This window comes from Cellulomonas sp. NPDC058312 (genome assembly GCF_042880135.1).
Lineage (GTDB): Bacteria > Actinomycetota > Actinomycetes > Actinomycetales > Cellulomonadaceae > Cellulomonas.
This window is the reverse complement of sequence record NZ_JBHVZE010000002.1, coordinates 412804-524232: the sequence shown is the minus strand read 5'-3', so window position 1 is coordinate 524232 and position 111429 is coordinate 412804. Positions and strand designations below refer to the sequence as shown.

122 protein-coding genes, 1 pseudogene and 1 riboswitch (2 of these 124 cut by a window edge) are annotated in these 111429 nt (G+C 75.5%); of the genes and pseudogenes, 85 read left to right on the top strand and 38 right to left on the bottom strand.

Annotation, left to right across the window (positions count from 1 at the left end):
• From ACFVXN_RS06910 to ACFVXN_RS06750, 33 genes are all read left to right on the top strand, one after another.
• Positions 1-392: the end of a hypothetical protein gene (locus ACFVXN_RS06910; RefSeq protein WP_389229348.1), read on the top strand. 409 nt of this gene lie to the left of the window's left edge; only the last 392 of its 801 coding nucleotides appear in the window; its start codon lies off the left edge, out of view; the stop codon is at positions 390-392.
• A gap of 90 nt (positions 393-482) precedes the next feature.
• Complete coding sequence (aroC, locus tag ACFVXN_RS06905; RefSeq protein ID WP_389229345.1) at positions 483-1673, top strand: chorismate synthase; 1191 nt, start codon at positions 483-485, stop codon at positions 1671-1673.
• Positions 1670-2224 carry a shikimate kinase gene (locus ACFVXN_RS06900; RefSeq protein WP_389229342.1) on the top strand — a complete coding sequence of 185 codons (555 nt, stop codon included), beginning with the start codon at positions 1670-1672 and terminating at the stop codon, positions 2222-2224. Before aroC ends, ACFVXN_RS06900 begins: the two co-directional genes overlap by 4 nt.
• Complete coding sequence (gene aroB / locus ACFVXN_RS06895) at positions 2221-3342, top strand: 3-dehydroquinate synthase (protein ID WP_389229339.1); 1122 nt, start codon at positions 2221-2223, stop codon at positions 3340-3342. Before ACFVXN_RS06900 ends, aroB begins: the two co-directional genes overlap by 4 nt.
• An 81-nt stretch (positions 3343-3423) precedes the next feature.
• A complete protein-coding gene (locus tag ACFVXN_RS06890) occupies positions 3424-4089 on the top strand; it encodes a hypothetical protein (protein ID WP_389229336.1) in 666 nt (221 codons plus the stop codon).
• Positions 4086-4550, top strand: a complete 465-nt coding sequence (locus ACFVXN_RS06885) for a hypothetical protein (RefSeq protein WP_389229333.1) — start codon at positions 4086-4088, stop codon at positions 4548-4550. Before ACFVXN_RS06890 ends, ACFVXN_RS06885 begins: the two co-directional genes overlap by 4 nt.
• Before the next feature lie 78 nt (positions 4551-4628).
• Positions 4629-5192 (top strand): elongation factor P, encoded by a 564-nt coding sequence (gene efp / locus ACFVXN_RS06880; RefSeq protein WP_389229330.1) that lies wholly within the window; start codon positions 4629-4631, stop codon positions 5190-5192.
• 1 nt (position 5193) lies between these two features.
• Positions 5194-5610 (top strand): transcription antitermination factor NusB, encoded by a 417-nt coding sequence (nusB, locus tag ACFVXN_RS06875; protein WP_389229327.1) that lies wholly within the window; start codon positions 5194-5196, stop codon positions 5608-5610.
• 180 nt (positions 5611-5790) lie between these two features.
• Positions 5791-6381 (top strand): bifunctional pyr operon transcriptional regulator/uracil phosphoribosyltransferase PyrR, encoded by a 591-nt coding sequence (gene pyrR / locus ACFVXN_RS06870; RefSeq protein WP_389229324.1) that lies wholly within the window; start codon positions 5791-5793, stop codon positions 6379-6381.
• Positions 6378-7409, top strand: a complete 1032-nt coding sequence (locus tag ACFVXN_RS06865; RefSeq protein ID WP_389229321.1) for an aspartate carbamoyltransferase catalytic subunit — start codon at positions 6378-6380, stop codon at positions 7407-7409. Before pyrR ends, ACFVXN_RS06865 begins: the two co-directional genes overlap by 4 nt.
• Positions 7406-8758 carry a dihydroorotase gene (locus ACFVXN_RS06860; protein ID WP_389229318.1) on the top strand — a complete coding sequence of 451 codons (1353 nt, stop codon included), beginning with the start codon at positions 7406-7408 and terminating at the stop codon, positions 8756-8758. Before ACFVXN_RS06865 ends, ACFVXN_RS06860 begins: the two co-directional genes overlap by 4 nt.
• The gene (locus ACFVXN_RS06855) at positions 8758-9300 is read left to right on the top strand and encodes a hypothetical protein (RefSeq protein ID WP_389229315.1); all 543 of its coding nucleotides are present in this window, start codon (positions 8758-8760) and stop codon (positions 9298-9300) included. The genes ACFVXN_RS06860 and ACFVXN_RS06855 overlap by 1 nt, the downstream gene beginning before the upstream one ends.
• Positions 9297-10532, top strand: coding sequence for a glutamine-hydrolyzing carbamoyl-phosphate synthase small subunit (gene carA, locus ACFVXN_RS06850; protein ID WP_389229312.1), 1236 nt, complete (start codon positions 9297-9299; stop codon positions 10530-10532). Before ACFVXN_RS06855 ends, carA begins: the two co-directional genes overlap by 4 nt.
• Positions 10532-13891: a carbamoyl-phosphate synthase large subunit gene (carB, locus tag ACFVXN_RS06845; RefSeq protein ID WP_389229309.1), complete on the top strand. Its 3360-nt coding sequence runs from the start codon at positions 10532-10534 to the stop codon at positions 13889-13891. The genes carA and carB overlap by 1 nt, the downstream gene beginning before the upstream one ends.
• A 41-nt stretch (positions 13892-13932) precedes the next feature.
• Positions 13933-14757, top strand: coding sequence for an orotidine-5'-phosphate decarboxylase (pyrF, locus tag ACFVXN_RS06840; protein WP_389230506.1), 825 nt, complete (start codon positions 13933-13935; stop codon positions 14755-14757).
• Between the two features lie 265 nt (positions 14758-15022).
• The gene (gene mihF / locus ACFVXN_RS06835; protein ID WP_389229306.1) at positions 15023-15334 is read left to right on the top strand and encodes an integration host factor, actinobacterial type; all 312 of its coding nucleotides are present in this window, start codon (positions 15023-15025) and stop codon (positions 15332-15334) included.
• Between the two features lie 63 nt (positions 15335-15397).
• On the top strand, positions 15398-15973 hold the full coding sequence (gene gmk / locus ACFVXN_RS06830) for a guanylate kinase (RefSeq protein ID WP_389229303.1): 576 nt from the start codon (positions 15398-15400) through the stop codon (positions 15971-15973).
• Between the two features lie 44 nt (positions 15974-16017).
• Positions 16018-16281 (top strand): DNA-directed RNA polymerase subunit omega, encoded by a 264-nt coding sequence (gene rpoZ / locus ACFVXN_RS06825; RefSeq protein WP_389229300.1) that lies wholly within the window; start codon positions 16018-16020, stop codon positions 16279-16281.
• A gap of 13 nt (positions 16282-16294) precedes the next feature.
• Entirely contained in the window at positions 16295-17539 is a 1245-nt protein-coding gene (coaBC, locus tag ACFVXN_RS06820) for a bifunctional phosphopantothenoylcysteine decarboxylase/phosphopantothenate--cysteine ligase CoaBC (RefSeq protein WP_389229297.1), read from the top strand.
• Positions 17536-18744: a methionine adenosyltransferase gene (gene metK / locus ACFVXN_RS06815; protein WP_389229294.1), complete on the top strand. Its 1209-nt coding sequence runs from the start codon at positions 17536-17538 to the stop codon at positions 18742-18744. The genes coaBC and metK overlap by 4 nt, the downstream gene beginning before the upstream one ends.
• A gap of 17 nt (positions 18745-18761) precedes the next feature.
• A complete protein-coding gene (locus tag ACFVXN_RS06810) occupies positions 18762-20957 on the top strand; it encodes a primosomal protein N' (RefSeq protein WP_389229291.1) in 2196 nt (731 codons plus the stop codon).
• Positions 20954-21583 carry an HAD family hydrolase gene (locus ACFVXN_RS06805; RefSeq protein ID WP_389229288.1) on the top strand — a complete coding sequence of 210 codons (630 nt, stop codon included), beginning with the start codon at positions 20954-20956 and terminating at the stop codon, positions 21581-21583. Before ACFVXN_RS06810 ends, ACFVXN_RS06805 begins: the two co-directional genes overlap by 4 nt.
• A gap of 56 nt (positions 21584-21639) precedes the next feature.
• On the top strand, positions 21640-22587 hold the full coding sequence (fmt, locus tag ACFVXN_RS06800) for a methionyl-tRNA formyltransferase (RefSeq protein ID WP_389229285.1): 948 nt from the start codon (positions 21640-21642) through the stop codon (positions 22585-22587).
• Entirely contained in the window at positions 22584-24083 is a 1500-nt protein-coding gene (locus ACFVXN_RS06795; RefSeq protein WP_389229282.1) for an RsmB/NOP family class I SAM-dependent RNA methyltransferase, read from the top strand. The genes fmt and ACFVXN_RS06795 overlap by 4 nt, the downstream gene beginning before the upstream one ends.
• Positions 24084-24138: 55 nt before the next feature.
• On the top strand, positions 24139-24807 hold the full coding sequence (gene rpe / locus ACFVXN_RS06790) for a ribulose-phosphate 3-epimerase (RefSeq protein WP_389229279.1): 669 nt from the start codon (positions 24139-24141) through the stop codon (positions 24805-24807).
• Between the two features lie 81 nt (positions 24808-24888).
• Positions 24889-25021: riboswitch (FMN riboswitch) on the top strand.
• A gap of 146 nt (positions 25022-25167) precedes the next feature.
• Positions 25168-26172, top strand: coding sequence for a bifunctional diaminohydroxyphosphoribosylaminopyrimidine deaminase/5-amino-6-(5-phosphoribosylamino)uracil reductase RibD (gene ribD / locus ACFVXN_RS06785; protein WP_389230503.1), 1005 nt, complete (start codon positions 25168-25170; stop codon positions 26170-26172).
• A complete protein-coding gene (locus ACFVXN_RS06780; protein ID WP_389229277.1) occupies positions 26172-26807 on the top strand; it encodes a riboflavin synthase in 636 nt (211 codons plus the stop codon). Before ribD ends, ACFVXN_RS06780 begins: the two co-directional genes overlap by 1 nt.
• Positions 26804-28165, top strand: coding sequence for a 3,4-dihydroxy-2-butanone-4-phosphate synthase (gene ribB / locus ACFVXN_RS06775; RefSeq protein ID WP_389229275.1), 1362 nt, complete (start codon positions 26804-26806; stop codon positions 28163-28165). Before ACFVXN_RS06780 ends, ribB begins: the two co-directional genes overlap by 4 nt.
• The gene (gene ribH / locus ACFVXN_RS06770; protein ID WP_389229273.1) at positions 28162-28632 is read left to right on the top strand and encodes a 6,7-dimethyl-8-ribityllumazine synthase; all 471 of its coding nucleotides are present in this window, start codon (positions 28162-28164) and stop codon (positions 28630-28632) included. The genes ribB and ribH overlap by 4 nt, the downstream gene beginning before the upstream one ends.
• Positions 28629-29327, top strand: a complete 699-nt coding sequence (gene pnuC / locus ACFVXN_RS06765; RefSeq protein WP_389229270.1) for a nicotinamide riboside transporter PnuC — start codon at positions 28629-28631, stop codon at positions 29325-29327. Before ribH ends, pnuC begins: the two co-directional genes overlap by 4 nt.
• Positions 29328-29370: 43 nt before the next feature.
• On the top strand, positions 29371-29634 hold the full coding sequence (locus tag ACFVXN_RS06760; protein ID WP_389229267.1) for a phosphoribosyl-ATP diphosphatase: 264 nt from the start codon (positions 29371-29373) through the stop codon (positions 29632-29634).
• 44 nt (positions 29635-29678) lie between these two features.
• A complete protein-coding gene (gene hisG / locus ACFVXN_RS06755; RefSeq protein ID WP_389229264.1) occupies positions 29679-30527 on the top strand; it encodes an ATP phosphoribosyltransferase in 849 nt (282 codons plus the stop codon).
• A gap of 10 nt (positions 30528-30537) precedes the next feature.
• On the top strand, positions 30538-31029 hold the full coding sequence (locus tag ACFVXN_RS06750) for a PH domain-containing protein (RefSeq protein WP_389229261.1): 492 nt from the start codon (positions 30538-30540) through the stop codon (positions 31027-31029).
• A 63-nt stretch (positions 31030-31092) separates the two neighbouring features.
• Here ACFVXN_RS06750 and ACFVXN_RS06745 read toward each other — a convergent pair whose 3' ends face one another.
• Positions 31093-32256 (bottom strand): DUF3866 family protein, encoded by a 1164-nt coding sequence (locus ACFVXN_RS06745; protein WP_389229258.1) that lies wholly within the window; start codon positions 32254-32256, stop codon positions 31093-31095.
• 33 nt (positions 32257-32289) lie between these two features.
• On the opposite strand from ACFVXN_RS06745, the gene ACFVXN_RS06740 reads away from it, so the two are divergent.
• The 10 genes from ACFVXN_RS06740 (at position 32290) to ACFVXN_RS06695 (ending at position 44204) form a co-directional block, all read left to right on the top strand.
• Entirely contained in the window at positions 32290-33321 is a 1032-nt protein-coding gene (locus ACFVXN_RS06740; protein WP_389229255.1) for a helix-turn-helix transcriptional regulator, read from the top strand.
• Positions 33314-34315: a helix-turn-helix transcriptional regulator gene (locus tag ACFVXN_RS06735; protein ID WP_389229252.1), complete on the top strand. Its 1002-nt coding sequence runs from the start codon at positions 33314-33316 to the stop codon at positions 34313-34315. Before ACFVXN_RS06740 ends, ACFVXN_RS06735 begins: the two co-directional genes overlap by 8 nt.
• Positions 34316-34324: 9 nt before the next feature.
• Positions 34325-34666, top strand: a complete 342-nt coding sequence (locus tag ACFVXN_RS06730) for a hypothetical protein (protein ID WP_389229249.1) — start codon at positions 34325-34327, stop codon at positions 34664-34666.
• Positions 34667-34788: 122 nt separating this feature from the next.
• A complete protein-coding gene (tatA, locus tag ACFVXN_RS06725) occupies positions 34789-35079 on the top strand; it encodes a twin-arginine translocase TatA/TatE family subunit (protein ID WP_389229246.1) in 291 nt (96 codons plus the stop codon).
• Positions 35080-35125: 46 nt separating this feature from the next.
• On the top strand, positions 35126-35887 hold the full coding sequence (tatC, locus tag ACFVXN_RS06720) for a twin-arginine translocase subunit TatC (RefSeq protein WP_389229243.1): 762 nt from the start codon (positions 35126-35128) through the stop codon (positions 35885-35887).
• On the top strand, positions 35884-36810 hold the full coding sequence (locus ACFVXN_RS06715) for a diacylglycerol/lipid kinase family protein (protein WP_389229240.1): 927 nt from the start codon (positions 35884-35886) through the stop codon (positions 36808-36810). Before tatC ends, ACFVXN_RS06715 begins: the two co-directional genes overlap by 4 nt.
• Before the next feature lie 10 nt (positions 36811-36820).
• Positions 36821-39718 (top strand): DEAD/DEAH box helicase, encoded by a 2898-nt coding sequence (locus tag ACFVXN_RS06710; protein ID WP_389229237.1) that lies wholly within the window; start codon positions 36821-36823, stop codon positions 39716-39718.
• A 61-nt stretch (positions 39719-39779) separates the two neighbouring features.
• Positions 39780-41426 (top strand): amidohydrolase, encoded by a 1647-nt coding sequence (locus ACFVXN_RS06705; protein WP_389229234.1) that lies wholly within the window; start codon positions 39780-39782, stop codon positions 41424-41426.
• Between the two features lie 442 nt (positions 41427-41868).
• Complete coding sequence (lnt, locus tag ACFVXN_RS06700; RefSeq protein WP_389229231.1) at positions 41869-43437, top strand: apolipoprotein N-acyltransferase; 1569 nt, start codon at positions 41869-41871, stop codon at positions 43435-43437.
• Positions 43434-44204 carry a polyprenol monophosphomannose synthase gene (locus tag ACFVXN_RS06695; RefSeq protein ID WP_389229228.1) on the top strand — a complete coding sequence of 257 codons (771 nt, stop codon included), beginning with the start codon at positions 43434-43436 and terminating at the stop codon, positions 44202-44204. Before lnt ends, ACFVXN_RS06695 begins: the two co-directional genes overlap by 4 nt.
• A gap of 126 nt (positions 44205-44330) precedes the next feature.
• On the opposite strand, the gene ACFVXN_RS06690 is transcribed toward ACFVXN_RS06695, so the two are convergent.
• Positions 44331-44675: an RNA polymerase-binding protein RbpA gene (locus ACFVXN_RS06690; RefSeq protein WP_147793582.1), complete on the bottom strand. Its 345-nt coding sequence runs from the start codon at positions 44673-44675 to the stop codon at positions 44331-44333.
• Between the two features lie 204 nt (positions 44676-44879).
• Entirely contained in the window at positions 44880-45974 is a 1095-nt protein-coding gene (locus tag ACFVXN_RS06685; protein WP_389229225.1) for a glutamate--cysteine ligase, read from the bottom strand.
• Positions 45975-46155: 181 nt separating this feature from the next.
• Between ACFVXN_RS06685 and ACFVXN_RS06680 the strand changes: the two are divergent.
• Positions 46156-46713, top strand: a pseudogene (locus tag ACFVXN_RS06680) (DUF6226 family protein); the annotation flags it as partial.
• Positions 46714-46722: 9 nt separating this feature from the next.
• Here ACFVXN_RS06680 and ACFVXN_RS06675 read toward each other — a convergent pair.
• Complete coding sequence (locus tag ACFVXN_RS06675; protein ID WP_389229222.1) at positions 46723-47016, bottom strand: DUF4287 domain-containing protein; 294 nt, start codon at positions 47014-47016, stop codon at positions 46723-46725.
• A gap of 66 nt (positions 47017-47082) precedes the next feature.
• Here ACFVXN_RS06675 and ACFVXN_RS06670 point away from each other — a divergent pair, with 66 nt between their 5' ends.
• Entirely contained in the window at positions 47083-47628 is a 546-nt protein-coding gene (locus ACFVXN_RS06670; protein ID WP_389229219.1) for an NUDIX domain-containing protein, read from the top strand.
• A gap of 15 nt (positions 47629-47643) precedes the next feature.
• Here ACFVXN_RS06670 and ACFVXN_RS06665 read toward each other — a convergent pair whose 3' ends face one another.
• The 5 genes from ACFVXN_RS06665 to ACFVXN_RS06645 are packed head-to-tail and all read right to left on the bottom strand — an operon-like array spanning position 47644 to position 50113.
• Entirely contained in the window at positions 47644-48369 is a 726-nt protein-coding gene (locus ACFVXN_RS06665; protein WP_389229216.1) for a hypothetical protein, read from the bottom strand.
• Positions 48370-48428: 59 nt separating this feature from the next.
• A complete protein-coding gene (locus ACFVXN_RS06660; protein WP_389229213.1) occupies positions 48429-48644 on the bottom strand; it encodes a hypothetical protein in 216 nt (71 codons plus the stop codon).
• Positions 48641-48946: an ArsR/SmtB family transcription factor gene (locus ACFVXN_RS06655; protein WP_389229209.1), complete on the bottom strand. Its 306-nt coding sequence runs from the start codon at positions 48944-48946 to the stop codon at positions 48641-48643. The genes ACFVXN_RS06660 and ACFVXN_RS06655 overlap by 4 nt, the downstream gene beginning before the upstream one ends.
• A gap of 36 nt (positions 48947-48982) precedes the next feature.
• Complete coding sequence (locus tag ACFVXN_RS06650; protein WP_389229206.1) at positions 48983-49183, bottom strand: hypothetical protein; 201 nt, start codon at positions 49181-49183, stop codon at positions 48983-48985.
• Positions 49184-49237: 54 nt separating this feature from the next.
• Positions 49238-50113 carry an SDR family NAD(P)-dependent oxidoreductase gene (locus ACFVXN_RS06645; protein ID WP_389229203.1) on the bottom strand — a complete coding sequence of 292 codons (876 nt, stop codon included), beginning with the start codon at positions 50111-50113 and terminating at the stop codon, positions 49238-49240.
• A 56-nt stretch (positions 50114-50169) separates the two neighbouring features.
• Between ACFVXN_RS06645 and ACFVXN_RS06640 the strand changes: the two genes are divergently transcribed.
• The 11 genes from ACFVXN_RS06640 to ACFVXN_RS06590 all read left to right on the top strand — a co-directional run bounded on the left by ACFVXN_RS06640 (position 50170) and on the right by ACFVXN_RS06590 (position 60404).
• On the top strand, positions 50170-51348 hold the full coding sequence (locus tag ACFVXN_RS06640; protein WP_389229200.1) for an epoxide hydrolase family protein: 1179 nt from the start codon (positions 50170-50172) through the stop codon (positions 51346-51348).
• Between the two features lie 21 nt (positions 51349-51369).
• Positions 51370-51951 carry a sugar O-acetyltransferase gene (locus ACFVXN_RS06635; RefSeq protein WP_389229197.1) on the top strand — a complete coding sequence of 194 codons (582 nt, stop codon included), beginning with the start codon at positions 51370-51372 and terminating at the stop codon, positions 51949-51951.
• A gap of 11 nt (positions 51952-51962) precedes the next feature.
• Positions 51963-52511, top strand: a complete 549-nt coding sequence (locus tag ACFVXN_RS06630; RefSeq protein WP_389229194.1) for a TetR/AcrR family transcriptional regulator — start codon at positions 51963-51965, stop codon at positions 52509-52511.
• A gap of 64 nt (positions 52512-52575) precedes the next feature.
• Positions 52576-53040, top strand: coding sequence for a helix-turn-helix transcriptional regulator (locus ACFVXN_RS06625; protein WP_389229191.1), 465 nt, complete (start codon positions 52576-52578; stop codon positions 53038-53040).
• On the top strand, positions 53037-53447 hold the full coding sequence (locus ACFVXN_RS06620; RefSeq protein ID WP_389229188.1) for a VOC family protein: 411 nt from the start codon (positions 53037-53039) through the stop codon (positions 53445-53447). Before ACFVXN_RS06625 ends, ACFVXN_RS06620 begins: the two co-directional genes overlap by 4 nt.
• Before the next feature lie 29 nt (positions 53448-53476).
• On the top strand, positions 53477-55840 hold the full coding sequence (locus ACFVXN_RS06615; protein WP_389229185.1) for an ATP-binding cassette domain-containing protein: 2364 nt from the start codon (positions 53477-53479) through the stop codon (positions 55838-55840).
• Positions 55841-55874: 34 nt separating this feature from the next.
• The gene (locus ACFVXN_RS06610; protein WP_389229182.1) at positions 55875-56990 is read left to right on the top strand and encodes a helix-turn-helix domain-containing protein; all 1116 of its coding nucleotides are present in this window, start codon (positions 55875-55877) and stop codon (positions 56988-56990) included.
• A complete protein-coding gene (locus ACFVXN_RS06605) occupies positions 56987-57550 on the top strand; it encodes a nucleotide-binding protein (RefSeq protein ID WP_389229179.1) in 564 nt (187 codons plus the stop codon). Before ACFVXN_RS06610 ends, ACFVXN_RS06605 begins: the two co-directional genes overlap by 4 nt.
• A 90-nt stretch (positions 57551-57640) precedes the next feature.
• Complete coding sequence (locus tag ACFVXN_RS06600) at positions 57641-58357, top strand: hypothetical protein (RefSeq protein WP_389229176.1); 717 nt, start codon at positions 57641-57643, stop codon at positions 58355-58357.
• Between the two features lie 116 nt (positions 58358-58473).
• Positions 58474-59121, top strand: a complete 648-nt coding sequence (locus ACFVXN_RS06595; RefSeq protein WP_389229173.1) for a YciI family protein — start codon at positions 58474-58476, stop codon at positions 59119-59121.
• Positions 59118-60404 carry an RNA polymerase sigma factor gene (locus ACFVXN_RS06590; protein ID WP_389229170.1) on the top strand — a complete coding sequence of 429 codons (1287 nt, stop codon included), beginning with the start codon at positions 59118-59120 and terminating at the stop codon, positions 60402-60404. The genes ACFVXN_RS06595 and ACFVXN_RS06590 overlap by 4 nt, the downstream gene beginning before the upstream one ends.
• A gap of 122 nt (positions 60405-60526) precedes the next feature.
• Here the strand turns inward: ACFVXN_RS06590 and ACFVXN_RS06585 are convergent, their stop codons facing one another.
• Positions 60527-61513: an aldo/keto reductase gene (locus ACFVXN_RS06585; protein WP_389229167.1), complete on the bottom strand. Its 987-nt coding sequence runs from the start codon at positions 61511-61513 to the stop codon at positions 60527-60529.
• A gap of 162 nt (positions 61514-61675) precedes the next feature.
• Between ACFVXN_RS06585 and ACFVXN_RS06580 the strand changes: the two genes are divergently transcribed.
• On the top strand, positions 61676-62554 hold the full coding sequence (locus ACFVXN_RS06580; protein ID WP_389229159.1) for a helix-turn-helix transcriptional regulator: 879 nt from the start codon (positions 61676-61678) through the stop codon (positions 62552-62554).
• Between the two features lie 28 nt (positions 62555-62582).
• Here ACFVXN_RS06580 and ACFVXN_RS06575 read toward each other — a convergent pair whose 3' ends face one another.
• A complete protein-coding gene (locus ACFVXN_RS06575) occupies positions 62583-63623 on the bottom strand; it encodes a serine hydrolase domain-containing protein (protein ID WP_389229156.1) in 1041 nt (346 codons plus the stop codon).
• A 57-nt stretch (positions 63624-63680) separates the two neighbouring features.
• Positions 63681-64790 carry a fatty acid desaturase family protein gene (locus ACFVXN_RS06570; protein WP_389229153.1) on the bottom strand — a complete coding sequence of 370 codons (1110 nt, stop codon included), beginning with the start codon at positions 64788-64790 and terminating at the stop codon, positions 63681-63683.
• A gap of 320 nt (positions 64791-65110) precedes the next feature.
• Here ACFVXN_RS06570 and ACFVXN_RS06565 point away from each other — a divergent pair, with 320 nt between their 5' ends.
• Together ACFVXN_RS06565 and ACFVXN_RS06560 are read left to right on the top strand one after the other, a co-directional pair.
• Positions 65111-66070 (top strand): manganese catalase family protein, encoded by a 960-nt coding sequence (locus ACFVXN_RS06565; RefSeq protein WP_389229150.1) that lies wholly within the window; start codon positions 65111-65113, stop codon positions 66068-66070.
• Between the two features lie 45 nt (positions 66071-66115).
• Positions 66116-66556: a hypothetical protein gene (locus tag ACFVXN_RS06560; RefSeq protein WP_389229147.1), complete on the top strand. Its 441-nt coding sequence runs from the start codon at positions 66116-66118 to the stop codon at positions 66554-66556.
• Between the two features lie 3 nt (positions 66557-66559).
• Here the strand turns inward: ACFVXN_RS06560 and ACFVXN_RS06555 are convergent, their stop codons facing one another.
• Positions 66560-67570 carry a LacI family DNA-binding transcriptional regulator gene (locus ACFVXN_RS06555; RefSeq protein WP_389229144.1) on the bottom strand — a complete coding sequence of 337 codons (1011 nt, stop codon included), beginning with the start codon at positions 67568-67570 and terminating at the stop codon, positions 66560-66562.
• A 30-nt stretch (positions 67571-67600) separates the two neighbouring features.
• Between ACFVXN_RS06555 and ACFVXN_RS06550 the strand changes: the two genes are divergently transcribed.
• Together ACFVXN_RS06550 and ACFVXN_RS06545 are read left to right on the top strand one after the other, a co-directional pair.
• On the top strand, positions 67601-68863 hold the full coding sequence (locus ACFVXN_RS06550) for an MFS transporter (protein WP_389229141.1): 1263 nt from the start codon (positions 67601-67603) through the stop codon (positions 68861-68863).
• Between the two features lie 450 nt (positions 68864-69313).
• On the top strand, positions 69314-70336 hold the full coding sequence (locus tag ACFVXN_RS06545) for an RNA polymerase sigma factor (protein ID WP_389229138.1): 1023 nt from the start codon (positions 69314-69316) through the stop codon (positions 70334-70336).
• 66 nt (positions 70337-70402) lie between these two features.
• On the opposite strand, the gene ACFVXN_RS06540 is transcribed toward ACFVXN_RS06545, so the two are convergent.
• On the bottom strand, positions 70403-71416 hold the full coding sequence (locus ACFVXN_RS06540; RefSeq protein ID WP_389229135.1) for an NADP-dependent oxidoreductase: 1014 nt from the start codon (positions 71414-71416) through the stop codon (positions 70403-70405).
• Positions 71417-71468: 52 nt separating this feature from the next.
• Positions 71469-71855 carry a DUF1304 domain-containing protein gene (locus ACFVXN_RS06535; protein WP_389229132.1) on the bottom strand — a complete coding sequence of 129 codons (387 nt, stop codon included), beginning with the start codon at positions 71853-71855 and terminating at the stop codon, positions 71469-71471.
• Between the two features lie 94 nt (positions 71856-71949).
• Between ACFVXN_RS06535 and ACFVXN_RS06530 the strand changes: the two genes are divergently transcribed.
• Positions 71950-72522, top strand: coding sequence for a TetR/AcrR family transcriptional regulator (locus ACFVXN_RS06530; protein WP_389229129.1), 573 nt, complete (start codon positions 71950-71952; stop codon positions 72520-72522).
• Between the two features lie 16 nt (positions 72523-72538).
• Here the strand turns inward: ACFVXN_RS06530 and ACFVXN_RS06525 are convergent, their stop codons facing one another.
• The gene (locus ACFVXN_RS06525; protein WP_389229126.1) at positions 72539-73507 is read right to left on the bottom strand and encodes a helix-turn-helix transcriptional regulator; all 969 of its coding nucleotides are present in this window, start codon (positions 73505-73507) and stop codon (positions 72539-72541) included.
• Positions 73508-73612: 105 nt separating this feature from the next.
• Here ACFVXN_RS06525 and ACFVXN_RS06520 point away from each other — a divergent pair, with 105 nt between their 5' ends.
• Positions 73613-74044, top strand: coding sequence for a VOC family protein (locus ACFVXN_RS06520; protein WP_389229123.1), 432 nt, complete (start codon positions 73613-73615; stop codon positions 74042-74044).
• Positions 74045-74086: 42 nt separating this feature from the next.
• Here the strand turns inward: ACFVXN_RS06520 and ACFVXN_RS06515 are convergent, their stop codons facing one another.
• The 4 genes from ACFVXN_RS06515 to ACFVXN_RS06500 form a co-directional block, all read right to left on the bottom strand.
• The gene (locus tag ACFVXN_RS06515) at positions 74087-74464 is read right to left on the bottom strand and encodes a GntR family transcriptional regulator (RefSeq protein WP_389229120.1); all 378 of its coding nucleotides are present in this window, start codon (positions 74462-74464) and stop codon (positions 74087-74089) included.
• The gene (locus tag ACFVXN_RS06510) at positions 74461-75381 is read right to left on the bottom strand and encodes a hypothetical protein (protein ID WP_389229117.1); all 921 of its coding nucleotides are present in this window, start codon (positions 75379-75381) and stop codon (positions 74461-74463) included. The genes ACFVXN_RS06515 and ACFVXN_RS06510 overlap by 4 nt, the downstream gene beginning before the upstream one ends.
• 78 nt (positions 75382-75459) lie before the next feature.
• Positions 75460-75921: a hypothetical protein gene (locus ACFVXN_RS06505; RefSeq protein ID WP_389229115.1), complete on the bottom strand. Its 462-nt coding sequence runs from the start codon at positions 75919-75921 to the stop codon at positions 75460-75462.
• On the bottom strand, positions 75912-76454 hold the full coding sequence (locus ACFVXN_RS06500; protein ID WP_389229112.1) for an RNA polymerase sigma factor: 543 nt from the start codon (positions 76452-76454) through the stop codon (positions 75912-75914). The genes ACFVXN_RS06505 and ACFVXN_RS06500 overlap by 10 nt, the downstream gene beginning before the upstream one ends.
• Positions 76455-76606: 152 nt before the next feature.
• Here ACFVXN_RS06500 and ACFVXN_RS06495 point away from each other — a divergent pair, with 152 nt between their 5' ends.
• The 6 genes from ACFVXN_RS06495 to ACFVXN_RS06470 are packed head-to-tail and all read left to right on the top strand — an operon-like array spanning position 76607 to position 79114.
• Entirely contained in the window at positions 76607-77080 is a 474-nt protein-coding gene (locus ACFVXN_RS06495) for an Asp23/Gls24 family envelope stress response protein (protein ID WP_389229109.1), read from the top strand.
• The gene (locus ACFVXN_RS06490; protein ID WP_389229106.1) at positions 77077-77415 is read left to right on the top strand and encodes a hypothetical protein; all 339 of its coding nucleotides are present in this window, start codon (positions 77077-77079) and stop codon (positions 77413-77415) included. The genes ACFVXN_RS06495 and ACFVXN_RS06490 overlap by 4 nt, the downstream gene beginning before the upstream one ends.
• Positions 77415-77594 (top strand): DUF2273 domain-containing protein, encoded by a 180-nt coding sequence (locus ACFVXN_RS06485; protein WP_389229103.1) that lies wholly within the window; start codon positions 77415-77417, stop codon positions 77592-77594. The genes ACFVXN_RS06490 and ACFVXN_RS06485 overlap by 1 nt, the downstream gene beginning before the upstream one ends.
• Entirely contained in the window at positions 77587-77973 is a 387-nt protein-coding gene (locus ACFVXN_RS06480) for an Asp23/Gls24 family envelope stress response protein (RefSeq protein WP_389229100.1), read from the top strand. Before ACFVXN_RS06485 ends, ACFVXN_RS06480 begins: the two co-directional genes overlap by 8 nt.
• Positions 77970-78533 (top strand): DUF6286 domain-containing protein, encoded by a 564-nt coding sequence (locus ACFVXN_RS06475; protein ID WP_389229097.1) that lies wholly within the window; start codon positions 77970-77972, stop codon positions 78531-78533. Before ACFVXN_RS06480 ends, ACFVXN_RS06475 begins: the two co-directional genes overlap by 4 nt.
• Entirely contained in the window at positions 78533-79114 is a 582-nt protein-coding gene (locus ACFVXN_RS06470; protein WP_389229094.1) for a hypothetical protein, read from the top strand. Before ACFVXN_RS06475 ends, ACFVXN_RS06470 begins: the two co-directional genes overlap by 1 nt.
• A gap of 42 nt (positions 79115-79156) precedes the next feature.
• Here the strand turns inward: ACFVXN_RS06470 and nhaA are convergent, their stop codons facing one another.
• Together nhaA and ACFVXN_RS06460 are read right to left on the bottom strand one after the other, a co-directional pair.
• A complete protein-coding gene (gene nhaA, locus ACFVXN_RS06465) occupies positions 79157-80413 on the bottom strand; it encodes a Na+/H+ antiporter NhaA (RefSeq protein ID WP_389229091.1) in 1257 nt (418 codons plus the stop codon).
• Positions 80414-80556: 143 nt separating this feature from the next.
• Entirely contained in the window at positions 80557-81102 is a 546-nt protein-coding gene (locus tag ACFVXN_RS06460) for a carboxymuconolactone decarboxylase family protein (protein WP_389229088.1), read from the bottom strand.
• A gap of 135 nt (positions 81103-81237) precedes the next feature.
• Between ACFVXN_RS06460 and ACFVXN_RS06455 the strand changes: the two genes are divergently transcribed.
• Positions 81238-82104, top strand: a complete 867-nt coding sequence (locus ACFVXN_RS06455; RefSeq protein WP_389229085.1) for an AraC family transcriptional regulator — start codon at positions 81238-81240, stop codon at positions 82102-82104.
• A 10-nt stretch (positions 82105-82114) separates the two neighbouring features.
• Here ACFVXN_RS06455 and ACFVXN_RS06450 read toward each other — a convergent pair whose 3' ends face one another.
• Positions 82115-83002, bottom strand: coding sequence for an aldo/keto reductase (locus ACFVXN_RS06450; protein WP_389229082.1), 888 nt, complete (start codon positions 83000-83002; stop codon positions 82115-82117).
• Between the two features lie 139 nt (positions 83003-83141).
• On the opposite strand from ACFVXN_RS06450, the gene ACFVXN_RS06445 reads away from it, so the two are divergent.
• Positions 83142-84041 (top strand): helix-turn-helix transcriptional regulator, encoded by a 900-nt coding sequence (locus ACFVXN_RS06445; protein WP_389229079.1) that lies wholly within the window; start codon positions 83142-83144, stop codon positions 84039-84041.
• A 28-nt stretch (positions 84042-84069) separates the two neighbouring features.
• Here the strand turns inward: ACFVXN_RS06445 and ACFVXN_RS06440 are convergent, their stop codons facing one another.
• Positions 84070-84474: a hypothetical protein gene (locus ACFVXN_RS06440; RefSeq protein ID WP_389229076.1), complete on the bottom strand. Its 405-nt coding sequence runs from the start codon at positions 84472-84474 to the stop codon at positions 84070-84072.
• 241 nt (positions 84475-84715) lie between these two features.
• Between ACFVXN_RS06440 and ACFVXN_RS06435 the strand changes: the two genes are divergently transcribed.
• The 3 genes from ACFVXN_RS06435 (at position 84716) to ACFVXN_RS06425 (ending at position 85833) form a co-directional block, all read left to right on the top strand.
• The gene (locus tag ACFVXN_RS06435; RefSeq protein ID WP_389229073.1) at positions 84716-84964 is read left to right on the top strand and encodes a DUF1272 domain-containing protein; all 249 of its coding nucleotides are present in this window, start codon (positions 84716-84718) and stop codon (positions 84962-84964) included.
• Between the two features lie 131 nt (positions 84965-85095).
• A complete protein-coding gene (locus ACFVXN_RS06430) occupies positions 85096-85350 on the top strand; it encodes a LuxR C-terminal-related transcriptional regulator (protein ID WP_389229070.1) in 255 nt (84 codons plus the stop codon).
• A gap of 60 nt (positions 85351-85410) precedes the next feature.
• Positions 85411-85833 (top strand): hypothetical protein, encoded by a 423-nt coding sequence (locus ACFVXN_RS06425; RefSeq protein WP_389229067.1) that lies wholly within the window; start codon positions 85411-85413, stop codon positions 85831-85833.
• Here the strand turns inward: ACFVXN_RS06425 and ACFVXN_RS06420 are convergent.
• The 7 genes from ACFVXN_RS06420 to ACFVXN_RS06390 form a co-directional block, all read right to left on the bottom strand.
• A complete protein-coding gene (locus tag ACFVXN_RS06420; protein ID WP_389229064.1) occupies positions 85830-86396 on the bottom strand; it encodes a YdeI family protein in 567 nt (188 codons plus the stop codon). The genes ACFVXN_RS06425 and ACFVXN_RS06420 overlap by 4 nt on opposite strands.
• Before the next feature lie 33 nt (positions 86397-86429).
• Complete coding sequence (arr, locus tag ACFVXN_RS06415) at positions 86430-86858, bottom strand: NAD(+)--rifampin ADP-ribosyltransferase (RefSeq protein ID WP_389230501.1); 429 nt, start codon at positions 86856-86858, stop codon at positions 86430-86432.
• Between the two features lie 17 nt (positions 86859-86875).
• The gene (locus tag ACFVXN_RS06410) at positions 86876-87709 is read right to left on the bottom strand and encodes an ABC transporter permease (RefSeq protein WP_389229061.1); all 834 of its coding nucleotides are present in this window, start codon (positions 87707-87709) and stop codon (positions 86876-86878) included.
• Complete coding sequence (locus ACFVXN_RS06405; protein ID WP_389229058.1) at positions 87709-88476, bottom strand: ABC transporter ATP-binding protein; 768 nt, start codon at positions 88474-88476, stop codon at positions 87709-87711. The genes ACFVXN_RS06410 and ACFVXN_RS06405 overlap by 1 nt, the downstream gene beginning before the upstream one ends.
• Before the next feature lie 42 nt (positions 88477-88518).
• Complete coding sequence (locus ACFVXN_RS06400; RefSeq protein WP_389229054.1) at positions 88519-89355, bottom strand: DUF4097 domain-containing protein; 837 nt, start codon at positions 89353-89355, stop codon at positions 88519-88521.
• 62 nt (positions 89356-89417) lie between these two features.
• A complete protein-coding gene (locus tag ACFVXN_RS06395; protein WP_389229051.1) occupies positions 89418-89939 on the bottom strand; it encodes a histidine kinase in 522 nt (173 codons plus the stop codon).
• Between the two features lie 71 nt (positions 89940-90010).
• Positions 90011-90424: a DUF952 domain-containing protein gene (locus tag ACFVXN_RS06390; RefSeq protein WP_389229048.1), complete on the bottom strand. Its 414-nt coding sequence runs from the start codon at positions 90422-90424 to the stop codon at positions 90011-90013.
• A gap of 47 nt (positions 90425-90471) precedes the next feature.
• Between ACFVXN_RS06390 and ACFVXN_RS06385 the strand changes: the two genes are divergently transcribed.
• The 3 genes from ACFVXN_RS06385 (at position 90472) to ACFVXN_RS06375 (ending at position 92840) form a co-directional block, all read left to right on the top strand.
• Positions 90472-91068, top strand: coding sequence for a TetR family transcriptional regulator (locus tag ACFVXN_RS06385; protein WP_389229045.1), 597 nt, complete (start codon positions 90472-90474; stop codon positions 91066-91068).
• A gap of 93 nt (positions 91069-91161) precedes the next feature.
• Positions 91162-92070, top strand: coding sequence for a polyphosphate kinase 2 (gene ppk2, locus ACFVXN_RS06380; protein WP_389229042.1), 909 nt, complete (start codon positions 91162-91164; stop codon positions 92068-92070).
• Positions 92067-92840 carry an alpha/beta fold hydrolase gene (locus ACFVXN_RS06375; RefSeq protein WP_389229039.1) on the top strand — a complete coding sequence of 258 codons (774 nt, stop codon included), beginning with the start codon at positions 92067-92069 and terminating at the stop codon, positions 92838-92840. The genes ppk2 and ACFVXN_RS06375 overlap by 4 nt, the downstream gene beginning before the upstream one ends.
• 13 nt (positions 92841-92853) lie before the next feature.
• Here the strand turns inward: ACFVXN_RS06375 and ACFVXN_RS06370 are convergent, their stop codons facing one another.
• Positions 92854-93363, bottom strand: a complete 510-nt coding sequence (locus tag ACFVXN_RS06370) for a hypothetical protein (protein WP_389229036.1) — start codon at positions 93361-93363, stop codon at positions 92854-92856.
• A 102-nt stretch (positions 93364-93465) separates the two neighbouring features.
• Here ACFVXN_RS06370 and ACFVXN_RS06365 point away from each other — a divergent pair, with 102 nt between their 5' ends.
• Positions 93466-93885: a hypothetical protein gene (locus tag ACFVXN_RS06365; protein ID WP_389229033.1), complete on the top strand. Its 420-nt coding sequence runs from the start codon at positions 93466-93468 to the stop codon at positions 93883-93885.
• A 126-nt stretch (positions 93886-94011) separates the two neighbouring features.
• Complete coding sequence (locus ACFVXN_RS06360; RefSeq protein ID WP_389229030.1) at positions 94012-96000, top strand: serine hydrolase domain-containing protein; 1989 nt, start codon at positions 94012-94014, stop codon at positions 95998-96000.
• A 7-nt stretch (positions 96001-96007) separates the two neighbouring features.
• Here ACFVXN_RS06360 and ACFVXN_RS06355 read toward each other — a convergent pair whose 3' ends face one another.
• Positions 96008-97027, bottom strand: coding sequence for a malate dehydrogenase (locus ACFVXN_RS06355; protein ID WP_389229027.1), 1020 nt, complete (start codon positions 97025-97027; stop codon positions 96008-96010).
• A 92-nt stretch (positions 97028-97119) separates the two neighbouring features.
• Here ACFVXN_RS06355 and ACFVXN_RS06350 point away from each other — a divergent pair, with 92 nt between their 5' ends.
• The 6 genes from ACFVXN_RS06350 (at position 97120) to ACFVXN_RS06325 (ending at position 106932) form a co-directional block, all read left to right on the top strand.
• Entirely contained in the window at positions 97120-97470 is a 351-nt protein-coding gene (locus ACFVXN_RS06350; protein WP_389229024.1) for a VOC family protein, read from the top strand.
• 233 nt (positions 97471-97703) lie between these two features.
• Positions 97704-98477 (top strand): hypothetical protein, encoded by a 774-nt coding sequence (locus ACFVXN_RS06345; protein ID WP_389229021.1) that lies wholly within the window; start codon positions 97704-97706, stop codon positions 98475-98477.
• Between the two features lie 47 nt (positions 98478-98524).
• A complete protein-coding gene (locus tag ACFVXN_RS06340; protein WP_389229018.1) occupies positions 98525-105340 on the top strand; it encodes an RHS repeat-associated core domain-containing protein in 6816 nt (2271 codons plus the stop codon).
• 41 nt (positions 105341-105381) lie between these two features.
• Complete coding sequence (locus ACFVXN_RS06335) at positions 105382-105723, top strand: hypothetical protein (RefSeq protein ID WP_389229015.1); 342 nt, start codon at positions 105382-105384, stop codon at positions 105721-105723.
• Positions 105724-105994: 271 nt separating this feature from the next.
• Positions 105995-106246: a hypothetical protein gene (locus ACFVXN_RS06330; RefSeq protein ID WP_389229012.1), complete on the top strand. Its 252-nt coding sequence runs from the start codon at positions 105995-105997 to the stop codon at positions 106244-106246.
• A 410-nt stretch (positions 106247-106656) separates the two neighbouring features.
• On the top strand, positions 106657-106932 hold the full coding sequence (locus ACFVXN_RS06325; RefSeq protein ID WP_389229009.1) for a hypothetical protein: 276 nt from the start codon (positions 106657-106659) through the stop codon (positions 106930-106932).
• A 488-nt stretch (positions 106933-107420) separates the two neighbouring features.
• On the opposite strand, the gene ACFVXN_RS06320 is transcribed toward ACFVXN_RS06325, so the two are convergent.
• The 5 genes from ACFVXN_RS06320 to ACFVXN_RS06300 form a co-directional block, all read right to left on the bottom strand.
• Positions 107421-108215 carry an ABC transporter ATP-binding protein gene (locus ACFVXN_RS06320; RefSeq protein WP_389229006.1) on the bottom strand — a complete coding sequence of 265 codons (795 nt, stop codon included), beginning with the start codon at positions 108213-108215 and terminating at the stop codon, positions 107421-107423.
• Entirely contained in the window at positions 108212-109285 is a 1074-nt protein-coding gene (locus ACFVXN_RS06315; protein ID WP_389229003.1) for a FecCD family ABC transporter permease, read from the bottom strand. The genes ACFVXN_RS06320 and ACFVXN_RS06315 overlap by 4 nt, the downstream gene beginning before the upstream one ends.
• Positions 109282-110331: an iron chelate uptake ABC transporter family permease subunit gene (locus tag ACFVXN_RS06310; RefSeq protein ID WP_389229000.1), complete on the bottom strand. Its 1050-nt coding sequence runs from the start codon at positions 110329-110331 to the stop codon at positions 109282-109284. Before ACFVXN_RS06310 ends, ACFVXN_RS06315 begins: the two co-directional genes overlap by 4 nt.
• Positions 110328-111269, bottom strand: coding sequence for an ABC transporter substrate-binding protein (locus tag ACFVXN_RS06305; RefSeq protein ID WP_389228997.1), 942 nt, complete (start codon positions 111267-111269; stop codon positions 110328-110330). Before ACFVXN_RS06305 ends, ACFVXN_RS06310 begins: the two co-directional genes overlap by 4 nt.
• 117 nt (positions 111270-111386) lie before the next feature.
• On the bottom strand, positions 111387-111429 hold the 3' portion of the coding sequence (locus ACFVXN_RS06300; RefSeq protein ID WP_389228994.1) for a siderophore-interacting protein. The gene runs 806 nt beyond the window's last position; 43 of the gene's 849 nt are visible here — the last part of the coding sequence; the start codon falls outside the window, past its right edge; its stop codon occupies positions 111387-111389.

Below are 111429 nucleotides of genomic sequence, written 5' to 3'. Positions count from 1 at the left end.
ACGACGCCGGCGCTGCCGCCGACGCCACCACCACGGTCGACCCGGCCGTGGCGGCAGCCGCCGCAGCGGCCGCTGCAGTGCCCGCCGGCCTCATCGACGTGCCGATCTCGATGACGGTCGTCGGCAGCTACGCGAACGTCCTCGCCTGGGTCGACGCGGTGCAGCAGCAGACCGACCGGCTGCTGCTGGTGACGACCGTGACCGGCACCGGCCAGGACGAGGCCGCGGCCGGCGGCGGCAAGCCGGCGACGGCGCCCGGCGACGTCGAGCTCGTGGTCTCCGGCTACCTGTACGTGCTGCCGGACGACAGCTCGATCCCCGTGGTCACCCCGGAGGAGCTCGCGGCGACGCTCCCCGGCGCGGACCCGAACCGCAACCCGCTGCTCGGCTGACACCCGCAGCACCTCGCACCACCCCGCGCCCCGGCCCACCTCGTGGACCGGGGCGCGGTCGTGTCCCCCCGACGTGAAAGACTCCGCCCCATGCTCCGTTGGTTGACGTCCGGTGAGTCGCACGGTCCTGCCCTGGTGGGCGTGCTGGAGGGCCTCCCCGCGGGGGTCGAGGTCGAGTCCGCGCACATCCGTGCCGCGCTCGCGCGCCGCCGCCTGGGCTACGGCCGGGGCGCGCGGATGTCGTTCGAGCAGGACGAGGTGCGGATCCTCGGCGGCGTGCGCCTGGGGGAGTCGCAGGGTGGCCCCGTCGCGATCGAGATCGGCAACACGGAGTGGCCGAAGTGGGTCGACGTCATGTCGTCCGACCCGGTCGACGACCCGGAGAAGCTCAACCGCGCCCGCAACGCGCCGCTGACCCGGCCGCGTCCGGGTCACGCGGACCTCGTCGGCATGCGCAAGTACGCGTTCGACGACGCGCGTCCCGTGCTGGAGCGCGCGTCCGCGCGGGAGACCGCCGCCCGCGTGGCCCTCGGCACGGTCGCGGCGCGGTTCCTCGAGCAGGCCGCGGGCGTGCGGCTCGTGTCGCACGTCGTGGGCATCGGCCCGGTGACGGTCCCGGACGGGACGGTGCTGCCGACGCCCGACGACGTCGAGGCGCTGGACGCCGACCCGGTGCGCTGCCTCGACGCGGCGACGTCGGCGGCGATGGTCGCGGAGATCGACGACTGCCACAAGGCCGGCGACACCCTCGGCGGCGTCGTCGAGGTGCTGGTCTACGGGCTGCCGTCCGGGCTGGGCTCGTACGTGCACGCGGACCGGCGGCTCGACGCGCGCCTGGCCGGTGCGCTCATGGGCATCCAGGCGATCAAGGGCGTCGAGGTCGGCGACGGCTTCCGCACCGCGACCCGCCGCGGCTCGCAGGCGCACGACGAGATGGCGCGGGACGCCGACGGCGTGATCCGGCGGGCCACCAACCGGGCCGGCGGCCTGGAGGGCGGCATGACGAACGGCGAGGTCCTGCGGGTCCGCGCGGCGATGAAGCCGATCTCGACGGTGCCGCGCGCCCTGGCGACGGTCGACACGGCCAGCGGTGAGCCGGCCACGGCGCAGCACCAGCGCTCCGACGTGTGCGCGGTGCCCCCGGCCGCCGTCGTCGCCGAGGCGATGGTCGCGCTGGTGGTCGCGGACGCGCTGCTGGAGAAGACCGGCGGCGACTCCGTCGGCGAGGTGCGCCGCAACCTCGAGGCGTACGTCGCGGCGATCCCCGACCTGCTGCGATGACCGACCGGCCGCGGGTGGTCCTGGTGGGACCGCCCGGCTCGGGCAAGTCCACGGTGGCGCAGGCGCTCGCCGGGCGGTGGCACCTCGCCGCGCGGGACACGGACGCGGACGTCGCCGGTGCCGCGGGCAAGCCGGTGGCGGAGATCTTCGTCGAGGACGGCGAGCCGCGGTTCCGCGAGCTGGAGCACGAGGCGGTGCGGGTCGCGCTGGCCGAGCACGACGGCGTGCTGGCGCTCGGCGGCGGCTCGGTGCTGCACCCGGGCACGCAGGAGGAGCTGGCGGCGTACCGGGCCGGGGGCGGCGTGGTGGTGTTCCTCGACGTGAGCCTGCGGCACGCGGCCCCGCGGGTGGGGTTCAACCAGTCGCGGCCGCTGCTGCTCGGCAACCCGCGGGCGCGGTGGCAGGCGCTGATGGCGGAGCGGCGGCCGGTGTACGAGCGGGTCGCGACGGTGACGGTGTCGACCGACGACCTGACGCCGGCGCAGGTCGCGGAGCGGATCGAGCAGGCGCTGGCGGACCAGCGCGAGGACGGGAACGAGGCGGGACGATGACGACGCGCACGGTGCAGGTCTCCGGGGAGCAGCCCTACGAGGTCGTGATCGGCCGCAACCTGCTGGGCGAGCTGCCGCGGCTGCTGGGCGAGGGCGTCCGCAAGGTGCTGGTGATCCACCCGGCCGCGCTGGCGACCACCGCGGACGCCGTGCGCGAGGACCTGGTGGCGCACGGGTACGAGGCCCTGCTCGCCGAGGTCCCGGACGCCGAGCCGGCCAAGTCGGCGCAGGTCGCGTCGTTCTGCTGGCAGGTGCTGGGCCAGGCGGACTTCACGCGCAGCGACGCGATCATCGGCCTGGGCGGCGGCGCGACGACCGACCTCGCGGGGTTCGTGGCGTCGACCTGGCTGCGCGGCGTGCGGGTGGTGCACGTGCCGACGACGCTGCTGGCGATGGTCGACGCGGCCGTGGGCGGCAAGACGGGCATCAACACGGTCGAGGGCAAGAACCTGGTCGGCACGTTCCACGCGCCCGCCGGGGTGCTGTGCGACCTCGCCGCGCTGGAGAGCATGCCGCGGCACGACTACGTGGCGGGCCTGGCCGAGGTGGTCAAGTGCGGGTTCATCGCGGACCCGCGGATCCTCGACCTGGTCGAGGCGCACGGCCCCGAGGTCACCGACCCGGTGCGGGCCGCGTCGTCGGAGGTGGTGGCCGAGCTGGTCGAGCGCGCGGTCGCCGTGAAGGCGCGGGTCGTGGGGGAGGACCTCCGCGAGGCGGGTCTGCGGGAGATCCTCAACTACGGGCACACCCTCGGCCACGCGATCGAGCACGTGGAGCGGTACTCCTGGCGGCACGGCGCGGCCGTCGCGGTCGGCATGGTCTACGCCGCGGAGCTCGCGCGGCTCGCCGGTCGGCTGGACGAGGTCGTGGTGGCCCGGCACCGGTCGATCCTCACCGGCCTCGGCCTGCCGACGACGTACCGCGGCGACCGCTGGGACCAGCTGCACGCGGCGATGCGCCGGGACAAGAAGACCCGCGGGGACCTGCTGCGGTTCGTGGTCCTGGACGACGTCGCGCGGCCCGCGCGGCTCGAGGGACCCGACCCGACGCTGCTGGTCGCGGCATACGCGGAGATCGCCGAGGGCGTGGCACCGGTGCGGGGGATCGCACTGGGCTGACCTACAAGCCCACAGGCTTGTACCGAGTCTTACAAACTCCAAACGTTGTAAGTGCGCTTACCAGGGTCTAGCGTGGCACCCATGTGGACGCTGACGATCGACCAGGAGGGCAGCCGGCGCGTCGGCGACCGCGTCGAGCAGCTCCTGGCCGACCTCGCCGCGGCCTCGCCGCTGACCAGCGCGTCGCCGGGTGCCGTCGTGCTGCCGTTCGAGCGCACGGTCGGCGACGAGGTCCAGGGCGTGCTCGCCGACCCCGACCTCGTCGTCGACCTGGCCCTGCACCTGGTCCGCGCCGGCGGGTGGAGCATCGGCATCGGCGCGGGGACCGTCGACACCCCGCTGCCGGCGTCGTCCCGCGCGGCGTCCGGCACGGCGTTCATCCACGCGCGCGACGCCGTCGAGGCCGCGAAGTCGCGCCTGCGGAGCGTGCCCCTCGCGGTGCGGGGCCCGCGCGCGGACCTCGCGGCCGAGGCCGAGGGCGTCCTGGTGCTGCTCGGGTCGGTCGTGTCCCGGCGCACCGCCGCGGGCTGGTCGGTCGTGGACCGCCTGGTGGCCGCCGGCGCGTCCGCGCGGCAGGAGGACGTCGCCGCCGCGCTCGGCATCAGCCAGCAGGCGGTCAGCGCCCGGTTGCGCGCCGCGCTGTGGTTCGAGGAGGTCGCGGCCCGGCCCGCCGCGGCGCGCCTGCTCCGGCTCACCGGGGACGACGGCCACGATGGGCGTCCGGACGAGGGGGAGGGCGCCGCGTGACACCGTTGTGGGGAGCCGTGGTCGTGCTGGCCGCGCTCGTGGTCAGCGCCGGGCTCGGCTGGGTCGCCGCCGCTGGCGTGCTGCGCCTCGCGGACCGGCCGGCGCCGGACGACGGCCCCGACGCCGCCCCGCCGGAGGTCGAGCCGGACGCCGGCACCCGCCGGGGCCGACGTCGACGTGCCCGCGCCGGCGACGGCCCCGACGGCGACCGTGCCCGGGCCAAGCTGCGCGGAGGCACCTGGATCGGCGTCCTCGAACGGCTCGCGGTCACCGGCACGCTGCTCGCCGGGGAGCCGGGCGGCGTCGCCGTCGTCGTGGCGGTCAAGGGTCTCGGCCGGTACCCGGAGCTGCGCGGCGGCGACGACCCCGCGGTGTCGGAGCGGTTCGTGATCGGCACGCTCGCCTCGCTGGTGTGGGCGGCGGCCGCGGGTGTCGCGGGTCGGTGGCTGCTCACGCGCTAAGATGGTCGGCGGCCCAGCCCCGTCCCGGCGCGGACGCGCGTGGCGAGGCTCCCGAGACCCCTGACAGGAAGCAGTGACGTGGCGACGACGAACGACCTCAAGAACGGCACCGTGCTGAAGATCGACGGCCAGCTCTGGACGGTCATCGAGTTCCAGCACGTCAAGCCCGGCAAGGGCGGCGCGTTCGTGCGCACCAAGCTGAAGAACGTCCTGTCCGGCAAGGTCGTCGACAAGACGTTCAACGCGGGCCTGAAGATCGAGACCGCGAACGTCGACAAGCGCGACATGCAGTACCTGTACAAGGACGGCGAGGACTTCGTGTTCATGGACACGGACAACTACGACCAGATCACCGTCCCGGCCGCCACCGTCGGCGACGCCGCGAACTTCATGCTCGAGAGCACCACGGCGATGGTCGCGACCAACGAGGGCGTGCCGCTCTACGTCGAGCTGCCCCCGTCGGTGACCCTCATGGTCACGTACACGGAGCCCGGCCTGCAGGGCGACCGCTCGTCGGCCGGCACCAAGCCCGCCACGCTGGAGACCGGCTACCAGATCCAGGTCCCGCTGTTCCTCGAGTCGGACACCAAGGTCAAGGTCGACACCCGCGACGGCAGCTACCTGGGTCGCGTGAACGACTGACGTGGGTGCCCGCACCAAGGCCCGCAAGCGGGCCCTCGACGTCCTCTTCGAGGCGGAGCAGCGCCGCCTCGACCCGCTGACGCTGCTCGCCGACCGGATCGCCCAGCCCGGCACCGAGGCGGCGCTCCCGCAGTACTCGGTCGACCTCGTCGAGGGCGTGGTCGCGCACCGCGACCGCATCGACGAGATCATCGCGACCCACTCGCACGGCTGGACGATCGAGCGGATGCCCGCGGTCGACCGCGAGCTGCTGCGGATCGGCGCCTGGGAGATACTGTTCAACGACGACGTGCCCGACGCGGTCGCCGTGGACGAGGCCGTCGAGCTCGCGCGCGACCTGTCGACGGACGAGTCGCCCGGGTTCGTCAACGGCCTGCTCGGCCGGGTCGTGGACCTGAAGCCGACGCTGCTGGCCTGACGTCCCGCGCACGCCCCGGACGGCCCCCGCTCCCTCGTGGAGCGGGGGCCGTCGGCGTCCCGGCGGCGTGGCGGTGCTCACGTGGACACGACCGGCCGCGCCCGGACGGGCCCTGTAGGGTGCCCGGGACAGGCAATTCCTTTAACACCGTCCCGTGAGGCGGGGAAGGAGACGGCCCGGATGACTTCCGGTACCCCCGTGCCCGACGACGCAGCGGCTGCCCCCGGCAGGACCGTCGTCCTGGGCGAGCAGGACGTGGCCCGCGCGCTGACGCGCATCGCCCACGAGATCCTCGAGCGCAACAAGGGCGGCGACGACCTCGTCGTCCTCGGCATCCCGACGCGCGGCGTCCCGCTGGCGCGCCGCCTGGCGGAGCGGCTGGCCGCGGTGGAGCCCGGCCTCGTGGCCGAGCACCTGGTCGGCAGCCTCGACGTCACGATGTACCGCGACGACCTGGCGCAGCACCCGACCCGCACGATCGGCGCGACGAGCGTCCCGGCGGGCGGCATCGACGGCAAGGTCGTCGTGCTGGTGGACGACGTGCTGTTCTCCGGCCGGACCATCCGTGCCGCGCTGGACGCCCTGAACGACCTGGGCCGCCCGCGGGCGGTGCAGCTGGCCGCCCTGGTGGACCGGGGGCACCGCGAGCTGCCGATCCGCGCGGACTTCGTGGGCAAGAACCTGCCGACGTCGACCGCCGAGCGGGTGCGCGTGCTGCTGGCGGAGACCGACGGCCGGACCGCGGTGCTGATCGAGGGGGCCGCGCGATGAGGCACCTGCTCTCCACGGCCGACCTGGACCGCGCGGCGGCGATCCGTGTCCTGGACACCGCGAGCCAGATGGCCGCGACCCAGGGCCGGCAGATCAAGAAGCTGCCGACGTTGCGCGGCCGCACGGTCGTCAACCTGTTCTTCGAGGACTCGACCCGCACGCGCATCTCGTTCGAGACCGCGGCGAAGCGGCTGAGCGCGGACGTCATCAACTTCTCCGCCAAGGGCTCGAGCGTGTCCAAGGGCGAGTCGCTCAAGGACACCGCGCTGACGTTGCAGGCGATGGGCGCGGACGCGATCGTCATCCGGCACCAGGCCTCGGGCGCGCCGCACACGCTGGCGCACGCGGGCTGGACCGACGCGGGTGTGGTGAACGCGGGCGACGGGATGCACCAGCACCCCACGCAGGCCCTGCTGGACGCGTTCACGATCCGTCGGCACCTCGTGGGCGACGCGACGAACCCGGACGGCGTCGGCCGCGACCTCGCGGGCCTGCACGTGGCGATCGTCGGGGACGTGCTGCACAGCCGGGTCGCGCGGTCGAACGTCGACCTGCTGCACACGCTCGGCGCGCGGGTCACGCTGGTGGCGCCGCCGACGCTGCTGCCCGTGGGCGTCGGCCCGTGGCCGGCGGCGGTGTCCTACCGGCTGGACGACGTCCTCGCCCAGGGCCCGGACGCGGTGATGATGCTCCGTGTGCAGCGCGAGCGGATGTCGACGGCGGGCGGCGGGTTCTTCCCGAGCCCGCTGGAGTACACCCGGCTGTACGGCCTGGACGCGCGGCGGCTCGCGACGCTGCCGGCGCACGCGATCGTGCTGCACCCCGGCCCGATGAACCGCGGCCTGGAGATCTCCGCGGACGCCGCCGACTCGCCGCGCGCGGTGATCGTCGAGCAGGTCGCGAACGGCGTCGCGGTCCGGATGGCGGTGCTGTACCTGCTGATGGCCGGCGACGGCGACACCGGGGCGCCACCGGCGACCGGCGCCGTCCCGACCATCGTCCCGACCCCCGAGGTGAGCACCCGATGACCACGCAGTACCTGCTGAAGGACGTCGCCCCGCTGGGCGGCGCGCGCACGGACGTCCTGGTCGCGGGCGGCCTCGTCGCGGCGATCGGCGCCGACGCCGGCGACGCCGCGGAGAACGCCCCGGACGACCTGCACGTGATCGACGCGACCGGGATGGTGCTGCTGCCCGGCCTGGTCGACCTGCACACCCACCTGCGCGAGCCGGGCCGGGAGGACGCCGAGACCGTCGCGTCGGGCACCCGCGCCGCCGCGGCGGGCGGGTTCACCGCCGTGCACGCGATGGCGAACACCACGCCGACGCAGGACACCGCGGGCGTCGTCGAGCAGGTCTGGCGGCTCGGGCAGGCCGCGGGCTGGGTCGACGTGCACCCGGTCGGCGCGGTCAGCGTCGGCCTGGCGGGGGAGCACCTCGCCGAGCTGGGCGCGATGGCCGACTCCGCCGCCCGCGTGCGGGTGTTCAGCGACGACGGGAAGTGCGTGCACGACCCGGTGCTGATGCGCCGCGCCCTGGAGTACACGAAGGCGTTCGACGGTGTCGTCGCGCAGCACGCGCAGGAGCCCCGCCTGACCGAGAACGCCCAGATGCACGAGGGCGTCGTGTCCGCGGAGATCGGCCTGGCCGGGTGGCCCGCCGTGGCCGAGGAGGCGATCATCGCCCGCGACGTGCTGCTCGCCGAGCACGTCGGGTCCCGGCTGCACGTCTGCCACCTGTCGACGGCCGGCTCGGTCGAGATCATCCGGTGGGCGAAGTCCCGCGGCATCGACGTCACGGCCGAGGTCACCCCGCACCACCTGGTGCTCACCGACGACGAGGCCCGCGGCTACGACCCGGTGTTCAAGGTCAACCCGCCGCTGCGCACCCAGGCCGACGTCGACGCGGTCCGCGCGGGCCTGGCGGACGGGACGATCGACATCGTCGCGACCGACCACGCCCCGCACACCCGCGAGGACAAGGACTGCGAGTGGGCCGCCGCGGCGTTCGGCATGACCGGGCTGGAGACCGCCCTGTCGGTGGTGCAGCTGACGATGGTCGACACCGGCCGGATGACCTGGGCGGACGTCGCCCGGGTGCTGTCCGAGACGCCCGCGCGGATCGGCCGGGTCGCGGACCAGGGCCGCCCGCTCGCGGTGGGGGAGCCGGCCAACCTCGTGCTGGTCGACCCCGACGCGCGCCGGGTGGTCGTCCCCGAGCAGCAGGCGACCGCGTCGGCGAACTCGCCGCTGCGGGGCCGCGAGCTGCCCGGCCGGGTCGTCGCGACGTTCCTGCGCGGCCGCGCCACGGTGCTCGACGGCGTCCCGCAGGACGACCCCGAGCGCGCGGGCTTCGCCGCCGGGCGGGTGACGCCCTGATGCCGCCCTGGCTCTCGGTCACCCTCATGTCGGTGCTCGCCGTCGTCGCGCTGTCCGCGATGGCCGTGGGCTGGCGGCACCGCGTCCGCGCCACCGCGGACGTCCCGGCGCCCCCGGCGGTCCCCGCGGAGGACGCCCTCGGCGCGGCGCGCACCGCGGAGCTGGCGGCGACCTACGTGTCCACCACCCGGGCCGGCGACTGGCTGGACCGGGTCGGGGCCCACGGCCTCGGCGTCCGGTCGGCCGCCACGGTGCAGGTCCGCGACGCGGGCGTGGTCGTGCGACGACGAGGGGCGCCGGACGTGTTCGTCCCGCGCGGCTCGCTGCGCGCGGTCGGCACCTCCGGCGGCATGGCCGGCAAGGTCGTCGGCGGCGAGGGGCTGGTGGTGCTCACCTGGGCGCCGGACCCCGCCACCGACGCGCGCGGCCTCGACACCGGCCTGCGGCTGCGGCACGCCCACGAGGCGGACGCGCTGCGCACGGCCACCACTGACCTGATCGGCACGACGCCCGCCTCGGCGGGTGCGGAGGAGAACTCATGACGGACGCACTGCTCGTGCTCGAGGACGGGCGGACCTTCGCCGGCGAGGCCTACGGGGCCACCGGCCGGACGTGGGGCGAGATCGTCTTCAACACCGGGATGACCGGCTACCAGGAGACGCTCACCGACCCGAGCTACCACCAGCAGATCGTGGTGATGACGGCGCCGCACATCGGCAACACCGGCGTCAACGACGAGGACCCGGAGTCGGGGCGGATCTGGGTGTCCGGCTACGTGGTGCGCGACCCCGCGCGCCGGGCGTCGAACTGGCGCAGCGAGCGCAGCCTGGACGAGGAGCTGGTGGCGCAGGGGGTCGTCGGCATCTCCGGCATCGACACCCGCGCGCTCACGCGGCACCTGCGGGAGCGCGGCGTGATGCGTGCCGCGATCGTGTCCGGCGACGCGCTGCTGGACGCCGCGGGCCGCCCCCGCGCGGTCGAGGACCTGGTCACCGAGGTGCGTGAGCGCCCGCAGATGGCCGGCGCCGACCTGGCCGGCGAGGTCTCCACCGACACCGCCTACGTCGTGCCCGCGCTGGGCCCCGACGGCGAGCCGCTGGCCGAGCCGGTCGCGCGGGTCGCCGCGGTCGACCTGGGCATCAAGGCGATGACCCCGCACCGGATGGCGGAGCGCGGCATCGAGGTGCACGTCCTGCCCGCGCAGTCGTCCATCGAGGACGTCCTCGCGACGGCGCCCGACGGCGTGTTCTTCTCCAACGGCCCCGGCGACCCCGGCGCCGCGACGCACGAGGTCGAGCTGCTCCGCGAGGTGCTGGACCGCCGGATCCCGTTCTTCGGCATCTGCTACGGCAACCAGATCCTCGGCCGCGCGCTCGGCTACGGGACCTACAAGCTCGGCTACGGGCACCGCGGCGTGAACCAGCCGGTCCTCGACCGTGCCACCGGCCGCGTCGAGATCACCGCGCACAACCACGGGTTCGCCGTGGACGCCCCGCTGGACGCGGTCTCGACCGCGCCGCACGACGGCGGTCGCTACGGCCGCGTCACGGTGTCGCACGTCGACCTGAACGACGACGTGGTGGAGGGCCTCGCGGCGCTCGACCTGCCCGCGTTCTCCGTGCAGTACCACCCGGAGGCCGCGGCCGGCCCGCACGACGCCGCCTACCTGTTCGACCGGTTCCTGGACCTGATGCGCGGCGCGGACCCGGGGTTCGCCACAGGCACTGCCGCGGGCCAGGCCACCGACGTCACCTCGACCACGAAGGGCGCCTGATGCCTCGCCGCACCGACATCCACTCCGTCCTCGTCATCGGGTCCGGCCCGATCGTCATCGGCCAGGCCGCGGAGTTCGACTACTCCGGCACCCAGGCGTGCCGCGTGCTGAAGGAGGAGGGCCTGCGGGTCGTCCTCGTGAACTCCAACCCGGCCACGATCATGACCGACCCGGAGTTCGCCGACGCGACCTACGTCGAGCCGATCACGACCGAGGTGCTGACCTCGATCATCGCCAAGGAGCGCCCCGACGCGATCCTGCCGACCCTCGGCGGCCAGACCGCCCTGAACGCGGCCATCGCGCTGGACGAGGCCGGCGTCCTCGAGGAGTACGGCGTCGAGCTGATCGGCGCGAACATCCCCGCCATCCAGAAGGGCGAGGACCGCGAGCAGTTCAAGCAGGTCGTCGAGGTCTGCGGAGGCGAGTCCGCGCGGTCCGCGATCGTGCACACCCTCGACGACGCCCTCGCGGCGGTCGAGGACCTGGGCTACCCGGTCGTCGTGCGCCCGTCGTTCACGATGGGCGGGCTCGGCTCCGGCATCGCCTACGACGAGAAGGACCTGCACCGCATCGTCGGCCAGGGCCTGCACTACTCGCCGACCACGGAGGTGCTCCTGGAGGAGTCGATCCTCGGCTGGAAGGAGTACGAGCTCGAGCTGATGCGCGACAAGCACGACAACGTCGTGGTGGTCTGCTCCATCGAGAACGTCGACCCCGTGGGCGTGCACACCGGCGACTCGGTGACCGTCGCCCCGGCGCTGACCCTGACCGACCGCGAGTACCAGCGGATGCGGGACATCGGCATCGCGGTCATCCGCGAGGTCGGCGTCGACACCGGCGGCTGCAACATCCAGTTCGCGGTGCACCCCGACACCGGCCGGATCATCGTCATCGAGATGAACCCCCGCGTGTCGCGGTCCTCGGCTCTGGCGTCGAAGGCCACGGGCTTCCCGATCGCGAAGATCGCGGCCCGTCTGGCCGTCGGCTACACCCTGGACGAGATCCCCAACGACATCACCGGGTCCACCCCGGCGTCGTTCGAGCCCACCCTCGACTACGTCGTGGTGAAGGTGCCCCGGTTCGCGTTCGAGAAGTTCCCGGCCGCCGACCCGACCCTCACGACCACGATGAAGTCCGTCGGCGAGGCGATGGCGATGGGCCGCAACTTCACCGAGGCGCTCGGCAAGGCCATGCGGTCCATCGACCGCAAGGGCACCACGTTCCACTGGGACGGCGACGCGGCCGCCGGCGAGGAGCTCGACGCGCTGGTCGCCTCGATCTCGGTGCCGACCGAGCACCGCCTGGTCGACGTGCAGCAGGTGCTCCGCGCCGGCGTGTCCGTCGACGAGGTGTACGCGCGCACCGGGATCGACCCCTGGTTCCTCGACCAGCTCGCGCTGATCAACGAGGTCGCCGCCGAGACCGCCGCCGCCCCCGAGCTGACCCGCGCCGTGCTGCTGCGCGCCAAGCGCCACGGCCTGTCCGACGTGCAGGTCGCGCAGCTGCGCGGCATCGCCGAGGACGTCGCGCGCCAGGTGCGGCAGGCCCTCGGGGTGCGTCCGGTCTACAAGACCGTCGACACCTGCGCCGCCGAGTTCGCCGCCCGGACGCCCTACCACTACTCGTCCTACGACGAGGAGACCGAGGTCGCCCCGCGCGAGCGGCCCGCGGTGCTGATCCTGGGCTCCGGCCCGAACCGCATCGGCCAGGGCATCGAGTTCGACTACTCCTGCGTGCACGCGACGCTGGCGCTCAAGGGCGAGTTCGAGACGGTCATGGTCAACTGCAACCCGGAGACCGTCTCGACGGACTACGACACCGCGGACCGGCTGTACTTCGAGCCGCTGACCTTCGAGGACGTCCTCGAGGTCTACGAGGCCGAGAAGGCCGCCGGGCCCGTCGCCGGCATCATCGTGCAGCTCGGCGGGCAGACCCCGCTGTCGCTCGCGCAGCGGCTCGAGGACGCCGGCCTGCCGATCCTCGGCACCCCGCCGGCCGCCATCGACGCCGCCGAGGACCGCGGCGCGTTCGGTGCGGTGCTCGCCGCCGCCGGGCTGCCCGCGCCGGCGTTCGGCACCGCCACCACGCTGCCCGTCGCGCGGGAGACCGCCGCCCGGATCGGCTACCCCGTCCTGGTCCGCCCGTCCTACGTGCTGGGCGGGCGCGGCATGGAGATCGTCTACTCGGACGACCAGCTCACCGAGTACGTCGAGCGCGCGCTGGCCGACGCGTCCGCGCGCGGCGGCTCCCTCCCGCCGCTGCTGATCGACCGGTTCCTGGACGACGCCATCGAGATCGACGTCGACGCGCTGTACGACGGCACCGAGCTGTTCCTCGGCGGCGTGATGGAGCACATCGAGGAGGCCGGCATCCACTCCGGCGACTCGGCCTGCGTGCTGCCGCCGGTCAGCCTGTCGGAGTCCGAGCTGCAGCGGATCCGGGTCTCCACCGAGGCGATCGCCGCCGGGGTCGGGGTCCGCGGGCTGCTGAACATCCAGTTCGCGCTGGTGTCCGACGTGCTCTACGTCCTCGAGGCCAACCCGCGGGCGTCGCGCACCGTGCCGTTCGTGTCCAAGGCCACCGGCGTCCCGCTGGCCAAGGCGGCGGCGCTCATCATGACCGGCCGCTCGATCGCGGACCTGCGCGCCTCGGGCGTGCTGCCCGAGGACGACGCGAGCGTCATCGACCTCGACGCGCCGATCGCCGTCAAGGAGGCCGTGCTGCCGTTCAAGCGGTTCCGCACCGCCGACGGCACCGTGGTCGACACCGTGCTCGGCCCGGAGATGCGCTCCACCGGCGAGGTCATGGGCTTCGACACCGACTTCCCGACGGCGTTCGCGAAGTCCCAGTCCGCGGCGTTCGGCGGGCTGCCGACGTCCGGCCGGGTGTTCATCTCCGTCGCGGACCGGGACAAGCGGTCCATCGTGTTCCCGGTCAAGCGGCTCGCGGAGCTGGGCTTCGAGATCCTCGCGACCGAGGGCACCGCGACCGTGCTCAAGCGCAACGGCATCACCTCGACGGTCGTGCGGAAGTTCAGCCGCGGCCGCGGGCCGGCGGGGGAGCCGACGATCGTCGACCTCATCTCGGCCGGCGAGGTCGACATGGTGGTCAATACCCCGTCCGGCCAGGGCGCCCGCGCCGACGGCTACGAGATCCGCGCGGCGACGACGGCGGCCGACAAGGCCATCGTGACGACCGTGCAGCAGCTCGGGGCCGCGGTGCAGGGCATCGAGGCGGCGCTGGCCGGTCCGTTCGGGGTCGCGAGCCTGCAGGAGCACGACGCGGCCACCGCGGCGCGCCGGGCGGCGACCACGCAGCGCCGCGCGGCGACGGCGGCGGGCACGGCGGTGGGCGCGTGACGGGCACCCCGGTCCCGTTCGGCGCGCGCCTCGGCGCGGCGATGGCCGAGCAGGGCCCGCTGTGCGTCGGCATCGACCCCCACGTGTCCCTGCTGGACGCGTGGGGGCTGCCCGACGACGCCGAGGGGCTGCGCCGGTTCGCGCTGACGGTCATGGAGGCCGTCGGGGGGCAGGTCGCGGCCGTCAAGCCGCAGGCCGCGTTCTTCGAGCGGCACGGCTCCGCGGGCCTCGCGGTGCTGGAGGAGGTCGTCGCCGCGGGCCGGGACACCGGCACGCTGGTGGTCGTGGACGCCAAGCGCGGCGACATCGGCTCCACGATGGGCGCCTACGCCGACGCGTACCTGCGCGACGGGTCGCCGCTCGCCGGGGACGCGCTGACGGTGTCGCCGTACCTCGGGTTCGGGTCGCTGGCCCCGGCGGTCGACGCCGCGCTGGCGACCGGGCGCGGGCTGTTCGTGCTCGCGCTCACCTCGAACCCCGAGGGCGCGGCCGTCCAGCACGCGCGGGACGCCGAGGGCGTCGCCGTCGCCGACCGCGTCGCGCGTGAGGCCGCGGCGGCGAACACGGCCGAGCTGGCCCGGACCGGGGGAGAGCTCGGCTCGGTCGGCCTGGTCGTGGGCGCCACCGTCGGCGACGCGGCGGCGCGCCTGGGCGTGGACCTGGCGGCCGTGCGCGGCCCGCTGCTGGCCCCCGGCGTCGGCGCCCAGGGCGCCGGCCCGGCGGAGCTCGCCGCGGTGTTCGGCGACGCCCGGGGGGCGGTCCTGGCGTCCTCCTCCCGCGGCGTCCTCGCCGCCGGCCCCGCCCCGGCCGCGCTCCGCGCGGCGGCCCGCGCCGCCGCCGACACCGCGGCCCGCGCCCTGCGCTGACCGCCGGGCGCCCGCTGGGCGCCAGCCGCGAGTGCGCCCCGGGGCGGTGGGTGCGCCCTCGCGCGGGGGCGCACTCGCCGCGCGGGCGCGCGCTCGCCGGCGCGCGGGACGGGACGACACGCTGGTGGAACGTGCCGGACGGGCCATCCCGTGCCATCCTCGGGAGATGGGGTCCTCCCCGGCCGGCGCAACGTCGCGCCGGACCCGCGGACACCTGGGAAGTTCAAATGTCCTGCCTCCTGACAGTGATGAGAAGGTGACTCACGTGGCACTTCCGACTCTCACCCCCGAGCAGCGAGCAGCAGCCCTCGAGAAGGCTGCCGCCGCCCGCCAGGCCCGTGCTGAGGTCAAGAACCGCCTGAAGTACTCGCAGGGCACGCTGTCCGAGGTGATCGCCCAGGGCCAGAAGGACGAGACCATCGGCAAGCTCAAGGTGCTCGCCCTGCTCGAGTCCCTCCCGGGAGTGGGTAAGGTCAAGGCGCGCCAGATCATCTCCGAGATCGGCATCTCGGAGACCCGCCGGGTGCGTGGCCTCGGCCCGCACCAGGTGAAGGCGCTCATCGACCGGTTCGGGTGAGCCGGCCGCACGCACCGTCCCCCGCACGCTGAGGGGCGCACGACTCCAGGAGCACCAGACCGCATGACGACGCCGCGCGCCCGGTTGACCGTCCTCGCCGGACCGACCGCCGTCGGCAAGGGCACCGTGTCCGCCGACCTCCGAGCCCGGTACCCGCAGGTCTGGCTGTCCGTGTCGGCGACGACACGACCGCCGCGCCCCGGCGAGGTCGACGGGGTGCACTACCACTTCGTCACCCCGGAGCAGTTCGACGCGATGGCCGCCTCGGGCGAGCTCCTGGAGTGGGCCGTGGTGCACGGCAGGAACCGCTACGGGACCCCCCGGCGGCCGGTCGAGGAGCGACTCGCCGCCGGGGAGCCCGCGCTGCTCGAGATCGACCTCCAGGGAGCCCGGCAGGTCCGGACGACCATGCCCGAGGCGCAGTTCGTCTTCCTCGCGCCGCCGTCGATGGACGAGCTGGTCCGCCGGCTGGTCGGCCGCGGCACGGAGGACGAGGAGGAGCGCGCGCGCCGGCTCCGGACCGCCGAGGTCGAGCTCGCGGCCGAGTCCGAGTTCGACCACACCGTGGTCAACGACGACGTCCGGCGCGCCACGGACGAGCTGGTCGCCCTGATGGGCCTGCCCGTCGCGGTAGACTGAGCGGCAGACCTGCGTCCACCCCCCTCCGACCACCGGGAGCCACTGTGTCCGGAACCATCGCCGAGCCCATCGGCATCACCGACCCGCCGATCGACCGCCTGCTCGAGCGCGCCGACTCCAAGTACGCGCTCGTGATCTACTCCGCCAAGCGCGCCCGGCAGATCAACGCCTACTACTCGCAGCTCAACGAGGGCCTGCTCGAGTACGTCGGCCCGCTGGTGGAGACCCGCCCGCAGGAGAAGCCGCTGTCCATCGCGATGCGCGAGATCGACGCGGGCCTGCTGACGGTCACCGCGAACGAGGCCTGAGACCGGTCGACCCGTGCGTGTCGTCCTCGGCGTGGCCGGCGGCATCGCCGCGTACAAGGCCGCGCACGTCCTGCGCCTGCTGACCGAGGCGGGGCACGACGTCCGCGTCGTGCCCACCCGGGCCGCGCTGGAGTTCGTCGGGCGCGCGACCTGGGAGGCCCTGTCGGGCCACCCGGTCACGCCCGAGGTGTTCGAGGACGTCCCCGAGGTCGCGCACGTGCGGCTCGGCCGGCAGGCGGACCTCGTGGTCGTCGCCCCGGCCACCGCCGACCTGCTGGCCCGGGCGGCGTCCGGGCGCGCGGACGACCTGCTCGCGGCCACGCTGCTCACGGCGACGTGCCCGGTGCTCATGGCACCCGCGATGCACACGGAGATGTGGCAGCACCCCGCGACGCGGGCCAACGTCGCGACGCTGCGCGAGCGCGGCGTGCACGTGCTGGACCCGGACTCGGGCCGGCTCACGGGCGCCGACACCGGCCCCGGGCGGCTGCCCGAGCCCGACGCGATCGCCGCCGCCGCGCTCGCCCTCGTGGACCGGGAGGGCAAGCCGCGCACCCAGGACCTGGCGGGCCGGACGGTCGTCGTCTCGGCCGGGGGCACGCGCGAGCCGCTGGACCCGGTGCGGTTCCTCGGCAACCGGTCCTCGGGCCGGCAGGGCGTGGCGCTGGCCCGGACCGCCCTCGCCCGGGGCGCGCGGGTGACGCTGGTCGCCGCCAACCTCACGGTGCCGCCGCCCGCCGGGGTGCGCGTGCTGCCGGTGGAGACGACCGCGGAGCTGCGCGACGCCGTCCGCGGTGCCGCCTCCGACGCCGACGTCGTGGTGATGGCGGCCGCGGTCGCCGACTTCCGGCCCGCGGTCGACGCGGAGCACAAGATCAAGAAGGACCCGGGCGGTGCCGTGCCGCCGCTCGCGCTGGTGCAGAACCCCGACGTGCTGGCCGAGCTGGTCCGCGACCCCGTGCGGCCCGGGCAGGTCGTGGTCGGGTTCGCCGCGGAGACCGGGGACGCCGACGGCGACGTGCTCGCCCACGGCCGTGCGAAGGCCGTCCGCAAGGGCGCCGACCTGCTGGCCGTCAACGCGGTCGGGGGCGGGCGCGGGTTCGGCGCCACGGAGAACGCCGTCACCGTGCTGGATGCGCAGGGGGAGACGGTCGTCACGGTCGCGGGGTCGAAGGACGAGGTCGCGGACGGGCTGTGGGACGCCGTCGTGTCGCGGCTGACGGACCAGCAGGTCGACCCCGGTAGCCTGGGCGCATGACCCATGCCGAGCTGCGCCTCTTCACGTCCGAGTCGGTGACCGAGGGGCACCCCGACAAGGTCTGCGACCAGATCTCCGACGCGATCCTGGACGCGATCCTCGAGCAGGACCCCTCCGCCCGTGTGGCGGTCGAGACGATGGTGACCACGGGCCTGGTGCACGTCGCCGGCGAGGTCACGACCAGCGCGTACGTCGAGATCCCGCAGATCGTCCGGCAGGTCGTCAAGGCCATCGGGTACACGTCGTCCGACATCGGCTTCGACGGCGACTCCTGCGGCGTCTCGGTGTCGATCGGCCAGCAGTCCCCCGACATCGCGCAGGGCGTCGACAAGGCCTGGGAGTCCCGTCAGGACTCCGAGGACCACGACCCGCTGGACGCCCAGGGCGCCGGCGACCAGGGCCTGATGTTCGGCTACGCGTCGGACGACACCGAGAGCCTGCTGCCGCTGCCGATCTGGCTGTCGCACCGCCTCGCGGAGCGGCTCGCGCTGGTGCGCAAGGAGGGGATCATCCCCGACCTGCGCCCCGACGGGAAGACGCAGGTCACCGTGGCGTACGACGGCGAGCGCGCGGTGAAGCTCGACACCGTGGTGCTGTCCACGCAGCACGGACCGGGCGTGCAGCTCGAGACCGAGCTCGCCCCGGCGATCGCGGAGCACGTCGTCGCGCCGGTACTGGCGGAGGCCGGGCTCGACCTCGACACCAGCGACTACCGGCTCCTGGTCAACCCGACCGGGCAGTTCGTCGTCGGCGGTCCCCAGGGCGACGCCGGCCTGACCGGCCGCAAGATCATCGTCGACACCTACGGCGGCATGGCGCGCCACGGCGGCGGTGCGTTCTCCGGCAAGGACCCGTCGAAGGTCGACCGCTCCGCCGCGTACGCGATGCGCTGGGTCGCCAAGAACGTCGTCGCCGCGGGTCTGGCCCGCCGCTGCGAGGTCCAGGTCGCGTACGCGATCGGCAAGGCGCACCCCGTGGGCCTGTACGTCGAGACGTTCGGCACCGAGACCGTGCCGGTCGACCGCCTGACCGCCGCGATCCGCGAGGTGTTCGACCTGCGACCCGCCGCGATCATCCGCGACCTCGACCTGCTGCGTCCGATCTACCGGGCGACGGCCGCCTACGGCCACTTCGGTCGCGACCTGCCCGACTTCACCTGGGAGCGCACCGACCGCGTCGACGCCCTGCGCGCCGCGCTGTCCTGACCGGCCCGACGGACGCGGTGGCCGAGGGCGGCGCGGGCACGCCGGAGCAGCCGACGCTGCTCGGGCTCGACGTGCCCGCCCGGCCCCGGCGCCGCGTCCGCGCGCGGGACGTGGACGTCGAGCCCGCCGCCGACCTGCCGGTCGCGCGGGTCGCGCTCGAGCTGTCGCCCCCGCACCTGGACCGCCCGTTCGAGTACCTGGTCCCGGCGACGATGGCCGGGACCGCGGTGCCCGGCACCCGGGTCAAGGTGCGGTTCGGCGCGCAGGACGTCGACGGGTACGTCCTGGAGCGGGTCGCGGAGGCGGACCACGACGGCGCGCTCGTGCCGCTGCGGCGGGTGGTGTCGCCCGAGCCCGTGCTGACCCCCGCCGTCGGCCGGCTGGCCCGGGCGGTGGCGGACCGGTACGCGGGCACGCTCGCCGACGTGCTCCGGCTCGCCGTGCCGCCGCGGCACGCCCGCACGGAGGGGGAGGTGCCGCCGCCGGCGCCCGCCCCCGGGACGCCGCACGGCACGACGCCGACCGGCCCCGCCGCGCCCGGCGCCTCCGCCGCGCCCGACGCCCCTGCTGCTCCTGCTGCGTCCGCTGCTCCCGCGTGGACGCCCTACCGCGGCGGCCCGGCGTTCCTCGCGCACCTGACGGCCGGAGGGGCCCCGCGCGCCGCCTGGTCGGCACTGCCCGGCCCGCCGGGGGAGCGCTGGCCCGATGCGGTGGCCCAGGCCGCGGTCGCCACGCTGGCCGGCGGTCGCGGGGTCCTGGTCGTGGTGCCGGACGCCCGCGACGTCGACCGGATGTGCGCCGCCCTGACCGACGCCGGGGTGCCCGCCTGGTCGCCCGACCGCGCGGACGCCGCGCACGTGCGGCTGATGGCCGACGACGGCCCCGCGCTGCGGTACCGCGCGTACCTGGCGGCGCTGCGGGGGCACGCCCGGGTGGTCGTCGGGACCCGGGCCGCGGCGTTCGCCCCCGTGCGGGACCTGGGGCTGGCCGTCTGCTGGGACGACGGCGACGACCTGCACGCCGAGCCGCGCGCCCCGTACCCGCACGTCCGCGAGGTGCTGGGTCTGCGGTCGGAGCTCGAGGGCAGCGGCCTGCTGCTGGCGGCGCACAGCCGGTCGGTGGAGGTGCAGGCCCTCGTCGAGCAGGGCTGGGCGCGCGCCGTGCTGGCGGACCGTGACGTGGTGCGGGCCCGGGCGCCGCGGGTGCGCGCGCTGACCAGCGTCGAGCTGGCCCGCGAGGGTGCCGCCGCCGCGGCGCGGCTGCCCGGGGAGGCCTGGCGGGCCATCCGGGAACGGCTCGCCGACGGACCGGTGCTGGTGCAGGTGCCGCGCGCCGGCTACCTGCCCGCGGTGGCGTGCGCGCGGTGCCGCGAGGTCGCGCGCTGCACCACCTGCCACGGGCCGCTGGAGCTCCGCTCGGGCGACGCGACCGCCCAGTGCCGCTGGTGCGGGCGGCTCGCGATCCAGTGGCGGTGCGACGCGTGCGGCAACGGGACGTTCCGCTCGGTGGTCGTCGGCTCGGACCGCACCGCGGAGGAGCTGGGGCGCGCCTTCACCGGTGTCACGGTCCGGACCTCGGGCGCGCGGTCGTCGGGCGGCGTGCTCGCGGAGGTCCCCGACAAGCCCGCGCTGGTGGTCTCCACGATCGGCGCGGAGCCCGTGGCGCCCGGCGGGTACGCGGCCGCGGTGCTGCTCGACGCCGCCGTGAGCACGGCGTCGACGGCGCTGCGCGCCACCGAGGACGCGCTGCGGCGGTGGATGGCGGCCGCCGCGCTGGTGCGGTCGGCGCGGGACGGCGGCGTGGTGCTGCTGGTCGGCGACGCCGCCGAGCGGCCGACCCAGGCGCTGGTCCGCTGGGACCCGGTCGGGCTGGCGCAGCGCGAGCTCGAGGAGCGCGCCGAGGTGAGCCTGCCCCCGGTGGTCCGCGTCGCGGAGCTGACGGGCACGCGCGAGGTGGTCGCCGCCGTGCTGGCGCGCCTGACGCTGCCCGACGGCGGCGACGTGCTCGGCCCGGTCCCGCAGCCGGAGCCGTTCGGCGCCGGGGGGGCGGCGGTGCAGGAGTCGCTGGACCCGCCGGTGCGCGCGCTGGTGCGGGTGCCCGCCGCCCACGGCCGCGCGCTCGCCAAGGACCTGGCCGCCGCGATGGCGGTCCGCAGCGCCCGGCGCGAGGGCGGCAGCCTGCGGGTGCGGCTCGACCCGGAGGAGATGCTGTGACCGCCGTGCGCGGCGGGTCCGAGGTGGACGCCGTCGTGCTCGACCTCGGGAACGTCCTGGTGACGTGGGACCCGGCGCGGGCGTTCGCCGGCCGGCGAACGGACGCCGAGGTCCGGCGGTTCTTCGCGGACGTCGACTTCCCCGCGCTGAACCTGCGCCAGGACGCCGGGCGGCCGTGGTCCGAGGCCCGGGCCGAGGTCGCCGCGCGGCACCCGGAGCACGTCGCGATGCTCGACCTGTACGTCGAGCGGTTCGCCGACGCGCTGCCGGGCCCGGTGCCGGGCACCGCCGCCGTGGTCGACGACCTGCGGACCGCCGGGGTGCGGGTGCTCGGGCTGACGAACTGGTCCGCGGAGACGTTCCACCACGCCGTGCCCGCCGCGCCGGCGATCGGGCGGCTGGAGGACGTGGTCGTCTCCGGGCGCGAGGGCGTCGCGAAGCCGGACGCGCGGATCTTCCGGATCGTGGCCGAGCGGTTCGGCCTGGCGCCCGCCCGGACCGTGTTCGTCGACGACAGCCCCGCCAACGTCGACGCGGCGGCCGTCCTCGGGTTCCAGGCCGTGCTGTTCACCGACGCCGCGGCGCTGCGGGCGGACCTCGTGGCGCGCGGGGTGCTCGCGGGCTGAGCCCGGTCGTCCGCGCGGCACCGCGGGTCGCCGTGCAGCGCCTAGGATCGTGACCCATGCGCCTGCTCTTCGCCGGGACGCCCGCGGTGGCGCTGCCCGCCCTGGACGCCCTGCTCGCCTCCCGCCACGAGGTCGTCGCCGTCCTCACCCGACCCGACGCCCGCGCCGGGCGCGGTCGCACGCTCACGCCGAGCCCCGTCAAGGAGCGCGCCCTCGAGGCCGGCCTCGAGGTGCTGACGCCCGCGACGCTCAGGGACCCGGAGGTCCAGGCGCGGATCGCGGCGCTCGACGTGGACGCGGCGCCGGTCGTCGCCTACGGGAACCTGGTGCCGCCCGCGGTGCTCGACGTGCCGCGGCACGGCTGGGTCAACCTGCACTTCTCGCTGCTGCCCGCCTGGCGCGGTGCCGCGCCGGTGCAGCACGCGATCATCGCCGGCGACGAGGTCACGGGCGCGACGACGTTCCGGCTGGAGGCCGGCCTCGACACCGGCCCGGTGCTCGGGACGCTGACCGAGACGGTCCGCCCGCTCGACACCTCGGGCGACCTGCTCGGACGCCTGGCCGACGCCGGGGCGGGGCTGCTGGTCAGCACGCTCGACGCGCTGGAGGACGGGATCCTCGCGGCGGTGCCGCAGCCGGCCGAGGGCGTCAGCCTCGCCCCGCGCCTGCTGACGGAGGACGCCCGCGTGCGGTGGGAGCACCCCGCGATGGCCGTGGACCGGCGGGTGCGCGGCTGCACCCCCGCGCCCGGCGCCTGGACCACGCTGCCCGACGGCGCGCGCTTGGGGCTCGGCCCCGTGCGCCTCGCCGAGGAGGTGACCGACCTGGCCCCCGGTGAGCTCCGGGCCGGACGCGCCGAGGTGCTGGTCGGCACCGGCACGCACGCGGTGCGGCTGGTCGAGGTGCGGCCCGCGGGCAAGCGGGCGATGGCGGCGACGGACTGGGCGCGCGGCGCCCGGCTCGCCGAGGGGACCGTGCTCGGCGCGCCGGAGGTGACGGCGTGACCGGGCACCGGCAGGACGGGTCGCGGCACGGCGGCGCGCGTGGCGGCCCGCGGCAGCGCACCGCGACCGCGCCGTCCCAGCGGCGCCGCGGGGCCGACGCGGCGCGCACGGCGGCGTTCGACGCCCTGCGGGCGGTGGCGGAGTCCGACGCGTACGCCAACCTCGTGCTCCCGCCGATGCTGCGCGACCGCGGCATCCGCGGCCGGGACGCCGGGTTCGCGACCGAGCTCGCCTACGGCACCCTGCGCCTGCGGGGCCGCTACGACGCGGTGATCGCCCGGTGCGCCGGTCGGCCGCTCGACCAGATCGACCCGCCCGTGCTCGACGCGCTGCGGCTCGGGGCCCACCAGCTGCTCGGCATGCGGGTGCCGCCGCACGCCGCCGTCTCCGAGACCGTCGGCCTGGTCCGCGAGCAGGTCGGCGGGGGCGCGGCGCAGTTCGTGAACGCGGTGCTGCGCGCCGTGTCCCGCGAGTCGCTGGACACCTGGCTGGAGCGGGTCGGCGACGCCGCGGACCCCGCCGGCACCGACGCGGTGGCCCGGCTGTCCGTGGTCGAGAGTCACCCGGCGTGGGTCACGCGCGCCCTGCGCGAGGCGCTGGTCGGCAACGGCCGGGGCGCCGACGAGCTCGGCGACCTGCTCGCGGCCGACAACGCGGCGCCGCGGGTCTCGCTCGTGGCACGCCCCGGCCTGGTCGAGGCGGACGAGCTGCGGGAGGCGGCCGGCCCCGAGGCCACCCCCGGACGGTGGGCGCCGACCGCGGTGACGCTGTCCGGCGGCGGGGACCCGGCCGGTCTCGCCGCGGTCCGCGCGGGCCGCGCCGGAGTGCAGGACGAGGGCAGCCAGCTCGTCGCGCTCGCGCTGGCGGCCGCCCCGCTGGACGGCCCCGACGCGCGCTGGCTCGACCTGTGCGCGGGGCCCGGCGGGAAGGCCGCGCTGCTCGGTGCGCTCGCCGCGGAGCAGGGCGCGACCCTGCTCGCGAACGAGGTGCAGCCGCACCGCGCGCGCCTCGTGCGGCAGGCGGTGGCGGCGCTGCCCGACGGCGCGGTCGAGGACGTCCGGGTCGGCGACGGCCGGGAGCTCGGCGACGCCGAGCCCGGCGCGTTCGACCGGGTGCTGCTGGACGCCCCGTGCACCGGCCTCGGCGCCCTGCGTCGGCGGCCCGAGTCGCGGTGGCGGCGCACGCCGGCGGACCTGGCGTCGCTCGGCGCGCTGCAGCGGGACCTGCTCGCCTCGGCGCTGCGGGCGGTCCGCGTGGGCGGCGTCGTCGCCTACGTGACCTGCTCGCCCGTGCTGGCCGAGACGCAGCTCGCCGTCGTGGACGCCCGGCGCGCCGCGACGAAGGCGGGGATCGGGGCCGAGGTGCTGGACGCGCGGGCGGTCGTGCTCGGGATCGCCCCGGACCTCGACCTGCCGGAGCGGCCCGACGTGCAGCTCTGGCCGCACGTGCACGGCACCGACGCGATGCACCTGACGCTGCTGCGCCGCACCTCCTGACGTCGCGGCGTCGTCCGTCCCTGCCGGGTGCGGGCGACGCCGATACGCTGGCGGGGTGCACGCACTGATCAGCCCCAGCATCCTGTCCGCCGACTTCGCGAACCTCGAGCGCGACCTGCACCGGATCGGGCGGGCCGACTACGCGCACGTCGACGTGATGGACAACCACTTCGTACCGAACCTGACCCTCGGCCTGCCCGTGGTGAAGCGGATCATCGAGGTCGCCCCGGTGCCGGTGGACGTGCACCTGATGATCGAGGACGCCGACCGGTGGGCCGTCGAGTACGCCCACGCGGGCGCCGCGTCGGTGACGTTCCACGCCGAGGCCGCCCAGGCCGCCGTGCGGCTCGCGCGCGAGATCCGGTCGGCCGGCGCGCGCGCCAGCATCGCGCTGCGCCCCGCGAGCCCCGTCGAGCCGCTGCTCGACCTGCTGCCGGAGTTCGACATGGTGCTGGTCATGACCGTCGAGCCCGGGTTCGGCGGCCAGGCGTTCATCGACGGCACGCTGCCCAAGATCCGCCGGCTGCGCGCCGCCGTCGACGAGCAGGGCGCGGACACGTGGATCCAGGTCGACGGCGGGGTGTCGCGGTCGACGGTCGCGACGGTCGCCGAGGCGGGGGCGAACGTGTTCGTCGCCGGGTCCGCGGTGTACGGGGCGCCGGACCCGGACGCGGAGATCGACGCGCTGCGCGCCCTCGCGGACGAGGCCATCGCCCGGCGCTGACCCTCCCGGACCCGCGGTCACCGGCCGCGCGGACGCCGGGGCGGGAATGCCCCGTGTGGCATCATCGTTGGCAGAACACACACACGTGCTCCGGGGTCGGTGCAATTCCGAGCCGGCGGTGACAGTCCGCGACCCGCAGACGCCTCTGGCGCGAGCGGTTGACCTGGTGGAACTCCAGGACCGACGGTGAAAGTCCGGATGGGAGGAGACGTGGCGGTGCGCCCGGCGTGAGCCAGGTGCACCGTGGTCGTCGTGCACCCGCACGCCGCCCGCCACCCCGGAGCCGTCGAGGCCGAGGGTGAGGAGCAGGGCGTGGACGAGCGGGACGGCGCCGGGCGCGAGCGGGCGGAGCGCACCGCGATGCTGCGTGCCCTCGACCTCGCGGCCCTGGGCCCGGCCCACGGCCCGAACCCGCGCGTCGGCTGCGTGCTGCTGGACCCGGCCGGACGCGTGCTCGGCGAGGGCCACCACCGCGGCGCCGGCACCCCGCACGCCGAGGTCGCCGCGCTGGCGGACGCCCGCGGGCGCGGTGCCGACGTCCGGGGCGCCACCGCCGTCGTGACCCTGGAGCCGTGCGACCACACCGGCCGGACCGGCCCCTGCTCGGTGGCCCTGCTGGACGCGGGCGTCGCCCGGGTCGTCGTCGCGGTCACGGACCCGAACCCCGACGCGACCGGCGGCGCGGCCCGGCTGCGCGCGGCGGGGGTCGACGTGGTCGTCGGCGTCGAGGAGGCCGCGGGCCGGGCGCTGCTGCGACCGTGGCTGCGGGCGGTGGGCCGCGGGCGGCCGTTCGTCACGCTGAAGCTCGCGAGCACGCTCGACGGCCGGGTCGCCGCGGCGGACGGCTCGAGCCGCTGGATCACGTCGCCGGAGTCGCGGGCGCACGCGCACGCGCTGCGCGCCGAGGTGGACGCGCTCGTCGTCGGCACGGGGACGGCGTTGGCCGACGACCCCGCGCTCACGGCGCGGACCGCGGACGGCGACCTCGCCGCGCACCAGCCGCTGCGCGTGGTCGTCGGCGACCGGGACCTGCCCGTCGGCGGTCGGCTGCACGGGGCGGGCGGGGAGCTGCTGCACCTGCGGACCCACGACCCCCGGGAGGTGCTCGCCGCGCTCCAGCAGCGCGAGGCCCGCCGGGTGCTGGTCGAGGGCGGTCCGACGCTCGCCGCCGCGTTCCTGCGCGCGGGCGTCGTGGACGAGGTGCACGCGTACGTGGCGCCCGTGCTGCTCGGCGCCGGCCGCCCGGCCGTGGCCGACCTGGGCATCGGGGCGATCGGGGACGCGCTGCGGCTGCGCACCCGCGCCGTGCGACCGCTGGGGCCCGACGTGCTCGTCGAGGCCGACGTCGAGGGAGAGGACCGCTGATGTTCACCGGGATCGTCGAGGAGGTCGGGACGGTCGTCGCGATCGAGGTCGCGGGCGCGGGCGCCGACGGGACGGACGCGCGGCTGACGCTGCGCGGCCCGCTCGTGGTGTCCGACGCTGGGCACGGCGACTCGATCGCCGTCGCGGGCGTCTGCCTGACCGTGGCGGAGCTGGCTGGTGACGGGACGTTCGTCGCCGACGTGATGCCCGAGACGCTGCGCCGGACCGCGCTGGGCGACCTCGTGCCGGGCGCGCGGGTCAACCTCGAGCGGGCGGTGCGCGCGGACGCCCGGCTCGGCGGCCACGTCGTGCAGGGGCACGTCGACGGCGTCGGCACGGTGCGGCGGCGGACGCCGGGACCGCGGTGGGACGAGGTGGAGGTCGCCCTCGACCCGTCGCTCGCGCGGTACGTCGCCGAGAAGGGCTCGGTCGCGGTGGCCGGGGTCTCGCTGACGGTCGCGGCCGTCGGCGACGACTGGTTCGGCGTCTCGCTGATCCCCACGACGCTGGCGGGCACGACGCTCGGCGACGCGGCCGTGGGCACCCGGGTCAACCTGGAGGTGGACGTGCTGGCGAAGTACGTGGAGCGGCTGCTGGCGACGGGCGACGTCGCCGGGCGGGGGAGCGCGCGATGACGCGGTCGGGCGAGCGCGGCGCCGTCGAGCCCGGCACCGTCGAGCCGGACCCGGTCGAGCTGGGCACCGTCGAGCAGGCCCTCGCGGAGCTGCGCGCCGGCCGGCCCGTGCTGGTCGCCGACTCCCCGGACCGGGAGAACGAGGCGGACGTCATCCTCGCCGCGGAGCTCGCGACCCCCGAGTGGGTGGCGTGGACGATCCGGCACTCGTCGGGCTACCTGTGCGCGCCGATGACGGGGGCCCGCGCCGACGCCCTCGACCTGCCGCTGATGGTCCCGCTGAGCCAGGACCCGCGGCGCACCGCGTACACGGTGACCGTGGACGCGGCGACGGGCGTGACCACGGGCATCTCGGCCGCGGACCGCACCCGCACCCTGCGGGTCCTCGCCGACCCGGCGTCCGGCACCGAGGACCTGATCCGTCCCGGCCACGTGCTGCCGCTGCGGGCGGTGCCCGGCGGCGTCCTGCACCGGGCGGGCCACACCGAGGCGGCGGTCGACCTCTGCCGTCTCGCGGGCGTCGCGCCGGTCGCGGCCATCGCCGAGCTCGTGCACGACGACGGCACGATGATGCGGCTGCCGGCCACGGTCGCGCTCGCCCGCGAGCACGGGCTGGTGGTCATCACGATCGAGGACCTGATCGCGTTCCGCACCGCGCGCGGGGACCTGCCGACCGAGCCCGCCCCCGGCGCCGAGGCCGCGGCGACCGCCCCCGAGCGGCGGGTGCACCGCGCGCACAGCGCCGTGCTGCCGACCGCGCACGGCGACTTCCGGGTGCACGCGTACCGGGACCTGCGCACCGGCGCGGACCACGTGGCGCTGGTCGCCGCGCGGGGCCTCGCCGATCAGCCCGTGGTGCGGGTGCACTCCGAGTGCCTGACCGGCGACGCGTTCGGGTCCGCGCGGTGCGACTGCGGCCCGCAGCTGGACGCCGCGCTGGAGCTCGCGGCCCGGGACGGCGGCGCGGTCGTCTACCTGCGCGGGCACGAGGGTCGGGGGATCGGCCTGCTCGCGAAGGTCGCCGCGTACGCGCTGCAGGACGAGGGCCGCGACACGGTCGAGGCCAACCTCGACCTCGGCTGGCCCGCCGACCGGCGCGAGTACGGCGCGGCGGCCGCGATCCTCGAGGACCTCGGGGCCCGGCGGATCACCCTGCTGACCAACAACCCCGCGAAGGTCGCCGGGCTGGTGGCCCACGGCATCGAGGTCGCCGACGTGCGCGGCCTCGAGGTCGGGCGCACCCGCCACAACGAGGCCTACCTGCGGACCAAGGCCCGGGCGATGGGGCACCTGCTGCCCGGCCTGGACCACGACGACACCACCACCCCCACCCCGCACGACCCGGAGGACGCACGATGAGCGGCAGCGGCGCACCCAGCATCACCACGGACGGCAGCGGCCTGCGGGTCGTCGTCGTGGCGGCCAGCTGGCACACCACCGTGATGGACGGCCTGCTGGCGGGTGCCCGCCGGGCGCTGGCCGCGGCGGGCGTGACCGACGTGCGGGAGGTCCGCGTGCCCGGGACGTTCGAGCTGCCGGTCGCGGCGGCGCGCGCGGCCCGCAGCGGGTCGGTCGACGCGGTGGTCGCGCTCGGCGTGGTGATCCGTGGTGGCACCCCGCACTTCGACTACGTGTGCCAGGCGGCGACGTCCGGGCTCACCGACGTCGCGGTGTCCACGGGCGTCCCGGTCGGGTTCGGCGTGCTCACCTGCGACGACGAGGCCCAGGCGCTCGACCGCGCCGGGCTCGAGGGCTCGCACGAGGACAAGGGCGCGGAGGCCGCGGAGGCCGCGGTCGCGACGGTCGTCGCCCTGCGCGCGCTGTGAACCTGCTCACCTGGCTGTTCGACGCCCAGCTGGTCGTCGCCGGCCACCCGGTGCTGTGGCGCGAGGTGATCGGCAACCTGTTCGGCCTCGCGTCCGCGCTCGGCGGGCTGCGCCGGAGGATCTGGGCGTGGCCGGTCGGCATCGTCGGCAACGTGCTGCTGTTCACCGTGTTCCTCGGCGGCGTGTTCCACACCCCGCAGGCCACCGACCTGTACGGGCAGGCAGGCCGGCAGGTGTTCTTCGTCGCCGTGGCCGTGTACGGCTGGCTGCGGTGGTCGCAGACCCGGCGGGTCGCCCGCGAGCACGGCGAGCCGGACGCCCCGGCGGTCGTACCGCGCTGGGCGGGACCGTCCGGCTGGATCCAGCTGGGCGTGGTCGCCGTCGTCGGCACCGTCGTGTGCGCGCTGGTGTTCCGCGCGATCGGGTCGTACGGCCCGTGGGCGGACGCGTGGATCTTCGTCGGCTCGCTGCTCGCCACCTACGGCATGGCCCGCGGCTGGATCGAGTTCTGGCTCATCTGGATCGCGGTCGACGCCGTGGGCGTGCCCCTGCTGCTGAGCGCCGGCTACTACCCGTCGGCGTTCCTCTACCTGGTCTACGCGGGCGTCGTGGTGTCGGGGTTCGTGGTGTGGTGGCGCGCCCGGCGGGAGTCCGAGCCGCAGCAGGTGACCGCCGCCGCGGGTGTCGAGGGCTGAGCCGGTGCGTGGGCCTGCGGCGCGAGCGTCTACCCTGGCGGGCGTGAAGACGTTCGACGCGCTGTTCGCTGAGCTGACCGAGAAGGCCACCACCCGCCCCGCCGGGTCCGGGACCGTCAAGGAGCTGGACGCCGGGGTCCATGCGATCGGCAAGAAGATCGTCGAGGAGGCGGCCGAGGTCTGGATGGCCGCCGAGCACGAGGGGGACGAGCGCACCGCCGAGGAGATCTCGCAGCTGCTCTACCACCTGCAGGTGCTCATGGTCGCGAAGGGCCTGACCCTCGAGGACGTGTACACCCACCTCTGACCCGCTCCGTCTCCGTCACACCTGAACCCCCTGAGGACCACCCCGTGCTGAGGATCGCCGTCCCGAACAAGGGCTCGCTCTCCGAGCCCGCCGCCGAGATGCTGCGCGAGGCGGGCTACCGCCAGCGCCGCGACTCCCGTGAGCTCGTCCTGCCCGACGCCGACAACGGCGTCGAGTTCTTCTTCCTGCGCCCCCGCGACATCGCGGTGTACGTGGGCACCGGCACCGTCGACGTCGGCATCACCGGCCGCGACCTGCTGCTGGACTCCGCGTCGCCCGCGACCGAGCACCTGCAGCTCGGGTTCGCGCGCTCGACCTTCCGGTTCGCCACGCAGGCCGGTCAGATGACCGACGTGCAGCAGGTGGCCGGGCGCCGCGTCGCGACGTCCTACCCGGTGCTCGTCGCCGACTACCTGCGCGGGCAGGGCGTCGAGCCCTCCGAGGTCGTCCGCCTGGACGGCGCCGTGGAGACCGCGATCCGGCTCGGCGTCGCCGACGTGATCGCGGACGTCGTGGAGACCGGCACGACGCTGCGCGCCGCGGGCCTCGACGTGTTCGGCGAGCCGATCCTCAAGTCCGAGGCGGTGCTCATCAAGCGCGCCGACGTGGCCGAGCCCGGCGGGCTGGACGTGCTCACCCGGCGCATCCAGGGCGTGCTCACGGCCCGCGAGTACGTGCTGATGGACTACGACGTGCCGCTGGCGCTGGTCGACCAGGCCGTCGCGATCACGCCGGGACTGGAGTCGCCGACGGTGTCCCCGCTGCACAACAGCGAGTGGGCGGCCGTGCGCGCGATGGTGCGCCGGGCCGAGACGAACCGCGTGATGGACGCCCTGTACGACGTCGGTGCGCGCGCGATCCTCGTGACGTCGATCCACGCCTGCCGGCTCTGAGACGGCCGCGGTGACCGAGGGCGACGGCGCACCGACGGGCGGGACGCCGCGGCGGCCGCGGCTGGACGACGTGTTCCGGCCCCGGTTCGCCCGCTGGGTGACCGGCACGCTGGGGTGCGTCGTCGCGCTCGCGACGGTGCTGCTGCTCGTGCTGCTCCCCGGCACGGGGCTGGTCGGGTTCGCGCTCGGGGACCGGATCGGCATCGGTCTGGTCGGGTTCGCGATCGTCTGGTTCTGCTGGCGGCAGGCGACGGTGCGCGCGGTCCCGGGGCCGGACGGCCTGCGGGTGCGCAACCTCGCGACCACCCGCACGGTGCCGTGGGCGCAGATCGTCTGGGTGCGGTTCGGCGAGGGCCGGCCGTGGGTGCAGCTCGAGCTCGACGACGGCGACTCGCTCGCGGTGATGGGCGTGCAGCGCAGCGACGGCGAGCGCGCCCGGCAGGAGGCGCGCCGCCTGGCGACGCTGGTGCAGGTGCGCCAGCGCACCGGCCCCGCGGCCTGACGGCGACCCCGCGGCCTGACGGCGGCCCCGCGGCCTGACGGCGACCCCGCGGCCTGACGCGGGTCAGGCGCCCGCGACGCCCCGGGCCACCCGCGCCGCGTGCACGCCGGCCGCCGCGGCGGCGAGGAACGCCGCCGGGTCCTGCGCGAGCCCGCGGCCCATCGTGGACAGCCGGACCGGCGTCGAGCCCAGCGCGGCGAGCAGGTCGTCGCCCGCGGCCACCTCGACCCGCCGGTGCCGGCCCGCGGGCTCCGTGAGTGCGCGGGCCTGGTCGGCGACCCGCCGGCCGAGGTCGGCGAGCTCCGCGCCGAGCACCGGCACGACCACGTCCGCGGGGGTCAGCGCGACCCGGCCGTAGGCGGTCGTCGAGTGGTGCGAGATGCCGAGGTGCCGCTCGCGCGCGTCGGCGCCCGAGACGCGCAGGGACGCGACCGGTCGCCCGCCGAGCACGCCGGCCGCGTTGACCGCCTCGCCCGCCGCGACCCCCGAGAATCCCCACCGCGTGCCCGTGCCGAGGTTGCCGGGGCCCTGGGCGACCACCACGACGTCCGCGCCGACGACGTGCCGGGCGGCGAGCAGGGCGGTGTGCACGGTGACGGCCTCGTGGTCGCCGCCGAACGCCTGGCCCGCGGTGAGGCACGCGGCGATCCACCCGGCGTCCCGCAGCCCCGCGACCGCCATCGAGAACCACGCGGGCAGCGCGCCGCCGTCGGTCATGACGTACGCCACCCGCAGCGGCGCGTGCGCGGCGCCCGGCCCGGCGAGGAGGGCGTCCGCGTGCCGGATCCCGGCGACCACGGCGGGCAGCGCGGAGTGCAGGTCGGCGACGACGACCGGCACCCCGCCCAGGTCGTCGGCGTCGCGGAGCAGCTCGTGGTGCGGCGACTCCTGGTCGTCCACGCCCAGCACCATCGCCTGCAGCGGGGTGTAGCGGGCCTTGACCAGGTGGCCGGGGCCGGGCTCCGGGTCCGCGGGCAGCCGGCCGGGGGAGCCGGGCGCGACCACGAGGGCGTACCCGCCGGTGCCGAGACCGCGGGCCAGGGCGGAGACGTTGAGCAGCACCGGGTCGCCGACCTCGGGGGTGCCGACGAGCGCGGGGTAGGCCAGCGCGCGCACGCTCACCGGCTCCGGGCCCGTCACCCCGGCGGCCACCGCGACCGTCAGCTCGACCGCCCCCGGCCACGTCCGGCCGACCTGCTCCACCACTCCCGCGCGCCACGTGATCACCGGACCACGCTACCGGCCACTACGGTGGTGCCGATGTCCGAGCAGATCCACCCCGCCGAGCGGCTGCTGAACCTCGTCATCGCCCTGGTGCACACGCCGGGCCGGATGACGAAGGAGCAGATCCGCCGCACCGTCGCGGGCTACGGCGACGCGCCGTCCGACGAGTCCTTCGAGCGGATGTTCGAGCGCGACAAGGACACCCTGCGCGACCTCGGCATCCCGGTCGCCACCGTCACCGCGGCGGGCCACGGGGACGACATCGGCTACCGGATCGACCAGGACGCCTACGCGCTGCCGCCGCTCGAGCTCACCCCGGCCGAGCTGGGCGCGCTGTCGCTGGCCGCGGAGTTCTGGCAGGACCGCTCGGTGCAGGCGGACACCTCGCGGGCGCTGACCAAGCTGCGGGCGGTCGGCGCGGGCGCGGGGTCGACCGACCTCGCCGCGGGGCTGACGCCGCGGGTCCGGGCCGGCGGCGACGCGTTCCGTCCGCTGCTCGACGCGGTCCAGGCGCGGCAGCGCGTCCGGTTCACGTACCGGGCGGCCAGCACGGGCGAGGTGCGCGAGCGGCTCGTCGAGCCCTGGCGGCTCGTCGCGCGCCGGGGTGGCTGGTTCCTGGTCGGCCGCGACGTCGACCGCGCGGCGTCGCGGTCGTTCCGGCTGAGCCGGATCGAGGGCCGGGTGCGCTCCGTCGGCCCCGAGCACGCGTTCGACCTGCCGTCGGCGGCGGAGCTGGAGGCGGCCCTGCAGTCGTTCGACGCCCGCCAGGACCGCACCGCCGTGCTCGCGCTGCGCCCCGAGCGCGCGGAGGCGCTGCGTGCCCGCGGCGAGGTCACGACCCTGCCCGACGACGTGCCCGCGGACCTGCGCGCCGCGGTCGCCGACCGGGACCTGGTGCGCGTGCCGTACCGGGCCACGTGGGAGCTCGCCGAGGAGGTCGCGGGCTACGGCGACGCGGTGCTCGTGGCCGAGCCCGCCGGGCTGCGCGACGCGGTGCTGCGTCTGCTGCGGGTCGCCGCCGCGCTCGACGCGGCCGACGCCGCGCCCGCGGGGGTGCGTCGTGGCTGAGCGCGCGAGCGAGCGGCTGCTCCGGCTGCTCGGGATGATCGGCTACCTCGACCGGAACGACGGCGTGTCCGTCGAGCAGCTGGCCGCGCACTTCGGCGTGACGGCCTCGCAGGTGATGGCCGACGTCGACACGCTGTGGATGAGCGGCACCCCGGGCTACTACCCGCACGACCTGATCGACTTCGACGCCGACTCCTACGACCGCGGCGAGATCCGCCTGACCGAGGCCCGGGGCATGACCCGGCCGCTGCGGCTCGGCACGCGCGAGGCCGTCACCCTGCTCGCGGCGCTGAGCGCGATGGTCGCCGACCTCGGTCCGTCGCTCGACCCGGAGCACGAGGCGGTGCTGCGCTCGACGCTCGGCAAGCTCACCGCGGCGACCGGCGACGCGGCGAGCGCCGTGGACGTGCGGCTCGCGGTCGACGGCCGGCCCGACGTGGTGGCCGCGATCCGCACCGCCCTGGCCCGCGGTCGCCGCCTGCGCATCCGGTACGTGAACGCGTCGGACGTCACCAGCGACCGCGAGGTCGACCCGCTGCGCCTGATGACCAGCGACGAGCGGTCCTACCTGCAGGCGTGGTGCCTGCGGGCCGGGGACGAGCGGCTGTTCCGCCTGGACCGGGTGGTGGCCGCCGAGGTGCTCGACGTGCCCGCGGACGAGCACCCGGGCGCCGGGCGCGGCGCCACCGCGGAGTTCCGGCCCGACGCGTCGGGCGACGTCGTGACGCTGCACCTGCGCAGCACCGGGCGCTGGGTCGCGGAGACGGTGCCCGTCGAGGGCGTGCGCAACCTCGCGGACGGGACGTTCGAGGTGGACGTGCGCGTCGTCCGGCCGGCGTTCCTGCGCAGCCTGCTGCTCCAGGCGGCGGACGAGGTGCTGGGGGTGCGGCCGCCCGAGGTGGCGCGCGACGTGGCCGACCGCGCCCGGGCGGCCCTGGCGGCGTACGGCCCGCTGGCCGGCCCCGACGTCCGCACCGACCGCGTGACGGGATAGGTTGGCCCGATGGTCTGGGTGGTCGTGTGGACGGTGCTCGTCGTGGGCACGCTCGTCGGCGCGTTCGTCCTGGGCCGCGACCTGTGGCGCCGGTTCCGGGCCCTGGTCGCCGAGCTGGAGCACGCGTCCGAGGTGCTGGGCGAGCTGGCGGCGCACGCGTCGACGCTCGCCGAGCAGGCCCAGGAGGCCGAGCGGGCCGCGCGTGCGGCGCGCGAGGCGGTGCTGCTGCCGGACCCCGACGGCGCGCGCCGCCGCTGGTCGCAGCTGCGCGAGGAGGCCGCGGTGCGCCGGGAGCGGCGTCGCGAGCGGGACCGGGCGACCCGCGAGGGGTGGCGCGCCTACTCGCGCTGACCCCGCGCCGACCCGCGCCCGGGCGTGACCTGCGTCACCCGCGCAGGTCCGGGGGCTACACTCGCCAGACCATCGAACCTGCAACAGGGAGTACTGCTATGGGGCGGCTCTTCGAGCACCCGATGACCCTCGTGGTCCTGCTGATCGTGGTCCTGCTGCTGTTCGGGGCGAAGCGGCTCCCGGACCTCGCGAGCGGGATCGGCCAGTCGCTGAAGATCTTCAAGCGCGAGGTCCGCGACCTGACGGACGACGACGACAAGAAGGACGCGACGGCGACGACGCCGGCCGCGCCCGTGCCTCCGGCCGCTGCCACCCCCACGGCACCGGTCGTGCCGGCACCCGTGCCCCCGGCCGCGCCGGTGACGCCGCCCGTGGTCCCGACGGAGCGCGACACCTCCGACCCGCGGGCCTGACCGGCTCGTGGCACGTCGTCGACCGTCGGCCGACCCCGACGGCAGGATGCCCCTGCGCGAGCACCTGATCGAGCTTCGCAAGCGCGTGATCCTGGCGGCGGTCGGGATGCTCGTCGGCGGGATCCTGGGCTGGATCGTCTACGACCCGGTGTTCGGGGCGCTGCAGGACCCGCTGCTCGACGCCGCCGCCGAGCGCGGGGTCGTCGCGTCGGTGAACTTCGCCGGGCTCGCGTCCGCGATGGACATGAAGTTCAAGGTCGCGCTGTTCATCGGCGCGATCGTGTCGAGCCCCTGGTGGCTGTACCAGCTCTGGGCGTTCGTCACCCCCGGCCTGACCTCCCGCGAGCGGCGCTCCGCCCTCGGGTTCCTCGCCGTCGCGGTGCCGATGTTCCTCGCCGGCGCGGCGTTCGCCTGGTACACGCTGCCGCGCGCCGTGGTGGTGCTGACGGAGTTCGTGCCGGAGAACGCGACCAACCTCATCGACGCGCAGACCTACCTCAGCTTCGTCATGCGGTTCGTGCTGGCGTTCGGGATCGCGTTCCTGGTGCCGGTGCTGATGGTGTCGCTCAACCTCGTGGGCCTCGTCGAGGGGCGGACCTGGTTGCGCGGCTGGCGCTGGGCGGTGCTGCTGTCCTGCGTGTTCTCCGCGGTGATGACGCCGACGCCGGACGTGCTGACCATGCTGGTCCTGGCCGCGCCGACCGCCGCGCTCTACATGGCCGCCGTCGGGCTGTCGCTGCTGCGCGACCGGCGGGTCGCCCGGCGGCTGGCGGGCACCGAGCCGGCGGACGGGACGCTCGCCCGGTGAGCCACCTCGGGGTGCTGGTCAACCCCGCGGCGGGCAAGGGCCGGGGCGTGGGCGTCGGGGCGGCGGTGCTGGACGCGCTGCGCCGCCGCGGGCACCGGGTCGAGGACCTGTCCGCGCACGACCTGCTCACCGCGACGACCCACGCGCGCCGGGCGGCCGTCGCGGGCCTGGACGCGCTGGTGGTGGTCGGCGGGGACGGGCTGGTGCACCTCGGCGCGAACGTCGTCGCGGACACCGACCTGCCGCTGGGGATCGTGACCGCGGGCACCGGCAACGACGTCGCCCGGGCGCTGGGCCTGCCCGCCGGCGACGTCGCGGCGTCCGTGGACGTGATCGAGCGGGCGCTGCTGACGGGTCCGCGGGTGATCGACGCGGTGAGCGTGGGCTCGCCGTCGCACACCGCCCGCGAGTGGTTCCTGGGAGCGCTGTCCTGCGGCATCGACGCGGCCGTGAACGCGCGCGCGAACGCGCTGACCTGGCCGCGGGGGTCGGCCCGCTACGTGCGGGCGCTGGTCCCGGAGCTGCGCACGTTCGAGCCCTACGGCTACCGGGTCACCACCGACGAGGGCGTGTGGGAGTCCGCGGGCACGGTCGTGGTCGCGGCGAACGGCCCGTGGTTCGGCGGCGGCGTGCACATCGCCCCGCACGCCTCGCTGGACGACGGGCTGCTGGACGTCGTGGTCGCGGGCCCGATCTCGCGCGCCGGCGTCGTGCGGATCTTCCCCGGGATGTACACCGGCCGGCACCTGCGGCACCCGCAGGTCCGCGTGATCCGGACCCGGCGGATCGTCGTCGAGCACGCGCCGCACCTGGGCCGGGAGGCGCCGGTCGCGTACGCCGACGGGGAGCCGGTCGGCCCGCTGCCGCTCGTCGCCGAGGTCCACCCGGGCGCCGTCCGGGTGCTGGCGGCCGGCTCCGCCTAGGGTTGGGCCCGTGGCACCACGCAGCACGGGACGCAGCAGGTCGAACCCCCAGCCCGACCCCGACGAGCTCTCGCCGGCCGAGCGGTACGCCGCGGCCCGCAGGCGCGCGGCGGCGGAGAAGACGGAGCTCGCGCGGTTCCGCGGGCTCGTGGACTTCCCGCTGGACGACTTCCAGGTCGAGGCGTGCGAGGCGGTCGAGCGCGGCAGCGGCGTGCTGGTCGCCGCACCGACCGGCGCGGGCAAGACGGTGGTCGGCGAGTTCGCGGTGCACCTCGCGCTCGCCACCGGCCGGAAGGCGTTCTACACGACGCCGATCAAGGCGCTGTCGAACCAGAAGTACCAGGACCTGGTCCGCCGCTACGGGGCCGACCAGGTCGGCCTGCTCACCGGCGACACCACCCAGAACGGCGAGGCGCCGGTGGTGGTGATGACCACCGAGGTGCTGCGGAACATGCTCTACGCGGGGTCGAGCACGCTCGACGGCCTCGGGTACGTGGTGATGGACGAGGTGCACTACCTCGCGGACCGGTTCCGCGGCCCGGTGTGGGAGGAGGTGATCATCCACCTGCCGGCCGACGTGCAGCTGGTGTCGCTGTCCGCCACGGTCTCGAACGCCGAGGAGTTCGGCGACTGGCTGCGCACCGTGCGGGGGGACACCGCCGTGGTGGTGAGCGAGCACCGGCCGGTGCCGCTGGGGCAGCACGTGCTGGTGCGGGACGACCTGCTCGACCTGTACGCGGGGCACGTGGACCCGACGGCGCCCGGTGCGAACCCGCCGATCAACCCCGAGCTCGCGCACCTGCTGCGCCGCGCGGACCGGTCCGGCGACGGGCCGCACCGGGGGCGGCGCGGGGCCGGCGACCGTGGCTACCGCGGGCCGGGCGGACGGCGGCGCGACGGCGGCGGCTCCGGCGGTCCCGGGGGACCGGGCGGCCCGGGGGGACCGCGGCCGGTGCCGCGGCCCGTGATGGTCGACGTGCTGGCCGAGGCGGGGCTGCTGCCCGCGATCGTGTTCATCTTCTCCCGCGCGGGGTGCGACGGGGCCGTCCAGCAGTGCCTGGCCGGCGGACTGCGCCTGACGTCACCGGCCGAGGCCGCGGAGATCCGCGAGATCGCGGAGGCCCGGTGCGCGTCGATCCCGTCCGAGGACCTGGACGTCGTCGGCTACTGGGGGTTCGTGGACGCGCTGGTCCGCGGTGTCGCGGCGCACCACGCCGGGATGCTGCCCGCGTTCAAGGAGACCGTCGAGGAGGCGTTCGCCCGCGGTCTGGTGAAGGTCGTGTTCGCCACCGAGACGTTGGCGCTGGGCATCAACATGCCCGCGCGGTCGGTGGTGCTGGAGAAGCTGGTGAAGTGGGACGGCTCGCAGCACGTCGACGTGACGCCGGGGGAGTACACCCAGCTCACCGGGCGGGCGGGGCGGCGTGGCATCGACACGGAGGGGCACGCGGTCGTGCTCGGGCGTGGCGGCCTGGACCCGATGGCGCTGGCGGGCCTCGCCTCGAAGCGGCTGTACCCGCTCCGGTCGGCGTTCCGGCCGACGTACAACATGGCGGTCAACCTCGTCGCGCAGGTGGGGCGGGTCCGGGCGCGCGAGGTGCTGGAGACCTCGTTCGCGCAGTTCCAGGCGGACCGGGGCGTCGTGGGGCTCGCGCGGCAGGCGCAGAGCCACGCGGAGGCGCTGGAGGGCTACGCCGAGGCGATGGCCTGCCACCTCGGCGACTTCCGGGAGTACTTCTCCCTGCGTCGCGAGCTGGGCGACCGGGAGCGGGGCGTGCACCGGGCGTCGGCGGCGCAGCGGCGGCAGGCGGCGGCCCAGAGCCTGCAGGGCCTCGCGGTCGGCGACGTGGTCGCGGTACCCAGCGGCCGGCGTGCGGTGCACGCGGTCGTGCTGGACCCCGGCACGGCGGGCGGGTTCGAGGGCGCGCGGCCCCTGGTGCTGACGACCGAGCGCGAGGTGCGACGGCTGTCGGTCCAGGAGGTCGGCGACGGCGTCCGGACGCTCGGCCGGCTGCCGGTCCCGCGCGGGTTCTCGGCGCGGGCGGCGTCCGCGCGCCGGGACCTCGCGGCGCAGCTGCGGACCGAGATCGCGTCGGGGCGGGTCGACGGTGCGCCGGCTCCCGGTCGTCGCGGCCGCGCGGTCGTGGCCGCCGACGAGGACGAGGCGATCGCCGCGCTCCGCCGCGCGCTGCGGGCGCACCCCTGCCACCAGTGCCCGGACCGCGAGGACCACGCCCGCTGGGCGGAGCGCTGGTACCGCCTCGACGGCGAGCACCGGGCGCTGGTCCGGCGGATCGAGGGGCGCACCGGGTCGATCGCGGTCGTGTTCGACCGGATCTGCGACGTGCTGGGCAGCCTGGGGTACCTGGGCTCCGCCGACGACGGCACGGTCGTCGTGACCGACGACGGGCGCTGGCTGCGCCGGCTCTACGCGGAGAACGACCTGCTGCTCGCCGAGTGCCTGCGCCGCGGGGCGTGGGCGGACCTCGACGTGCCCGGCCTCGCCGCGGCGGTGTCGGCGGTCGTCTACTCCGCGCGGCGCGACGACCGCGACCGGAACCCGACGGTCCCCGGCGGTCCGGCGGGTCGGCTCGGACTCGCGCTCGAGGCGACGAACCAGATCTGGTCCGAGCTCGACGACCTCGAGACCGAGCACCGGCTGGAGTCGATCCAGCCGCTCGACCTCGGGCTCGTCACGCCGCTGCACCGCTGGGCCGCGGGCCGCGGTCTGGACGCCGTGCTCCGGGACGCCGACCTGGCCGCGGGCGACTTCGTGCGCTGGTGCAAGCAGGTGGTCGACGTGCTGGACCAGGTCGCCAAGGCCGCACCCGACCCGCACGTGCGCGAGACCGCCCGCAAGGCCGTCGGTGCGGTCCGGCGCGGGGTGGTCGCGTACGCGGGGACCTGAGGCGCCCCCGACGCTCGGGCGCGGCGCGCCGGACGCGACGCGCGTGGTTAGGGTGCGGACCGTGAGCACCACCCTGTACCGGGGCGGTGCGGTGCTGACCGCCGAGGTCCTCGCCGCACGCGTCGCCGAGCCCCTGCGCCGCACGGTCCCCGCCGGCGACCCCCTGGACGACGCCCCCACCGCCCTGCTGGTCGCGGACGGGGCGGTCGCGTGGGTCGGTCGCGCCGACGAGGCGGACGGGCTCGTGGACGGTGCGGACGAGGTGGTCGACCTGGACGGCGCGCTCGTGACGCCCGGGTTCGTCGACGCGCACGCCCACGTCCTGGACACCGGGCTGCGGCTGGCGTCCGTCGACCTGCACGGCGCGCGCGACCTCGGCGAGGTGCTCGACCGGGTGCACGCCGCGGTCAGCGGTCCGGCGGGTCGGGCGGCCGCCGCGGCGGGGGACCCCCTGTGCGGCTACGGCTGGGACGAGCACACGTGGCCGGAGCGCCGCGCCCCGCGGCGCGCGGAGCTGGACGCGGTCGGGCAGGGGGCGCCGGTGTACCTCGGCCGGGCGGACCTGCACGCCGGCGTGGTGTCGACGTCCTTCGCACAGGTGCTCGGGCTGCCGGAGCTGCCGGGGTGGCGCGAGGACGGGCTGGTGACCGGGCCGGCGCACCTGGCGGCCCGGCGGGCGGTCCTGGACGTCGCGCCGCAGCGCCGGGACGCCCTGGAGGCGGCCGCCCTCGCCGCCGCGGCGCGCGCGGGCCTGGTGGCCGTGCACGAGCAGAGCGCGCCGCACCTCGGGTCCCGGGCCGGGCTCGCGGCCCTGCTCGCGGGCACCGCGGACCCGGCGTCGGGCCTGCCGCTGGTGGTCGGGTACCGCGCGGAGCTGTGCGAGACCGTGGACGACGTGCGGGAGCTGCTGGCCGCGGTGCCGGGGCTGACCGGCGTCGGCGGGGACCTGGCCGTCGACGGGTCGCTCGGCAGCCGCACCGCGGCGCTGCGCGCGCCGTACGCGGACGCGCCGACGGACTGGGCGCACCCGGACGGCCGGCTCGACCTGACCGCGGAGGAGGTCACCAACCACGTGGCGGCGGCCACCCGCGCGGGCGTGCAGGCGGCGTTCCACGTCATCGGGGACCGGGCGACCGACGAGGTGCTGCTCGGGTTCCGGGTGGCGGGCGACCTCGAGGGCGTCGACGCGGTGCGGGCGGCGGGCCACCGGCTCGAGCACGTGCCGATGCTGGACGCCCCGGCCCTCGCCACGATGGTGCTGCTCGGGCTCACCGCCTCGGTGCAGCCGGCGTTCGACGCGGCGTGGGGCGGCGACGACGGGCTGTACGCGGCGCGGCTGGGTCGCGGGCGTGCGGCGTCGTTGCACCCGCTGGCCGACCTGCGGGCCGGCGGGGTGCCGCTGGCGCTGGGGTCGGACAGCCCGGTCACGCCGTTCGACCCGTGGGGCGCCGTGCGGGCCGCGGTGGCGCACCGCACGCCCGACCAGCGGATCCCGGTCCGTGCCGCGGTGTCCGCGCACACCCGCGGGGGCTGGCGCGCCGCCGGCGCGGGGGAGTCGCGTGCGGGTCTGCTGGAGGTCGGTGCGCCGGCGCACCTGGCCGTCTGGCGCACCGGCGGCGGGCTGCCGCAGCTCGTCGAGGACGCGCCCGCGCCCCGCTGCGTGCGGACCGTGCGCGCCGGGGTGGTGCTGCACGACGAGCTCGGCTGAGACCGTTCGCTCGGTCGGGTGAACCGCCCGGCGCGTCCCGCCCGGCGTGTCACCCGCACGGCCCGCGGTGAGGCCCGATCGACACGCCGACCGACACGCCGAGGCGGCGGAATCATCGCGACAAATCGGGCAACCCGACCCGCCGAAGTGACCTGCGGCGACACCCCTGACGGGGCCGATCGCCCCCTTGACACCCCCCGCAGCTCCGATAGGTTCTCGGGAGTGGTCCGGACCACTCCCCGCGCGGCGTGAGCCCGCGACGGACCGTCCGGAACGCATCGGGCCCCGACCGGGCCCGCGTGTTCATCAGAGAACGCCGACGCCGCTCCGCGGTGCCGTGCGGTACGAAGGACACGCGGGCCGGTCGGTCCGTCCCTCACCCGGTGCCGGGCGCGCGCGAGCCGCGTGCTGGAGGGACAGCCGGGTGCCGTACCCTGGCGCGGTGCCCGCACGTGACCCCTCCCGCTGGTGGAGCGCGGTCCTGGCGCTCCTCGGTGGTCTGCTGACCTGGACCGCCTTCCCCGACCTCGGCTGGTGGTTCGCCGCCGGCCCCGGGATCGCCCTGCTGTTCCTCGCGATGCGGCGCGACAGCGCCCGGTGGAACGCCCTGCTCGGGTTCGTCTGGGGCCTCGCGTTCTTCGTCCCGCTGCTCACCTGGGCGGACGACGCCGTCGGCCCGGTGCCCTGGTTGGCGCTGTCCGTCGCGGAGGCCGGGTTCCTCGCGCTCCTGGGTGCCGCGTGGTCGTGGGCGCGCCGCGGCGAGGCCGTCTGGCGGCGTGCGTCGCTGCAGCTGGTCGTCTTCGTCGTGCTCTGGGTGGCGGTCGAGGAGCTGCGGTCGCTGTGGCCGTTCGGCGGGTTCCCCTGGGGTCGGCTGGCGTTCTCCCAGGCCGACTCGCCGCTGGCGCCGCTGGCCCGGCTCGGCGGCGCGCCGCTCGTGTCCGCGGCGGTCGTCGCCGCTGGCGTCGCCCTCGCGCTGGCCTGGTCCGCGGCCCGGCGGTTCGCGCTGCTGCCCACCCTCGGGCGCCTGGCCGTCGTCGGCGCCCTGCTGGTCGTCGGGATGCTGGTCCCGATGGACACGCGCGCGGAGGACGGCACGCTCAGCGTCGGGGCGGTGCAGGGCAACGTCGCCCAGCCCGGCCTGCACGCGTTCGACCAGCGCCGTGAGGTGCTCGACAACCACCTGGCGGGCACGTACGCCCTGCTGGACCAGGGCGTGGCACCCGGCGACCTCGACGTCGTCCTGTGGCCGGAGAACGGCACCGACATCGACCCGCAGGTGGACGCCGCCGCGGCGGCGGACATCGACGCCGCCGCGCGGGCCGTGGGCGCCCCGCTGCTGGTCGGCACGATCGAGTACCCCGAGAGCGGCGGCCGGTACAACACCTCGCTGCTCTGGGAGCCGGGGAAGGGACCGGTGGCGCGGTACTCCAAGCAGCGCCCCGCGCCGTTCGCCGAGTACATCCCGCTGCGCAGCCTCGTGCGGCCGTTCTCGTCCGCCGTCGACCTCGTGCGCAACGACATGCTCCCCGGCACCGAGCCGGGCGTGGTCCCGCTGGCGTCCGAGCGGCTCGGCCGCACCGTCCGGATCGGTGACGTGATCTGCTTCGAGGTCGCCTACGACGGCATCGTCCGCGAGGCGGTGCGGGAGGGCGCGGAGGTGCTGGTGGTGCAGACCAACAACGCGTCGTTCGGCTACTCCGCCGAGTCGACCCAGCAGCTCGCGATGGCGCGGCTGCGGGCCGTCGAGCTCGGGCGCGCGACCGTCCAGGTGTCGACGGTCGGCGTCAGCGCCGTCATCGCCCCGAACGGGACCGTCGCGCAGCAGACCGAGCTGTTCACGCCCGCGCAGCTCGTCGCCCGCCTCCCGCTGCGCCAGTCGCTCACCCCGGCGGCGCGGCTCGGCGCGTGGCCCAGCGGGATCGTCGGGGCGCTCGCCCTGGTGATGACCGCGGCCGGCACGGCGGGCGCCCGCCGGGTCCGGCGCGCCGACCGACCGGACCCGGCCGCGTGACCGCCCGCCGGGTGCTCGTCGTCGTCCCGACCTACGACGAGCGCGACAGCCTCCCGCGCGCGCTGGCCGCGCTGCGCCTGCACGTCCCCGACGCCGACGTGCTGGTGGTCGACGACGCCTCGCCCGACGGGACCGGTGAGCTCGCCGAGCGGATCGCCGCCGAGGACGCCGCGTCCCGGGGGCGGCAGTCGATCCGGGTGCTGCACCGCACGGGCAAGCAGGGGCTCGGCACCGCGTACGTCGCGGGGTTCCGCCGGGCGCTCGACGAGGGCTACGACGTCGTCGTGGAGATGGACGCCGACGGGTCGCACCGCGCCGAGGACCTGCCCCGGCTGCTGTCCCGGGTGCCGGACGCGGAGCTGGTGATCGGGTCGCGCTGGGTGCGCGGGGGCCGGGTGGTCAACTGGCCGCTGCACCGCCAGCTGCTGTCCCGCAGCGCGAACGTCTACGCCTGGCTCGCGATGGGCCTGCCGGTGCGGGACGCGACCGCCGGGTTCCGCGCCTACCGGGCGTCTGCGCTGGCCGGCCTGGCGCTCGACGAGGTCGCCTCGCACGGGTACTGCTTCCAGATCGACATGGCGTGGCGCGTGCTCGGCGCCGGAGGTCGGGTCGTCGAGGTCCCGATCACGTTCGTCGAGCGGGCCGAGGGGCGGTCCAAGATGAGCCGGTCGATCGTCGTCGAGGCGCTGGTCCGGGTCACGGTGTGGGGGGCGCAGCACCGCGTCGCCCAGGTCCGGTCGCTGGCCCGGCGGCTCGCGCGCCGCTGAGCCGTCGCCCGCCGTCGCCCCCCGCTGCACCCCGTCGCACCGGGCGCGGAGGATCGCGCACCGGCCGCGGAACCACGACGGGCCCCGCACCACGAAGGTGCGAGGCCCGCAGGGACGACGTGCGGCTCAGGCGCTGCGACGCAGCTTGCCCGCCCGGAGCAGGTCGAGGCGCTCGTCGAGCAGCTCCTCGAGCTCCTTGATGGTGCGACGCTCCAGGAGCATGTCCCAGTGCGTACGGGGCGGCTTGGTGGCCTTCGGCTCCGGCTTGGAGGCGTCCCGCAGGAGCGCCTCCTCGCCGCACCGGCACTCCCACACCACCGGGACGTCGGCCTCGACCGAGAACGGCAGGATGATCGTGTGCCCGTTGGGGCAGTCGTAGTACGCCTGGAGACGGGGTGCGAAGTCGACGCCCTCGTCCGTCTCCATGCTGTGGGACCCGATGCGCATGCCGCGCAGGGACCGGTTCGACATCAGGGACCTCCGTGCCTTGACGTACAGACGTGTTGCTTACTCAGTGGTGCTCAACGTCCGGGGACCGTTCTGTGTTCCAGTCTGGCGTGAAGGTCCCGTGAACGCGCGGCGAGGACGGCACGGGCGGACCGGGGGAGTCGTGGGCTCGCAGGGGCGGGCCCGTACGGCTCGTCGGACGTCCAGGTCAGGCCGGTGCAGGGGAGATCATGCCAGGGTCCGGCGCACGGCGCGACGCACGTGCTCCGCCTCGTCCGCGCCCTCGTGCCGCCAGCGGCGCTGCTGCTGCGCACCGTTGCCGCGCTCCAGCAGCGTGGCGAGGTGGGTGCGCACCCAGTCCAGATCACCCGCGGCCGACAGTGCGGGGGTGACGTGCGCCAGGAGCTCCGCGACCGCCTCGGGCGCGGGCACGGGCCGCCCGGTGCTCGGGCTGACCAGGTCGCCGTCCAACCCGGACCGGGCCGCGCGCCAGGCCGCCACGCGGATCATCTCGGTGCGCGGCTGCGGCGCGGGGTCGGACTCCGTGAGCGCGGTCTCGGCCAGGCCGCGGACCAGTGCGCCCAGGAGGACGGCGTCCTCGGGGTCCAGGCAGACGTCGCCGACCCGGACCTCGACCGTCGGGTAGCGCGCCGACAGCCGGGCGTCGAAGTAGACCATGCCCGTGTCCAGGATCGTGCCGCTCGCGACGAGCTCGGCCACCGTCGCCCGGTAGGTGTCCGCGTCGCCGAACGGGGCGGTCGGTCCCGCCGTCGGCCAGCGTCCCCAGACCTGCGACCGGAAGCTCGCGTAGCCGGAGTCCTCGCCCTGCCAGTACGGGCTGTTGGCGCTCAGCGCGAGCAGCAGCGGGTTCCACCGGCGCAGGTGGTCCAGCACCCGCACGCCCTCGTCGTCGTCCGCGACCTCGACGTGCACGTGGCACCCCGAGGTGAGCTGGTCGCGGGCGGTCTGGGCGAACTCCTCGGCGATGTGCTGCGATCGCCGGTTCACGACCACCGTCGGCCCGGACGGGCGCGGCGACGTCGCGAGCGCCGCGATGTGCGCGCCGGCGTGCTGGGCGGAGGAGTCGGCGCGGTACCGGCCCGCGCGGACCTCCTCGAGCAGCGCACCGAGGTCCGTGCACGGGTGGGTCGACGTCTCGATCTGCTCCTGCGCGAACTCCTTCTCCAACGACCCGCCCGGGACCTCCGGGTGGTCGTCCCCGTCCTGCGACGACGCGTGCTGCAGCACCGCCGCCGCGACCGCCCGGGGGCTGCCGTCCTGGGCCACGAGCAGGAACTCTTCCTCGACACCGATCGTCCGCACGCACGCAGTCTGTCCCCCCGCCGCGCCCCTGTCCTGCGCAACCTCGCCGCCCCGGCCCGCCGGTGGCCCGAGGTCGAGGGTTCGGCACGCACCCCGGCGTGTCGCGGCGGCGTGTCGAGCGGAAGGCTCGACCTCGGCGACGGCTGGTCCCTAGGGTCGGTGCCGTGGCGGGTCGCGGTGGCCGGACGGCCCGCCCGAGGACGCGTACGGGGTGACGTCGCACCCGGAGCGGTTCGCGCTGCTCGAGCAGGTCGCCGGGGCGCTCGTCGAGCACCTGGTGCGGCGGTACGACGTCGAGGTCGCCGACGACCCGGCCCTCGCCGCGGACCTCGTGCACCCGCCCGCGGGCGTCCGCCGAGCCGTTCGCCTCCGGCCGCGCTCGCCGCTCGCCGCGCCGCTCACGCTGGTCGTCACGTCGTTCCCCGGGGTGGTGCTGCGCGCGGGTGTGCTCCTGGAGGCGCCGTTCCCGGTCTGCGGGTGCGACGCGTGCGACGAGTCGGCGCAGTCCGTGGCCGACGACCTGGAGTGGCACGTCGGTGCCGTGGTCGACGGCCGGTTCCACGAGGACCTGTCCGGGTGGCCGCGACCGGTCCTCACCCACACGTTCCACGGCGAGGGGCGCGAGGGCTCGTCCTCCGGCCCGCTGCACGACGACCTGCCGCGCCCGCTGGTGCGCGACGCCCGGGCCCGGCTGCGCGGGCTGCCCGGCGGGGCGTGGGCGCCGTGGCCGCAGCGGTGACGCCGGCCGTCAGGTCGGTGGGCGGGTCGCCGCGCCGTCCAGCCAGAGCGTGTCCGACGCGTCGCGGTGGCTGCCGGTGCCGCCGACGTGCGCGCCGCTGATGGTCGGGCCCTTCGTGATGACGTGCACGAGCGCCATCGCGTGCCCGCGGCCGAGGCCGTAGTCCTCGGCGAGCCACGCGACGATCGCCCCGGCCTTCACGCCGGGCTCGGCGAGGCCGCGCGCCGTGGCCTCCTCGACGAGCTGGCGCGGGGTCCTGCCGGTCTTCACCTCGATCGCGTCGAGGTACGCCTGGAACGACATGCGCCCATGATGGCCGCGTCGCCCGCCCGACGGAAGGGCCTGCGGCGGTGGCTAGGCTCGACACCCGTGACCGCCTGGCAGACCCGCACCTCCACCACCGTCTACGAGAACGCCTGGATCCGGGTGCGCGAGGACGCCGTCACCCGACCGGACGGCGGCGAGGGCGTCTACGGCGTGGTCGAGCTGCGGCACCCGGCGGTGTTCGTGGTGCCGGTGACGGACGACGACGAGGTGGTGCTGGTCGAGGTCGACCGGTACCCCACGGGCCGCCGGTCGCTCGAGGTCCCCGCGGGCGGGTCCGACGGCGAGGACGCCCTGGTGGCGGCGCGGCGGGAGCTGGCGGAGGAGACGGGGCTGCTCGCGGACACGTGGCAGGACCTGGGGGAGGTGTTCTCGCTCAACGGCGTGTGCGACGCGCCGGGTCGGGTGCTGCTGGCGCGGGGGCTGCGCGCGCCGGGCGACGCGACGGGTCAGGCCGAGGAGGGCATCGTCGCCACGCACCGGTTGCCCTGGCCGGTCGTGCTGGAGCGGGTCGCGGACGGGACGATCACCGACAACGAGTCGATCGCGGCGCTGATGCGGGCCGCGATCGCCCTGGGCCGCGTGCGGTGAGCGCCGGTCCGGCCGTCAGGACCCGGTGAGCGCCCGCATCAGCAGCGGTGCGAGCAGCATCTGCGCCAGGAACGCCCACCCGCCGGTCAGCCGGCGGACGGGCCCGACCACGGTGCGGCGGCTCCACGCGGGCGTCGGCTCGAGCAGGAGGTAGGCGAGCCACACCGGCCAGGCGCCGCCGGTCATCCAGAACCACGCCCACCGGGTGGCGAGCCGCGGCTCGGGGCCGGCGACGAGCAGCACGAGCGCACCGCCGAGCGTGCCGAGCGCGAGCAGCGCCGCCGCCGTCAGGCCCAGCCCCCAGGGCGCCGCCGGCGGGAGGGTGTCGGTCGTCCGCACGTCCACCGCGCGCGGTGAACCCGCCGCCGCGTCGAGGACCCGTCGCCGGTCGTCGGGTGGCGCGGTGCCCTCGTCGCCGCCGGTCGCGCCGGCGGGGGCGACGACGTAGGTCGCGCTCCCGGTCCGCCCCGGGCCCGTCCACCGCACCTGCGCGCTGGTGGTGCCGTCGTCGATCCGCTCCAGCGTGACCGTCGCGACCTCGCCGGCGTCGAGCGCCGCCACGAGGTCGTCCACCGACCGCGTGACGGGCTGCTGCGTCACGCCGAGCACGCCCACCGCGATGACGGCGAGCAGCAGCAGCCGCAGCGTCAGGTGCACCGGGCCCGACGGGTGCACGGTCGGCCCGGTCACGCCGCCGTCCAGGACGGCGTCGCGCGGCAGCGGCGCGGGCGGGTCGGTCACCCGGCCACGCTAGGGGAGCGGGCCGGTGCTCCGTGGGCGTTCCGGCGACCGGATCCCGGTCAGCCGGGGATGTCGGTGAGCGCGCGCTCGATGCGCTCCAGCCGCTGCTCGATGGCGTCCAGGCGGCCGAGCACCTCGGCGCGCGCCGGGGCGGCGTGGATCTCGGCGATCTTGCGCCGGTTCTTCGCGATCGTGTCGACCGCGGACGCCATCGTGCCGAACACGATGCCGGCCAGGACGATCCAGGCGATCCAGGGCAGGGAGTCCATGCTCACGCGTCTTCCTGTGCAGGGGTGGCGACCGCCTGGGCGACGACCGCGGGGGTGACGTGCAGGTCGAACGGCACCAGCTCGAAGTGCCGCAGCGCCTTGCCGTCCGGGGACACGCTGTGGTGGCCGCGGACGAGCCCGGCCTGCTCGAGCCGGGTCAGGTGGCCGTAGAGCAGCGGGCGCGACATGCCGACCCGGCGTGCGAGCTCGCTGACGTGCACGCTCTCGCTGCCGAGCTCGGTCAGGATGCGCAGCCGCTGCGGGCTCGCGAGCGCGCCGAGCACGCCCACGAGGTCGTCCAGCTGCATCGTCCACCTCCACCCGTCACCCGGAGGTTACAGGTGCTACCTCGCGGTGTCACGTGCGCTGGGGTCGCGCGGGTCCTGCGGGTCGCGCTGGTCGCGGGTGCCCGGGCTGCGGCGCGGGCCACGGAGCAGCCGGACCACCACCGCGACGACCACCAGCACCACCAGCACGACGACCACGGTCCAGACCGCGTCGTACGGCGCCGGCACCATCAGCCGCCAGCCCTCGGTGTCGTCCACGTCGCCCCCTCGTCCCCGGGCGCCCGGCGCGCCCCCTCCGGCGACGCTAGCGGGTCAGCGCACCGGTTCGCCGAGCATCCGCGCGGTCCGTTCCCACAGGTCGCGCGCCAGCGCCGCGTCCCGGGCCTGCGGGTTCGTGCGGCGGGCGGGCCGGCCGCGCTCGTAGTAGGTGCCCGACTCCCAGTCGACGCCCGGCGTGCCGTCGGCGAGCCGCACGAGCTGCTCCGCACCGCGCTCGGGGGAGGTCATGAACCGCCGGGCGAGGCCCGTGTAGAACCGGCGCATCATGCTGGGCGACTGCGCGGCGAAGCCGGTCGCGACGATGCCCGGGTGGAACGCCGCCGAGGAGAGCCCGTCGCCGTGGAACCGCCGGTGCAGCTCCGTGGTCATGAGGATGTTCGCGAGCTTCGCCGTGCCGTACGTCTGCTGGGCGCTGGACCGGGTGTCGTGGGCGACGTCGTCGAGCCGCAGGTGACCGAACAGCCGCGCGCCCACGCTGGAGGTCTGGATCACCGACGCGTGCGACGCGAGCAGCACGTCGAGCAGCCGGGTGGTGAGCAGCCACGGCGCGAGGTGGTTGACCTGGAAGGTGCGCTCGAAGCCGTCGACGGTGGGTGTCGGGTCGCCGAAGATGCCGCCCGCGTTGTTGGCGAGCACGTCGATGCGGTCGTAGGCGCGCAGCTCGTCGGCGAGCCGCCGGACGTCCGCCAGGTCGCCGAAGTCGGCGACGTGGTGCGCCGCGCCGATCGACCCGGCGACCGCGGCCGTCTTCTGCGGCGACCGGCCGACCACGACGACCTGGTGCCCGCGGCCGGCGAGCTCGCGCGCGGCGGCGGCGCCGATCCCGTCGCTGGCCCCGGTGAGGACGACGGTGCGCGGGGTGGCGGGGGGCGGCGTGGGTCGCGGGGTGGGTCGTGGGGTGCTCGGCATGCCGCGACGGTACCGGCGGGCCGGGGTCGTCGCGCGGCCGGTCCTAGGGTGGCGGTGTGACCGACGCGACGTCCCGTCCCGAGCCGTTCCAGCTGCGCACCGAGCCCGCCGTGCTCGACGACCTCCGCGCCCGGCTGCGGGCGACCCGGTGGCCGGACGCGCCGCAGGACGCGGGCTGGTCCCTGGGCGCCGACGTCGACCGGCTGCGGCAGCTGGTCGCCTACTGGGCGGACGGGTTCGACTGGGGTGCCCAGGAGGCGGAGCTGGCGCGCCACCCGCACTTCCGGGTCGAGGTCGGTGGCCGTCGGATCCACTACGTGCACGCGCGCGCCGTGGCGCCGACCGGTCCGGTGCTGCCGCTGGTGCTGTGCCACGGCTGGCCCGACTCGGCGTGGCGGTACGCGAAGGTGGTCGACCTGCTGACCGACCCCGGCGCGCACGGCGGCGACCCGGCCGACGCGTTCGACGTGGTGGTCCCGGACATGCCGGGCTTCGGGTACTCCGACCGGCCCGTGGGTGCGGCGCCCGACTCGGTCGCGGTGGCCGGGCTGTGGGCCGGGCTGATGACGACGCTCGGCTACGAGCGGTTCGGCGCGGCCGGCGGTGACATCGGCAGCCACGTCGCCCGGTACCTCGCACTGGACCACCCGGACCGGGTCGTGGCGGTTCACCGCACGGACGGCGGCCTGCCGTTCTGGGCGGGCGATCCCGCGGACCTCACGGCCGAGGAGCGCGCCTGGTTCGCCGACGCCGCCGCGTGGGGCGCGACCGAGGGCGCGTACGCGGCGGTGCACCGCACCAAGCCGCAGACGGCCGCGGTGGGCCTCACGGACTCGCCGGCGGGGCTGGCCGCCTGGGTGGTCGAGAAGATGCGGGCGTGGAGCGACACCCGGGCGGCGGGGGACCTGGGCGACGGGCTCTCGGACGACGACGTGCTGACGAACGTGACGATCTACTGGCTCACCGGCACGATCGCGTCGTCGATGCGGATGTACGCCGCCAACGCCGCCATCCCGCCGGCGCAGCTCGGGCGGCGGGTCGAGGTGCCGTCGGGATTCGCGCTGTTCCCCGCCGACATCCTGCGGCCACCGCGCGCGTGGCTGGAGCGCACCACGCGGGTCGTGCGCGTCGCCGAGCCCGAGCGGGGCGGGCACTTCGCGGCCGTCGAGGAGCCCGAGCTGTACGCCCAGGAGCTCCGGGAGATGTTCCGGCCGTACCGGGACGCCCTGCGCTGACCCATGTGTACGCTCGTACGCATGACACGCGACTACTTCGCCGGCGACCCGAGGACGAACCACGAGCGGATGCTCGCCGGGGACCTGTACATCGCCGACGACCCCGCGATCACCGAGGCCGTCCACCGCGGCATCCGGCTCGCCGCGCAGTTCCGCGACGCCTACGAGGTCGACCCCGAGGCGGCGCAGTCGGTCGTGCGGGAGCTGTTCGGCGAGGTCGGGGAGGGCGGGTTCGTCCGCGCTCCCGTGCACGTCGACCTCGGCAGCCGCGTCACCATCGGCCCGCGGACGTTCGTCAACATGGGCCTGACCGCGCTCGACGTCGCCCCGATCAGGATCGGCGCGGACTGCCAGATCGGCCCGCACGTCCAGCTGCTCACCCCCACCCACCCGGTCGACCCGCAGCCCCGCCGCGACAAGCTCGAGGCCGCGCAGCCGATCACCATCGGCGACAACGTCTGGCTCGGCGGCGGCGTGATCGTGTGCCCGGGCGTCACCATCGGGGACAACAGCGTCGTCGGCGCCGGCTCGGTGGTCACCCGGGACGTCCCGCCGAACAGCGTCGCGGTCGGCAACCCCGCCCGTGTGATCCGGTCGATCTGACGCCGGCGACCGTGGGCACCCGCCGCAGCGACCCGGGCCGGCGCGACCGGATCGTCGACGTCACGCTGGACCTCGTCGCCGAGGTCGGCGTCGCCGGCGTCTCGCACCGCCGGATCGCCGCCCGCGCGGACGTCCCGCTCGGCTCGATGACCTACCACTTCGACGGGATGGACGCCCTGCTGCACGAGGCGTTCAGCCGGTTCGCGGACTCCGTCGCGCGCACGTTCGAGGCGCACCTCGGCGCCGCACACGACCGGGAGGCGGCCGTGGTCGCCGTGGTCGACCTGGTCCACGAGCTGTCCGACCCGGACGGCGACCGCGGGCGGGTCGTGACGTACGAGCTCTACACGCTCGCCGCGCGCGACCCGCGGTTCCGGGCCATCACGACCGCCTGGATGCGGCGGAGCCGGGCGGAGCTCGAGCGCCACTTCACGCCCGAGGAGGCCCGCCGGGTGGACGCCCTGGTCGAGGGGCTGGCGCTGCACCGTGCGCTCGACGAGCACCCCGCGGACCGGCGCACCACCGAGGCGGCCGTGCGGGCGGTGGTCGGCGGCCGCTGACCGGCGCCTGCGTAGGTGGTCGAGGGGGTGCCGGACTGCGACCGGTGCGTGGCAGCATCAGCGGGTGAGCACCGAGCCGACGCCCCCGCACCTGCGCGAGCTCGCGCTGCTGCGCCGCGTCCGGGACCGGATGGACCGCGAGTACGCGCAGCCCCTCGACGTCGAGGCGCTCGCCCGTGGCGTGCACGTGTCCGCCGGCCACCTGAGCCGCCAGTTCCGGGCCGCGTACGGGGAGTCGCCCTACGCCTACCTCATGACCCGCCGGATCGAGCGCGCGATGGCGCTGCTGCGTCGCGGCGACCTGAGCGTCACCGAGGTGTGCTTCGCGGTCGGCTGCCAGTCGCTCGGGACGTTCAGCACCCGGTTCACGCAGCTCGTGGGCGTGCCGCCGAGCACCTACCGGCGGCAGGTCGCCGCCGCGGCCCGGCCCGTCGCGGACCTGCCGTCGTGCCACGCGAGGCAGGTCACCCGACCGGTCAGGAATCGAGAAGCCCGCGACGCGGCGGCGACCCTAGCGTGGGCGACATGAACCTCACCATCCACTCCAGCTTCCTGCCCCACGACGACGCCGACGCGGCGCTGGCGTTCTACCGCGACCTGCTCGGGTTCGAGCTGCGGCTGGACGTCGGCTACGACGGCATGCGCTGGCTGACGGTCGGTCCGCCCGGGCAGCCCGACACCGCGATCGTGCTGACCCCGCCCGCGGTCGACCCGGGCATCACCGACGAGGAGCGCCGCACGGTGCTCGAGATGATGGCGAAGGGCACCTTCGCCGGCATCGTGCTCGCGACCCCCGACCTCGACGCCCTCTTCGACCGGCTGCAGGCGGCCGACGTGGAGGTCGTCCAGGAGCCCACCGACCAGCCCTACGGGGTCCGGGACTGCGCCGTCCGGGACGCCGCCGGGAACATGATCCGCATCCAGGAGCAGCGCTGACCCGCAGCGCGCCGACGCAAGGAGAGCCCGTGCCCGAGCAGGTCCACGCCGCCGACAGCCACGACCTGATCCGCGTCCACGGGGCACGGGAGAACAACCTCAAGGACGTGAGCGTCGAGCTGCCGAAGCGGCGGCTGACCGTCTTCACCGGGGTGTCCGGCTCGGGCAAGAGCTCGCTGGTGTTCGGGACGATCGCGGCCGAGTCCCAGCGGATGATCAACGAGACCTACAGCGCGTTCGTGCAGGGGTTCATGCCGAACCTCGGCCGCCCGGACGTCGACCTGCTCGAGGGCCTGACGACCGCGATCATCGTCGACCAGGAGCGGATGGGCGCGAACCCCCGGTCCACCGTCGGCACCGCGACCGACGCGAACGCGATGCTGCGGATCGTGTTCAGCCGGCTCGGGCAGCCGCACATCGGGTCCTCGCAGGCGTTCTCGTTCAACGTGGCGTCGATCAGCGGCGCGGGCGCGGTCACGTTCGAGAAGGGCGGGGTCACCACCAAGGAGCGCCGCGACTTCACGATCACCGGCGGCATGTGCCCGCGGTGCGAGGGTCGCGGCACCGTGCAGGACTTCGACCTCACCGAGATCTACGACGACAGCAAGTCCCTCATGGAGGGCGCGCTGACGATCCCCGGGTACACCGTGGACGGCTGGTACGGCCGGATCTTCACGCAGTCCGGGTTCTTCGACCCCGACAAGCCGATCCGCGACTTCTCGGAGCAGGAGCTGCACGACCTGCTGCACAAGGAGCCGACCAAGATCAAGGTCGAGGGCATCAACCTCACCTACGAGGGCGTGATCCCCAAGATCCGCAAGTCGATCCTCGCCAAGGACGTCGACGCGATGCAGCCGCACATCCGGGCGTTCGTCGAGCGCGCGATCACGTTCACCACCTGCCCGGACTGCGACGGGACCCGGCTGAACGAGGGCGCGCGGTCGTCGACCATCGACGGCGTGAGCATCGCGGACGCCTGCCGGATGCAGATCAGCGACCTCGCCGCGTGGGTCCGGGGCCTGGACGAGCCGTCGGTCGCGCCGGTGCTCACGGCCCTGGTGCAGACGCTCGACTCGTTCGTGGACATCGGCCTGGGGTACCTCTCGCTCGACCGGCCGTCGGGCACCCTGTCGGGCGGCGAGGCGCAGCGCACCAAGATGATCCGGCACCTCGGGTCGTCGCTCACCGACGTCACCTACGTGTTCGACGAGCCGACCATCGGCCTGCACCCGCACGACATCCAGCGGATGAACACCCTGCTGCTGCAGCTGCGCGACAAGGGCAACACGGTGCTGGTCGTCGAGCACAAGCCCGAGGCCATCGCGGTCGCGGACCACGTCGTCGACCTCGGGCCGGGCGCGGGCTCCGCGGGCGGGACGATCTGCTTCGAGGGCAGCGTCGCGGACCTGCGCACCAGCGGCACGCTCACCGGACGGCACCTCGACGACCGGGCGCACGTGAAGCCCGAGGTCCGCACGCCCACCGGCGCGCTCGAGGTCCGCGGCGCGACCCGGCACAACCTGCGGGACGTCTCCGTCGACATCCCGCTCGGGGTGCTGACCGTCATCACCGGCGTCGCGGGCTCCGGCAAGAGCTCGCTGGTGCACGGCTCGATCCCGCGCGGCGCCGGGGTCGTCTCCGTCGACCAGGGTGCGATCCGCGGGTCCCGGCGCAGCAACCCCGCGACCTACACCGGGCTGCTCGAGCCGATCCGCAAGGCGTTCGCCAAGGCCAACGGGGTCAAGCCCGCCCTGTTCAGCGCGAACTCCGAGGGCGCGTGCCCGACGTGCAACGGCGCGGGCGTCGTCTACACGGACCTGGCGATGATGGCCGGGGTCGCGACCACCTGCGAGCTGTGCGGCGGCAAGCGGTTCCAGGCCGCGGTCCTCGACTACCACCTAGGCGGCAAGGACATCAGCGAGGTCCTGGCGATGCCGGTCACCGAGGCGGAGGAGTTCTTCCGCGCCGGTGACGCCCGCATCCCGGCGGCGCACGCGATCCTGCAGCGGCTCGCGGACGTCGGCCTCGGGTACGTGTCGCTCGGCCAGCCGCTGACGACGCTGTCCGGCGGCGAGCGCCAGCGGCTCAAGCTCGCCACCCACATGGGCGACCCGGGGGGCGTCTACGTGCTGGACGAGCCGACGACGGGCCTGCACCTCGCGGACGTCGAGCAGCTGCTCGGCCTGCTGGACCGCCTGGTCGACTCAGGCAAGTCCGTCATCGTCATCGAGCACCACCAGGCGGTGATGGCGCACGCGGACTGGATCATCGACCTCGGGCCGGGCGCCGGGCACGACGGCGGGCGGGTGGTGTTCGAGGGCACGCCGGCGGACCTGGTGGCGGCGCGGTCGACGCTCACGGGGGAGCACCTCGCGGCGTACGTCGGGGGCTGACCAGGGTCCGAAGGTGTGTTCTAGAATCGCACACATGGTCGAACGCACAGACGCTGTCGGACGCCGCATCGCCGCCGCCCGCGAGCGCGGAGGTCTCACGCAGCAGGAGCTCGCGGGCTCGGCCGGGATGGAGCGCTCCGCGCTCGCGAAGATCGAGCGGGGCCTGCGCGGGGTGGCGGCGCTCGAGCTGGCCGCGATCGCCAAGGCGCTCGACGTGCGCCTCGAGTGGTTCCTCTCCGACGGGCCGGCGACCATCGCGTCGCACCGCACGCGCGCGGCTGCCGACGTCGAGCTGTCGATCATCGACGACCGGCTCGAGCGGCTGGCCCGCGACGTGGAGCTGGTCTGCTCGTGGGACGGCGGCCTCCTGGGCGCCCGGGTCACGCCGCGACCGGTGCCGTCCTCCGGCCCGGCGGCGGACCTGCTGGGGGCCGAAGCGCGCGCGCTCTGCGGTCTCGATGCGTCGGCCCCGGTGCTCGACCTCGTCGCGGCCCTCGCAGCGATCGGGCTCCTGGCGTTCTCCGCCCCGTTGGGGGCCGAGACGGCGGATGCGGCCACGACGCTGCTCGACCGCGGCGGCGTCGCGCTCGTGAACTCCACGGGCATGGTCGGCAGGCGCAGGCTCGCGCTCGCCCACGAGCTCGGCCACTTCCTCATCGCCGACGACTACACCGTCGACTGGAGGGTGGCCGAGCCGAGCGGCGCGGGCCGGACGGAGCCGCTGCTCGACCGGTTCGCCCGGGCGTTCCTCGCGCCCGGGCTCGCGCTCACGGAGCTGTGGTCCGAGACCCGCCGGCACCACGACCTGCGCACGTCCGCGGTGCTGGCGACGAGCCACTTCCGGGTTGACATGTCGACGTTGGCCCGTCGCCTCGCTGAGCTCGATCTCGCGTCGGCGGCGGAGTGCGCGATCGTCCGCAGCACGCGCACGACGAGGGCCGACATCATCGAGCACGGTCTCGCCGTCCCGTACGACCTCGAGGGGGTGACGCTGCCGCGGCCGTACGAGCGTGCGGTCCTCGCGCTGTACCGGGAGGAACGGGTCTCCGCCGAGCGGGCTCTCTCGCTCCTGCTCGGGACCCTGGACGCCGAGGACCTGCCCGAGCTGCGTCCGACGCACCGCGCCGAGATCTGGTCCGTGATCTCGTGACCGCCCTGCTCACGCCGTACGTCTTCGACACGGGGCCGCTGAGCCACTTCGCTCAGGCCGGGTGGCTGGGGCTCCTGCAGCACGTGGTCGGTGAGGCCGAGGCGTGGTTGCCCGCGTCCGTCCGGCAGGAGGTGACCGAGGGCGTGCTCCGGCACGCCCACCTCCGGAGCGTGCTGGAGGCGGACTGGCTGCTGCACCGCACGGCGACCTCGGCGGTCGAGCTCGCGGCGTTCGGCAGGTACGCCGAGCGGATGCTGGGCGACGACCAGCGGACGAACCTCGGCGAGTGCGAGGTCCTGGCGCTCGCCGAGGCTCACCGGGGCGTCGCGGTCGTGGACGACGGCGTCGCGCGCACGGCCGCGGACGAGCGTCACGTCACGGTCGTCACCAGCGTCGGCATGCTGTGCGAGCTGGTCCGCTCGGGTCACGTCAGCCTCGCGCTCGCGTCGTCGATCGCGGACAGCCTGCTGCGCACCGAGTACCGGCTGCCGTTCGACGAGGGAGGGTTCCGCCAGTTCGTGATGGAGAACGACTACCTCCCGTACGAGGCAGCGGGCTGACCTGCACAGCGGGTGCACAGCAACTAGGCTCGCGTCGCCGCGCCCGGTTCGTCCGGGTTGCTCCGTTTGCACACCGATCGATGGGTTCCCGTGAAGACTCCGTACGTCGCCGTCACCGGCGCGCTCGCCCTGTCCCTCGTCCTGGCCGGCTGCTCGGGTGGTGGTGAGGAGCCGAAGGCGGCGCCCGCGGCCGACTCCACCGCCTCGTCCGGCACCGAGCGCTCGAAGGGTGACAGCGGGACGTCGGGCGCGCTGCCCGTGAACCACGACGTCGAGGCGGTCGACTTCGGCGAGCCGCAGGCGGTCACCGGTCCCGGCACCGCACTCGCGCTCGGCGCGCCGGCGTGGCTCAACCAGACCTACACCGGCGCCGACGGCGCCGAGGCCACCGGCGGCGTGGGCGTCAGCGTCCTCGGCATCCAGAAGCTCGACCCGAAGCTGTTCGACCAGTTCTCCAACGCCGAGGAGTTCGAGGGCTACACGCCGTTCGGCGTCGTCGTGCAGCACCAGTGGCTGTACGAGATCCCGGCGGACACCACGCCCGAGACGATCGACCTGTTCCCGCTGGGCCGCGACGGCGCCGACGTGCAGTACCTGACCAGCGGCTTCGCGTTCTCGGGCCCGGGGGACAGCTGCGGCCTGCAGCTGCCCGACTACGACGAGGAGAACCAGATCGCGGTCTCCTGCTTCGTCGCCCTGGGGGAGTCCGAGCCCGTCACCGCCGCCGAGTACAACGGTGAGTCCTACACCTCGTTCATGGCGTCCGCCGACAACGCCTACTTCCCGGCGCCCGTCGTCTGGCAGTGAGGTGACCCGGTGCGGGCGCACGACGGCGTCCGCCCGCACCGGTTCCGCCCCGGGTGTCCTCCCGGACGGGTGTCGTGCGTCGTCCGGGTGACAGGTGACCACACCGAGGAGGAACCATGACGTACGTGACGATCGTCCGGGTGGGCGCGGACGCCGCCCCCACCGCCGCCGAGGCCGACCCGACCTCCTGGGCCGAGCGGGCGGACCGCGAGGGGCGCCGGGAGGGGCACCGGCTGGCCGACGCGGACGCGGCGACGACGGTGCGGGTCCGCGACGGCCGCACGCTGGTGACCGACGGCCCGTTCGCCGAGTACAAGGAGCTGGTCGGCGGGTTCGACGTCCTCGACGTCGACGACCTCGACCACGCGCTCGACCTGGCCGCCGCGCACCCGGTCGCCCGGTTCGGCGCGATCGAGGTCCGCGAGGTCGTGGCGACCGCCGGCGTCGAGGGCACCGCCCCGCTCGCCGCGACGGACGCGGGCTCCGGGCACTACCTGCTGCTGCTCGCCGAGCAGCCCGGCGCGCCGCAGACCTCGGACGGGTCCGTCGAGCTGGGGTTCGCCCCGACTGCGGACGCGCGCACCGTCCGGGTCCGCGACGGGCACACGGAGGTCGTCACCGGCCCCTACGCAGGCACCCCGGACCAGATCGGCGGTGTCGCGCTCGTCGTCGCCACGGACCTGGACGCCGCGATCGAGGCCGCCGCCGCCCACCCGGCCGCCCGTGTCGGTGCGGTGGAGGTCCGGCCCTTCTGGCAGCCGTGACCGACGTCGAGGGCGCGCTCACCCGCGCGTTCCGCGACGAGTGGTCCCGGGTGGTGGCCGCGGTCATCCGGATCACCGGCGACTGGTCGCTGGCCGAGGACTGCGCCCAGGACGCGTTCGCCGCGGCTGCCGTCGCCTGGCCGCGGGACGGCGTGCCGGACCGGCCGGGCGCGTGGCTCACCACCGCCGCCCGCCGCCGGGCCCTGGACCGGCTCCGCCGCGCCGGGGCGGAGCAGCGCCGGCTCGCGCAGGTCGCGACGCTGGCCCCGCCCGGCGCCGCGGCGGTCGGGTCGGTCGCGGGTCCCGCGTCCGAGGTCGACGAGCCGGCGGCGGTGCCGGACGACCGGTTGGCGCTGATCGCCACGTGCTGCCACCCCGCGCTCGCGCAGGACGTGCAGGTGGCGCTCACGCTCCGGACGGTCTGCGGGATGCCCGCGGACGAGATCGCCCGCGCCTGGGGGGTCTCCGAGGCGGCGATGGCCAAGCGCCTGGTGCGGGGCCGGCGGAAGATCGTCGACGCCGGCATCCCGTACCGGGTGCCGTCGGCCGACCGGCTCCCGGAGCGGCTCGACGGGGTGCTCGCGGTCGTGTACCTGACGTTCAACGCCGGCTACACCGCCGGCGCCGGTGCGGACGTCGAGCGTGCCCGGCTCGCGGACGAGGCGGTGCGGCTCGCCGGACTCGTCGCCCGGCTGGTGCCGGACGACCCCGAGACGCACGGGTTGCTGGCCCTGGTGCTGCTCCAGGACGCGCGCCGGGCAGCGCGCACGGACGCGGCCGGGGACCTCGTGCCGCTCGAGGAGCAGGACCGGACGCGGTGGGACGCCGACCGCACCGCCGCGGGACTCGCGGCGCTGGCGGACGCCGAGCGGCTGGTGCGCGACGGGGGGCGGCGCGGCGCGTACCTCGTCCAGGCCCGGGTGGCCGCCGAGCACGCGCGGGCGGCGTCGGTCGCCGCGACGGACTGGCCCGCGGTCGCCGGGCACTACGCGGACCTCGTCGCCGTCGCGCCGTCGCCGTTCGCCGAGCTCGGCCGCGCGGTGGCGGTGGCGATGGCCGACGGACCCGACGCGGGGCTGCGCGTGCTCGCGGCGGTGGCACCGGACCCGAGGCTGCGGGGGAACCCGTACGTGGCGGCGACCCGCGCGGACCTGCTGCGCCGCGCGGGTCGCACCGCGGAGGCGGCCGACGAGTACCGCGTGGCCCTCGCGCTCGTCACCGACGCGACCGAGCGGCGGTACCTCCGGCGTCGCCTCGGCGAGGTGAGCCCCGAGGTCGGGTGAGCCCCTGCGCAGGGTGACGGGCGCTGGGTGACGGGCGCAGGGCCCTCAGTCCAGGGGTCCCGCCGCAGGGTCGAGCTCGTCCGTCGCGTGCACCCGGTCGAGCTCCGCCGGGGTCCACCCGCTCACAGCCCCACCATCGCCATGCCCGCGTCGTCGTAGCGGTTGCCCTGGACGCCCACGGCGCCGGCGAGGGCGTCGAGCCCGGCGAGGTCGTCGGCGGAGAGCGCCACGGCGGTCGCGCCTGCGTTCTCCTCGACGCGCTCGATCCGGCGGGTCCCGGGGATCGGCACCACCCACGGCTGCTGGGCGAGCAGCCACGCGAGGGCGATCTGCCCCGGGGTGGCGCCGCGGGACACGGCCAGCTCCCGGACCCGGTCGACCAGGGCGGCGTTGGCGGCCCGGTTCTCGGCCGAGAACCGGGGGACGCGGTGCCGGATGTCGCCCTCCGCGAACGTCGTGCCGGCGTCGACCGTGCCGGTGAGGAACCCCTTGCCGAGCGGGCTGAACGGGACGAACCCGATGCCGAGCTCCGCGCAGGTCGGCAGCACCTCCGGCTCGGGGTCACGGGTCCACAGGGAGTACTCCGACTGGACGGCCGTCACCGGGTGCACGGCGTGCGCGCGCCGGATCGTGCCGGCCCCGGCCTCGGACAGCCCGAAGTGGCGCACCTTGCCCGCGGCCACGAGCTCCCCGACGGCGCCGGCCACGTCCTCGACCGGGACGTCCGGGTCGACGCGGTGCTGGTAGAAGAGGTCGATCGTGTCGGTGCGCAGCCGGCGCAGCGACGCGTCCGCCACGCGACGGATCTGCTCCGGGCGGCTGTCGGTGCCCTGCATCCGGCCGTCGGCGATGTGCCAGCCGAACTTGGTGGCGATCGTGACCTGGTCCCGCAGGGGCGCCAGCGCCTCGCCGACCAGCTCCTCGTTGACGTACGGGCCGTAGACCTCGGCGGTGTCGACGAACGTGACGCCGCGCTCCACGGCGCCGCGCAGGACCGCGATCATCGCGTCCCGGTCGCCGGGGTTCGGGCCGTAGCTCTGGCTCATGCCCATCGCGCCGATCCCGACGGCGGACACCTCCAGACCCTGACCGAGCAGACGACGGTGCATGGGGCGACCTCCTGGTGCGTGGGGCGGGCGGAACGGTTCGTCCTCGACGCTACGACCGCCGCGGGGCGGTGGCGCGTGCGGCGACGGGCCCTGTCGTGACGGGTACCGCCAGGGCCCCCCTCGCTCCGGTCGCCGGTCGGCGTCGACGCCTACCGTGGGGGGATGGACAACCGTGACGAGGTCCGCGACTTCCTGCGGTCGCGCCGGGCCCGCATCACCCCCCAGCAGGCCGGGCTGCCGGACTACGGCGGCCACCGCCGGGTGCCTGGGCTGCGTCGCGAGGAGGTCGCGATGCTCGCGGGGGTGTCCGTCGACTACTACGTGCGGCTCGAGCGCGGGAACCTCGCCGGCGCCTCCGACAGCGTGCTGGAGTCGGTGGCGACCGTCCTGCGGCTCGACGACGCCGAGCGCCGCCACCTGCGCGACCTCGCCCGCGCCGCCGGACCGGGCAGCGGCCGACCGCGTCGCCGCCCGGGGGCCAGGACCGTGGGCCTCAGCGTCCAGGTGATGCTCGACGCGATGTCCGAGGCCCCGGCGGTGGTCCGCGACGACCGGCTCGACATCGTCGCCTGCAACGCCCTCGCCCGGGCGCTGTACGCCCCGCTGTTCGACGACCCCGGCCACCGGCCGAACCACGCGCGGTTCGCGTTCCTCGACCCGCGGGCGCGGGAGTACTGGGTCGACTGGGAGCGGGCCGCGGACGACACCGTCGGGGTGCTGCGGTCCGCCGCGGGGCGGGACCCGTTCGACGGCGACCTGACCGCGCTGGTCGGTGAGCTCTCCACCCGCAGCGAGGAGTTCCGCACCCGGTGGGCCGCGCACCACGTGCACCTGCACACCGGCGGGACGAAGCGGATCCAGCACCCGGTCGCCGGGCGGCTGGAGCTCATGTACGACTCGATGACGATCGCGGCGGCGCCGGGTCTGACGATGCTGGTCTACACGGCCGCGCCGGGCAGCGGCACCGCCGACGCTCTCCGGGTGCTGGCGAGCTGGGCGGCGACGCAGCCGGTCGACGCGACCACGCCGCGCCGGGTCTGACGGGGCCGACGGCGTCTGCTCGGTCCCGTCAGGCGCCGGCCGGCTCCCGCAGCACGGGCCAGGCGCCGTCCGAGGAGTTCGCGACCACCGTGACCGTCACGCCGGTGACCGGGTCGTGCCGGGTGCGCGCGGACACGCCCGCGTCGTAGCCCTCCAGGACGAGGTCGGGGGAGTCCGCGCCCAGCCAGAACCCGAGGCCGTACCGCATCCCCTCGGACTCGACGGTGCTCACCGGCTCGACGAGCGCGGCGAGCGTGCCGGCGCCCACGACCCGGTGCGCGAGCACGGCCCGCCAGAACGCGGCGAGGTCGTGCGCCGTCGTCACCAGGCCGCCGTCGCCGCTGCCGCGCACGGGCAGGTGCAGCACGTTGGTGCGCAGCCCGGTCGGGTGCAGGTACCCGAGCGCGACGTCACCGGGCAGCTCGTCGGTGCGGGGGTAGCCGGTGCGGGACATGCCCGCGGGCTCGAGGACCCGCTGCCGCACGAGCTCGGTGAACTCGGTGCCGGTGCGGCGCTGCGCCACGAGGGCCAGCAGCACGAAGCCGGAGTTGTTGTACGCGAACCCGGAACCCGGAGGCGCGACCTGCGGGTGCCCGTCGAGCACCGGCAGGTAGGCCTCGACGTCGTCCAGCAGGTGCACGGGCACGGGCAGGACGTGGTCGGTGATGTCGCCCGCGACGTTCTCGTCCAGGTAGTCGCCGATGCCGGAGGTGTGGCTCAGGAGGTGCCGGACCGTGACCGCGTCGTCGACCAGCGGGAGGTCGGTGCCGAGCACCGCGCGCACCGGGTCGTCCAGGCCGATCCGCCCCTCCTCGACCAGCGACGCGACGGTCAGCGCCGTGAAGCCCTTGGCGACGCTCGCGACGCCGAACCGGTGGTCCACGGTCGCCGGGATGCCGTGCGCCCGGTCCGCGAGCCCGTACGCCTGGGCGAACACCACCGTGTCGCCGACGTCGACCCGGATCACGCCGCTGAACCCGGTGGCGAGCGCCCGCTCGTGCAGGGCCGCCCCGTGGCGGGCGGCGTCGTGTCGTGCTGCGTCGGATCGGGCGGCGTCGTCGCGGCTCATGCGTCCGACTGTAGGGAGCGGGGACGAGCCGGGCCCAGCGGATTGATGCCCCGGCGGTCAGCGGCCGTACATCGCCGCGACGTGGCACCCGTCGGGGGTGCGCGCCTGCCGCTCGACGTCGTTGAGGTAGCGGACCACGATCGCGTACGACCGGAAGAACCCGACCTCGGTGTACGGCACGCCGAGCTCGGCGCAGTAGTCGCGGACGATCGGCTGGACCCGCTTGAGGTTGGGTCGCGGCATGCTCGGGAACAGGTGGTGCTCGACCTGCCGGTTCAGCCCGCCCATCATCAGGTCGACGGCCCAGCTGCCGCGGATGTTCCGGGACATCAGCACCTGCCGGCGCAGGAAGTCCACGCCCGCGCCCGGCGGCACGATCGGCATGCCCTTGTGGTTCGGCGCGAACGCCCCGCCGAGCAGCACGCCGAACACCGCGAGCTGGACGCCCAGGAACGCCGCGGCGATCCCCGGGGGCAGCAGCACGAACAGCACGACGACGACCACGAGGAGGCGGCCCAGCAGCAGTGGCGCCTCGACGGCGCGGTGCCGCATCGGGTGTCGGCTGAACAGGGCCCGCACGCTCGAGACGTGCAGGTTCAGGCCCTCGAGGGTCAGCAGCGGGAAGAAGAACCAGCCCTGGTGCCGGGCGAACCAGCCGCGCCAGCCGTGCCGCGTCGCCATCACCGCGGGGGTGAACGCGATGACGCCGGGCGCGATGTCGGGGTCCTGGCCCTCCTGGTTGGGGGCGGTGTGGTGCGCGTCGTGCTTCGTGGTCCACCACCCGTGGCTGAGCCCGACGAGCAGGTTCGCGACGATCCGCGAGGTCCAGTCGTTCCAGCGCAGCGACCGGAACACCTGCCGGTGCGCGCTGTCGTGCCCGAGGAACGCGAGCTGGGCGAGCACGAACGCCATCGCCGCCGCGACCGCCAGCTGCCACCAGGACGCGCCGACCAGCACCACGGCCACCCAGACCGCGGCGAACGCGGTCAGGGTGAGCGCGAACCGGGTCACGTAGGCGCCGGGTCGACGGCGCAGCAGCCCGGCCTCCCGAACCCGGCGGGCGAGCACCGAGTAGTCGTGGGTCATCCGCTGCTGCGCGCCACGGGGCGGGGCCGCCGTCGTCGCGCCGGCTGCGGCGGGGGGCGGGGGTGGCGCTGAGGTGGTCATGACGTCGTCCGCTCGTCCGAGCCGCCGCGGCGGCTCGTCGTCCGCTCACCGGTGCGGTGTGCGGTGAGGCGCAGAGCGCCCCGTCCCGGACGTCGCGCGAGGCTGCGTCCACGTGCGGGTTCACGGCCCGGACAGCGGCCGACCGCATGGCTGACCGTACACGCGCTCCCCGCGTCCGACCTCTGGTGGCGCGGGCGGTCGCGAGCCGACGCGGCCGGGTCTAGCGTCGGAGGCGTCCGCTGCGACGCCGCCGCGGACCCCACGGCTCCCACGTCAGGAAACGACGCCGCCGTGCACCCGGTCACAGGAGCGAGAGCACCATGTACCTGCACGTGCAACGACTCATCCACGACATCGTCCCCGACGAGCCGGACCCGGCTGCGGCCAACGCCCTCCAGGAGGGGCTCGGCGGCCAGTTCGGCGAGATGCGGACGATGATGCAGTACCTGTTCCAGAGCATGAACTTCCGCGGACCGACGGGGAAGCCGTACCGCGACCTCCTGCAGGGCATCGGCACGGAGGAGATCAGCCACGTCGAGCTGATCGGCACGACCATCGCGCGGTTGCTCGACGGCTCGCCTCGGTACCAGGGCAAGAAGACCGACCCGCTGGACCAGCCCGGCTCGGGCGGCGCGACGCCGCTGGGCATCGCCCTGGACCAGAGCAACATCCACCACTACCTCGTCGCCGCGCAGGGCGCGCTGCCCGTGGACGCCGCGGGCAACCCGTGGAGCGGCTCGTACGTCTACAACTCGGGCAACCTCGTGCTCGACCTGCTCTACAACCTCATGCTGGAGTCCACGGGCCGGCTGCAGAAGTGCCGGATCTACGAGATGACGGACAACAAGACGGCACGGTCGACGATCTCGTACCTGATCGTCCGCGACCAGGCGCACGAGAACGCCTACGCCCGCGCGCTCGAGACGCTCGGCGTCGACTGGGCGAAGGTGCTGCCGATCCCGAGGACGAACGCCGAGAAGTTCCCCGAGGTGAAGAAGCTCGTCGACCTCGGGCTGCAGAGCAAGCAGTACACGTTCGACCTCACGGCCGAGTCGGAGGCCGGGAAGATCTACCAGGGCATGTCCCCGTCGAAGGACGGCACGGAGCTCGACGCGAGCGAGCAGGCTCCCGCCGGCGTGCCGATGACGATCGCCGAGGAGCGGTTCGAGGAGTTCTCCCCGGGCCTGGACACCGACCTGCTGGCGCTGATCCAGGCGACCGCCGACCTGGAGATGTCCGACGTCCAGCCGCTGTTCGGCCCGGTGGCCCCGACGAGCTGACCCACCGCCCGGTCGAGCTGCTCAGGTCCGCCGCGTCCCCTGCCGATGAGCACGGGGGACGTGGCGGACCTGCTGCGTCACCCCGACCCGCTGCCGAGAGGTGCTCGCGTGCCGTCCGCGCTGCCGACCGACCGTGCCGCACACGCGCGTCTGCGTCGCCGGGCGTGGCTGGTCACGTCCGTCGCGCTGGTCGTCGTCGGCTGGTGGGTGCTGAACATCGTGCTGGCGCAGCGCTCCGACGACCAGCAGGTCCGGGCGAGCGCCGCGTGGTCGTTCCTGTGGGCCGGCGTGTGGGCCGTCGTGGGCGGGTGGGCCTCGGTGCGCGCGTGGCGCCGGTCCCACGCGGCGCGACCGTTCACCCAGCAGCTCGGGGACCTCGGCCGGGCGCGTCCCAGCGGGGTCGCCCAGGGCGTGCCCGAGCTCGATGCGGAGGCCGGGCGTCACGTGGGCCTGACGGGGCAGGTCCCGCCTCCAGGGCGGTGGTGAGCCTCAGGCCGACGCGCGCACCGTGAGCGTCAGCGGGACCCGGGCGGTCGCCGGCGGACGCCCGGTGCGCAGGAGCGCGTCGAGGGCGTCGACGGCGTGCCGGGCGAACGCCGTCTTGTCGAGGTCGAGGGTGGTGAGCTCGGGGGAGAGCAGGCCGCCGATCTCGAGGCCGTCGCACCCGATGACGGCGACCTGGTCCGGCACGGCGACCCCCCGGCGGGCCAGGCCCTTCAGCACCCCGGCGGCCATGACGTCGTTGTAGACCAGCACCGCGTCGAGGTCGGGCGCGGCGGTGAGCAGCAGCTCGACCGCGTCGGTCCCGCCCCGGTACGTCTCGGGGGCGGCGACCTCCGAGCGCGCGTCGCGGTGCAGCCCGAGCGCGTCGAGCCGGTCCCGGTACGCGGCGTGCCGGGGGGCGCCGGGCAGCTGGTCGCTCGCCACGAGGCCGATCCGCCGGCGGCCGTGCGCGACGAGGTGGTCGACCGCCGCGCGCACCCCGCCCGCGTGGTCGACCTCGACCAGCGCGTCCACGGCCGGGTGCGGGGTGCCGTCCAGCATCACCGTCGGGATGCCGAGCAGGCCGCCGCGCAGGTCCTCGAGCGGGATCAGCCCCACGGTGCCCTCGCGGCACCCGGTCAGCACGAGCGCGTCGACGCGGGGGAGCAGCGCCTCGATCCTGCTCCGGGAACCGGCCTCGTCGTCGCCGAGGTCGCACAGGACGACGTTCCAGCCGCGCTCCGCCGCCGTGCGGGTGAGCGCGGAGGCCATCTCGGAGTAGTAGGGGTTGCTGAGGTTCTCGACCAGGAAGCCGACGGCGACGCCGCTGCCCCGGACCAGCGCCTGCGCGGCGCGGTTCGGGCGGTAGTGCAACCGCCGCGCGGCCTCGAGCACCCGCTCGCGGGTGGCGTCGCTGATGTCGGCCATCCCGTTCAGCGCCCGCGTGACCGTCTGGCGGGAGACCCCGGCCTCGCGGGCGACGTCGAGGATCGTCGCCGCGCCCGGGGTCGTTGCCATGCGGAGCACCTTACGGCTACGGTCGACGCCGTGAACGTTCACGGCGGTGCGACCGCGACCCGGCCGACGGCCGCCCGACCGACCGCGGCGCTCCGGCGCGCGCGGGCCGGCGTCATGATGCTGTTCCTCACCAACGGCGCGGTGTTCGCCGGGCTGCTGCCCCGGTACCCCGAGGTGAAGTCCGCCCTGGACCTGAGCAACGCCGGGCTCGGTCTCGCTGTGGCGATGTTCCCGCTGGGGGCGCTGATCGCCGGGCTCGGTGCCGCGCCGCTGCTGCGCCGCTGGGGCTCCGGCACCGTCGCCGTGGCCGGGACGCTGGTCACCGCCGTCGCGATCCTCGTCGCGGGCACAGCGCCGGTCGTGGGGCTGCTGTTCGCCGCGCTGTTCGTCGGCGGGGCGATGGACGCGATCACCGACGTCGCCCAGAACGCCCACGGCCTGCGCGTCCAGCGCGCGTACGGACGGTCGATCCTCAACGCGTTCCACGCGCTCTGGTGCGTCGGCGCGGTCACCGGTGGCACCCTCGGCGCGGTCGCGGCCGGCGCCTCGGTCCCGCTGCCCGTGCACCTCGGACTCTCGGGCGTGCTGTGCGCGGCCGTCGCGGTGGTCGCCCGCCGGATGCTGCTGCCCGGCGCCGACTCCCCGCAGGACGAGGCGGCCGACGGTGCCGACCCCGCGGCCGGTCCGGTGCCGGCGGTGCGCACCGTGCGCCGGGCGCGCCTGGTCCGCTGGGCCACCCTCGCGGCGCTGGTGCTGATCGCGTCCACCGGGATGCTGGTCGAGGACGCCGGGGCCACCTGGGGCGCGATCTACCTGACGGAGTCGCTCGGGGCGACGGCGCTCGTCGGCGGCACCGGGTTCGTCGCGCTCCAGGCGATGCAGTTCGTCGGCCGGATCGTCGGGGACCGGCTGGTCGACCGGTTCGGGCAGCGCGCCGTCGCGCGGGCCGGGGGCGTGCTGGTCGCCGGCGGCATGGGAGCGGCCCTGGCCATGCCGACGGTGTGGGGCACGGTCGTCGGGTTCGGGCTCGCGGGCCTCGGCGTCTCGACCCTGATCCCCGCCGCGATGCACGCCGCCGACGAGCTGCCCGGCCTGCGCCCCGGCACCGGGCTGACCGTGGTCGGCTGGCTGGTGCGGCTCGGCGTGCTGATCTCGCCGCCCGTCGTCGGGGCGGTCGCCGACGCGACGTCGCTGCGGGCGGGGTTGGTCGTCGTGCCGCTGGCGGGCGTCGCGGTGGTGCTGCTCGCCCCCGTGCTCACCACCCGCGCCGCCGCCGCGCCCGCGATCGACTGACCGCACCCGCACCCGCACCCGCCCGACTCGCCGCCCCGCAGCCGACGAGTGGGGGCGGCGCCCGGGGGGGCCCCCCCGGGGGGGCCGGGGGGGGGGGGGCCCCGGGTGCCGCCACCACTCGTCAGACGGGCGGGGCGGGGGTGGGGAGGGAGAGGGCGGCGGCAGGGGACGCGGCAGGGGGTCACGGCAGGGGAATTTCGCGGGTGGCCTGCGCATTGAGGAGGGTGGAGACCCGCCCGCGAATAGCGTTCCGACGACGGGCCGCGAGGAATCGCGCGAATGCGGATGTTATAATGGTGGTCGCATTGCGGTCCCGGGACGCCCCGGGTTCTGCGTCCGGGCGTCGCCCGGCACCTCCCAGGTTCGCTGCCGTCCCCGGCAGCGGCAGGCGCGTGCGACACCTCCTCGACCGCCGCGGTGCGACGGTTCCCGGATGAGAGAGCGAGCCTGATGACCGAAGTGATCGCCGGTACCGACGCGGACCAGAACCCCACCACCGACTCCTCGTACGTCCTCACCACCGACGAGGACGACGCACCTGCGCCGATCGTCTCGGCGGCGGGCGCGTCGGCTGACCCCGTCAAGGACTACCTGCGCATCATCGGCCGGGTCGCGCTGCTGACCGCCGAGCAGGAGGTCGAGATCGCCCGCCGGGTCGAGGCCGGGCAGTTCGCCACGCACCTCCTCGAGGAGGGCATGACGCACCCGGGCGCGACCGAGCGCGAGCTCACGCTGATCGCCGCCGACGGCCGTCGCGCCAAGTCGCACCTCGTCGAGGCGAACCTGCGCCTGGTCGTCTCGATCGCCAAGAAGTACACGGGTCGCGGCATGCTGTTCCTGGACCTGATCCAGGAGGGCAACGCGGGCCTCATCCGTGCGGTCGAGAAGTTCGACTACACCAAGGGCTTCAAGTTCTCGACGTACGCGACGTGGTGGATCCGGCAGGCGATCACCCGCGGCATGGCCGACCAGGCGCGCACCATCCGCATCCCGGTGCACATGGTCGAGGTCATCAACAAGCTCGCGCGCGTCCAGCGGCAGATCTTCCAGACGACCGGCCGCGAGGCCACGCCGGAGGAGCTGGCCAAGGAGCTCGACCTCACGCCCGAGAAGGTCGTCGAGGTGCAGAAGTACGGCCGCGAGCCCATCTCGCTGCACACCCCGCTCGGCGAGGACGGCAACAACGAGTTCGGCGACCTGCTCGAGGACTCCGAGGCCGTCTCCGCGAGCGAGGCCGTGACGTTCACGCTGCTCCAGGAGCAGCTGCAGCAGGTCCTCGACTCGCTGTCGGAGCGGGAGGCCGGCGTCGTGTCCATGCGGTTCGGCCTGTCCGACGGCCAGCCGAAGACGCTGGACGAGATCGGCAAGGTCTACGGGGTGACGCGCGAGCGCATCCGGCAGATCGAGGCCAAGACGATGTCGAAGCTCCGGCACCCCTCGCGGTCGCAGACCCTGCGCGACTACCTGGAGTGACCGGGACGCGCTGAGCACGAGAGCGCCGGCCCGCGGGTGACCGCGGACCGGCGCTCTCGTCGTGCGTCAGGCGGTGCGGACGACCATCTTGCCGGTGTTCGCGCCGCGCATCATGCCCAGGAACGCGTCCACGGCGTGGTCGATGCCGTCGACGACCGTCTCGTCGTAGGCGATCTTGCCGTCGGCGAACCAGCCGGTCATCTGCTTGCGGAACGCGGGCGCGTGCTGGAGGTAGCCGCCGAGCGTGAAGCCCTGCACGGTCAGGCCGCGGGTGATGATGTTCGCCAGGTTGTCCGGGCCGGGGGCGCGGTCGGTGGTGTTGTAGCCGGTGATGGCGCCGCAGAGCGCGAGCCGCCCGCCGGGGTTCATCACGTCGAGGGCCGCCTCGAGGTGGTCGCCGCCGACGTTGTCGAAGAACACGTCGACCCCGTCGGGTGCCAGCGCGGGCAGCTGCTCGCGGACCGGGGCGTCGCGGTAGTTCAGGGCCGCGTCGAAGCCGTACTTCTCGGTGAGCAGCGCGACCTTCTCGGGGGAGCCGGCGGAGCCGATCACGCGGCCGGCGCCGAGCAGGCGCGCGATCTGCCCGGTCGCGGTGCCGACGGCCCCCGCGGCGCCGGACACGAACACGGTGTCGCCGGGCTGCAGGTGGGCGATGGCGGTGAGGCCGACGTAGCCGGTCATGCCGGTCATCCCGAGGATGCCGAGGTGCAGCGACAGCGGGGCGCCGGGGATCTCGGGCACGACGCGGAAGGCGGTGGCCTCGTCCTGGACCACGTCGCGCCAGCCGAGCTGGTGCAGCACGACGGCGCCGACGGGGACGTCCTCGACGGTCGACTCGACGACGCGGCCGACGGCGCCGCCGGTCATCGTCTCGCCGAGCGCGTACGGCGGGGTGTAGCTCTTGACGTCGTTCATCCGGCCGCGCATGTACGGGTCGACGGAGATGAACTCGTTGCGGACCCGGACCTGCCCGGGCTCCAGGTCGCCGTAGGTGACCTGGACGGTGCGGAAGTCCTCGGGGGTGGGCCACCCGGACGGGCGGTTCACGAGCTGGACCTGGGTGCTGACGGCGTGCGACATCGAGGGTTCTCCTGCGGGACGTGCGGGTGGGACGGGTGGGACGGGTGTCAGCTCAGGCGACGAGGCCGACGACCAGCGCGACGACGCCGAGCAGCGGGAGGACCGCCTGCTTGAGCGCGGCCGAGGTCTTGGTGCGGTCGGACAGCATGAGGACCAGCCCGGCGGCGACCATCGAGCCCGCGCCGGTGAGCACCAGCGTGGCGCCGACGGCGGTGTGGCCGGCGGCGACGACGACGATCCCGACGACCACGGCGATCGCGAGGAACAGGTTGTAGAACCCCTGGTTGAACGCGAGCGCGCGGGTGGCCTCGGCCTCCTCGCGGGTGGTGCCGAAGGTGGCGCGGGCACGGTCGCTCGTCCAGAGCACCGACTCGAGCACGAAGATGTAGACGTGCACGAGTGCGGCGAGGGCGGTGAGCACGAGTCCGGTGGCGATCACGAGGGGCTCCTCTGCGCGGGCGCCGGAGCGCCTGGTTTCTGAACTGACTGATCCACTATATACTGGACCGGTCGGTGCACAAGTGGAGGTGGTCGTGGGACGCGCGCAGACGTTCGACACGCAGCAGGTCGTCCGGGCGGCACGCGCGGTGTTCTGGGAGCAGGGCTACGAAGCCGCGGCCCTGCCCGCGCTGGAGCAGGCGACCGGGCTGAACCGGTCGAGCATCTACCACGCCTTCGGCAGCAAGCGCGGGCTGTTCGACGCGGCCGTCGAGAGCTACCTCGACGAGGTGGTCCGGCCACGCCTGCGGCCGCTCACCCTCGACCACGTGGCACCCGACGCGCTCGAGGTCTACCTGCGCGGGCTGCGTCGGGCGCTGGAGGACGCCGCCTCGTTCACCGCCGCGCACGGCTGCCTGCTGATCAACGCGGCCGGGGCGCCGATCGCGCACGACCAGACCGTCCGGGACACCGTGGCGGCCTACCGCGGCGAGATGCGGGACGCGGTCGGCCGGGGCGTGCGCGCCCGGTTCCCGCAGGCGCCGGACGCGGAGGCGGCCCGGGTCGCCGACACCTGCGCGGCCCTCGTCGTCGCCGCGCTCGCGCTCACGCGGGTCGACAACGCCGGGGCGCTGCAGAGCCTCGACACGGCGCTCGCGCTGATCTGACCCGCGCGGTGCTGGGTCACGCCCGGTGCGCCGCGCGGGCGAACCGTTGCGCCAGCCGGTCGAACGCCTCGGCGAGCGCGGGCGGGCCGACCACCTCGACCTCCACGTCGAACCGGGCGATCGTCGCCGCGAGGCCGGCCCACGACCACGCGCCGAGCACGAGCCGGCAGCGCTGCGGGCCCACCGCCTCGACGGTCCCGTCGTGGGCGAACGGCGCGACCGCGGCGGCCGGCGCGTCGAGCAGCACCTCGCCCCGGCACGGCCAGTCCGACCCCGGGCCGTCGGTGCCGCGGAACCGGGCGTCCAGGTACGCGGTGACGTCGCCGCCGGGGACCTCGCGCGGCGTGAACCGCGCGCCGCCGGGGGAGCGGGGTCGCACCCGGTCGACGCGCAGCGTGCGCCAGTCGTCGCGGTCCAGGTCCCACGCCACCAGGTACCAGCGGCCGCCGCGGGTCACCAGGTGGTGCGGCTCGACCCGGCGGGCCGCACGGGCCTCGGCGGAGCCCTGCGACGGGCTCGCGTAGTCGAGACGCAGCACCTCGCGGGCGTGGATCGCGGCGCCGACCGCCGCGATGACGGCCGGGTCGACGGGGTCGGCCGGCAGCGTGGACTCCACGGGCAGCGCGTCCACCCGGTGCCGGAGCCGGGCTGGCAGTACCTGGCGGAGCGTGCGCAGCGCCCGCTCCGCCGCCTCGCCGATCCCCGCTCCCGACGCGGTCGCGCCCCGCAGTGCCACCGCGAGCGCCACGGCCTGGTCGTCGTCGAACAGCAGCGGCGGCAGCGTGGAGCCGGCGTCGAGGCGGTAGCCGCCCTCGCGCCCGCGGGTGCTGGTGATCGGGTAGCCGAGCTCGCGCAGCCGGTCGACGTCGCGACGCACGGTCCGGTCGGTGACGTCGAGCCGGTCGGCCAGCACGCTCGCCGGCCAGTCGCGGCGCGCCTGGAGCAGCGAGAGCAGGGACAGCAGGCGGGACGAGGTCGTCGGCACCCGTCCAGTGTGCCGCGGTATCCGGACCGTTCCTGACCGGATGGGCTGGCACCGTCGTCCGTGCCGAGCCCGACCGGGCCGGCGCGCACCGACCGAGGAGACGCGATGTCCCTGTCCACCACCACCCACATCAACCTGCGCGGCGACGCCCGGGCGGCGCTCGAGCACTACCGCGAGGTCTTCGGCGGCGAGCTGACGATCGCCACCTACGCCGACGCAGGCGCCGCCGCGGGCCCGGACGACGCCGACCTGGTCCTGTGGGGTCAGCTCGAGTCCGCCGACGGGTTCCGCGTCATGGCGTACGACGTCCCGGCGCACCTGCCGTGGGAGCAGGGGACCAACGGGTACTTCGTCTCCGTGCGCGGGACGGACGCTGCCGTGGTCGAGGCCCGGTGGGAGCGCCTCGCCGCCGGTGCGGGGGCCGCCGTCGTGGTGCCGCTCGGGCCCGCAGGCTGGTCGCCGCTGTACGGCATGCTGCGCGACCGGTTCGGGGTCGTGTGGGTGCTCGACGTCGCCGTGGCGTACGACGGGGCGTGAGCGTCCCGCGGTCGGCCGGGACGCTCCCTGGTCGACCGCGGGTCAGCCCGCGGACCGCCGGTCCGCGTCGTCCAGCAGCTCCGCGTGCACGAGGTCGAGCAGCTGACGCTGGGTGAGGCCCTCGTCGGCAGCGACTGCCACCAGCTCGCGCACGAGCGCGCTCGTGCGGCCACGGGGCCGGGACGGGGAGGTGACGATGGTCCCGGCTCTGCGGCGCGTCGCGACGAGGCCCGCCTCCTCGAGGTCGCGGTAGGCCCGGGCGACCGTGCCGGCGGCGATCCCGAGGTCCGCCGCGAGCGCCCGCACGGTGGGGAGGCGGTCGCCCTCGCCGAGGCTGCCCGCGGCGATCAGCGCCGCGACCTGCTGGCGGATCTGCTCGTACTGCGGGGCGGACGCGCCGAGGTCGACGGTGATCCTCACGGCGCGACCGCCGTGAGCGCCGGAACGGGGCGACGTCCAGGTCGGGGGACCAGGGCGGCGAGGGCGACGACCGCGACGGCAGCGGCCGCCGTCAGGAGCGCGCCGCCCACCACGCGCTCGTCCAGCACCTGGTGCGCGATCCCGGCGAGGGCGAGGACGCACGCGAGCGTGCCCGCGAGCGCGAGCTGCACGCCGCCGACGAGGTGCCGGGCGCTGCGTCGCCGCAGGTGCAGGTCCCAGTCCGCGGTGACGCCGGTGACGGCCGGCCGCAGCACGATGAGGCGCAGCGTGAGCTCGCAGGTCGCGACGAGCGCCGTAGCGACCAGCAGGAGCGGGACCGCGTAGTACGTCCCGGGGTACGGCCCGAAGTCCCGGTGCGCCCCGGCGGTGGTCACGGCCAGCGTCCGCGGTCCGTCGGCGCGCGGGACGAGGATCGCGAGGGCGGCGACCAGGGCGCCCGCCCAGCAGACCAGGAGCCGGTGGGTGGCGACGGGGACGACGTCGTGGTGCCGTCGTCGGACGAGGCGCGCCTCGCGATGCGTCCCGCGGGGCCGCGGCCAGGTGACCTGGGCGAGTGCCTGTGCGGCGACGAGGCACAGGCCCGCGACGCCCGGGAGGGCGGCGAGGACGCGGCCGTCCACCCAGCCCTGCGGTGCCGCGAGCGCCCCCACGGCCGCCAGGCCGAGCACGGCGACGAGCAGGCTCGCACCGGCCACGGAGCCGAGCGTCGCGTGCCGGTTGGCGCGGGCGGCGGCCTGGGACGTGGTCGGGGTCCGCCGGCTGCTGACGAGGAGCGGGACGAGTGCGGCGGCGAGGACGACGGCGGCGAGGAGCAGGCCGACCAGGGCGTACGGGAGCGGGTAGCAGGTGAAGCCTCCCGCGGCCTCGAGGCAGACGTACTCGGACGACACGGACATGCGACCCCCTCCAATGAGCATTGAACATGAACAATGCCCATCGTTCGACTCGTCGTCAAGGGTGGCCACCCGGGTGGCTCAGGCCCGGTACACGTCCACGACCACGAGGTCGACCCGGACCAGGCTCGCCGGCAGCGTCGGTGCGCCGAGGGTGTCCCGCAGCTGGGCCACCACGACGCGGCGCACCTCGTCGGCGAGCGGCAGCAGCGCCTCGCCGAACGCCGCGCCGACGTGCACGGTCACCTCGGTCAGGGCGTGGTCGTCGTCGGTGTCCAGGGTGATCCGGTGCGGGCGGGCGCGGGTGCGGCTCTCGACGGCGTGCCGCACCACCGCGGTCAGCACCGAGCCGGCGACGAAGAACGTCCCGGCGGCGTGGCGGGCTCGGACGGGCGCGGACGGGCGGACGGCGGACCGGATCTTCGCCACGAGCGAGGCGCGGGCCTGCACCCAGCCCGCGTCGGTGTGCTCGCGCAGGGTGCCGGCGGCGCGGGCCAGCAGGTCGTCCACGCCGTCGAGGTCGTCGTCGTCGGTCATCGCCATCTCTCGAGCCTCCGTCCGAGCGTGCGGCGCGCACGAGCCAGCTGGCCCCGCACGACGGTGGGTGTCGTGGCCTGGGTGGACGCGATGTCCTCGTAGCTCAGGCCCTCGACGGCGAACAGGATCCAGCATGCCCGCTGCAGCGGCGGCAGGGTGTCGAGGGCCGCGGCGAGCGCGGACCGCAGGTCGGTGTGCAGCAGGTGGGCGGTCGGGTCGTCGTCGTCGGCCGGCGCCGGGGCGTCCAGGACGAGGTCGGTCGGCTCGGGGACGCGCCGGCGCAGCCGGTGGCGCACGACGTTGGCCTGGATCCCGAACAGCCAGGTCTTCAGGCTCGACTCCGCGCGGAACCGGGGCAGTCCCGTCCACGCCGCACTGAGGGCGTCCTGGACGCAGTCCTCGGCCTCGCCGGCGTCGTGCAGCATCCGGCGCGCGTAGCGGTAGAGGGCCGGACCGTGCAGGTCGACGATCGCGACGAACGCGTCCCGGTCGCCCAGGGCGGCCTGCCGCGCGAGCTCGGCCTCGTCCTCGGGGGTCATCGCGGGGCGCGCCCCCTCGGACGCTCCGTGTGACACAGGTCACAGCGTGCGCCCCGTGAACTTCGGCGGGGGACGGGCACTACACGAGTGTCGGCGCCGGACGGGCGTCCGGCACCCCGAGGGGCCCCGCGCCCCGGGAGAAGGAGAGTCCGATGACCGAGCAGACGAGCACCACCACCCGCGCCGACCTGGCCACGACCGAGCGCAGCCGCGGCGGCCAGTCCAGCCCGCTGCAGACCGAGCACGGCTCGACCAGCATCGCCGACGGCGTCGTCTCGAAGATCGCCGGCATCGCCGCCAGCAGCGTGGTCGGCGTGCACGCCCTCGGCGGCGGTGCGGCCCGGGCGATGGGCGCGCTGCGCGAGCGCATCCCGGGCGCCTCGACCAGCCGGTCCCAGGGCGTGACCGTCGAGGTCGGCGAGCGGGAGACCGCCATCGACCTGGAGCTGGTCGCGGAGTACGGCGTCTCCGTGGTCGACCTGGCCGAGGGCGTGCGCCGCAACGTGATCCAGTCGGTCGAGCGGATGACCGGGCTGCGGGTCACCGAGGTGAACATCGCGGTCAACGACGTGCACCTGCCCGAGGAGGAGCCCGCCGAGCCCGCCGAGTCCCCGCGCGTCCAGTGACCGCCGGCCCGGTCGACCCCCGCCTGCCCGACGCGCGGGAGCCCGACCCGGCGGAGGTCCTCGCCGCGGTCGTCCAGGCCGTGCCCGGGGTGGTCCGCCTGGACGGCGGGCCGCTCGGCGAGATCGGCACGTACCTGCCCGGTCGCCGGGTCCCCGGGATCCGCCGCACCGCCGACGGCACCGACGTGCACCTGGTCGTCGACCAGACCGCCGATCTGCGGGCCGTCGCCGAGCGGGTCCACCGCGAGGTCGCCGGGGTCGTCCCCGGCCCCGTGCACGTGTACATCGACGACGTGGCACCGGCCGCGTCGCTCGCACCACCCGAGGAGCTGTGATGTCGTCCACCACGTCCGGAGTCGTCGTCGGCCTGCTGCTGGCGCTCGCCGCCATCGCCGGAGGATTCACCGGCTTCCTGCTCGCCCTGGTGCTCGGCGCCGCGGGCGGCCTCGTCGCCGCCCAGCTGAGCGGCACCCTGGACCTCGGGGCCCTCGTGGGCGGTCGGCGCCGTGGCTGACGTCGTCGCTCCGGAGCGCGCGAGCTCGGAGCCACGCTCCACCGGGGACCGCGGGTCGCTGGAGGTCGCCGACCGCGTCGTGGAGAAGGTCGCGGGCCAGGCCGCGCGGTCGGTCCCCGGCGTCGCGACGACCTCCGGCGGGATCGGCCCGCTGGGCCGGGGCTACCCGCGGGCGACCGCGACCGGCAGCGGCCTGCGCACCACCCTCGTCGTGGAGATCGCGCTCGCCTGGCCCGCGCCGGCCGCGCGCACGGCTGCGGCGGTCCGGGACGAGGTCACCCGCTCGGTCGAGCGGTACGCCGGTGTCCGCGCCGACGCCGTCGACGTGGTCGTCGCGAGCGTGGACGACACCGCCCCTGTGCGGAGGCGGGTCCGATGAGCCACGTCGACGACCGGGCGACGGACGTCGTCGAGGCGCTGCCGCCCCGCACCCGCACCGCGACGGCGTGGATCGGTCTGGTGCTCGCCGTGCTGCTCGCCGCGCTCGGGCTGGTGCTGGCGCACGACGCGCTGGTGCACCTCGACGTGCTGGGCGGACGCGACTGGATCACCAGCGCCGCCGACGCGGCCGGGACCGTGACCCCCGGACCCGCCGTCGCCGTGGTCGGCGGGCTGGTCGCGCTGCTCGGGCTGCTGCTGCTGGTCGGGGCGCTGCGCCCCCGCCGGCGCCGGGGCGCGCTGGTCAGCGACGGCAACGGCCAGTACCTGCTGCCCGTCGACGTCGCGCGGCTGGCGTCCGCGGCCGCCCGCCGGGTCGACGGCGTGCTCGACGCGAGCACCACCGCGACGGCCGGCACCGTGACGGTGACGGCCCGCACCACCGGCTCCGGCGCCACCGCCGCTGCCGTGCAGGACGCGGTCCGGGACGCCCTGGCCGTGCTCGAGCGCACCCCGCGGGTGCGGGTCCGTGCCCGCGCCGGTGACGAGAGGGAGAGCTGATGAGACCCGCACTGCGCAGGACCAACCGCACCGTCGCGCTGCTGCTCGGGGCGCTGCTGCTCGTGGTCGGCCTCGGGCTGGTCGCGTGGTGGTCGGGCGCGCTGGCCGACCTGTGGTCGGGTGCCCCGGCGTCCCTCGACCCCGGTCGCGCCGAGGAGCTCACCACCGCCGCGTGGTGGCCGGCCGTCGCAGCCGTCGCCGGCGTCGTGCTCGTGGTCGTCGGGGTGGCGTGGCTGCTCGCGCACCTGCGCTCGACGCGCGTCACCCGGGTCGCGCTGCCCGGGTCGGACGCCACCGGACGCCTGGTGCTCGACCTGCCGGGCGTCGCGAGCCACTTCGCCGACCTCGCGGGCCGGGAGAACGGGGTGACCGCCGCGCGCGCGTCGTTCGTGACCGAGCGGGGGCGGACCGTCCTGAGCAGCACGATCACCGTGGACGCGCAGGCCGACCTGCGCGCGGTCAGCCAGGCGGTCGCCGCCCTGACGGCGCAGGCCCGCGACGTGACCGGCGTGCCGCGGTTCGCCGCGCGCACCCACCTGCGGGTGAGCCGCCGACGGCACACGCTGGACCGGGTGCGCTGACCGGGTGCGTGGACCGGGTGCGCCGACCGGTGCGCCGGGCGCTCAGCGGGGCCGGTCGTCGATGACGTCCTGCGGCCCGTCCGGCACCCCGTCGTCGTTCATGTCCGCGTCACGCGCCCGGCGGGCGTCCCGGCGCAGCAGCCCCGCGGCGGCGACGGCGGAGACGGTCGTGCCCGCGAGGACGGCGATCTTCGCCCCGTCCGCGAGCGCCGGGTCGTCGAACGACAGCTCCGCGATGAGCAGCGACACGGTGAACCCGATGCCGGCGAGCATCCCCACGGGGAGCAGGTCCCGCATCCCGATGCCCTCGGGCAGCCGCAGGGTGCGGGTGCGGGTCGCGAGCGCCACGGTGCCGAGCACGCCGGTGACCTTCCCGGCGACCAGCCCCAGGACGACGGCGGGCACGACGGCCTGCCCGAGCACGCCGCCGTCGCCGCCGACCACCGTGACGCCCGCGGAGAAGAACGCGAACAGGGGCAGGGCCAGCACCGACGACCACGGCCGGACCGCGGCCTCGTACCGGTGCGCTCGGTCGTCGCCCTCGCCGGCGAGCGGGCGCGCGGGGACGACCAGGCCGAGCAGGACGCCGGCGATCGTCGCGTGCACCCCCGAGTGCAGCATCAGCACCCAGGCGGCGAGGGCCGGCAGCGCGAGCAGCGCCGGGTGCGCGACGCGTGAGCGCGCGAGGACGCCGAAGAGCGCGACCGCGCCCGCCGCGAGCGCGAGCCACCCGAACGAGACGGTGTCGGTGTAGAAGACCGCGATCACGACGATCGCGAGGAGGTCGTCGACCACCGCGAGGGTGAGCAGGAACGTGCGGATCGCCACCGGGAGGCCGCGTCCGAAGATCGCGAGCACGGCCAGGGCGAACGCGATGTCGGTGGCGGTCGGGATCGCCCAGCCGTGCCGCGCGGCGGGGTCGCCCGCCGCCAGCACGACGGCCGTGTAGAGCACCGCCGGGACGACCATCCCGCCGACCGCGGCGAGGACCGGGACGGCGGCGCGGCGCGGGTCGTGCAGGCTGCCGACGACCATCTCGCGCTTGAGCTCCAGCCCCACGGTGAAGAAGAACACCGCCAGCAGGCCGTCGGCCGCCCAGTGGGCGAGGTCGAGGTCCAGGCCCCAGGCGGCCGGGCCGACCACGGTGTCGGACAGCGTCGCGTACGCCGCGCGCCAGGGGGAGTTCGCCCAGACGAGGGCGACCAGCGCGGCGACGATCAGCAGCGCGCCGCCGGTCGTCTCGCGGGTCGCCCAGCGGCGCAGGGGAGAGGCGGTGGGGATGGGGGTGGGGTTCGGCATCATGTCCCTCGGGTCGCGGCTGGCCCCGCCGGCGGGGTCGCCGAGCGGGACGCCGACCAGACTTCCCGGCACACCGAGGGTCGACTCTACGCGAGCACCGTGCCCCGCGCCGGTGTGGGCGCGGGGCACGGCCGGGGTGTCCGTCAGGCGGCCCGGCGCAGCGGCACCGTCGGGAAGTCCACGGGGACCTCGAGGGCGACGTTCACGTAGTTGGTGAACAGGTTGAGGGCGACGTGCGCGACGACCTCGACGACCTGCTCGTCCGACCAGCCCGCGTCCCGGACGGCCTGGACGTCGGCGGCGGACACGTGCCCACGCTCCTCGACCAGGCGCAGCGCGAAGGTCAGGACCGCGGCGGTGCGGGGGTCGTCCGACGCCCCGTCCTGCGCGGCGGCCATCGCCTCGCGCGGGACGCCGGCCTTGCGGCCGAGCGCGGTGTGCGCGGCGAGGCAGTACTCGCACGCGTTGCGGTTCGCCACGGCGACCGCGATCTGCTCGCCGACGGCGGCACCGAGCGTGCCGGTGCCGAGGGCGCCGAACTGGGCCCACATGCTCTGCAGGGCGGCGGGGGAGCCGGCGACCGCGCGGAACATGCTGGGCACGCCCCCGAACGCGGCGCGGACCTGGTCGAGCTGCTCCTTGACGGGGCCGGTGGTGGTGGCGGGGTCGACGAGCGGGACGCGGGACATGGTGGTGCTCCTTCGGTCGGAGGTGCCGCCGGACGGGTCCCGTCCTGCGGTGTGCCTCCAGCCTGGCGCGGATCGGTGGACGAAAAGACGCGCAGCGTCTTCCATATGCGTCCGATCGTCCGCGATACTGGGTCGGTGGCTCCCGTCGACCGGCTCTCCTCCCTGCTCGTGCAGCTCCGCGTCCGCACGGAGGTGTTCCACACGGGCCCGCTGTGCGGCGTCACGACCTTCGCCGCCCGGCCCGGGCGCGGGTTCCTGCACGTGCTCCGGCGCGGCGCGATGGAGATCGAGCACGTCGGCGCCGGTGGGCGGATCGAGCGCAGGGTCGTCGACACCCCCAGCCTGCTGCTCTACCCCCGGCCGCTGGAGCACGCGTTCCACAACGCCCCGACCGACGACTCCGACTTCGCCTGCGCGACCCTCGACTTCGCCGGCGGCGAGACCCACCCGCTGGTGCGCACGCTCCCGCCCGTGCTGGTGCTGCCGCTCGACGCGGTCCGCAGCCTCGGGCCCGCCCTCGACCTGCTGTTCGCCGAGGTCGACGACGTGCGCTGCGGGCGGCGGCTCGTCGCGGACCGGCTGTTCGAGGTCGTGCTGATCGAGCTGTTCCGCTGGGTGCTGGACCACACCGACGACCTCGCGCTGCCGGCCGGCCTGCTCACCGGGCTCGCCGACCCGCGTCTCGCCCCGGCGCTGGTCGCCGTGCACGAGCAGCCGGGCCGCGCCTGGACGCTCGCGTCGATGGCCCACGAGGCGAGCATGTCCCGCAGCGCGTTCGCCGCGCGGTTCAAGGAGGCGGTCGGCCAGCCGCCTGCCGAGTACCTGACCCGGTGGCGGCTGACCGTCGCGCAGGACCGGCTCCGCGCCGGCGCCTCGGTGTCCCGCACGGCGACCGAGCTCGGTTACGCCACGTCCGCCGCGTTCTCGCGGGCGTTCACGCAGCGGCTCGGCGCGTCGCCGCGCGCGTGGCTGGCGGCCACGGCCGGGGCCGCGTCGGCCTGACGGCGCCGGCTCAGGCCTCCGGGATCGCGCGACCGAACGCCTCGAGCGTGACGTCCGCGGGCTCCGGGCCCCGGCGCACGCCCTGGTCGAGAGCGTCGAGTGCGGCGAGCTCGTCGGCGTCGAGCGTGAACCCGAGCACGTCGAGGTTCTCCGCGATCCGCTCGGGCCGCGTGGACTTCGGGATCGCCGACCGGCCCTGCTGGAGGTGCCAGCGCAGCATCACCTGCGCAGGGGTGGCCCCGTGGCGCTCCGCGAGGCCGACGATCGTCGCGTCGTCGAACGTCCGCGCGCCGTTCTCCCGGTACGCGGTGATCCCGCCGATCGGCGACCACGCCTGCGTCACGACGCCGAGCGCGGCGTCCGCCGCCTGCACGTCCGGCTGCTGGAAGTACGGGTGCACCTCCACCTGGTTCACCGCGGGCACCACCGTCGCCGTCGTCATCAGGCGGTCCAGGTGCTCGGGCATGAAGTTGCTGACGCCGATCGCCCGCACCCGGCCGTCGGCGAGCAGCGTCTCCAGCGCCCGGTAGGCCTCGGCCGTCAGGTCGAACCGGCTGGGCAAGGCCTGGTGCAGGATGAACAGGTCGATCTGCTCCAGGCCGAGCTTGCCCGCCGACTTGTCGAAGGCGTGCAGCGTGGCGTCGTAGCCGAAGTCGCTGATCCACACCTTCGTCTCCACGAACACGTCCGAGCGGTCCAGCCCCGACTCGGCGATCGCCCGACCCACCTCGCGCTCGTTGCCGTACGCCGCGGCGGTGTCGACGTGCCGGTACCCGACCCGTAGCGCCTCGCGGACCGCGGCGACCGTCTCGTCCGGCGGCGTCTGGAAGACGCCGAACCCCAGGGCGGGCATCGTGACGCCGTTGTTCAGGGTCAGGGCGGGCAGGGTGCTGGTCATGGGTGCTCCTCGTGCTGCGGTGCGACCCGGTCGGGCCGGTACCCACTGGACCACGCCCCCCTCGCGGGAGGAACGCCTTGCTCAGGGGTGTACTCGCAGGACGTGGCTCCGGCGCCGCGACGCTCGTACCGTCGACGTCATGGACCACCGAGACGAGGTACGGGACTTCCTGGCCTCCCGCCGCGCGCGCCTGACGCCGGCCGAGGTCGGGCTGCCCCCGTCGACCGGACGGCGACGTGTCGTGGGCCTGCGCCGGGACGAGGTGGCGGTGCTCGCCGGAGTGTCGTCGGAGTACTACGCGCGGATCGAGCGCGGTCAGCTCGGCGGCGCGTCCGACGCCGTGCTCGACGCGCTGTCCGCGGCCCTGCGGCTCGACGAGGCCGAGCAGCTGCACTTGCGCAACCTCGCGCACGCCGCCGGCCGACCCGCCCGGAGCCGGCGGTCGCCGGTCGCACCGGCCACGGTCCGGGCCTCCGTGCAACGCGTCCTCGACTCGATGACGACCTCGCCCGCGTACGTCCAGGACCGCCGCCTCGAGATCGTCGCGACCAACGACCTGGCGCGGGAGCTGTTCGCGCCGGTGCACGACTTCGCCCGGGCGACGGGCAGCCCCGCGAGTCCCGCGCGGTTCGCGTTCCTCGACCTGGCGGCGCGCACGTTCTTCGTCGACTGGGAGCAGGTCACCCGCGACAGCGTCGCCGCCCTGCACGCCACCGCCGGGCTGAACCCCTACGACCGCGCGCTGAGCGACCTCGTCGGCGAGCTGTCGACGCGCTCGGAGCACTTCCGCACGCTGTGGGCGACCCAGGACGTCCGGCTGCACCGCACCGGGGTCAAGCGGCTGCGGCACCCCGAGGTCGGCGTGCTCACGCTCGACTTCGACGTGCTGCAGGTGGTCCAGGAACCGGGGCTGCAGGTGGTCGCGTACAGCGCGGCCCCGGGGACACCGGCGGCCGACGGCCTCGCGCTGCTCGCGGCGACGGCGGCCACGCGCGCGGCGGAGATCGCCGCGGGCGGTGCTGCGGCGGGTGGGCTCTGAGCGACGTCGCGGACCGCGGCGCGCCCGGTCACGCGGGTTCGGTCAGGAACCCGAACGGCGCCGTCGCGACGATCCCCGCGGCCTTGTGCGCCAGGTCCTCGTCGACGGTGACGAGCACGTCGGCCTGCAGCTGCGCGACCGCGAGGTACTCCGCGGGCCCGGTGTCGTCCCAGCCGAGCCGGGTCGCGATCTGCCAGGCGGTCGCCCGCGACACCCGGTCGCCGAGCAGCCGCACCGGCGTCGCGGTGACCCGGTCCAGCAGGGCTCGCGCGTCGGCGTCGGCGAGCGTCCCCGCGCGCACCTCGGCGTAGAGCAGCGCCATCGCCTCGGACCGCAGCCGGTGCGGGGCGACCAGGCGGTGGCCGCGGTCGACCACCACGTCCTCGCGGGCCAGGCGGACGGCGGTGCGGGCGTCGATAGCGACACGGACCATGCCCCGATCATCCGCCCCCGCCCCCGCCCCCGCCCCCGCCCCCGCGCGCGCCCGGCCCCGCCCGGCGCGGCGTCGAGCGGTCACGACGCGCTGGGGTCCGGGTGCTCGGCCCAGCGTGTCATGACCACTTGTCGGGTGCTGGGTGTCGGGTGTCGGGTGACGGGGCCGGGTGCCGGGGAAGGGGGCGGGTCGGGCATAGTGGGGCGGCGGCTGCCGGGGCCGCCGCCGACCGGGAGGTGCCGTGCTCCAGATCCGTCCGAGCTGCGAGTGCTGCGACCGTGACCTGCCGCCCGACGCGATCGACGCGTACATCTGCACGTTCGAGTGCACGTGGTGCGCGGACTGCGTGGCGACGTTTCCCGGACGCGCGTGCCCGAACTGCGGGGGCAACCTGGAGCGCCGGCCCGTGCGTCCCGCGCACCTGCTCGCGGCGAACCCGCCGAGCACGGTGCGCGTCCTCGCGGCGGGCTGCGGCGACCGCCCGGCGTAGCAGCGGGGTCGCCGCGCGGGCCCGGTGGGCCGAACGGGTGACGTGCGCCCCGGCGACCCATCCGCGAGGTGACCGGCGACGAACCCCGGGCAGGACGGATCACCCGTCACCCCCGACGACCGGAGCCCACCATGCGCGTCCTCGAGTCCGCCGCACCGCCCGCCACCGCACCGCACCCGACCGCGTCGGTCGGCGAGCCGCTGTCCGTCCGTGAGCGGGTCGTGCTGTCCGAGCTGACCGAGGACGTCACGCTCGAGCAGATCGCCCGGCGGCTGTTCGTGTCCCGCAACACCGTGAAGACCCAGGTGCGGTCGATCTACCGCAAGATCGGCGCGACGACCCGCGCCGAGGCCGTCGCCTGGGCCCACGCCGCCGGCGTCAGCTGACCCGGCCCCTGGACGCACCGGCCCTGTCGCGGGTGGGAGCGGCGGGTCTACGGTCGGCGCATGGTCATCTTCCTGATCCGCGTCGCGATCTTCCTCGGCTCCGCGGCGCTGGGGCTGTGGGTGACGTCGCTGGTGCTCGACGGGTTCCACCTCAGCCCGGGCGGGTTCGCGACGGCTGTCGTGGTGTTCACGGTCGCCCAGGCGATCCTCACGCCGTTCATCGCGATGACCGCCCGGAAGTACGCGAGCGCGTTCCTGGGCGGGATCGGGCTGGTGTCGACGTTCGTGGCGCTGCTGCTGGCGCAGACGATCTCGGACGGCCTGCGGGTCACCGGCGGCGCCGCCACGTGGATCGCGGCGGTGGTGCTCGTCTGGCTGGTCACCGCCGTGGCGACGTGGTTGCTGCCGTACGTCTTCCTGCGCAAGCGGCTCCAGGCACGCGCGGCCGGGGGTTCCGCACCGCGGCCGGCGCCCGAGGGCTAGTCGGAAGCGGCCAGCTGCGCGACCGCACGGTCGAGGCGGCGCTGCCGGGTCTGCGGCGTCGCCGCCGTCATCAGCGGGTGCAGCACGGAGTACCGGTCCTGGCGGCTCAGCGCGTCGAACCGCGCGCGGGCGCCGGGCACCGCGTCGAGCGCGAGCAGCAGGTCCTCCGGCGCCTCGGCCGCCGCGGAGCCCGCGTAGGCGCGGTCCCAGCGGCCGTCGGCCCGGGCCCGGTCGACCTCGGCGTGCCCGCGCGGCCGGAACCGACCCTCGGCGGTGAGCCGCGCGACGTGCTCGATGTTGCGTTGCGACCACAGCGACCGGGCCCGGCGCGGGCTGAACCGCTGCAGGAACGTCGCGGCGTCGCCCGCGCGCTTCTGGCCGTCGATCCAACCGCTGCACAGGGCCTCGTCGAGGGCCTGCGCGTAGGTGAGCGACGTGGGGTCGACGACGCCCTTCTTGGCGAGGACCAGCCACACCCCGGCGGTCTCGTCCTCGTGCGCGTCGAGCCAGGCCCGCCAGGCGGCGGCGTCGGCGACTAGCAGCGTCGGGGTGTCGTCGGGCATGTCGCGGATCGTACGACCCGCCGCCGACACGCGTCAGTCCTCGATCGCCTCCACGCCGGCCCGGTCGAGCTCGGCGAGGTGGTCGCGCATCGCCTGCAGGACCTCCGGCGGGTGGCCGGTCCAGTCCTCGACCTCGCCGACGACCCGCAGCGGCGCGCGGGTGCGGTACGACCGCGTCGGGTTGCCGGGGAACTTCTGGTCGGTGAGGTTCGGGTCGTCCTCGAACGGGCCGGTCGGTTCGACCCGGTAGATCCGGCCCGGTGCGTCCCCGGCCGCCAGCTCGGCGCCCCAGGTCGCGGCGTCGAGCGTGGCGGTCAGGTACAGGTAGCGCGCGACCCGGTGGCTGCCGAAGTTCGACCGGAAGCCGGGTTCCAGGAGGTCGCCGGGTGCGAGGTCCGCGCGCGTGCCGTGGAAGAACGGGCCGGGGTCCGGGGAGGTGGCGTCCACCGACCCAGCGTGCACCCGGTGCGGGCGCGCTGTCACCGGCGTTCGCGGCGGTACAGCGACCGCGCCCACGCGTACCCGAGCGCGCCGATCACCACGGTCCAGCCCAGCGCCTGCGCGGTGCGCGCCGCGTCGAGCGGTGTGCCCGCGAGCAGGCTGCGGGTCGTCTCGATGATCGGGGTGAACGGCTGGTACTCGGCGAACCAGCGCACCGCCGTGGGCATCGTGTCCACCGGGACGAACCCGCTGCCGAGGAACGGCAGGGCCGTGAGCAGCATCGGCGTGTTCGACGCGGTCTCGACCGAGGGGGCGGCGAGGCCCATCGCCACGCACAACCAGGCGGTGGCGAAGGTGACGAGCGCGAGCAGCCCCAGCAGGGCGAGCCAGCCCAGCGGCCCGGCACCCGGTCGGTGGCCGAGCGCCACCGCGAGCCCGAGCACCACGGCGACCGCGAGCACCCCCTGCACCACCGTGCCCAGCACCGGCCCGCCGAGGACCGACCCGGGGGAGATGGCCATGGTCCGGAACCGCGCCATGATGCCGCTCGTGGCGTCCATCGCGGCGGTGATCGCGACGCTCTGCGCCGCACCGACGACGGCGAACAGCAGGATCGCCGGGGTGATGTAGTCGAGGTACGCGGCCCGGCCGTCCGCACCGGGGGCGACGCCGGGTGCGACCCCGGCGCCGAACGCGCCGCCGAACACGTAGACGAACAGCAGGAGCAGCGCGATCGGGATGCCGACGGTGAACCCGGTCAGGCCGGGGTAGCGGACGGCCCGCAGCAGGTTGCGGCGGAACATGGCCAGGGTGTCCGCGACGGGGCGGGCACCGACCGCGACGGGCGCGGGGGCGAGCGTGACGGCGGCCATCAGGCCACCTCCTCCGAGGACGGGACGGCGGCGGCCGACGGCGCGGTGAGGCGCAGGAACACGTCGTCGAGCGTGCCGGCGTCGTGCGTGGACTTGAGCTCGGCCGGGGTGCCCTCGGCGACGACCCGGCCGCCGTCGAGCACCGCGACCCGGTCGGCGAGGTGGTCGGCCTCGTCGAGGTACTGGGTGGTGAGCAGGATCGTCGTGCCGGCGGCGACCAGGGCGCGGACCTCGTCCCAGAGCGTCCGGCGGCTGCGCGGGTCGAGCCCGGTGGTCGGCTCGTCGAGGAACACGACCGCGGGGGAGCCGACCAGGGTCATCGCGAGGTCGAGCTTGCGCCGCATGCCGCCGGACCAGGTGGACACCGGCTTGCGCGCGGCGTCGGTGAGGTCGAACCGCGCGAGCAGCGCGTCGGTGCGCTCCCGCCCGGCGGCGCGGCCGAGGTGGTGCAGCTGCGTCATGAGCCGCAGGTTCTCGACGCCGGTGAGCAGGTCGTCGACCGCGGAGAGCTGGCCGGTGACGCCGATCGCGGCGCGCACCGCCTGCGGGTCGGCGACGACGTCGTGCCCGGCGACACGGGCGGTGCCGCCGTCCGGTCGCAGGAGCGTCGACAGGATGCCGACCGTGGTGGTCTTGCCGGCGCCGTTCGGGCCGAGCAGGGCGGTGACGGTGCCGGCGCGGACGGCGAGGTCGACGCCGTCGAGCACGAGCTGGTCGCCGTAGGACTTGCGCAGGCCGCGGACGTCCACGGCGAGGTCGTCGGACATGGGGGTCCTCCTCGGGGAGCGGGTGGGGCGGTGCGGGTGCGGTCAGGGCCGGCGGACGAGGACGTCGCCGTAGCCGGTGCCGGCCGTGATCTCGGCGGTGGCCTCGTCGACGACGGGGCCCTCCACCGGGCGGAGCTCGTTGCGCACGGACCCGTGGTCCGACGCGACGTCGAGCCAGGCGGCGGTGCCCTCGGGCACGCCGACCTCGATGGAGCCGTAGGACGTCGTCAGCGTGACCGTGCCCGACTCGACGCGGTCGACGCGGATGCCGCCGGACGCCGCCTTGGCGGTCAGGGTCCCGCGCACGCGACCGACCGCGACGTCGGCGTGGGCGCCGGCCACGTGCAGGGCGCCGGTGACGGCCTCGACGGTCGTGGTCCCGTTGGCCGCGCGGACCGTGGCCTGCCCGGCGACCTCCCCGATCCGGACCGATCCCGCGCCGGCCCGGACCGTCGTCGCGCCGGTGGTCCGGCCGACCGTCACCGAGCCGGCCGAGGCCTTCAGGTCCAGCCGGTCGGCCTCGCCGACGCGGGCGTTGCCGGCGTTCACCGACATCCTGACCGTGCCGAGCGTGCCCTCCGCGTAGAGGGTCCCGGCGGTGCCGGACAGGTCCGACCCGGTGGGCAGCTCGACGGTGACGGCCGGGGTCCCGGTGCCGAACGGGAGGTACTGCTTCCACCGCGGGCCGGTGACGGTGACGGTGTCCCCGACGCGGTCGACGCGGACCTCCTCGGCGGCGCGCACGTCGCGCTGCTTGGCGGGGTCGAGCGGCAGCACGGTGACGACGACGTCGTCCCGGTCCCCGGCGACGACGTGCAGCGTGCCGACGAGCAGGTCGACGGCGACCGCGACCGGGGTGGGTGCGGGGTACGTGGGCATGACGGCTCCAGGCGGGTGGTGTCGGTGTGGTGTCGGCGGCGGTGGAGCGGGCGGAGCGGGTGTCAGCGCACCCAGCCGGTGAGCCGGGTGCCGCGCTGCTCGGGACGGGCCTGCAGGGCGGGCCGGTCGACGGGCTCGAGCGCGGCGGCGACCGCCCGGACGAGCCAGGAGTTGACGGAGAGGCCCTCGCGCGCGGCGGCGACCTCGACCTGGGCCTTGAGGTGGTCGGGCAGGCGCAGGGTGGTGCGGGTGGTGGCGCCCTCGTCGGCCTCGACCGGTGCGGGTGCGGGTGCGGGTGCGGGTGCGGCGGGTGCCGGTGCGGCTGCGTACGACCCCGCGTCGGAGCGCGCGTCCACCACGAACTCCGGCTCCGCGCCGCGCAGCCGCACGTCGACGGAGCCGGGGGCGAGGTCGGCGGAGATCTCACCGGCGGCCGCGGACAGGGCCTCGAGCAGGACGAGCCGGACCGCCGCGTCGAGCGGCGCGGTGAGGCGCTGGGCGAGGTCCCGGGCGTCGCCGCCCGCGGCGTCGGCCGCGGTGAGCAGCCGGTCCTGGAGGTCGTCGACGTAGCGCGTGAGGTCCATGACGTCAGCATGACACCACTGGTGGTGTCATGCAAGAGGCGAGTGGTGTCAGGTTGCCCGTGCGCGTCGGGCTACTGCTGGTCCTCGGGTGCTGCGGCGCGGACCCGCAGTCCGGTGAGGTCGGGCGCCGACCAGCCGCCGGCGCCGCGCGTGAGCTCCAGGGCGGCGACGACGATCCGGTCGTCCATCGGCAGCGCGCCGCCGATCCGCGGCGTCGCCGGTGTGTCCGGCCGGACGCGCACCCACGTCACGGGCACGCCGGCCTCGGCGAGCGCGTCCTCGTCGACGACGGCCAGCAGGAGGGGCTCGGTGGTGTCGCCGTAGACGTCGCGCAGCACCGCCGACAGTCCGTCGCGGGTGGTGGCGTGCACGAAGCCCGTCGTCTCGACGAGCGTGCTGCGGGTCGCGACGTCGTACTCGCCGAACCGCGCGCACGCCTCCCAGTCGTCGCTGAACGCCACGTGCAGCACCCGGTATCCGTCCACGGGGGTCCTCCTTGTCGATAATGAAACCGCACCGTAGCATTAGGTCCGTGAGGGACCAGGACGAGACCGCTGCGCCGCGACGCCGGGGACGGCCGCGGGCCGACGAGGTGGCCGCGCGCCGCGAGGCGGTGCTGGACGTCGCCGTCACGCTGTTCGGGGAGCGCGGCTTCGCGGCCACGACGGTCGAGGCCGTCGCCGCGGCGGCCGGCGTCAGCAAGCGCACCGTCTACACGTGGTTCACCGACAAGACCGGCCTGCTCCTCGCCGCGGTCGACCGGCTGCACGCGCACGAGCGGGCGCCCGACCCCGGCGAGGCGGACCTGGAGTCGGTCGCGGCGCGGATCGTGCACACCCTGCACGGGGACGACGCGGTGACCCTGCACCGCCTGGTCACCGCCGAGGCGCCGCAGCTGCCCGGGCTGGCGGCCACGTTCTACGCGCAGGGGCCCGCGGCCTCGATCGCGGCGCTCGGGGAGCTGCTGGCGGGGCGCGTCGACGACCCGGCGCGGTCCGCGCCGGAGCTCTACACGCTGCTGCTCGGCGAGCCGCACCGCCGCCGGCTGCTCGGGCTGGCGTCGGCGCCCACCCCCGACGCCGCGCGGGAGCACGCGCTCCGGGCGGTCCGCGTCGTGCTGGGCGGCTGACGCGGCACGAACGGGCGGTTGCGCCCCGCCGGTGGGTGGCTGAGGATCCGAGAGGGCAGCAGCCCGTGACGCGACGGCCACCAGGAGCCCCGGATGACCCGAGACGAGCAGCCGCGTGACCTGCGGGGATACATCGAGTACCTGCGGGACACCGGCTACACGGTCCGTGACGGCCACACACCCGACCCCGACCTCATCGACCCCGAGGGCAACCCCGTCTACACCTGGCAGGAGGGCTACCCGTACCCCGACCTGCTGGACCGCGACGCCTACGAGCTCGAGAAGTACCGCCTCCAGGTCGAGCTGCTGAAGTTCCAGTACTGGCTGGAGGACAACGACAAGCGGGCGATCATCCTCTTCGAGGGCCGCGACGCCGCCGGCAAGGGCGGCACGATCAAGCGGTTCACCGAGCACCTCAACCCGCGCACCGCCCGGGTCGTCGCGCTGTCCAAGCCGAGCGACCGCGAGCGCGGCCAGTGGTACTTCCAGCGGTACGTGCAGCACCTGCCGACCGCGGGCGAGATCGTCATGTTCGACCGGTCCTGGTACAACCGGGCCGGCGTCGAGCGGGTGATGGGCTTCGCGTCCGACGAGGAGTACCAGACGTTCATGGCGCAGGCCCCGGCGTTCGAGAAGATGCTGGTCGACTCGGGGATCCACGTCACCAAGCTCTGGTTCTCGGTGTCGCGGACCGAGCAGCGCACCCGGTTCGCGATCCGGCAGCTCGACCCGGTGCGCCGGTGGAAGCTGTCGCCGATGGACCTCGCCTCGCTGGACCGCTGGGACGACTACACCGCGGCGAAGGAGGAGATGTTCCGCCGCACCGACAAGCGGCACGCGCGGTGGACGATCATCCGGTCCAACGACAAGAAGCGCGCGCGGATCAACGCGATGCGGTTCTTCCTCGGCCAGTTCGACTACGACGGCAAGGACGCGTCGGTGGTCGGGCGTCCCGACCCGCTGCTGGTGATCCGCGGCAAGAACGAGCCGGCGGACGAGTGACCGCGCCGCTGCACCACGTCGAGCACGGGCAGGGGCGGCCCGTGGTGGTGCTGCACGGCGCGGGGGTGGACCACCGGGAGCCGGAGGCGTGCTTCGAGCCGGCACTGCGGGCGCACGGCGGGCTGCGGCGGATCTACCCGGACCTGCCCGGCTGCGGGCTGAGCCGGGCGCCGACGGACCTGCGCAGCGCGGACGGGGTCCTCGACGTGCTGCGGGCGTTCGTCGAGGACGTCGCCGGGGGAGCGCCGGTGCTGCTGGTCGGGCACTCGGCGGGCGGGTACTACGCCCACGGGTTCGCGGCCCGGTGGCCCGGCGAGGTCGCCGGGCTGGCGCTGGTCTGCCCGCTGCTGGCGGGGACGCGCGACGTGCCGGAGCACCGGCCCGTGGTTGCGGACCCGGGCCTCGGGGACGCGGGGTTCCGGGACTACCTGGTCGTGCAGACCGCGGAGATGCTCGACCGGTACCGGCGGTTCGTCGCCCCGGGTGCGGCGCTGGCCGACGAGGCCGCGGCGGCGCGTATCGGCGAGCGGTGGGAGCTGTCCGGGACCGACGGGCCGCCGTACGGGGGGCCGGTGCTCGTCGTCGCCGGTCGACGGGACGCGACCGTCGGGTGGGCGGCCGCGCTCGGCCTGCTCGCCGTGCACCCCCGGGCCACGGTGGCGGTCCTGGACCGCGCGGGGCACGCCCTGCCGCACGAGCAGCCCGCCGCCCTGGCCGGGCTGCTGGCGGGGTGGCTCGACGCCGTCGACGCCGTCGACGCCGGGCGCTGACGGACGCGCGCGGCTAGAGCGGGTCGACGGCCTCGCCGACCGGGGTCGCGGGGTAGGGCCAGGGCGTCGCGGCGGCCTGGTGGGCCTGGGCGTCCCGGTCGGCCCGGCGCCGGATCGGTCTGTGCGCCCACGCGCGTGCGCCGCCCGCGACGACCCCGCCGAGCACGAACCAGACCACCGGCGGGAACTGCACGATCATGACGACGGCTGCCCCCGAGACCGCACCGGCCAGCGCGAACCAGCCCGCAGCGCCCGCGCGCGAGGTCACCCCCAGCAGCGGTCGGCTGACGACCAGCCCGACCGGGTAGCCCACCACCAGCGTCACCGCGACGTGGATCAGCCACATGATGCCGACGATCGACGCCGAGCCGGTGGCCCCGTCGAGGAGGTCGTCGGAGCGGTACGCGACCGCCACGACCACGGCGACCACGGCGGCCAGCGCGGTCAGCACCGCGAGGCACCGCCAGACCACGGACCAGGCGTCCCGCGCGGCGGCGCGCCACGGGTTCACGGTGGGGGGCACGCGGGTCTCCTCCGGTCGGGCGGCGTCCGGACGGCCCCGGGTGGGCGGTCACGTTAGCAGCGGTCCGACCCCGCGCGGGCCGTCCGCGGGCATCATGGGGCGGTGGTCACCCGGTTGCTGCTCCTGTCGGACACCCACGTCCCCGCGCGGGCGCGCCGCCTGCCCGACGACGTGTGGCGCGCGGTCGACGCCGCGGACCTCGTGCTGCACGCCGGAGACTGGGTGGACGTCGCGACGCTGGACGCGACGACGCTGGGCGCGGACGACGACCCCGACCGGCTGCTCGCCGCGCACGACGCCCTGCTGCGCGCGGTGCTCGACGCCGCGCGCAACGAGCTGCTGGCGGCCACCGCGCCGGCGGTGCTCCCGCCGCACGCCGACCGGGCCCGGCGCGCGGCGTCGCTCGCCGAGCCCGCGGTCCGCGACCGGCACGCCGAGCTCGCCGCCGCCGTGACGGCCCGGGACGTCGCGGGGGCGCGCGCCGCGATGTCCGCGCTGCTCACGGCGGTGGACGCGCGCTGACGCGGACCCGGGGGATGTCCCCACCCCGGTCGGCGGGTGCACCCCGCAGCGCCCGACCGGCGTGGACCGGGAGCATCGACTCCTGTCGCCCTCGCCGTGAGGGCCTGCCCGGAGGACCCCACCGTCGTGCTCGACCGCACCCGCCCCACGCCCACCGTCCGACGTCCCGCGACGTCCCGACCCCGGCGCCCGGACCGGTGGCGCCGGCGGGCGCGGGTGCTGCTGCCCGTCGTCGTCGGTGCGCTGCTGCTCCCCGCCGCCGCCGCGTCGGCCGCGACGCCCGAGCCGGTCGTCCTCACCGCGCCGGCGGCGCAGCGGTTCCTCGACGAGGCGCTGCCCCGGCTCGTGGAGCAGTACGACGTCCCCGGCGCGACCGCCGCGGTCGTCGTGCCCGGCGGCGAGGTCGTCACCGCCGCCGCCGGCACCGCGGACGTCGCGACCGGCCGGCCGCTCACCCCGGACACCCCGGTGCGCGTCGCGTCGATCTCCAAGTCGTTCACGGCGGTCGCGGTGCTGCAGCTGGTCGACCAGGGGCGGCTCGGGCTGGACACCCCCGTCGAGGACGTGCTGCCGCCGGACGTCCCGGTCGCCGGCCACGCGGGCTGGCGCTCCGTCACCGTGCGCGACCTGCTGACGCACACCGCCGGATTCGAGGAGCGTCTCGTCGGGACGACGTCGCCGCCGGGGGAGGCGGCTCCCGACCTGCACGCGTACCTGCGCGACGCGCGGGTCGGGCGGCTGCACGCGCCCGGGACCGTGGTCGCGTACTCCAACTACGGGTTCGCGCTCCTCGGGCTGGTGGTGCAGACGGTCACCGGGACGCCGTTCGCGGCGCAGGTCGACGCGACGGTGCTCGGCGCGCTCGGGATGACCCGCTCGGGCTTCGCGGAGCCCGGGGACGACGTGGCGGTGTCCCACCTGCGCGACGGCGACGGCTGGGCGGCAGCCCCGGCGACCGGCATGGCCGAGGCGCCCGCGGGCGCGGCGACCAGCACCGCGACGGACATGGGCCGGTACCTGCGCTGGCTGCTGGCCGACGACCACGCGTCCGTGCTGGACGAGGCGTCGGCCGCCGGGATGCTCGCGCGCCAGCACGGGATCCACCCCGCCCTGCCCGGCGGCGGCTGGGGCACGTGGGAGCGCCTGGTGCCGGGCGTGGCGGACCGGCTGGTCGGGCACGAGGGCGACCTCGCCGGGGCGCACAGCGCCTACGTCGTCGACCGGGACCGCGGCGCCGGGCTGTTCGTGGCCGTCGACGGCGACCCGGCGGACGTCCTGCACGACCTGCGGCGCGCGCTGGTCGAGGAGTTCGCGGTGCTCGTCGCGGGCGGGGCGGGCGGTGCGGACGGTTCCGACGGACCCGGCACGCCGGCCGCGACCGGGGCGGGGGACGGGGGAGCCGGTGCGGTCGAGGGGACGTACGTGACCAGCCGGCGCAGCGACAGCGACGCGAGCGCGCTGAAGGTCGCCCTGGACAACATGGTCGTGTCCGCGCTGCCCGGCGGGGGACTGCGGACAGTGAACCCCGCGCTCGGCACCACCACCTGGGCGCCCGTCGGTCCCGACACCTACCGGGCACCCGACGGCGAGCTGCTCGCGCTCGTGCGGGACGGCGACGGGCAGGTCCGCGCGCTCGGCACCTCGGTGCAGCCGACGCAGGAGTACCTGCGGGTCGACGCCCTGCACGACCCGGGCCACCACCTCGTCGCCGGCGGCGCGGGCCTGCTGGTCGCCCTGGTCGCGGCGGCCGGTGCCGCGTCCGGTCTGGTCCGGGCGCGGCGCCGCGGCCCGGGAGCGCGGGCGGGCGGGGCCGTCGCCGCCGACGCGCTGGTGCTCGGCTCCGGCCTGGCGCTGGTCGTCGGCCTCGGGCTGATCGGTGCGGCCACGGCGGCACCCGCCGGGATCGAGGCCGTGATCACCCGGGGGTCGGCGACGCTGGTCGTCCCGTTCACGGTCGCGACCGTCCTGGCCGCGGCGACCGCCGTCGCCGCCGCGTCGCTGCTGGTCCGGCGGGTCGGGAGCCGGTGGGCGCGGGCGCGGACCGTGGCCGCCGCGGTCGGGGCAGGCGTGGTGTGCGCGGTCGCGGTCGCCTACCACCTGACCCTGCTCGGCTGAGGCGCCCTCAGGCGGGGCGGGCGCCCGACCGCGCGACCGGATCCAGGTGACCGAGCGCGCGGGCGGCGTCCCGCTCCGCGACGAGCTCGGCGACCGACGCGTCGATTCGCGCCCGCGAGAACGCGTCGAGCTCGAGGCCCGGCACCACCCGCCACGCCCCGGCGACCGACGTCACCGGGAACGAGCAGACCAGGCCCTCCGGCACCCCGTAGGAGCCGTCGGACACCAGCCCGGCCGACGTCCAGTCACCGTCCGGGACGCCGTGTCGGCGCAGGTGGCTGTGCTGGATCACGGCCGTCGCGGTCGACGCGACCGACGACGCGCCGCGCGCGGCGATGATCGCGCGCCCGCGCTGGGCCACCGAGTCGATGAACGCGCCCTCCGCCCAGTCCCGGTCGACGACGTCCAGCGCCGCCCGACCGGCGACCCGGGCGTGCCGCAGGTCCGGGTACTGCGAGGGGGAGTGGTTGCCCCAGACCGCCACCCGCGTGACGTCCCGCGGGCTGACCCCCGCGCGGAGCGCCACCTGCGCCACCGCCCGGTTGTGGTCGAGCCGGGTCAGCGCCGTGAACCGCTCGCGCGGCACGTCGGGCGCGTGCGCGGCGGCGATCATCGCGTTCGTGTTCGCGGGGTTGCCGACCACCAGCACCTGGATCCCCGCACCCGCGACGTCGTTGAGCGCCGCGCCCTGCGGCCCGAAGATCCCGGCGTTCGCGCTCAGCAGGTCCGCCCGCTCCATCCCGGCCGTCCGCGGTCGCGCGCCGACCAGCACCGCCACGTCCGCGCCGTCGAACGCCACCCGCGGGTCGGCCGTCACGTCGACGTCCACCAGCAGCGGGGACGCGACGTCCTGCAGCTCGAGGGCGACGCCCGCGCCCGCGGCCAGCGCGTCGGGGTGCTCCAGCATCCGCACCCGCACGGGGGTGTCCGGGCCGAACATCTCCCCGCTCGCCACCCGGAACAGCAGGGCGTACCCGATCTGGCCGGCGGCGCCGGACAGCGCGAGAGTCACGGGGGGCGGCGTCATCGAGACCTCCTGCGGGGGACCTTGGTCCCGTCCATTGAACCCGACCGCGGCGCCGTCGCCCGCCAGGCCACCCGGGGGTCTAGCGTGCGCCCATGATCGGGAGCATCGACGAGGTGGTGGTGGACTGCGCCGACCCGGCCGCACTGGCCGGCTTCTGGGCGCAGGTGCTGGGCGGCGAGCCCGTGGGCCGGGACGACGCCTGGTGGTACGTCGTGCCGCCCGGCTGGACGCAGCTGTCGTTCCAGAAGGTCCCGGAGCCGAAGGCCGTGAAGAACCGCCTGCACCTCGACGTGCGGGTCGACGACCTCGCCCGCGCGACGGAGCAGGCCGAGGCGCTCGGGGCGCGCCGGGTCGGGACCGTGCAGATCACCGGTGGCGGGGCGTTCCAGGTGCTGCTCGACCCCGAGGGGAACGAGTGGTGCGTGGTGCGGCCGTCGGGCTGACGCGCGGCGGGGGCCCGTCGGGGGACCACTCAGGCGGGCGGGTGGGGTGGTCGGTTGTGCCCGGAGCCGGTGAGGTCGGGGCGGCTGAGTAGGGGACGTTGGTCCTGATCGGGGACTGGGCAGGGCGCCAGCCTGGGGCTTCGCTTGCCGGGTTCACCCGTTCGGCGGACGGGTGACGTCTGCTGGGCGGGTGCGCCGGCCTGTCCTCCGGGGGTCCGATGCCTGCTGGCCGCGTGTCTTCGTCCGCGCGCCCGACCTCGCCCGCGTCGGGTGCGGTGGTGGTGGCCGGGCTGGTGCTGGTGGTGCTCGGGGTGGGCGTCGCGGTGGCGGCGCCGGGCGAGGTCGTGGCGCGGGCAGGGGGTGGTGCGCGGGAGGTCGCGGGGCTGCTGCCGGGTCTGGAGCGGGGGTCGTCGGTCTCGCCCGCTGGTGCCGGCGCGGTGTCGTTCGCGGGGTCGGGGCTGGTGGACCGGCGCGGGTGGGCGGACGTCGACGGTGACGGGGTCGCGGACCGGGTCGAGGAGGCGTTGTGCGGGTCGGGGACGTGTGCGGTGCCGTGGGCGGACGTCGATGGTGACGGGTTGCCGGACGCGGTGGAGGTGCTGGTCTGCGGGGACGCGGGGTGCGCGGACGCGGGGGTGGACGTCGGCGGTGACGGGATCCCGGACGTGGTGGGGGTGCTGCTGTGCGGGGCGGGCGGGTGCCCGGGCGGGGTGCTGCGGGGGGATGTCGACGGTGACGGGGTGGAGAACTGGGTCGAGGCGCTGATCGCCGGGAACGCGGTGGACGCGACCGGGTCGGAGGACCTCGACGGTGACGGGGTCGCGGACGCGGCGGCGTTGGTGGCGTGCCTGCGGGTGGCAGGTGGCGCCCTGGCGACGACGGGGGCGGCGGCGGTGTGGTGGCTGCTGGCTGCGGCGTGCGTGCTGGGCGGGTCGGGGTTGGTGCTGCGGGGGTGGCGGGACCTGCGGCGGGGTCGGGTCGCGTCGGGCTCGGGGGTGTCGGCGTGAGCGGCGGCGGCGTGGGTGGTGTGGGCGCCGGGGGCCGGGTTCGGGGTGTGACGGTCGCGTTGGCGGCGTGGGTCGGTCGCGGGGTGGTCGGGGGTGCGTGCGTCGCGGCGCTGGTGGGGGTGATGCTCGTCCCGGCGACGCCGTCGCCGGCGGTGGCGCGGGCGCGGGCGGCGGGCGAGGTGCTGGCGTGGGCGCGGGCGAACGCCGCCGCCGCGGTGGACCCGGGGCCGGTTCCGGTGGCGCCGGACCCGCAGCCGCAAGCCGCTCCCGGGGCCGCGGGCGAGGTTGCTGGGCCGGTGTGGGGGTCGGGGTCGGTGGCGCCCGAGGCGGGCGGCGTCGTGTCGGGCGAGTCGGTGTCGGTGGCGTTCTCGGGGCACGACCTGGCCGGGCCGGTCGAGGTGAGCGTCACCGCGCTGGACGACGCGGTGACGGCGACGGCCGGGTCCGAGCAGATGGTGGTGCTGGCGCCGGGGTTCGACGTGTCGGCAGTCGACGCCTCGGGTGAGTCGGTGACGTCGTTCCCGCACGACGCCCCGGGCGCCCCGGTCGCGGATGCGGAGCCTGCGGCCCGGTCGACGTCGTCGATGCCGGTCACCGGGTCCGGTGACGGGTCGACGTTGATCGGCGGTCTGCCGGTGGGTCGGGCCCCGCACCCCGAGGCGGCGGGGTTCGACGTGGTGCTGGGTGAGTCGATGGCCGGCGACGACGGCGGCTCGGTTCCGGGGGTGCGGGTCGAGGTCACGCTCGATCCTGCCGCCCTGGGCGGGGTGCGTCCGGGGTCGGTGCGGTTGGTGACGCGGGAGTCCGACGCCGGCGCGTGGGTGGTGGTGCCGTCGTTCCTGGATGTGTCCCGGTCGGTGGTGGTGGGTGAGCTGGACCACTTGTCGCAGTTCGTGGTGATCGGGGGCAAGGACGTCGGGGATCCGCGGCCGCGGGTGGTGCTGGATCCGGACAACGACCGGGCGTTCGCGAACTCCCCGGGGCCGCGGGTCACGGAGGTCGGGTACAACGTCGCGCTGGCGAACCAGGTCGCGGCGCGACTCACGCAGGTGTGCAACGCGGACGTGGTCGTGACCCGCACGACCCCGACCCCGGAGCTCGGTCGGGACGTGCGGGCGGGGATGGCGTTCGCGCACGACCCGGCGTTGACGGTGACGTTCGGGTTCAACGGCAACCAGGGCACGGCGTGGGGGAACATCGGTAACGGCGGGTCGGAGGTCTACTCCCGCGGCGGGCCCCTGGACGAGCAGGCCCGCGCGACGGTCCTGGGGGTCCTGCCGGTCTACACGGGTCGTCCGGCGAACCCGAAGGCGCGGGCGAACCTGACGTACCCGCAGTACGCGGGGTTGCCGGGTGCGGTGATCCACCTGGAGACGTTGTTCCTGGACCACAACTTCGACCGGCCGGTGATCGACCACGGGTTCTCGTTCGTGGTGGACGGGGTGTTCACGTCGTTGGGGTTGCAGCTGGAGAACCAGGGGTTCGACTGCTCCGACCCGGCCCGTGGTGGTGGGTGGCCGGCCCCGCCGTCGGCGGCGCAGGTCGCGGCGTGGATGCAGCTGGGGTTCGCGAACTACGCCGCCTACGGGGGCGACCCGGTGAACTTCACCACCGGGAACCTGGTCGAGCTCGAGGACCTGTTCCACGTCACCGGACCGGGCGGGTCGGACACGCAGGTCGCGTTGGTCTACAACTCCGCCGACGGGCGCGTGTCCCGGTTCGGGACGTCCTGGAGCAGCGACCTGACCGCGCGGGTGCAGCGGTTCGCGGACGGGTCGGTGATGGTCGTGCGCGGCGACGGGGCGTCGTACGTGTTCGCCCCCGACGGGGTCGGGGGGTATGTCGCGGACGTCAACACCGGTGCGGCGTTGGCGGAGGCCGGTGGCGGGCACCTGGTCCTGACCGTGGACGACGGGACCACGTGGCGGTTCGACGCCTCCCACCCCGAGGGCGTCGGGGACGTCATCGAGAAGCGCGACCCCACCGGCGCGATCACGCGGTTCGAGTACGCAGCCCTGACCGACGAGGCGATGTTCCGGCCCCTGACCGCCGTGGTGCTGCCCGGTGAGCAGCGCATCACCGTGACCTCCGACACCCGCGGGGTCGTGACCGCGCTGGGCGCCCCGGACGGGCGGACCTGGCAGCTCGGGTACGACGACAACCTGGACCTGCGCACGATCACCGGTCCCGACGGGCGGGTGCGGGGCTTCGACTACGACGACACCCACCGGCTGACCACGGCCCGGGACGCCGCGGGGGAGGTGTACCTGAGCAACGTCTACGACGGCGCCGGGCGGGTGACCTCCCAGGGCGATGGCGTCGGCGGGACCCGCACGTTCGCCTACACGCCCGGTGGGGTGGACTACACCGACGCCGCCGGGTCCGTGTGGTCCTACGAGGTCGACGGGCGCGGTCGGGTCACGTCGTCCACCGACCCCCTCGGGCACACCACCACCCTGGAGTACGGAGACCTGAACACCCCGACCGCGGTCATCGACCCGGACGGCGCGCGCACGACGTACGGATTGGACGCCCGGGGCAGGACCACTGGCGTCGACGCACCCGGCGAGGGCCGCACGTCACTGGCCTTGGACGCGCTGGGCCGGGTCACCCAGGTCACCGAGCCGGGCACCGACGACCACGGCACGCTGACCACGACCATCGCGCGCGACGCCGGCGGCCGTGCGACCGAGGTGACGCACCCCGGCGGCGCCGTCGAGGCCACGTCCTACGACCCTGCCGGGAACCCGGTGGGGTTCACCGACGCCGCGGGTGGCCGCTGGACGGCGACGTTCGACGCCCGCGGGAACCAGACCTCGGCGACCGACCCCGACGGGGCCACCACGACCTTCACGTACGACGCGGGCAACCGGCTCCTGACCAGCACGTCACCGTCGGGTGCGACCACCGCGTACGGGTACGACGCGGCGGGCCGCGTGGTCACCGAGACCGACCCGAACGGGGCCGTGACGACCTACGGGTATGACGCGAACGACAACCTCGCCTCGGTGACCGATCCGACCGGTGCGGTCACCCGACAGGTGTGGGACACCGGCCGCCGCCTGGTGGAAGCCACCGACCCGACCGGAGCGGTCACCCGGTACGCGTACAACCCCGAGGACGCCCTGGTCGCGGTGACCGACCCGGCCGGGGCGGTCACCGGCTACGCCCTGGACGCCGCTCACCGGGTCACGGCCGTGACCGACCCGACCGGTGGGGTGTGGGCTCGGGTGCTGGACGCGGCCGGGCGGGTGGTCCGCGAGACCGACCCCGGCGGCGGGGAGTCGACCTGGGAGTACGACCCGGCGGGGCGGTTGGTCGCCGAGACCGACCCGGACGGGGTGTCCACCGGCTACGCCTACGCCCCGGGCGGGCAGCTGGTCGAGGTCCGCGACTCCACCGGCGCGACCACCACGCTCGGCTACGACGCCGCGGGGCGACCGGTCGCGCGTACCGGCCCGGACGGGACCGAGACCGTGACGTACGACCTCGCGGGTCGGGTGGTCGCGACCACTGACCAGGCCGGGCGGACCACGTCGAGCGAGTACGACGCGGCGGGTCGGGTGGTCGCGCAGACCGACCCCACCGGTGCGCGCAGCACGTTCGAGTACGACGGTGACGGGCGGCTGGTGGCGGTCGTGGACGCCGACGGGGTCCGCGAGCAGTGGACCCTGGACCCCACCGGGCACGTCACCGCCACCGGCGCCACCGGTGGGGCGCAGTGGCAGTACGCCTACGACCCGGCGGGTCGGGTGCTCACCGAGACCGACCCGGCCGGGGCGACCACGACCCACACCTACGACCCCGCCGGGCGCCTGGCGACCCTGACCGACCCGACCGGGGCGGTCACGGCCTTCGGGTACGACCCGGCGGGACGCCAGACCAGCCGCACCGACCCCGCCGGGGTGGTCACCCGGTACGGGTACGACCCGGCCGGGCAGCTCACCCACGTCGTCCAGAACGCCACCACCTCGGCCACCGCCGACCTGGCTGCGACGGCCCTGACCACGAGCGAGACCCCCGCCGACCGGGACGTCACGACCACCTATGCGTACACCCCGGTCGGGGACCTCGCGCAGGTCACCGGCCCGACCGGGGCCGTGACCCGCTACCGGTACACGGCCGGTGGGCGTCCGGCGTCCAAGACCGACCCGCTGGGCAACCGGACCTCCTACCGGTACGACGACGCGGGCCGCCTGACGCGCGAGACCGACCCCGACGGGCGCAGGACCAGCTACCGGTACGACCCTGCGGGCCGGGTCGCCCAGGTCACCTCCACCCAGGGCCGCGGGGGCGCGGCGGTGGTGGAGGTCGGGTTTGAGTACGACGCGACCGGCAACCCGATCGCGATGACCGATCCCACCGGCGTCACCGGGTGGACGTACGACGCCACCGGCCGCCAGACCGCGCAACGCACCACGACCGGCACCCTGACCACCGCCTACACCCCAGCCGGTCGGCGTGCCGAGCAGACCACCCCCGACGGGGCCACCCAGACCTGGGCCTACGACACCGCCGGGCGCGTGGCCGAGCAGACCACCCCCGCCGGGACGCTGGCGTACACCTACGACCCCACCGACCGGGTCGCGGCGATCACCCGCACGAACACCGACGGCACCCCGGGGCCGCTGTCCGTGTTCGGCTACGACCCGGCCGGGCGCACCACAGCCGTCCGGCACCAGGTCACCGAGGTCGCCACCGTGCCGGTTCCGGCTCCGGGTGAGGTCGCCACGACCTGCGACGTCTGCCTGCCGGGCGAGGACTACCTCGCCGGCCGGACCCTGCCCGGCACCGGGACCACCGGGTCCGGGGTCTGGGACATCGCGATCGACCAGACCTACACCCCGACCGGGCACGTCGCGTCCCGCACCCGCATCGACACCGGCGGACGCGCCCTGACCGGCACCTACGCCTACGACCCGCTGGGCCGGCTCACCACCGGCACCGAATCCGTCCCGGCCGCCCCGGCCATCCCGACCGCGCCGACCACGGGCGGCGAGACCGCCGACCTCCCCAGCCCGTCAGGCGGACCCGGCGAGCCCGGCGACGACATTTCGTCCCCGGGCAGCCCCGAGCTCCCGGGCAGCACCGACCCCGCACCGCCAGCAGCACCCGAACCGCAGGCGCCGGTGACGCAGCTCGCGTTCACCTACGACGCGTCCGGCAACCGGCTCACCGCCGCCCGCACCGACCCCGACGGCACCACCCACACCCAGACCGCGACCCACGACGCCGCCAACCGCGTCCTGCGCACCACCGACACCAACCAGGCCCCTGACACCACCGGCACGGCGAACACCCCGGCACCTGGCACCCCCGCGGCCGTGCTGGGCGCGCTGGCCCCCGACCCGGCGTCGACCGTCACCGAGTACCGCTACGACAACGCCGGGAACCGCACCCGCGCCACCACGACCCACCCCGACGCTCCGCTGTCCCCGGACACCACCGCACGGACCTGGACCTACGGCCCCGACGGCCGCCCGGCGTCGGTCACCGACCTCGACCGCACGATCACCACCACCCACGACGGCCTCGGGCGGCTCGCGGCGACCACCACCACGACCGAGTTCGTCCAGCACACCGCCACCGCCACCTGGGACGACCTGACCCAGGTCGCCACCACCGACGACACCTTCGGCACGACCACCTACACCCGCGACGCCGCCGACCACCTCGCCGCCCAGACCACCACCCACCCCGGGAGCACCCCCGCCACCGGCGGCACCGGCGCCCACGACCCACCCACCGACCCCAGCGCCGAGCCGAGCGGCAGCGGCAGCGGCGCCGTGCTGCCCGGCGGGGTCACCGCGGGCCCGGTGTGGGAGCTCACCGACGCCCTCGGGTCGGTGATCGCCCAGGCCACCGGCGACACCCTCACCCAGATCGCCTGGTACGACCCCTGGGGCACCACCCAGACCACCACTGCGGGGTGGGACGCCGACCACGGATACACCTCCCAGACCACCGACCTCACCCTCGGGCTGGTCGCGTTCTACGCCCGCACCTACGACCCCACCACCGCCACCTTCACCACCCCCGACCGCTGGGCAGGACTACTCACCGAACCCGGCACCCTGCACGCCTACGCCTACGTCCTGAGCGACCCCCTCACCGTCGTCGACATCCTCGGGTACTGGCCCGACTGGAACTCGATCGGCGGGTGGATCTCCGACCACCAACGCGAGATCGCCGGCGCCGTCATCGGCACCGCCGTCGCCATCGCCCTCGCCGCGTGCATCGCCGCCACCGCCGGGATCTGCGCCGGCGTCGCCGCCGGGATGGCCGCAGCAGCTGGCGCCGGGGGCGCAGCGGGGCTGGCGGCCGTCGTCGGTATCGGCGCGGCGTCCGGCGCGGCAGGAGCGGCAGCGTCCTACGCCGTCACCGGCAACTCCGGCCAGTACTCCTGGTCAGGCGCAGCCAGCGCCACCGGACAAGGCGCCCTCCTCGGCGGCGCCACCGGCGGCGTCGGCTACGGCATCACCGCAGGGCTACGCGCAGCCGGCTCACGGATTACCGCCACCCACACTCTGGTGCAGCGCGCCAACCGCCCGACGTTTGTAGCCGACAGCAGGGGAACTGTCATTGTGATGAGCCGCACTCGTCTCGAGCAAGGCTTTAGACGAGCCGGGCTCCCCTCGCGCGCAACTGCTTCGCCCGGTGTGCAATATCAACTGCCGGACGGTAGTAGTGTTCGGGTGATGTCACCGCAGGGCAGGCACGAACTACGCGCGGTCTATCAGAGTCCCAGCGGCCAAGCCGTCAGTCCTTTCACAGGAAAGCCCGCTCCGAGGATCGTAGGAGCATCTCGTGCGGAGAACAGAGCCAACTCTCGAAGCGTCACTCACGTTCAACTGATGATCTAGAAGCTGGGAGGCGCAATCTTGTGATTCAAGAAGAGCGTGACGTGACCGTGCTGTCGGAGTACTGGGTCGTCGAAATCGGATGCAGGCAGGCGTGGCCCTTTCTGACATTTCGACACGATGCATCTGATCGAGAAGTGCGGCTCTACATCGACTCCGACGTCCGCGTCATGGGGGCGTCGGATGAGACTTTCGACCAGGAAGATGACGAACTGCTGCGCGCGCTAGGGCAAGTCCTCAATTCAACGGTAGGGTCCGCCGAGGTGACGGAGACTGCGCGCCTCGTGATCCGGATGCTGGATGGGGTCGTCCTCGAGGTCTCCGGGACAGACAATTCCATCACCACGACAGCACCTTGGTGGTTCGGACTTGTTTCGGGCGCTTGAGCTCGGCCTGACTGGCTTCATCACACGGGAGGCTCACTTCTGCCCCACTCGACCGATGGTCAACTCCGGATCGGCACGGAGGGCACTGTAGCGAGAGGCTTCACGACGCAGAACCCCGAATACACCCCCGACCCGCGCTAAAAGCCCGGGTCCCGGGGTCAGCGAGGTGGCGAGTCGCAATTCTACTGGGCGGGAGGTGCGAGGGATGGAATCAACAACCGAAGCCACGCGACGTGTGACGTGTCAAATACGGCGGTCGGTGGGTCGATACGTGCGGGGCGAGACAAGTCTCGCGTTCCTCGCTTCATCGCTCGATCAGGTGATCCTTTTCGCTGAGGTCAACGGCGTGGCGTGCGCTCACGCGCTTCGGGACGCATGGTATGAGATTGAAGACATCAATGCTCTCGCGTTGGCGAGCGCTGAGACTTCATCGATCGAGGTGCAGAGTTCCTCTGCAATCCATCGCGTGCTCGACAAACTGAACGTGATCGTCTCCGACGTCGAATCGGTCCGAACGCAATGATCAAACTGAGTGCACGCGAGGCGGAAGTGGCACGGGCGGCTGCGTCTAGAAGCGATCCCCGGGGTGACCGCCTCGCTCGCGGGATGCAATATCGATGCACCGCCGAATGTCAAGTGGGTGGGCCCTGTTGGGTGCGCGAAATCCAACGAGCCGACGTTGGCATCGAGCAGCCCGGAGGGCACGCACTACTCGATCAAATGCACCCTACAGAGCCTGACTAAGAGGCCATGAGGCGACCGAGGCCGCAATAGTCGGCGTCTCGCTGGATACGAGCGATGCCTCGCCGAAGGGCAGCGCAAACTCGAGAGAATCTTCAGGGAGGTCTCGTGTTCATGAATCCACAGCCGCTGACCACGAGGTCAGCCATTGCTCTCGTCTCGAGGGCGCGTCAGCTTCTTGGCGAGGGGTCGATGAGCGCGTACGACGGTCATCCAGACGTAGTGCACGACGACATCCCGACATGCGCACGGCTCGACGCTGGCGATGGCTCGCCGCTGCGCGCAGTTCCCGACGACGGGCAGCTCCTCTTCGGCCCAGATGCGGCTACGGCCCCGGAGGGCGAGCTGCTGTTCTGGGTGAGTAGTTCGGGTGTCGTCACGGAGATCGAGCTCATCTGGTACACCGACTGCCCGCCCGTCGCGTGGCCGAGCGCTGACATGCTGTGGCGACGCCACGAGAGCGAGTAGCGCGTTGTGACACGTGCGGAAGGTGGAGCGTGGTGGCCAAGTCCTGCACATTCTGAGATCGGGTCGAAGTGCGCCGGCCGCCGCCCGATCTCCTGAACGGTTCGTCGCTGATCGGTGGCTCGTGGTGGTCCGGGACGAACGAACAGGAGCGGCCGCGTGCGACTGCCGGCCGTCGCATGGGGATCCGGTCCCTCCTGCGCCGTGCCCGGCTGATGCGGCAGTGACGAGGCTCATCGTCCACCCGTGGCCGATCGGGCCTCAGAGGGCGCGCGTCAGCGCCGGGGCGGGTCTCGTCTCGCCGGGGCGGGTCTCGTCTCGCCGGGCTGCCTCCGCCGGCTCCGACCTCGCGGCCGGGCAGCTGCTGGGTCGCCGCCGGGCAGGCGCTTCCGGCACGGTGCGGATCCCGCGGCACGTCGTTCGTGTTCACCTGACGCAGTCCCCGGGGTCCGGACCCCGCCTCCTCACCCGCAGCGGACCGACGACTCCCCTCACCGCGTGTCCGCCGGCACCACCAGCGGCGCCCCCGTCACCGGGTCGGCCACCACGGTCCCGTCGAGCGCGAACACCTCCCGCACCAGCGCGCCGGTGACGACGTCCTCCGGCCGCCCCTGCGCCACGACGCGCCCGTCCTTCATCGCGACGAGGTGCGTGGCGTACCGGGCGGCGAGGTGCAGGTCGTGCAGCACGGCGACGACGGTGCGGCCGGTGCGGTGGAGGCGGTGCAGGAGGGTCAGCACCTCGAGCTGGTGGGTGATGTCGAGGTACGTGGTGGGTTCGTCGAGCAGGATCAGCGGGGTGTCCTGCGCGAGCACCATCGCGATCCACGCCCGTTGGCGCTGCCCGCCGGAGAGCTCGTCGAGGCGGCGGTCGGCGAGGTCGGCGGTGCCGGTGGCGGCGAGCGCGCGGTCGACCGCGTCGGCGTCCGCGGCGGAGTGCCGACGCAGCAGCCCCTGGTGGGCGAACCGCCCGCGTGCGGCGAGCTCGGCGACGGTGATGCCCTCGGGTGCGGCCATCGACTGCGGGAGGAACGCGAGGCGGCGGGCGCGCTCGCGCGCGGGGTAGGAGGTGAGGGGTGCGCCGTCCAGCAGGACCCGGCCCGCGGCGGGCGGGAGCAGGCCGGACATCGCCCGCAGCAGCGTCGACTTGCCGCAGGCGTTCGGGCCGATGATGACGGTGAACGAGCCGTCGGGCACCGCGAGGGACAGGTCCTCGGAGACGGTGCGGCGGTCGTAGCGGAGCGTCAGCCCGTCGGCGCGCAGCCGGGTGGGGTCGGTCGCGGTCATCGGGTCCTCGCCTCGCGGAGCAGCAGCCAGAGCAGGTAGGCGCCGCCGACGACGACGGTGACGACGCCGACGGGCACGGTCAGGGGGAGCAGGTGCTGGGCGATCAGGTCGGACCCGAGCAGCACGAGCGCACCGGTCGCCGCGGCGGCGCCCAGCGGGATGCCGGGCCCCGCGACGGCGCGGCGGGCGATCTGCGGCGCGGCGAGCGCGACGAACGCGACCGGGCCCGCGACAGCGGTGACGGCGCTGACCAGGCCGACGGCGCCGAGCAGCAGCACGGCACGGTCCCGCCTCGGGTCGACGCCGGTGGTCGCGGCCACGTCGTCGCCGAGCTCGAGCTGGGCGAGCGCGGCGGACCGTCCGGCGACCAGCGCGAGCAGCAGCACGACGCAGCCCGCGGCCGGGACGACGAGCTCGGCGGTGGCGGTGCTGAGCGTGCCGGCACCCCAGGCGGAGGCCAGCAGCGCCGTCTCGAGGTCGGCGCGCAGCAGCACCCAGGTGTTGAACGCGGCGAGCATCGACGACACCCCGATGCCGACGACCACGAGGCGGAACCCCTGCAGCCCGCCGCCGCGGGCGAGCAGGGCGATCGTCGCGGCGGCCAGCAGACCGCCGACGAGGGCGCCGCCGGTGCGCAGCGGCCAGCTGCCGCCGAACCACACCAGGGCGACGAGCATCCCCGTGAACGCGCCGTTGGACAGGCCGATCACGTCGGGGCTGGCCAGGGGGTTGCGGGTGACGGCCTGGAACACCCCGCCGGCGACGGCGAGCGCCGCCCCGAACAGCACGGCGGCGACGACGCGGGGGAGACGCCACTCGAGCACGACCGTGCGGGCGAGCCCGTCGGTGCGGCCGGTGAACGCGCCCAGCACGTCGCCGACGGGGACCGGGAAGTCACCCACGGCGAGCGCGACGACGCCGAGCACGAGGACCGCGGCGAGCGCGATGCCCGTGACCGCGGCCTCGCGGACGCCGATGCCGACGTGCCGGCGGTCGGTGCCGAGCAGGACGCGGCGGCGGGGGCCGCCGGTGACGCGCACCCCGCGGCGGGCCGGAGCCGGGGCGGTCACAGCGCGGCCGCCCGGCGCCGGCGCGCGAGCGCGATGAGCACGGGCGCGCCGACGAACGCGGTGACGACGCCGACGGGCATCTCGCCCGGGGGGACCGCGATCCGCCCGATGACGTCGGATGCGACGACCAGCACGCACCCGGCGACCAGGGACCCGGCGAGCACCCGCCGCTGGTCGGTGCCGACCACCCAGCGCACGACGTGCGGGACCATCAGGCCGACGAACGTGATCGGCCCGGCGACCGCGGTGGCGCCGCCCGCGAGCAGCGTGATCGCGGCGAGCACGAGCACGCGGGTGCGCCGGACGTCGACGCCCTGCGCGTGGGCGACGTCCGGCCCCAGGGCGACGGCGTTCAGGCTGCGCGCGACGCCCGCGGCGAGCACCAGGCCGACGACCAGCAGCGGCAGCACGGGCAGGAGGACCTGCGGACCGCGCTCGAGGAGGCTGCCCGCGCTCCAGCCCCGCATCCGGTCGAACGTGTCCGGGTGGGTGAGCGTGATCCCGGTGGTCAGCCCGGCGAGGACGGCGCCGACGGCGACCCCGGTCACGACCAGGCGGCCGGGGGCGGCCCGGGGGTCGGCGGCGCCGCCCAGCAGGTGCACGGTGCTCGCGGCGACCAGGGCCCCCGCGCACGCGAGGCCCATGTAGCCGACGGGCGCGGTCACGCCCAGGAACGCGATCCCGACCGCCACGGCGACCGCGGCGCCGGCGTTCACGCCCAGCAGGCCGGGGTCGGCGAGGGCGTTGCGGGTGGCGGCCTGCATGAGCGCGCCGGCGACGCCCAGCGCGGCGCCGACGGCGAGGCCGGCCAGGGTGCGGGGCACGCGCTGGTCGACCACGAGCTGGGCGGTCGCGGTGCCGGCGCCGCGCAGGGCGGCCCAGATGTCGCCGGGCGGCACCGGGTTGGCGCCGACCAGCAGCGACAGCACGACGACCGCGCCGAGCGCCGCGACGGCGCCGAGCACCCACGCGCCCGCGCGGCGGCGCGGCGGCCGGAGCCGTCGCGCCGCCGCCGGGGCGTGCGGTCGCGGGAGGGTGGTCGTCACGCCGCCGCGCGCAGGATCCGCTCGATGTCGTCGAGGACGGCCTGGCCGCCGAGCGGCCCGACGCCGGTGATCCAGGTCGACTGGTCGACCAGCTCGACGGTGCCGAGGGCGTCGGCGTTGGCGCGCACCGCCTCGGGGACGGTGGACTCGTCGGTCACGTCCGTGGTGGTGACCAGCACGAGGTCGGCCGTGGCCTCGAGCACCAGCTCGGGGGAGAGGTCGACGGAGATGGAGTCCTCCCAGTCGCGCTCCGGGGTGGTCAGCCCGACGCACTCCAGCGTGCTGCCCGCGAACGACGTGGGCCCGTAGAGCGTCAGGATGCCGTCGCGGGGCCGGATCAGCTGGGCGGTCGTGCCCGCGGTGTCGAGCTCGTCGGCGATCGCGGCGCACCGGTCGTCGTAGGCGGTCAGCAGCGCGTCTGCCCCGGCGGTGTCGCCGAGTGCCTCGGCGGTGAACCTTACGTTGTCCTGCCACGGGTCGGCCTGCGACGCCATGAACACGGTCGGTGCCACGTCGGAGAGCTGGTCGTACAGCGCGGAGTGCCGGGACTCGGTGCCGATGATGAGGTCGGGCGCGAGCGCGGCGATCTTCTGGACGTTGGGCTCCTGGACGGTGCCGACGGTCTCGATGCCCGCGGCCTCGTCGCCGAGGTAGGCGGGCACCCCGGCGGCCTCGTTCAGCACGGCGGCCCCGACGGGGACGACGCCGAGCGCGACGGCGGTGTCGAGCTGGACGGGCTCGAGGACGACCACGCGGGTCGGCGCCCCGGGCACCTCCGTCTCGCCGCGCGCGTGCTCCACGACGTGGCTCGCCTCGGCGGCGGGGGTCGAGGCGCCGTCGGTCGCGGCGGTGCCGGCGCCCGACCCGCCGCTGCACGCAGCCAGGAGGGCGACGACCGCGGCGGCCAGCAGGCCGGTCCCGGTCCGGGTGGTGGTCACCGGAGAACGCACGTGCTACCCCATCTCTCGAGCAGGGCCCGCGACGTGCGGGCGAGGGAAGGTTAGCAAACCCTTACTTCGACTCGACTTGGCGTCCGCGCAGGTCGGCGGCCCGAGTCAGCGCGGCCGGTCGTGCCAGTAGCCCTGGGTGTGCACCCGG

Bases quoted from the DNA above. Each gene is read 5' to 3' on its own strand.
- ACFVXN_RS06505 (WP_389229115.1), bottom strand. From the start codon at position 75,921: ATGGCGATGACCGACGACGACGACCTCGACGGCGTGGACGACCTGCTG.
- ACFVXN_RS06580 (WP_389229159.1), top strand. From the start codon at position 61,676: ATGGACAACCGTGACGAGGTCCGCGACTTCCTGCGGTCGCGCCGGGCC.
- ACFVXN_RS06405 (WP_389229058.1), bottom strand. From the start codon at position 88,476: ATGTCCGACGACCTCGCCGTGGACGTCCGCGGCCTGCGCAAGTCCTAC.
- fmt (WP_389229285.1), top strand. From the start codon at position 21,640: ATGCGCCTGCTCTTCGCCGGGACGCCCGCGGTGGCGCTGCCCGCCCTG.
- ACFVXN_RS06555 (WP_389229144.1), bottom strand. From the start codon at position 67,570: ATGGCAACGACCCCGGGCGCGGCGACGATCCTCGACGTCGCCCGCGAG.
- ACFVXN_RS06545 (WP_389229138.1), top strand. From the start codon at position 69,314: ATGACCGAAGTGATCGCCGGTACCGACGCGGACCAGAACCCCACCACC.
- ACFVXN_RS06575 (WP_389229156.1), bottom strand. From the start codon at position 63,623: ATGAGCCGCGACGACGCCGCCCGATCCGACGCAGCACGACACGACGCC.
- ACFVXN_RS06740 (WP_389229255.1), top strand. From the start codon at position 32,290: ATGTCCGAGCAGATCCACCCCGCCGAGCGGCTGCTGAACCTCGTCATC.
- ribH (WP_389229273.1), top strand. From the start codon at position 28,162: ATGAGCGGCAGCGGCGCACCCAGCATCACCACGGACGGCAGCGGCCTG.
- ACFVXN_RS06690 (WP_147793582.1), bottom strand. From the start codon at position 44,675: ATGTCGAACCGGTCCCTGCGCGGCATGCGCATCGGGTCCCACAGCATG.
- ACFVXN_RS06440 (WP_389229076.1), bottom strand. From the start codon at position 84,474: ATGGTCCGTGTCGCTATCGACGCCCGCACCGCCGTCCGCCTGGCCCGC.
- ACFVXN_RS06655 (WP_389229209.1), bottom strand. From the start codon at position 48,946: ATGCAGCTGGACGACCTCGTGGGCGTGCTCGGCGCGCTCGCGAGCCCG.
- ACFVXN_RS06510 (WP_389229117.1), bottom strand. From the start codon at position 75,381: ATGTCCGTGTCGTCCGAGTACGTCTGCCTCGAGGCCGCGGGAGGCTTC.
- ppk2 (WP_389229042.1), top strand. From the start codon at position 91,162: ATGACCCGAGACGAGCAGCCGCGTGACCTGCGGGGATACATCGAGTAC.
- gmk (WP_389229303.1), top strand. From the start codon at position 15,398: ATGACGACGCCGCGCGCCCGGTTGACCGTCCTCGCCGGACCGACCGCC.
- aroC (WP_389229345.1), top strand. From the start codon at position 483: ATGCTCCGTTGGTTGACGTCCGGTGAGTCGCACGGTCCTGCCCTGGTG.
- ACFVXN_RS06400 (WP_389229054.1), bottom strand. From the start codon at position 89,355: ATGCCCACGTACCCCGCACCCACCCCGGTCGCGGTCGCCGTCGACCTG.
- ACFVXN_RS06780 (WP_389229277.1), top strand. From the start codon at position 26,172: ATGTTCACCGGGATCGTCGAGGAGGTCGGGACGGTCGTCGCGATCGAG.
- ACFVXN_RS06355 (WP_389229027.1), bottom strand. From the start codon at position 97,027: ATGACGCCGCCCCCCGTGACTCTCGCGCTGTCCGGCGCCGCCGGCCAG.
- ACFVXN_RS06500 (WP_389229112.1), bottom strand. From the start codon at position 76,454: ATGACCCCCGAGGACGAGGCCGAGCTCGCGCGGCAGGCCGCCCTGGGC.
- ribD (WP_389230503.1), top strand. From the start codon at position 25,168: ATGCTGCGTGCCCTCGACCTCGCGGCCCTGGGCCCGGCCCACGGCCCG.
- ACFVXN_RS06495 (WP_389229109.1), top strand. From the start codon at position 76,607: ATGACCGAGCAGACGAGCACCACCACCCGCGCCGACCTGGCCACGACC.
- ACFVXN_RS06475 (WP_389229097.1), top strand. From the start codon at position 77,970: ATGAGCCACGTCGACGACCGGGCGACGGACGTCGTCGAGGCGCTGCCG.
- tatC (WP_389229243.1), top strand. From the start codon at position 35,126: ATGCCCCTGCGCGAGCACCTGATCGAGCTTCGCAAGCGCGTGATCCTG.
- ACFVXN_RS06585 (WP_389229167.1), bottom strand. From the start codon at position 61,513: ATGCACCGTCGTCTGCTCGGTCAGGGTCTGGAGGTGTCCGCCGTCGGG.
- ACFVXN_RS06450 (WP_389229082.1), bottom strand. From the start codon at position 83,002: ATGACCAGCACCCTGCCCGCCCTGACCCTGAACAACGGCGTCACGATG.
- carA (WP_389229312.1), top strand. From the start codon at position 9,297: ATGACGGACGCACTGCTCGTGCTCGAGGACGGGCGGACCTTCGCCGGC.
- ACFVXN_RS06900 (WP_389229342.1), top strand. From the start codon at position 1,670: ATGACCGACCGGCCGCGGGTGGTCCTGGTGGGACCGCCCGGCTCGGGC.
- ribB (WP_389229275.1), top strand. From the start codon at position 26,804: ATGACGCGGTCGGGCGAGCGCGGCGCCGTCGAGCCCGGCACCGTCGAG.
- ACFVXN_RS06350 (WP_389229024.1), top strand. From the start codon at position 97,120: ATGATCGGGAGCATCGACGAGGTGGTGGTGGACTGCGCCGACCCGGCC.
- ACFVXN_RS06645 (WP_389229203.1), bottom strand. From the start codon at position 50,113: ATGCCGAGCACCCCACGACCCACCCCGCGACCCACGCCGCCCCCCGCC.
- ACFVXN_RS06470 (WP_389229094.1), top strand. From the start codon at position 78,533: ATGAGACCCGCACTGCGCAGGACCAACCGCACCGTCGCGCTGCTGCTC.
- ACFVXN_RS06620 (WP_389229188.1), top strand. From the start codon at position 53,037: ATGAACCTCACCATCCACTCCAGCTTCCTGCCCCACGACGACGCCGAC.
- ACFVXN_RS06425 (WP_389229067.1), top strand. From the start codon at position 85,411: ATGGTCATCTTCCTGATCCGCGTCGCGATCTTCCTCGGCTCCGCGGCG.
- ACFVXN_RS06865 (WP_389229321.1), top strand. From the start codon at position 6,378: ATGAGGCACCTGCTCTCCACGGCCGACCTGGACCGCGCGGCGGCGATC.
- ACFVXN_RS06675 (WP_389229222.1), bottom strand. From the start codon at position 47,016: ATGTCGTTCCAGGCGTACCTCGACGCGATCGAGGTGAAGACCGGCAGG.
- pyrR (WP_389229324.1), top strand. From the start codon at position 5,791: ATGACTTCCGGTACCCCCGTGCCCGACGACGCAGCGGCTGCCCCCGGC.
- ACFVXN_RS06540 (WP_389229135.1), bottom strand. From the start codon at position 71,416: ATGTCGCACGCCGTCAGCACCCAGGTCCAGCTCGTGAACCGCCCGTCC.
- nhaA (WP_389229091.1), bottom strand. From the start codon at position 80,413: ATGCCGAACCCCACCCCCATCCCCACCGCCTCTCCCCTGCGCCGCTGG.
- ACFVXN_RS06855 (WP_389229315.1), top strand. From the start codon at position 8,758: ATGCCGCCCTGGCTCTCGGTCACCCTCATGTCGGTGCTCGCCGTCGTC.
- ACFVXN_RS06610 (WP_389229182.1), top strand. From the start codon at position 55,875: ATGGTCGAACGCACAGACGCTGTCGGACGCCGCATCGCCGCCGCCCGC.
- ACFVXN_RS06420 (WP_389229064.1), bottom strand. From the start codon at position 86,396: ATGCCCGACGACACCCCGACGCTGCTAGTCGCCGACGCCGCCGCCTGG.
- ACFVXN_RS06430 (WP_389229070.1), top strand. From the start codon at position 85,096: ATGCGCGTCCTCGAGTCCGCCGCACCGCCCGCCACCGCACCGCACCCG.
- ACFVXN_RS06565 (WP_389229150.1), top strand. From the start codon at position 65,111: ATGTACCTGCACGTGCAACGACTCATCCACGACATCGTCCCCGACGAG.
- ACFVXN_RS06730 (WP_389229249.1), top strand. From the start codon at position 34,325: ATGGTCTGGGTGGTCGTGTGGACGGTGCTCGTCGTGGGCACGCTCGTC.
- aroB (WP_389229339.1), top strand. From the start codon at position 2,221: ATGACGACGCGCACGGTGCAGGTCTCCGGGGAGCAGCCCTACGAGGTC.
- ACFVXN_RS06410 (WP_389229061.1), bottom strand. From the start codon at position 87,709: ATGGCCGCCGTCACGCTCGCCCCCGCGCCCGTCGCGGTCGGTGCCCGC.
- ACFVXN_RS06560 (WP_389229147.1), top strand. From the start codon at position 66,116: ATGAGCACGGGGGACGTGGCGGACCTGCTGCGTCACCCCGACCCGCTG.
- tatA (WP_389229246.1), top strand. From the start codon at position 34,789: ATGACCCTCGTGGTCCTGCTGATCGTGGTCCTGCTGCTGTTCGGGGCG.
- carB (WP_389229309.1), top strand. From the start codon at position 10,532: ATGCCTCGCCGCACCGACATCCACTCCGTCCTCGTCATCGGGTCCGGC.
- ACFVXN_RS06595 (WP_389229173.1), top strand. From the start codon at position 58,474: ATGACGTACGTGACGATCGTCCGGGTGGGCGCGGACGCCGCCCCCACC.
- ACFVXN_RS06860 (WP_389229318.1), top strand. From the start codon at position 7,406: ATGACCACGCAGTACCTGCTGAAGGACGTCGCCCCGCTGGGCGGCGCG.
- ACFVXN_RS06445 (WP_389229079.1), top strand. From the start codon at position 83,142: ATGGACCACCGAGACGAGGTACGGGACTTCCTGGCCTCCCGCCGCGCG.
- ACFVXN_RS06890 (WP_389229336.1), top strand. From the start codon at position 3,424: ATGTGGACGCTGACGATCGACCAGGAGGGCAGCCGGCGCGTCGGCGAC.
- pyrF (WP_389230506.1), top strand. From the start codon at position 13,933: ATGGCCGAGCAGGGCCCGCTGTGCGTCGGCATCGACCCCCACGTGTCC.
- ACFVXN_RS06460 (WP_389229088.1), bottom strand. From the start codon at position 81,102: ATGTCCCGCGTCCCGCTCGTCGACCCCGCCACCACCACCGGCCCCGTC.
- ACFVXN_RS06570 (WP_389229153.1), bottom strand. From the start codon at position 64,790: ATGACCACCTCAGCGCCACCCCCGCCCCCCGCCGCAGCCGGCGCGACG.
- ACFVXN_RS06520 (WP_389229123.1), top strand. From the start codon at position 73,613: ATGTCCCTGTCCACCACCACCCACATCAACCTGCGCGGCGACGCCCGG.
- ACFVXN_RS06325 (WP_389229009.1), top strand. From the start codon at position 106,657: ATGAGCGCGTACGACGGTCATCCAGACGTAGTGCACGACGACATCCCG.
- ACFVXN_RS06320 (WP_389229006.1), bottom strand. From the start codon at position 108,215: ATGACCGCGACCGACCCCACCCGGCTGCGCGCCGACGGGCTGACGCTC.
- ACFVXN_RS06485 (WP_389229103.1), top strand. From the start codon at position 77,415: ATGTCGTCCACCACGTCCGGAGTCGTCGTCGGCCTGCTGCTGGCGCTC.
- ACFVXN_RS06395 (WP_389229051.1), bottom strand. From the start codon at position 89,939: ATGGACCTCACGCGCTACGTCGACGACCTCCAGGACCGGCTGCTCACC.
- metK (WP_389229294.1), top strand. From the start codon at position 17,536: ATGACCCATGCCGAGCTGCGCCTCTTCACGTCCGAGTCGGTGACCGAG.
- ACFVXN_RS06635 (WP_389229197.1), top strand. From the start codon at position 51,370: ATGACACGCGACTACTTCGCCGGCGACCCGAGGACGAACCACGAGCGG.